Annotated in this window: 116 protein-coding genes and 1 tRNA gene (2 of these 117 only partly in view); 62 read left to right on the plus strand and 55 right to left on the minus strand. The window is 57.7% G+C overall.

Annotated features, from left to right (window positions below):
• On the plus strand, positions 1–220 hold the 3' end of the coding sequence (locus B0B09_RS09590) for an NmrA family NAD(P)-binding protein (RefSeq protein ID WP_076659365.1). It extends 638 nt beyond the left edge of the window; the window shows 220 of its 858 coding nt (coding positions 639–858); the start codon falls outside the window, past its left edge; it ends in the stop codon at positions 218–220.
• An 88-nt stretch (positions 221–308) separates the two neighbouring features.
• On the opposite strand, the gene B0B09_RS09595 is transcribed toward B0B09_RS09590, so the two are convergent.
• Positions 309–1,184, minus strand: a complete 876-nt coding sequence (locus B0B09_RS09595; protein ID WP_446001692.1) for a DMT family transporter — start codon at positions 1,182–1,184, stop codon at positions 309–311.
• 2 nt (positions 1,185–1,186) lie between these two features.
• A complete protein-coding gene (locus B0B09_RS09600) occupies positions 1,187–2,065 on the minus strand; it encodes a LysR family transcriptional regulator (protein ID WP_076659366.1) in 879 nt (292 codons plus the stop codon).
• Between the two features lie 136 nt (positions 2,066–2,201).
• Here B0B09_RS09600 and B0B09_RS09605 point away from each other — a divergent pair, with 136 nt between their 5' ends.
• From B0B09_RS09605 to rpmE, 11 genes are all read left to right on the plus strand, one after another.
• Positions 2,202–2,561, plus strand: a complete 360-nt coding sequence (locus B0B09_RS09605; protein ID WP_076659367.1) for a hypothetical protein — start codon at positions 2,202–2,204, stop codon at positions 2,559–2,561.
• 24 nt (positions 2,562–2,585) lie between these two features.
• The gene (locus tag B0B09_RS09610) at positions 2,586–3,083 is read left to right on the plus strand and encodes a hypothetical protein (RefSeq protein ID WP_055293943.1); all 498 of its coding nucleotides are present in this window, start codon (positions 2,586–2,588) and stop codon (positions 3,081–3,083) included.
• 154 nt (positions 3,084–3,237) lie between these two features.
• The gene (ffh, locus tag B0B09_RS09615) at positions 3,238–4,737 is read left to right on the plus strand and encodes a signal recognition particle protein (protein ID WP_076659368.1); all 1,500 of its coding nucleotides are present in this window, start codon (positions 3,238–3,240) and stop codon (positions 4,735–4,737) included.
• A 3-nt stretch (positions 4,738–4,740) separates the two neighbouring features.
• On the plus strand, positions 4,741–5,289 hold the full coding sequence (locus tag B0B09_RS09620; protein ID WP_055293939.1) for a GNAT family N-acetyltransferase: 549 nt from the start codon (positions 4,741–4,743) through the stop codon (positions 5,287–5,289).
• Positions 5,290–5,392: 103 nt separating this feature from the next.
• Positions 5,393–5,689 (plus strand): chorismate mutase, encoded by a 297-nt coding sequence (locus B0B09_RS09625; RefSeq protein WP_055293937.1) that lies wholly within the window; start codon positions 5,393–5,395, stop codon positions 5,687–5,689.
• A gap of 49 nt (positions 5,690–5,738) precedes the next feature.
• The gene (gene rpsP, locus B0B09_RS09630) at positions 5,739–6,152 is read left to right on the plus strand and encodes a 30S ribosomal protein S16 (protein WP_055293935.1); all 414 of its coding nucleotides are present in this window, start codon (positions 5,739–5,741) and stop codon (positions 6,150–6,152) included.
• A 62-nt stretch (positions 6,153–6,214) separates the two neighbouring features.
• Positions 6,215–6,361: a hypothetical protein gene (locus B0B09_RS17955; RefSeq protein WP_165689315.1), complete on the plus strand. Its 147-nt coding sequence runs from the start codon at positions 6,215–6,217 to the stop codon at positions 6,359–6,361.
• Complete coding sequence (gene rimM, locus B0B09_RS09635) at positions 6,361–6,879, plus strand: ribosome maturation factor RimM (protein ID WP_076659369.1); 519 nt, start codon at positions 6,361–6,363, stop codon at positions 6,877–6,879. Before B0B09_RS17955 ends, rimM begins: the two co-directional genes overlap by 1 nt.
• A gap of 57 nt (positions 6,880–6,936) precedes the next feature.
• A complete protein-coding gene (trmD, locus tag B0B09_RS09640) occupies positions 6,937–7,725 on the plus strand; it encodes a tRNA (guanosine(37)-N1)-methyltransferase TrmD (RefSeq protein ID WP_076659370.1) in 789 nt (262 codons plus the stop codon).
• Between the two features lie 350 nt (positions 7,726–8,075).
• A complete protein-coding gene (rplS, locus tag B0B09_RS09645; RefSeq protein WP_055293929.1) occupies positions 8,076–8,459 on the plus strand; it encodes a 50S ribosomal protein L19 in 384 nt (127 codons plus the stop codon).
• 11 nt (positions 8,460–8,470) lie between these two features.
• Positions 8,471–8,692 carry a 50S ribosomal protein L31 gene (gene rpmE / locus B0B09_RS09650; RefSeq protein WP_055293927.1) on the plus strand — a complete coding sequence of 74 codons (222 nt, stop codon included), beginning with the start codon at positions 8,471–8,473 and terminating at the stop codon, positions 8,690–8,692.
• Positions 8,693–8,768: 76 nt separating this feature from the next.
• On the opposite strand, the gene B0B09_RS09655 is transcribed toward rpmE, so the two are convergent.
• The gene (locus B0B09_RS09655; RefSeq protein ID WP_131825021.1) at positions 8,769–9,455 is read right to left on the minus strand and encodes a GGDEF domain-containing protein; all 687 of its coding nucleotides are present in this window, start codon (positions 9,453–9,455) and stop codon (positions 8,769–8,771) included.
• Positions 9,456–9,672: 217 nt separating this feature from the next.
• Here B0B09_RS09655 and B0B09_RS18170 point away from each other — a divergent pair, with 217 nt between their 5' ends.
• The gene (locus B0B09_RS18170) at positions 9,673–9,798 is read left to right on the plus strand and encodes a hypothetical protein (RefSeq protein WP_278247277.1); all 126 of its coding nucleotides are present in this window, start codon (positions 9,673–9,675) and stop codon (positions 9,796–9,798) included.
• Between the two features lie 164 nt (positions 9,799–9,962).
• On the opposite strand, the gene B0B09_RS09660 is transcribed toward B0B09_RS18170, so the two are convergent.
• Positions 9,963–11,276, minus strand: coding sequence for a DEAD/DEAH box helicase (locus tag B0B09_RS09660; RefSeq protein ID WP_076659372.1), 1,314 nt, complete (start codon positions 11,274–11,276; stop codon positions 9,963–9,965).
• Between the two features lie 364 nt (positions 11,277–11,640).
• Between B0B09_RS09660 and B0B09_RS09665 the strand changes: the two genes are divergently transcribed.
• Positions 11,641–12,450, plus strand: a complete 810-nt coding sequence (locus tag B0B09_RS09665) for a division plane positioning ATPase MipZ (protein WP_076659373.1) — start codon at positions 11,641–11,643, stop codon at positions 12,448–12,450.
• A 96-nt stretch (positions 12,451–12,546) separates the two neighbouring features.
• On the plus strand, positions 12,547–14,163 hold the full coding sequence (locus tag B0B09_RS09670; RefSeq protein ID WP_076659374.1) for an FMN-binding glutamate synthase family protein: 1,617 nt from the start codon (positions 12,547–12,549) through the stop codon (positions 14,161–14,163).
• On the opposite strand, the gene B0B09_RS09675 is transcribed toward B0B09_RS09670, so the two are convergent.
• The 6 genes from B0B09_RS09675 to leuC all read right to left on the minus strand — a co-directional run bounded on the left by B0B09_RS09675 (position 14,156) and on the right by leuC (position 20,559).
• A complete protein-coding gene (locus tag B0B09_RS09675) occupies positions 14,156–15,145 on the minus strand; it encodes a DMT family transporter (RefSeq protein ID WP_076659375.1) in 990 nt (329 codons plus the stop codon). The genes B0B09_RS09670 and B0B09_RS09675 overlap by 8 nt on opposite strands.
• A complete protein-coding gene (gene leuB / locus B0B09_RS09680; protein ID WP_076659376.1) occupies positions 15,145–16,248 on the minus strand; it encodes a 3-isopropylmalate dehydrogenase in 1,104 nt (367 codons plus the stop codon). Before leuB ends, B0B09_RS09675 begins: the two co-directional genes overlap by 1 nt.
• Before the next feature lie 73 nt (positions 16,249–16,321).
• Positions 16,322–17,239, minus strand: coding sequence for an endonuclease/exonuclease/phosphatase family protein (locus tag B0B09_RS09685; RefSeq protein ID WP_242654371.1), 918 nt, complete (start codon positions 17,237–17,239; stop codon positions 16,322–16,324).
• A gap of 113 nt (positions 17,240–17,352) precedes the next feature.
• The gene (locus B0B09_RS09690) at positions 17,353–17,910 is read right to left on the minus strand and encodes a hypothetical protein (protein WP_311135455.1); all 558 of its coding nucleotides are present in this window, start codon (positions 17,908–17,910) and stop codon (positions 17,353–17,355) included.
• A gap of 555 nt (positions 17,911–18,465) precedes the next feature.
• Positions 18,466–19,071 carry a 3-isopropylmalate dehydratase small subunit gene (gene leuD / locus B0B09_RS09695; protein ID WP_076659378.1) on the minus strand — a complete coding sequence of 202 codons (606 nt, stop codon included), beginning with the start codon at positions 19,069–19,071 and terminating at the stop codon, positions 18,466–18,468.
• A gap of 84 nt (positions 19,072–19,155) precedes the next feature.
• On the minus strand, positions 19,156–20,559 hold the full coding sequence (leuC, locus tag B0B09_RS09700) for a 3-isopropylmalate dehydratase large subunit (protein ID WP_076659379.1): 1,404 nt from the start codon (positions 20,557–20,559) through the stop codon (positions 19,156–19,158).
• Positions 20,560–20,851: 292 nt separating this feature from the next.
• Here leuC and B0B09_RS09705 point away from each other — a divergent pair, with 292 nt between their 5' ends.
• Positions 20,852–22,291 (plus strand): hypothetical protein, encoded by a 1,440-nt coding sequence (locus B0B09_RS09705; protein WP_076659380.1) that lies wholly within the window; start codon positions 20,852–20,854, stop codon positions 22,289–22,291.
• 145 nt (positions 22,292–22,436) lie between these two features.
• Here B0B09_RS09705 and B0B09_RS09710 read toward each other — a convergent pair whose 3' ends face one another.
• On the minus strand, positions 22,437–23,393 hold the full coding sequence (locus B0B09_RS09710) for a calcium-binding protein (protein ID WP_076659381.1): 957 nt from the start codon (positions 23,391–23,393) through the stop codon (positions 22,437–22,439).
• A gap of 177 nt (positions 23,394–23,570) precedes the next feature.
• On the opposite strand from B0B09_RS09710, the gene B0B09_RS09715 reads away from it, so the two are divergent.
• Entirely contained in the window at positions 23,571–24,935 is a 1,365-nt protein-coding gene (locus B0B09_RS09715; RefSeq protein WP_076659893.1) for a mechanosensitive ion channel family protein, read from the plus strand.
• A 67-nt stretch (positions 24,936–25,002) separates the two neighbouring features.
• Here B0B09_RS09715 and B0B09_RS09720 read toward each other — a convergent pair whose 3' ends face one another.
• From B0B09_RS09720 to B0B09_RS09750, 7 genes are all read right to left on the minus strand, one after another.
• On the minus strand, positions 25,003–26,205 hold the full coding sequence (locus tag B0B09_RS09720) for a M23 family metallopeptidase (protein WP_076659382.1): 1,203 nt from the start codon (positions 26,203–26,205) through the stop codon (positions 25,003–25,005).
• A 318-nt stretch (positions 26,206–26,523) separates the two neighbouring features.
• A complete protein-coding gene (gene acs, locus B0B09_RS09725; protein WP_076659383.1) occupies positions 26,524–28,482 on the minus strand; it encodes an acetate--CoA ligase in 1,959 nt (652 codons plus the stop codon).
• Between the two features lie 217 nt (positions 28,483–28,699).
• Positions 28,700–28,924, minus strand: a complete 225-nt coding sequence (locus tag B0B09_RS09730; RefSeq protein ID WP_076659384.1) for a DUF1127 domain-containing protein — start codon at positions 28,922–28,924, stop codon at positions 28,700–28,702.
• A 144-nt stretch (positions 28,925–29,068) separates the two neighbouring features.
• Positions 29,069–29,734: a hypothetical protein gene (locus B0B09_RS17960; RefSeq protein WP_076659385.1), complete on the minus strand. Its 666-nt coding sequence runs from the start codon at positions 29,732–29,734 to the stop codon at positions 29,069–29,071.
• Between the two features lie 128 nt (positions 29,735–29,862).
• Positions 29,863–32,151, minus strand: coding sequence for a glycosyl hydrolase family 28-related protein (locus tag B0B09_RS09740; RefSeq protein WP_076659894.1), 2,289 nt, complete (start codon positions 32,149–32,151; stop codon positions 29,863–29,865).
• A gap of 121 nt (positions 32,152–32,272) precedes the next feature.
• Complete coding sequence (locus B0B09_RS09745) at positions 32,273–32,674, minus strand: DUF4864 domain-containing protein (protein WP_076659386.1); 402 nt, start codon at positions 32,672–32,674, stop codon at positions 32,273–32,275.
• 69 nt (positions 32,675–32,743) lie between these two features.
• Entirely contained in the window at positions 32,744–34,315 is a 1,572-nt protein-coding gene (locus B0B09_RS09750) for a lysine--tRNA ligase (RefSeq protein ID WP_076659387.1), read from the minus strand.
• Between the two features lie 112 nt (positions 34,316–34,427).
• Between B0B09_RS09750 and B0B09_RS09755 the strand changes: the two genes are divergently transcribed.
• Positions 34,428–34,847, plus strand: coding sequence for a tellurite resistance TerB family protein (locus tag B0B09_RS09755; RefSeq protein ID WP_055293882.1), 420 nt, complete (start codon positions 34,428–34,430; stop codon positions 34,845–34,847).
• Here the strand turns inward: B0B09_RS09755 and dacB are convergent, their stop codons facing one another.
• A complete protein-coding gene (gene dacB, locus B0B09_RS09760; RefSeq protein WP_311135456.1) occupies positions 34,848–36,311 on the minus strand; it encodes a D-alanyl-D-alanine carboxypeptidase/D-alanyl-D-alanine endopeptidase in 1,464 nt (487 codons plus the stop codon). It abuts the gene before it with no gap.
• Complete coding sequence (locus tag B0B09_RS09765; protein WP_076659389.1) at positions 36,311–36,904, minus strand: nicotinate-nucleotide adenylyltransferase; 594 nt, start codon at positions 36,902–36,904, stop codon at positions 36,311–36,313. Before B0B09_RS09765 ends, dacB begins: the two co-directional genes overlap by 1 nt.
• A gap of 182 nt (positions 36,905–37,086) precedes the next feature.
• Between B0B09_RS09765 and B0B09_RS09770 the strand changes: the two genes are divergently transcribed.
• Together B0B09_RS09770 and B0B09_RS09775 are read left to right on the plus strand one after the other, a co-directional pair.
• The gene (locus tag B0B09_RS09770) at positions 37,087–38,019 is read left to right on the plus strand and encodes an aldo/keto reductase (protein WP_076659390.1); all 933 of its coding nucleotides are present in this window, start codon (positions 37,087–37,089) and stop codon (positions 38,017–38,019) included.
• A complete protein-coding gene (locus B0B09_RS09775) occupies positions 38,016–39,086 on the plus strand; it encodes an NAD(P)/FAD-dependent oxidoreductase (RefSeq protein ID WP_076659391.1) in 1,071 nt (356 codons plus the stop codon). The genes B0B09_RS09770 and B0B09_RS09775 overlap by 4 nt, the downstream gene beginning before the upstream one ends.
• A gap of 24 nt (positions 39,087–39,110) precedes the next feature.
• On the opposite strand, the gene B0B09_RS09780 is transcribed toward B0B09_RS09775, so the two are convergent.
• A complete protein-coding gene (locus tag B0B09_RS09780) occupies positions 39,111–41,606 on the minus strand; it encodes a GcvT family protein (RefSeq protein WP_076659392.1) in 2,496 nt (831 codons plus the stop codon).
• 113 nt (positions 41,607–41,719) lie between these two features.
• Positions 41,720–42,706: a 2-hydroxyacid dehydrogenase gene (locus tag B0B09_RS09785; protein WP_076659393.1), complete on the minus strand. Its 987-nt coding sequence runs from the start codon at positions 42,704–42,706 to the stop codon at positions 41,720–41,722.
• Positions 42,707–42,813: 107 nt separating this feature from the next.
• Between B0B09_RS09785 and B0B09_RS09790 the strand changes: the two genes are divergently transcribed.
• A complete protein-coding gene (locus B0B09_RS09790) occupies positions 42,814–43,344 on the plus strand; it encodes an SH3 domain-containing protein (protein ID WP_055293866.1) in 531 nt (176 codons plus the stop codon).
• Between the two features lie 52 nt (positions 43,345–43,396).
• Positions 43,397–44,296, plus strand: coding sequence for a cation diffusion facilitator family transporter (locus B0B09_RS09795; RefSeq protein WP_076659394.1), 900 nt, complete (start codon positions 43,397–43,399; stop codon positions 44,294–44,296).
• On the opposite strand, the gene B0B09_RS09800 is transcribed toward B0B09_RS09795, so the two are convergent.
• The 7 genes from B0B09_RS09800 to B0B09_RS09830 all read right to left on the minus strand — a co-directional run bounded on the left by B0B09_RS09800 (position 44,293) and on the right by B0B09_RS09830 (position 51,711).
• Entirely contained in the window at positions 44,293–46,320 is a 2,028-nt protein-coding gene (locus B0B09_RS09800; RefSeq protein ID WP_076659395.1) for a M3 family metallopeptidase, read from the minus strand. The genes B0B09_RS09795 and B0B09_RS09800 overlap by 4 nt on opposite strands.
• Before the next feature lie 93 nt (positions 46,321–46,413).
• The gene (locus tag B0B09_RS09805) at positions 46,414–47,202 is read right to left on the minus strand and encodes an amino acid ABC transporter permease (RefSeq protein WP_076659396.1); all 789 of its coding nucleotides are present in this window, start codon (positions 47,200–47,202) and stop codon (positions 46,414–46,416) included.
• A 44-nt stretch (positions 47,203–47,246) separates the two neighbouring features.
• The gene (locus tag B0B09_RS09810) at positions 47,247–48,029 is read right to left on the minus strand and encodes a transporter substrate-binding domain-containing protein (RefSeq protein ID WP_076659397.1); all 783 of its coding nucleotides are present in this window, start codon (positions 48,027–48,029) and stop codon (positions 47,247–47,249) included.
• A gap of 34 nt (positions 48,030–48,063) precedes the next feature.
• Entirely contained in the window at positions 48,064–49,125 is a 1,062-nt protein-coding gene (locus tag B0B09_RS09815) for a HesA/MoeB/ThiF family protein (protein ID WP_076659398.1), read from the minus strand.
• Positions 49,122–49,577, minus strand: a complete 456-nt coding sequence (gene dut, locus B0B09_RS09820) for a dUTP diphosphatase (protein ID WP_084190775.1) — start codon at positions 49,575–49,577, stop codon at positions 49,122–49,124. The genes B0B09_RS09815 and dut overlap by 4 nt, the downstream gene beginning before the upstream one ends.
• Positions 49,574–50,767 carry a bifunctional phosphopantothenoylcysteine decarboxylase/phosphopantothenate--cysteine ligase CoaBC gene (coaBC, locus tag B0B09_RS09825; protein ID WP_076659399.1) on the minus strand — a complete coding sequence of 398 codons (1,194 nt, stop codon included), beginning with the start codon at positions 50,765–50,767 and terminating at the stop codon, positions 49,574–49,576. The genes dut and coaBC overlap by 4 nt, the downstream gene beginning before the upstream one ends.
• Before the next feature lie 65 nt (positions 50,768–50,832).
• Positions 50,833–51,711, minus strand: coding sequence for an RNA polymerase factor sigma-32 (locus tag B0B09_RS09830; RefSeq protein WP_076659400.1), 879 nt, complete (start codon positions 51,709–51,711; stop codon positions 50,833–50,835).
• Positions 51,712–51,805: 94 nt separating this feature from the next.
• Between B0B09_RS09830 and cobU the strand changes: the two genes are divergently transcribed.
• Genes cobU through B0B09_RS09850 form a run of 4 tightly spaced genes read left to right on the plus strand, consistent with a single transcriptional unit; the run spans position 51,806 to position 55,212 of the window.
• The gene (gene cobU, locus B0B09_RS09835; RefSeq protein ID WP_076659401.1) at positions 51,806–52,330 is read left to right on the plus strand and encodes a bifunctional adenosylcobinamide kinase/adenosylcobinamide-phosphate guanylyltransferase; all 525 of its coding nucleotides are present in this window, start codon (positions 51,806–51,808) and stop codon (positions 52,328–52,330) included.
• Positions 52,327–52,896: a histidine phosphatase family protein gene (locus B0B09_RS09840; RefSeq protein ID WP_055293852.1), complete on the plus strand. Its 570-nt coding sequence runs from the start codon at positions 52,327–52,329 to the stop codon at positions 52,894–52,896. The genes cobU and B0B09_RS09840 overlap by 4 nt, the downstream gene beginning before the upstream one ends.
• Before the next feature lie 59 nt (positions 52,897–52,955).
• A complete protein-coding gene (locus B0B09_RS09845) occupies positions 52,956–53,645 on the plus strand; it encodes a glutathione S-transferase (RefSeq protein ID WP_076659402.1) in 690 nt (229 codons plus the stop codon).
• A 52-nt stretch (positions 53,646–53,697) separates the two neighbouring features.
• Positions 53,698–55,212, plus strand: a complete 1,515-nt coding sequence (locus tag B0B09_RS09850) for a YifB family Mg chelatase-like AAA ATPase (protein ID WP_076659403.1) — start codon at positions 53,698–53,700, stop codon at positions 55,210–55,212.
• Here B0B09_RS09850 and gshB read toward each other — a convergent pair.
• From gshB to rsmI, 3 genes are all read right to left on the minus strand, one after another.
• Positions 55,209–56,147, minus strand: a complete 939-nt coding sequence (gshB, locus tag B0B09_RS09855; protein WP_076659404.1) for a glutathione synthase — start codon at positions 56,145–56,147, stop codon at positions 55,209–55,211. The two genes, B0B09_RS09850 and gshB, sit on opposite strands and share 4 nt — an antisense overlap.
• 66 nt (positions 56,148–56,213) lie before the next feature.
• On the minus strand, positions 56,214–56,570 hold the full coding sequence (locus B0B09_RS09860) for a YraN family protein (protein ID WP_076659405.1): 357 nt from the start codon (positions 56,568–56,570) through the stop codon (positions 56,214–56,216).
• Entirely contained in the window at positions 56,567–57,427 is an 861-nt protein-coding gene (gene rsmI, locus B0B09_RS09865) for a 16S rRNA (cytidine(1402)-2'-O)-methyltransferase (protein ID WP_076659406.1), read from the minus strand. Before rsmI ends, B0B09_RS09860 begins: the two co-directional genes overlap by 4 nt.
• A gap of 104 nt (positions 57,428–57,531) precedes the next feature.
• Between rsmI and B0B09_RS09870 the strand changes: the two genes are divergently transcribed.
• The 3 genes from B0B09_RS09870 to murJ are packed head-to-tail and all read left to right on the plus strand — an operon-like array spanning position 57,532 to position 63,051.
• Positions 57,532–58,716, plus strand: coding sequence for a penicillin-binding protein activator (locus tag B0B09_RS09870; RefSeq protein WP_076659407.1), 1,185 nt, complete (start codon positions 57,532–57,534; stop codon positions 58,714–58,716).
• Positions 58,697–61,492, plus strand: coding sequence for a [protein-PII] uridylyltransferase (locus tag B0B09_RS09875; RefSeq protein ID WP_076659408.1), 2,796 nt, complete (start codon positions 58,697–58,699; stop codon positions 61,490–61,492). The genes B0B09_RS09870 and B0B09_RS09875 overlap by 20 nt, the downstream gene beginning before the upstream one ends.
• The gene (gene murJ / locus B0B09_RS09880) at positions 61,489–63,051 is read left to right on the plus strand and encodes a murein biosynthesis integral membrane protein MurJ (protein WP_076659409.1); all 1,563 of its coding nucleotides are present in this window, start codon (positions 61,489–61,491) and stop codon (positions 63,049–63,051) included. The genes B0B09_RS09875 and murJ overlap by 4 nt, the downstream gene beginning before the upstream one ends.
• Here murJ and B0B09_RS09885 read toward each other — a convergent pair.
• Positions 63,048–63,728: a rhomboid family intramembrane serine protease gene (locus B0B09_RS09885; protein ID WP_076659896.1), complete on the minus strand. Its 681-nt coding sequence runs from the start codon at positions 63,726–63,728 to the stop codon at positions 63,048–63,050. The two genes, murJ and B0B09_RS09885, sit on opposite strands and share 4 nt — an antisense overlap.
• A gap of 88 nt (positions 63,729–63,816) precedes the next feature.
• Here B0B09_RS09885 and trpS point away from each other — a divergent pair, with 88 nt between their 5' ends.
• Positions 63,817–64,833, plus strand: a complete 1,017-nt coding sequence (gene trpS, locus B0B09_RS09890; protein WP_076659410.1) for a tryptophan--tRNA ligase — start codon at positions 63,817–63,819, stop codon at positions 64,831–64,833.
• 157 nt (positions 64,834–64,990) lie between these two features.
• On the opposite strand, the gene B0B09_RS09895 is transcribed toward trpS, so the two are convergent.
• On the minus strand, positions 64,991–65,548 hold the full coding sequence (locus tag B0B09_RS09895) for a glutathione peroxidase (RefSeq protein ID WP_076659411.1): 558 nt from the start codon (positions 65,546–65,548) through the stop codon (positions 64,991–64,993).
• A gap of 349 nt (positions 65,549–65,897) precedes the next feature.
• Here B0B09_RS09895 and B0B09_RS09900 point away from each other — a divergent pair, with 349 nt between their 5' ends.
• From B0B09_RS09900 to B0B09_RS09965, 14 genes are all read left to right on the plus strand, one after another.
• Entirely contained in the window at positions 65,898–66,377 is a 480-nt protein-coding gene (locus B0B09_RS09900) for a VOC family protein (RefSeq protein WP_076659412.1), read from the plus strand.
• A gap of 194 nt (positions 66,378–66,571) precedes the next feature.
• Entirely contained in the window at positions 66,572–67,435 is an 864-nt protein-coding gene (locus B0B09_RS09905; protein ID WP_076659413.1) for a branched-chain amino acid aminotransferase, read from the plus strand.
• 69 nt (positions 67,436–67,504) lie between these two features.
• Positions 67,505–67,960 carry a universal stress protein gene (locus B0B09_RS09910; RefSeq protein WP_055293829.1) on the plus strand — a complete coding sequence of 152 codons (456 nt, stop codon included), beginning with the start codon at positions 67,505–67,507 and terminating at the stop codon, positions 67,958–67,960.
• 89 nt (positions 67,961–68,049) lie between these two features.
• Complete coding sequence (locus tag B0B09_RS09915; RefSeq protein ID WP_076659414.1) at positions 68,050–68,613, plus strand: NifU family protein; 564 nt, start codon at positions 68,050–68,052, stop codon at positions 68,611–68,613.
• Entirely contained in the window at positions 68,603–69,181 is a 579-nt protein-coding gene (gene tsaB, locus B0B09_RS09920; RefSeq protein ID WP_076659415.1) for a tRNA (adenosine(37)-N6)-threonylcarbamoyltransferase complex dimerization subunit type 1 TsaB, read from the plus strand. Before B0B09_RS09915 ends, tsaB begins: the two co-directional genes overlap by 11 nt.
• Positions 69,178–69,597 carry a GNAT family N-acetyltransferase gene (locus B0B09_RS09925; protein WP_076659416.1) on the plus strand — a complete coding sequence of 140 codons (420 nt, stop codon included), beginning with the start codon at positions 69,178–69,180 and terminating at the stop codon, positions 69,595–69,597. Before tsaB ends, B0B09_RS09925 begins: the two co-directional genes overlap by 4 nt.
• A 188-nt stretch (positions 69,598–69,785) precedes the next feature.
• Positions 69,786–70,781, plus strand: a complete 996-nt coding sequence (locus tag B0B09_RS09930; RefSeq protein WP_076659417.1) for a BMP family lipoprotein — start codon at positions 69,786–69,788, stop codon at positions 70,779–70,781.
• A 78-nt stretch (positions 70,782–70,859) separates the two neighbouring features.
• Positions 70,860–72,464, plus strand: coding sequence for an ABC transporter ATP-binding protein (locus B0B09_RS09935; protein WP_076659418.1), 1,605 nt, complete (start codon positions 70,860–70,862; stop codon positions 72,462–72,464).
• A gap of 3 nt (positions 72,465–72,467) precedes the next feature.
• On the plus strand, positions 72,468–73,559 hold the full coding sequence (locus B0B09_RS09940; RefSeq protein WP_076659419.1) for an ABC transporter permease: 1,092 nt from the start codon (positions 72,468–72,470) through the stop codon (positions 73,557–73,559).
• On the plus strand, positions 73,556–73,975 hold the full coding sequence (locus B0B09_RS09945; protein WP_055293815.1) for a hypothetical protein: 420 nt from the start codon (positions 73,556–73,558) through the stop codon (positions 73,973–73,975). The genes B0B09_RS09940 and B0B09_RS09945 overlap by 4 nt, the downstream gene beginning before the upstream one ends.
• Positions 73,976–74,944 carry an ABC transporter permease gene (locus B0B09_RS09950; RefSeq protein ID WP_076659420.1) on the plus strand — a complete coding sequence of 323 codons (969 nt, stop codon included), beginning with the start codon at positions 73,976–73,978 and terminating at the stop codon, positions 74,942–74,944.
• Positions 74,928–75,734, plus strand: a complete 807-nt coding sequence (locus tag B0B09_RS09955) for a purine-nucleoside phosphorylase (protein WP_076659421.1) — start codon at positions 74,928–74,930, stop codon at positions 75,732–75,734. The genes B0B09_RS09950 and B0B09_RS09955 overlap by 17 nt, the downstream gene beginning before the upstream one ends.
• A gap of 134 nt (positions 75,735–75,868) precedes the next feature.
• Positions 75,869–76,789, plus strand: a complete 921-nt coding sequence (locus B0B09_RS09960; RefSeq protein ID WP_055293809.1) for a sulfite exporter TauE/SafE family protein — start codon at positions 75,869–75,871, stop codon at positions 76,787–76,789.
• On the plus strand, positions 76,786–77,538 hold the full coding sequence (locus B0B09_RS09965) for a TIGR02186 family protein (RefSeq protein WP_076659422.1): 753 nt from the start codon (positions 76,786–76,788) through the stop codon (positions 77,536–77,538). The genes B0B09_RS09960 and B0B09_RS09965 overlap by 4 nt, the downstream gene beginning before the upstream one ends.
• On the opposite strand, the gene B0B09_RS09970 is transcribed toward B0B09_RS09965, so the two are convergent.
• The 5 genes from B0B09_RS09970 to B0B09_RS09990 all read right to left on the minus strand — a co-directional run bounded on the left by B0B09_RS09970 (position 77,535) and on the right by B0B09_RS09990 (position 82,966).
• Positions 77,535–78,245 (minus strand): SDR family oxidoreductase, encoded by a 711-nt coding sequence (locus B0B09_RS09970; protein WP_076659423.1) that lies wholly within the window; start codon positions 78,243–78,245, stop codon positions 77,535–77,537. The genes B0B09_RS09965 and B0B09_RS09970 overlap by 4 nt on opposite strands.
• Positions 78,242–79,768, minus strand: coding sequence for an ATP-dependent DNA helicase (locus tag B0B09_RS09975; RefSeq protein WP_076659424.1), 1,527 nt, complete (start codon positions 79,766–79,768; stop codon positions 78,242–78,244). Before B0B09_RS09975 ends, B0B09_RS09970 begins: the two co-directional genes overlap by 4 nt.
• Before the next feature lie 58 nt (positions 79,769–79,826).
• Positions 79,827–80,042, minus strand: a complete 216-nt coding sequence (locus B0B09_RS09980) for a hypothetical protein (protein WP_055293802.1) — start codon at positions 80,040–80,042, stop codon at positions 79,827–79,829.
• 126 nt (positions 80,043–80,168) lie between these two features.
• Positions 80,169–81,449, minus strand: coding sequence for a crotonyl-CoA carboxylase/reductase (ccrA, locus tag B0B09_RS09985; protein WP_055294671.1), 1,281 nt, complete (start codon positions 81,447–81,449; stop codon positions 80,169–80,171).
• A gap of 119 nt (positions 81,450–81,568) precedes the next feature.
• Positions 81,569–82,966: a 1-acyl-sn-glycerol-3-phosphate acyltransferase gene (locus B0B09_RS09990; protein ID WP_076659897.1), complete on the minus strand. Its 1,398-nt coding sequence runs from the start codon at positions 82,964–82,966 to the stop codon at positions 81,569–81,571.
• 138 nt (positions 82,967–83,104) lie between these two features.
• Here B0B09_RS09990 and B0B09_RS09995 point away from each other — a divergent pair, with 138 nt between their 5' ends.
• From B0B09_RS09995 to deoD, 3 genes are read left to right on the plus strand one after another with little or no spacing between them, the layout of a single operon-like run.
• The gene (locus B0B09_RS09995; protein WP_076659425.1) at positions 83,105–85,072 is read left to right on the plus strand and encodes an ethylmalonyl-CoA mutase; all 1,968 of its coding nucleotides are present in this window, start codon (positions 83,105–83,107) and stop codon (positions 85,070–85,072) included.
• A 50-nt stretch (positions 85,073–85,122) separates the two neighbouring features.
• Positions 85,123–85,509 carry an H-NS histone family protein gene (locus B0B09_RS10000; protein WP_375342216.1) on the plus strand — a complete coding sequence of 129 codons (387 nt, stop codon included), beginning with the start codon at positions 85,123–85,125 and terminating at the stop codon, positions 85,507–85,509.
• 55 nt (positions 85,510–85,564) lie between these two features.
• On the plus strand, positions 85,565–86,269 hold the full coding sequence (deoD, locus tag B0B09_RS10005) for a purine-nucleoside phosphorylase (protein WP_076659427.1): 705 nt from the start codon (positions 85,565–85,567) through the stop codon (positions 86,267–86,269).
• A 257-nt stretch (positions 86,270–86,526) separates the two neighbouring features.
• Here deoD and B0B09_RS10010 read toward each other — a convergent pair whose 3' ends face one another.
• The 10 genes from B0B09_RS10010 to B0B09_RS10055 form a co-directional block, all read right to left on the minus strand.
• Positions 86,527–87,306: a succinate dehydrogenase iron-sulfur subunit gene (locus tag B0B09_RS10010; protein ID WP_055293796.1), complete on the minus strand. Its 780-nt coding sequence runs from the start codon at positions 87,304–87,306 to the stop codon at positions 86,527–86,529.
• 38 nt (positions 87,307–87,344) lie between these two features.
• Positions 87,345–87,632 (minus strand): hypothetical protein, encoded by a 288-nt coding sequence (locus tag B0B09_RS10015; protein WP_084190776.1) that lies wholly within the window; start codon positions 87,630–87,632, stop codon positions 87,345–87,347.
• Positions 87,629–87,949 carry a hypothetical protein gene (locus B0B09_RS10020; RefSeq protein ID WP_055293792.1) on the minus strand — a complete coding sequence of 107 codons (321 nt, stop codon included), beginning with the start codon at positions 87,947–87,949 and terminating at the stop codon, positions 87,629–87,631. Before B0B09_RS10020 ends, B0B09_RS10015 begins: the two co-directional genes overlap by 4 nt.
• On the minus strand, positions 87,949–89,754 hold the full coding sequence (sdhA, locus tag B0B09_RS10025) for a succinate dehydrogenase flavoprotein subunit (protein WP_076659428.1): 1,806 nt from the start codon (positions 89,752–89,754) through the stop codon (positions 87,949–87,951). The genes B0B09_RS10020 and sdhA overlap by 1 nt, the downstream gene beginning before the upstream one ends.
• Positions 89,755–89,775: 21 nt before the next feature.
• Positions 89,776–90,147, minus strand: a complete 372-nt coding sequence (sdhD, locus tag B0B09_RS10030; protein ID WP_055293788.1) for a succinate dehydrogenase, hydrophobic membrane anchor protein — start codon at positions 90,145–90,147, stop codon at positions 89,776–89,778.
• 12 nt (positions 90,148–90,159) lie between these two features.
• On the minus strand, positions 90,160–90,543 hold the full coding sequence (sdhC, locus tag B0B09_RS10035) for a succinate dehydrogenase, cytochrome b556 subunit (protein WP_055293786.1): 384 nt from the start codon (positions 90,541–90,543) through the stop codon (positions 90,160–90,162).
• Between the two features lie 208 nt (positions 90,544–90,751).
• Entirely contained in the window at positions 90,752–91,777 is a 1,026-nt protein-coding gene (locus tag B0B09_RS10040; RefSeq protein ID WP_076659429.1) for a MaoC family dehydratase, read from the minus strand.
• Positions 91,774–91,977, minus strand: coding sequence for a DUF1737 domain-containing protein (locus B0B09_RS10045; RefSeq protein WP_055293782.1), 204 nt, complete (start codon positions 91,975–91,977; stop codon positions 91,774–91,776). Before B0B09_RS10045 ends, B0B09_RS10040 begins: the two co-directional genes overlap by 4 nt.
• A 4-nt stretch (positions 91,978–91,981) precedes the next feature.
• Positions 91,982–92,536 carry an NnrU family protein gene (locus B0B09_RS10050; protein ID WP_076659430.1) on the minus strand — a complete coding sequence of 185 codons (555 nt, stop codon included), beginning with the start codon at positions 92,534–92,536 and terminating at the stop codon, positions 91,982–91,984.
• Positions 92,533–93,375: an HpcH/HpaI aldolase/citrate lyase family protein gene (locus B0B09_RS10055; protein WP_076659431.1), complete on the minus strand. Its 843-nt coding sequence runs from the start codon at positions 93,373–93,375 to the stop codon at positions 92,533–92,535. The genes B0B09_RS10050 and B0B09_RS10055 overlap by 4 nt, the downstream gene beginning before the upstream one ends.
• Before the next feature lie 184 nt (positions 93,376–93,559).
• On the opposite strand from B0B09_RS10055, the gene B0B09_RS10060 reads away from it, so the two are divergent.
• Complete coding sequence (locus B0B09_RS10060; protein ID WP_076659432.1) at positions 93,560–93,871, plus strand: hypothetical protein; 312 nt, start codon at positions 93,560–93,562, stop codon at positions 93,869–93,871.
• Between the two features lie 16 nt (positions 93,872–93,887).
• Here the strand turns inward: B0B09_RS10060 and B0B09_RS10065 are convergent, their stop codons facing one another.
• On the minus strand, positions 93,888–94,643 hold the full coding sequence (locus tag B0B09_RS10065) for a sulfite exporter TauE/SafE family protein (protein ID WP_076659433.1): 756 nt from the start codon (positions 94,641–94,643) through the stop codon (positions 93,888–93,890).
• A gap of 160 nt (positions 94,644–94,803) precedes the next feature.
• Between B0B09_RS10065 and mdh the strand changes: the two genes are divergently transcribed.
• Positions 94,804–95,766: a malate dehydrogenase gene (gene mdh, locus B0B09_RS10070; protein ID WP_055293772.1), complete on the plus strand. Its 963-nt coding sequence runs from the start codon at positions 94,804–94,806 to the stop codon at positions 95,764–95,766.
• Between the two features lie 50 nt (positions 95,767–95,816).
• Here mdh and B0B09_RS10075 read toward each other — a convergent pair whose 3' ends face one another.
• A complete protein-coding gene (locus B0B09_RS10075; RefSeq protein ID WP_076659434.1) occupies positions 95,817–96,827 on the minus strand; it encodes a glycosyltransferase family protein in 1,011 nt (336 codons plus the stop codon).
• Between the two features lie 201 nt (positions 96,828–97,028).
• Here B0B09_RS10075 and sucC point away from each other — a divergent pair, with 201 nt between their 5' ends.
• The 10 genes from sucC to B0B09_RS10125 all read left to right on the plus strand — a co-directional run bounded on the left by sucC (position 97,029) and on the right by B0B09_RS10125 (position 108,025).
• Complete coding sequence (gene sucC, locus B0B09_RS10080) at positions 97,029–98,222, plus strand: ADP-forming succinate--CoA ligase subunit beta (RefSeq protein ID WP_055293768.1); 1,194 nt, start codon at positions 97,029–97,031, stop codon at positions 98,220–98,222.
• A gap of 54 nt (positions 98,223–98,276) precedes the next feature.
• Complete coding sequence (gene sucD / locus B0B09_RS10085; RefSeq protein WP_076659435.1) at positions 98,277–99,158, plus strand: succinate--CoA ligase subunit alpha; 882 nt, start codon at positions 98,277–98,279, stop codon at positions 99,156–99,158.
• 26 nt (positions 99,159–99,184) lie between these two features.
• Complete coding sequence (locus tag B0B09_RS10090) at positions 99,185–99,874, plus strand: hypothetical protein (RefSeq protein ID WP_076659436.1); 690 nt, start codon at positions 99,185–99,187, stop codon at positions 99,872–99,874.
• 65 nt (positions 99,875–99,939) lie between these two features.
• Positions 99,940–102,897 (plus strand): 2-oxoglutarate dehydrogenase E1 component, encoded by a 2,958-nt coding sequence (locus B0B09_RS10095; protein WP_076659437.1) that lies wholly within the window; start codon positions 99,940–99,942, stop codon positions 102,895–102,897.
• On the plus strand, positions 102,897–104,093 hold the full coding sequence (odhB, locus tag B0B09_RS10100) for a 2-oxoglutarate dehydrogenase complex dihydrolipoyllysine-residue succinyltransferase (protein WP_076659438.1): 1,197 nt from the start codon (positions 102,897–102,899) through the stop codon (positions 104,091–104,093). Before B0B09_RS10095 ends, odhB begins: the two co-directional genes overlap by 1 nt.
• A gap of 74 nt (positions 104,094–104,167) precedes the next feature.
• Complete coding sequence (locus tag B0B09_RS10105; protein ID WP_076659439.1) at positions 104,168–104,554, plus strand: MAPEG family protein; 387 nt, start codon at positions 104,168–104,170, stop codon at positions 104,552–104,554.
• 100 nt (positions 104,555–104,654) lie between these two features.
• Positions 104,655–105,095, plus strand: a complete 441-nt coding sequence (locus B0B09_RS10110; RefSeq protein ID WP_076659440.1) for a hypothetical protein — start codon at positions 104,655–104,657, stop codon at positions 105,093–105,095.
• Positions 105,092–105,502 (plus strand): MAPEG family protein, encoded by a 411-nt coding sequence (locus tag B0B09_RS10115; protein WP_076659441.1) that lies wholly within the window; start codon positions 105,092–105,094, stop codon positions 105,500–105,502. Before B0B09_RS10110 ends, B0B09_RS10115 begins: the two co-directional genes overlap by 4 nt.
• A 63-nt stretch (positions 105,503–105,565) precedes the next feature.
• On the plus strand, positions 105,566–106,954 hold the full coding sequence (gene lpdA, locus B0B09_RS10120) for a dihydrolipoyl dehydrogenase (RefSeq protein ID WP_076659442.1): 1,389 nt from the start codon (positions 105,566–105,568) through the stop codon (positions 106,952–106,954).
• Positions 106,955–107,188: 234 nt separating this feature from the next.
• A complete protein-coding gene (locus tag B0B09_RS10125; RefSeq protein ID WP_076659443.1) occupies positions 107,189–108,025 on the plus strand; it encodes a tellurite resistance TerB family protein in 837 nt (278 codons plus the stop codon).
• On the opposite strand, the gene B0B09_RS10130 is transcribed toward B0B09_RS10125, so the two are convergent.
• Positions 108,022–108,672 carry a GntR family transcriptional regulator gene (locus tag B0B09_RS10130; RefSeq protein ID WP_076659444.1) on the minus strand — a complete coding sequence of 217 codons (651 nt, stop codon included), beginning with the start codon at positions 108,670–108,672 and terminating at the stop codon, positions 108,022–108,024. The genes B0B09_RS10125 and B0B09_RS10130 overlap by 4 nt on opposite strands.
• A gap of 31 nt (positions 108,673–108,703) precedes the next feature.
• On the minus strand, positions 108,704–109,393 hold the full coding sequence (locus B0B09_RS10135) for a M48 family metallopeptidase (protein WP_076659899.1): 690 nt from the start codon (positions 109,391–109,393) through the stop codon (positions 108,704–108,706).
• A gap of 110 nt (positions 109,394–109,503) precedes the next feature.
• Here B0B09_RS10135 and B0B09_RS10140 point away from each other — a divergent pair, with 110 nt between their 5' ends.
• On the plus strand, positions 109,504–109,827 hold the full coding sequence (locus B0B09_RS10140; protein ID WP_055293746.1) for a TIGR02300 family protein: 324 nt from the start codon (positions 109,504–109,506) through the stop codon (positions 109,825–109,827).
• Positions 109,828–109,910: 83 nt separating this feature from the next.
• Positions 109,911–109,986: transfer RNA gene (locus B0B09_RS10145), tRNA-Ala, on the plus strand.
• A 71-nt stretch (positions 109,987–110,057) separates the two neighbouring features.
• Here B0B09_RS10145 and B0B09_RS10150 read toward each other — a convergent pair.
• Positions 110,058–110,558 carry a hypothetical protein gene (locus B0B09_RS10150; protein ID WP_131825022.1) on the minus strand — a complete coding sequence of 167 codons (501 nt, stop codon included), beginning with the start codon at positions 110,556–110,558 and terminating at the stop codon, positions 110,058–110,060.
• A 174-nt stretch (positions 110,559–110,732) separates the two neighbouring features.
• A complete protein-coding gene (locus tag B0B09_RS10155) occupies positions 110,733–111,749 on the minus strand; it encodes a LacI family DNA-binding transcriptional regulator (RefSeq protein WP_076659446.1) in 1,017 nt (338 codons plus the stop codon).
• Positions 111,750–111,994: 245 nt separating this feature from the next.
• Between B0B09_RS10155 and hisD the strand changes: the two genes are divergently transcribed.
• Positions 111,995–112,932, plus strand: partial view of a histidinol dehydrogenase gene (gene hisD, locus B0B09_RS10160; RefSeq protein ID WP_076659447.1) — the 5' portion only. 370 nt of this gene lie beyond the right edge of the window; 938 of the gene's 1,308 nt are visible here — the first part of the coding sequence; it begins with the start codon at positions 111,995–111,997; its stop codon lies off the right edge, out of view.

Below are 112,932 nucleotides of genomic sequence, written 5' to 3' on the forward strand. Positions count from 1 at the left end.
TGCAGGCACGACCGTCACCTATGTCGATATGCCCGCACAAGCCTATCAACAGGCGTTGCAGGGTGCGGGGCTTCCGCCAGAACTGGCAGGATTTCTGGCCTCAACAGATGCGCAAGCTGCAAATGGCGCACTTTATGACAACAGCCAGACGCTTTCAAAAATGCTGGGCCGTCCGACCGTGACGATGGCAAACGTTCTGCGCAACGCATTGCAAAAGTAAGCACATCCTCGATGATCACAGACTGGCCCCCATCTTGCCGGGGGCCAGTCGCATGCGTGCGGGACCCGCCCCTCGCTGACGCGGGGCGCTACTCCTCGCGCAGCAATAGACCCAAGGCCGCAATCGTCAGCGCGACACCCGCCAGCACCCAGACAGGCGGTGGTGCACCCCCTAAAACCAGCGCCCAGACAATCACCCACGATGGGACAAGATAGGTATAGGCCATCACCTTGGAGCTTGGCAGCCGCATGGCCGCGAATTGCAGCAACACAAAGGTAGAGGCGCTGGCAAAAACCGCCGTGTAAAGGATTGTCAGCCAGACAATTGCCGGCAGCGCAGCCCAATCTGTGGCCGTCAGATCCTCCCATCCCCAAACGGTCAGCAAAATCGATCCGGCCAGCATGACGCCAAAGGAAAATACTGCCGCACTTTCTCCGCGGTTCAGTTTGCGCACCAATGGCGTGTAAAACGCATGGGCCGCGCAGCCCGCAAAATAAATCGCTTCGCCCCGTCCCACCTCAAAGCGCAGCATCGCCGCGACATCAGCGCGAAAAATCACCCAGACGGCCCCAATGGCGCCGATCAACAAGGCCAAAGCGATGCGCGGGGTCAGCTTCTGGCCCAGCAAGAGCCAGCCAAAGCCCGCCGCCATAATAGGTGTAAGTGTAAAGACCGCCGCAGCGCTGACGGGAGGCGCGGTTTTCAAGCCCTCGAACATCAACACGAAATAGGTGCACAAGAAGACGGCCAGCAGAATATAGCGCCAGGGCGCTTGCGCGGCCGCACGCGGCACACCCGTGGTCAGCAACAATGCCACCCCTACAACACCAGTGGCGATCCAAAACCGCACCGCGTTCAGCGCAGTCGGCGTAATTTCATTGGCCGCCAAAGCCCCCAAGGCAAATGAGCCCGCCACGAGCATCGAGAATGCGAGCATCGCCAGATGTCCGGCGCGGGGACCCAAGACTAACACTCGAGCGTTTTGATGCGGTCTTTCAGAAAACGCAGGAAGGTTTGCACCTTGGTTGTCCGGTGCAAATCAACATGTGTCACAATCCAAAGCGGCGCAGACCAGACATCACGCCGTTCCACCACTTCGACCAATTCGGGATAGGTGTGAAGGGCTTGGGACACGACAAACCCGATCCCTGCCCCCGCGATCACCGCATCCTGCAAGTTCCGGTCGTCCGTCGCCCGATAGGTAAAGCGGTCGTCACTCACGACCTCTCGCAACCAACGGGTAAAAGGCGCACGGCTATTGTCGTCGTCTTGGGTGACGAAATAATGGTTCTTCAGATCGGCTTCGTCCTTGGGCATCCCATGCCGCGCGATATAGGCCTCGGACGCAACCAGCGCCATTTGCTGATGCATAAAGGGCTGGACTACATTGTCCGGCTCGTCCGGCATTTTACCGGCACGGATGGCCACATGCGCCTCACCATACTCAAGCCGGAAAACGCGTTCGCCGGTCCGATAGCGCACCCGGACTTCGGGGTGCTCTATCTGAAACCCCACAAGAATGGGCGTCAAAATACGCGAGGCCATCCCCAAAGACGTGACCACCAGATCACCCGAGACACCTTCACCCTGCCCTTTGATGCGCCCCGCCAGTTGCGTGAACTGATCGTCCGTGGCTTGGGCCACCTGCAAAAGATCCTGCCCCGCCTCTGTCGCGGTATAACCGCGGGCATGACGCTGAAACAGCTTCACGCCCAGCCGCTGTTCCAGCGCATCGATATGGCGGATCACTGTGGCGTGGTGGACGCCAAGCTGCTCGGCTGCGCCGCTTACAGTGCCTTGGCGCGCAACCTGAAAAGCGGTCCTGATTTCATCCCAGTTGTCCATTTTCCATCCTGTGCGCTGGCAAACATCTTGCGGTCAAATTCGATCATTTCGTTCGCCAGCGCAAGGCCCCGCACTGGCGCAGAGACGAAAACCCGCCGACACTGGACATCATGCGCTGCGCGCTATCTTTCCCCGTATGAACACCGTAAACCGCCCCCTCACCATTCTGCGCGCCGCACTGACGCTGGCCTTTCTCTACTTCGGGCTGCGCAAGCTGGGCAGCTTCAGTACGGACGTGGCAATCTATGAGGCCATCGGCTTTGGCCAGTTTCCACGCTATATCACCGGATCCATCGAATTGGTTGGTGCGGGGCTGCTTTGGTGGCGGGGTTGGGAAGGGATTGCAGGGCTCCTGCTCCTGGGCACCATGATTGTAGGGCTCAGCGCGCTGCTGATCTGGGTCGGACCACCCTATTGGCACATGTTGGTGCTGATCCTCGGCACCGGAACGGTTGCGGTCCATTATCGCAGTCAGGTCATCGCCTTGATCCGCTGATCGCGCGAACATATCGTCCGCAGCATGAAGATTGTTCACAACACGCCTGAAAAACTGGTGCTTACTTTTGTGCCATGGGTTTTTGCGACAGTCCTGAGTGCGTTGTTGCTTGGCGTGGTCGGGTTTGGATTGAATGCGCTCTTTACGGGCGACGTCAGCGCTGCATTCTGGGGTTTACTCGTGATCCCGGCGTTTGTGTTGTTGTTTCTGGTCATCTTCGTGCGCCGCGATGACCTGATCCTTGACCGTGATAGCAACCTGCTGGAACTGCGCCACTCTACCTTTCTGGGCCGCACGCGCGTGCAGCATAGACTTGAGCATCTCCGAGAGGCCAAATTGCAAAGCAGCCGGAGTGAAAGTGCGAACACTTACAGGATCGCACTCGTCCTAGACGGCGGGATGGATGCGGGCACGCACGCGGTCACCCCGATCTACATCAACGGGCCGGGCCCCGAACGTGGTGTGGCTGCAATCAACGCATGGCTTGCCCAAGATGTTGACTCAGCCCCGCCACAGGCGTAAACGCTCCCCAACATCCGGATAGCACCAGCTTTCCGGTCCCCGCAATTAGGGGATCGCCCTCCGTCAGCGCGTCGCGCCCACGGGGGCGCTACTGCTTTATGCTTTGCGTTCTTATATACGTGGGGCAATGACAACGAAACGAGGGCCTTGGCCGATGTTTGAGAACCTATCCGAACGCCTGTCTGGCGTCTTTGACAAGCTCACCAAACAGGGTGCGCTGAGCGATGATGACGTCAAAACAGCGCTTCGCGAAGTGCGCGTGGCCCTGCTTGAGGCGGACGTATCGCTGCCCGTCGCGCGTGACTTCATCAAGGCGGTGCAGGACAAGGCGACAGGACAGGCGGTTACCAAATCCATCACGCCCGGCCAACAGGTTGTCAAAATTGTCCATGACGAACTGAAACACGTTCTCACCGGCGACGCAGACCCCGGTGCACTGAAAATCGACAACCCGCCTGCGCCTATCCTGATGGTGGGTTTGCAGGGTTCCGGTAAGACCACCACAACCGCGAAACTGGCAAAGCGTTTGAAAGAACGTGAAGGCAAGCGCGTGCTGATGGCCTCGCTTGATACAAACCGCCCTGCCGCGATGGAACAGCTGGCAATCCTCGGCGCGCAGATCGGTGTCGACACGCTACCGATCGTCAAAGGCGAAGATCCCGTTCAAATCGCCAAACGCGCCAAGACCCAAGCCAGCCTTGGCGGTTATGACGTTTACATGCTCGATACCGCGGGCCGTTTGCACATCGATCAGGAACTGATCGCACAAGCCGCCGCCGTCCGCGACGTGGCGAACCCGCGCGAGACACTGCTGGTGGTGGATGGCCTGACCGGTCAGGACGCCGTGAACGTCGCGCAGGAATTCGACGACAAGATCGGCGTGACCGGCGTGGTCCTGACCCGTATGGACGGCGACGGGCGCGGTGGTGCTGCGCTTTCGATGCGCGCGATCACAGGCAAGCCGATCCGCTTTGTCGGCCTTGGCGAAAAGATGGACGCGATCGAAACGTTCGAGCCGGACCGGATCGCAGGCCGCATCCTTGGCATGGGCGATATCGTCGCCCTCGTTGAGAAAGCACAAGAAACCATCGAGGCCGAACAGGCTGAACGCATGATGAAGCGCTTCCAGAAGGGCCGCTTCAACATGAACGACCTCAAGATGCAGCTTGAGCAGATGATGAAAATGGGCGGCATGGAAGGCATGATGGGTATGATGCCCGGTGCCGCGAAGATGGGAAAACAGATGGCCGCCGCTGGCATGGATGACAGCATCCTGAAACGGCAGATCGCACTCATCAACTCCATGACCAAAAAAGAACGTGCCAACCCTGATCTGCTGGCCGCCTCGCGCAAAAAACGCATCGCGAAAGGCGCGGGCCTTGAAGTGTCCGAGCTGAACAAGCTGGTCAAGCAGCACCGCCAGATGGCCGATATGATGAAGAAGATGGGCAAGGGCGGGATGCTGAAACAGGCCATGAAAGGCATGTTTGGCAAAGGCGGCGGGATGCCCGAAGGTATGCCCGACATGAACGACCCCAAAGCCATGGCCGAAGCCGCCAAGGCGCTGCAAGGCAAAATGCCCGGCGGCCTTCCCGGCTTGGGCGGTGGCGCACAACTGCCCCCCGGTCTCTCTGGTTTCGGGAAAAAGAAGTAACTTATGACCCCCGCCCCGACACTCACCACAGCACGGCTTGTCCTGCGCGGTCCGCAAAAGCGGGACCTTGCGGCCTTCACCGCATGGGTGACGCAGTCTGCGCGCATGGAGGCCGTCGGCGGCAAAGGAACCGAGCGGGATGCGTGGCGCGGGTTTATCGCGGGCATCGGGCACTGGCATTGGCACGGCTATGGTTTCTTCACGGTGACGGAACGTGCGTCAGGGGTAGCAGCCGGGCGTGTCGGCATCATCAATCACATCGAATGGCCACAGCCGGAATTGGCGTGGCATATGTTTGACGGCTACGAAGGCCGCTCTTATGCGTTCGAAGCGGCATGTGCCGTGCGCGAATGGGCGGGGCGCACGCTGGGGCTTGAGCGTTTGATCTCGCTGATCTCTCCGCAGAACACGCGGTCAATCGCCCTGGCGACGCGCCTTGGTGCAGTCGAAGACCGGCGCGATATCGTCGACGGTGAAAACTGCATCATCTTCCGGCACCTGTCCCATGATGATCCACGCGCTGTGAAACAAGCAGCGGGGGCAATTGCATGATCCGGACCCTACACATTGAGCGGTTCATATCCTGCGTGACAAAAGCGTCCAGCGACAGCAACGTCGCGCGCCCTTTTCCAATGTCCGTGTCAGGGAGGGTCAAATGACCGACACCACTCTTCGTGCCGCTGAAGTCCTCAAAGGGCATCGCGAAAGCATCGACCGGCTTGATGCCATTCTCGTCTATACGCTGGGCGAGCGGTTCAAGCATACGCAGGCTGTTGGGCGGCTCAAAGCCGAACACGACCTGCCCCCATCCGACCCCGCGCGTGAAGAACAGCAGATCGCGCGGCTCACCGACCTTGCAAACCGGGCCGACCTTGATCCGGAATTTGCCAAGAAATTCCTGAATTTCATCATTCAGGAAGTCATCCAACACCACAAACAACACCAATCGTAGGGTGGATCTTGATCCACCTTACTAGCATCATCTTTAAGGAGACTATCTGATGGCTATGAAAATCCGTTTGGCCCGTGGCGGCTCAAAGAAACGTCCATTCTACGCAATTGTTGCTGCTGACAGCCGCATGCCGCGCGATGGCCGTTTCATCGAGAAACTGGGCACATATAACCCGATGCTGCCAAAAGACAGCGAAGAGCGTGTGAAAATGAACGTCGAGCGCATCAAGTACTGGTTGGGCGAAGGCGCACAGCCGACTGACCGTGTATCGCGCATGCTGGAAGCCGCAGGCGAATTGCCCAAGAAAGACCGCAACAACCCCAAGAAGGGTACACCTGGCAAAGCCGCTCAGGCCCGCGCCGAAGAAAAAGCAGCCAAGGCAGCCGCTGCTGAAGAAGCGGCAAACGCTCCTGCTGAAGAAGCACCTGCAGAAGTGGCAGAAGAAGCCGCAGCAGAAGAATAAACTGCACACCGTTGCCCCGGTTCATACCGGGGCAACGCCCCCTCCCCTTTGGGACGACATTCATGTTCCGCTTGTTGCGCACGATCATTCTGGTGATGTTTGCCTTTGTGGCTGGCATGCTGTTTGAACGTGAAGGACGCCAGGAAACCTGCGAAGGTGGCGGTGGGCTATGGATCGAAAATATCTGCGTTGGACCGGAGTTTAACTGATGAGCGATCGTGTGATTGTGGGTTCTATTGGTGGCGCATTTGGCGTTCAGGGCGAAGTGCGCCTGAAGTCCTATTGTGCCGATCCGCAAGCCATCGCCGACTATACCCCGCTTTACACCGAAGACGGTCGCAGTTTTGCGCAGGTTGTCCTGACAGGGCAGCTCAAAAACGGGTTTACGGCCCGCATTGATGGCGTCGTCACAAAAGAAGACGCCGATGCCCTGCGCAATGTAGACCTTTACGCGCCGCGCGATGTGATGCCCTCATTGCCGGATGACGAATATTACTACGCCGATCTGATGGGTCTGACTGTCGTTGACACGGGCGGCGTCACCTTGGGCACTGTCAAAAATGTGATGGACCATGGGGCGGGCGATTTGCTTGAGATCATCGTGCCTGGTCAGTCAGAAACCGTACTTCTGCCCTTCACCTCAGCCGCTGTGCCAACTGTCGACCTGCACGCGGGGCGGATCGTGGCAGACCCACCGGACGGGCTGTTTCCCGATGCAGCCACATAGCCCGCGCCGCAATGCGGCCCAAAAGCAATTCATCGCTGATTATGAAAGGGGGCGGCAATGACCAAAGCCCCCCGCGCTGCTGGACGCATCGCTGTCCGGCCAACCTTGCAACCCCGTGAATTGATGACGGACACACCTGATATTGCGGGGGCGTGGACTGCACAAATCATCACGTTGTTTCCGCAAGCCTTCCCCGGCGTCCTGGGCGAGAGCCTGACCGGCAAGGCCTTGCAGGACGGCCTGTGGCAATTGCAGACCTTTGATCTGCGCACCTATGGCATTGGCAAACATCGCAATGTCGATGATACGCCGGCAGGGGGCGGTGCCGGCATGGTGCTGCGCGCCGATGTGCTGGAAAAGGCAATCAAGGATGCGCGCACGGGTACCAAAGGTGTGGCGCCGCTGATCTATCTCTCGCCGCGCGGTCGGCGGTTTGATCAGGCCATGGCACGCGACTGGGCGCGGATGGACGGGGTCACGATGCTTTGCGGGCGCTTTGAAGGCGTCGACGAGCGCGTCTTGCAGCATTTCGGCATTCAGGAAGTCAGCCTGGGCGATTTTGTCATGACGGGCGGTGAAATTGCAGCACAAGCGATGATTGATGCCACTGTGCGGCTCTTGCCGGGTGTGCTGGGCAATGCGGACAGTGCTCTTGAGGAAAGCTTTTCCTCCGGTTTGCTGGAACACCCGCAGTTCACCAAGCCGGCCGAGTGGCAGGGTCATGCGATCCCGGATGTACTGCTGTCTGGTAACCACGCCAAAATCGCGGAATGGCGGCGCGCGATGGCCGAGAAAATCACCCGCGAACGGCGGCCTGATCTCTGGGCGGCCCACCAGAAGAAATAGGGGCGCTGCCCCTCGGCTGCGCCTCACCCCGAAGTTTGAGTGGACATGGAAAATCAAAGAGGTGTTTGGCATCGACAATGCGCCAAAACCCCTTGATCCATCAGCCCCCCCCGCTTATACGGCAGCATTCCCGGTCAGCGCGCTGATTCCGGGCGTTGGTTTATGGAACCATCTGGAGCATGAGAGCATCTTCGTTGGTGCAGCCCTCACCAGACAGGCCGGACAGCCACAACAAAAGAAAAGATGACGTATCTCTGGCGGGCAGTCAACTGGACCCGATAACGACACAGAGCTCTGGGCCACAAAGAAACATTGCGGAGTACCGCAAGCATTTTAAAGGAGCGTTTCAGATGGACCTGATCGCACAACTCGAAGCGGAACAAGTCGCCGCACTAGGGAAAGACATCCCTGACTTTAAAGCGGGTGACACCATCCGCGTTGGTTACAAAGTGACCGAAGGCACACGTAGCCGTGTGCAGAACTACGAAGGCGTGTGCATCGCCCGCAAGAACGGCAAAGGCATTGCCGGTTCTTTCACAGTGCGCAAGATTTCCTTTGGCGAAGGTGTGGAGCGTGTTTTCCCGCTGCATTCCACCAACATCGACAGCATCACCGTGGTTCGCCGTGGTCGCGTGCGTCGCGCCAAGCTGTACTATCTGCGTTCGCGTCGCGGTAAGTCCGCACGTATCGCAGAGGTCACCAACTACAAAGCGCCTAAGGGCGCCGAAGCGTAAGGATCACGACCATGAAAAAAGATACGCATCCCGACTACCACATCATCGACGTCAAAATGACCGATGGCACAGTGGTTCAGATGAAATCCACATGGGGCAAGGAAGGCGATACAATGTCGCTTGATATCGACCCATCCGTGCACCCTGCATGGAACGGTGGTTCCACACGCTTGATGGACGCCGGTGGCCGTGTGTCCAAGTTCAAGAACAAATACGCCGGTCTGGGTTTCTAAGAAAGGCGTGGGTTCCACCGACCCTGACGATTACAAACGCTGCTCCCGGTGGGGGCGGCGTTTTTCGTTTAAGGCGTCAGGAAAGCGATGTGATTGACAGGGCCGCAGGCACCACTTGCTGCGTCTCGTTGCGGTGACCAGCCAGACAAATCCGGTAGCAGGCCCTGCCCGCAGATTTTGCCTGATAGACTGCCTTGTCGGCCAGACGCAGCGCATCATGGCGGACAATAGGTCTGTCAGTCCGTGCAATTCCGACAGAGGCCGTCACACGCTGGATTGAACCCTGACCTGTATCAAAGGCCATCCCCTCACTCATCCGCGTGGCGATCCGCTGCAACTTGGCGTCATCCGCCTGCCCCAGGAATGCTGCAAATTCCTCGCCCCCGATACGTGCCAGCACATCCCCCTGTTCGAGGCTGGTATGCAGATGCAAAGCCATCTGGCGCAGGCAAAGATCGCCGATGTCATGCCCAAACGTATCGTTGATGTCTTTGAAGCGATCGACGTCGATGATCATGATCGCCTGCGTCGGTGAAATCCGCTCCGGTGTCTTGTCCATAAACCATCGGCGGTTGGGCAAATCCGTCAAGGCATCGCGTGTGGCTTGCAGGTAAAGGCGTTTTTGCAGCGCGTTCAAATGCCCGATCAGCAACAGTGCAAAGGTGCACATTGGCAGTGCCGTGAAGGTCGCGTCACTGAGATTTTCCCAATAGGTTTTCTGCCCGGATAATCCGTAGACGAAGATGTGGCGAACATGGTTCATCAGACCGCAAATCAGGAGGGCAATCGCGAGCTTTACAAGAAAGTCAAACCTACCTGCCGGCGCAGTCAGTCTGACAAATCTTTCCACTTCGAACCCCGCCAACAACCGATGACGGAAATAGACATGCACCGTCGCCGACCGAGATCGTATTGGCGAGGTGTTAAATTATTCTTAATCTGGCCTGTAAACGCAGGCGGCAAATGGTGGGAAAAGCGTCATGCCTGATCAGATCACCCAGAACGCAGAGCAGGACGGCGTTTTGGGCGAACTGCCGGGTGCGGGGACATCGCTGACACACCCTGACACCCCGGAGGGCGCAGTTTGTGATAGCCTCATACAATAGGCGGCGGCGCGACCGACGGTGATTGCTCTGCACCACCAGATACTGGCGGCGCAGAAAAGCCTGAAGATCCTGAAAGATTCCGCGGAAGGCAAGCCAGTGCAACTGCGCCTGTCAGCGCCTCACACAAAGCTCGCTATCGAAGAGGACGCTATGCGCACATACGGCTAAGCCGCAGACTGGCTGCGCGCCCGTCCACCACCGCCACCATTGCGACGGCGACCGGCAGGTTTGCCTTGGCCACCACCGGGCTTGCCGCTGGCACGAGGCGCACCGCCACGGCTACCGCCACCGGCACCACGACGGCCACCGCCACCACCACCGTTCGGTCGCTTTTTCTGGCCAGGCTGAATTTCCCAAGGACGCCCCGAAGCGACAGGGATCGTGTCCTTCATCGCTTTTTCAATGTCCTGCAACTCGATCATCTCATCCGGTGCAACAAGTGCAACCGCACTCCCGTCTGCCCCGGCGCGCGCAGTCCGCCCAATCCGGTGAACATAGTTTTCGGCCACGTTCGGCAGGTCATAGTTATAGACAAACCGCACATCGGGAATATCCAGACCACGTGCAGCCACATCCGTGGCGACCAGAACGCGGGTTTTGCCCGCCTTGAACGCATCCAGCGCGCGTTGGCGTTGGCCTTGGGATTTGTTGCCGTGGATCGATGCGGCGGCAAAGCCCTTATTCTCAAGCACTTTATAGAGCTTTTCACAGCCATGTTTGGTCCGTCCAAAGACGATCGCCAGCTCATCACGGTGCTTGTCCAGCAGTTCGATCAGCAGATCTGTTTTCGCCGCTTGCGCGACAAAGTGCACCGACTGGTTGATCTTCTTCACTGCCTGCCCCGGAGGGTTCACCTGTACGCGTACAGCGTCGGTCAGATATGTGCCCGCCAGTTCACCCATCAGTTTCGGCATCGTCGCCGAAAACATCATCGTCTGACGGTCTTTCGCCAGCAGCGGCGCGATGCGGCGCAGCGCATGGATAAAGCCCATGTCGAGCATCTGATCGGCCTCATCCAGCACCAGATAGATGGTTTCATCAAGACGCACGGCACGGCGGTCCAGCAGGTCGATCAAACGACCCGGTGTCGCGACAAGCAGGTCAACACCGCCAGCCAGACGTTTGGTCTGTGCCACGATACCTGCACCACCGACGACCAGCGCCACTTTCAGGTGGCTGCCCTTGGTATAGGCGGTCAGGTTGTCGGAAATCTGTTTGGCCAGCTCGCGCGTCGGCGCAAGGATGAGACCACGGGTTGTTTTCGGGTTCGGCTTGACGCCTGCCTTGAGCAGGGCGTGGATCATCGGCAAACCAAATGCTGCGGTTTTACCGCTGCCGGTCTGGGCGAGGCCCATCACATCGCGGCCGTTCATGGCGTGCGGGATGGCTTGGGTTTGAATCGGGGTGGGATCGGTGATCCCTTGTTCTTTAAGAACGTTTACAAGACGGGGCGCGAGGCCCAGCATATCAAAATCCATAAGTGGATATCCTAATTTCTAGCGAACCTGCGGTCCGCGCATATCATTCGGACCACGGCAACACGCCATGACCCTGTGCAAGGTTGCGCCAATATGCTGACAGCCAAGACCGCATTGTCCGGGCGCCGATGTGGCGCGGGACCCCTGCGTGATGTGGGAACCTGAGGTTAACCGGCGCCTTGCGAAAAGGCTTATCGTTTCGCTCTGCTCACGCGGCAGCTTGCATCGGTTGAGTGTGACATGAGGCTTTGCGGGTCATCTGTCAAGGGGACGGGAAAACACCGGCCAAGTGTTGCATGTGCTTTCCCTTGCACCACCCACATCATATAGTGGTCCAAGGCTAGAAACGACGGGGAATCGATCAGTGGCGCATATTATCGTGGTCGGCAATGAAAAGGGCGGCGCAGGCAAATCGACGGTCTCAATGCATGTGGCGACAGCCCTTGCACGCATGGGGCACCGCGTTGGCACCCTTGATCTTGACCTGCGCCAGAAAACACTCGGGCGCTATGTGCTGAACCGCCAAACCTACATGGAACAGCAGGGATTGCACCTGCCCTCGCCCACGTACCATGAACTGCCCGATATTGATCAAAACATCCTCGAGCCAGGCGAAAATGCCTTCGACCACAGGCTCTCGATGGCTGTGGCCAAGATGGAAGCCAATGCCGAATTTATCCTGATTGACTGCCCGGGTTCACACACCCGCCTCAGCCAGGTCGCCCACTCTTTGGCCGATACGCTGATCACGCCCCTGAATGACAGTTTTGTAGACTTCGATCTTCTTGCGCATGTCGACAGCGACGGCGAAGAAATCACCTCGCCTTCGGTCTATTCCGAGATGGTCTGGAACGCGCGCCAGTTGCGCAGCCAAGCCGGATTGAAGCCGATCGACTGGGTCGTTGTACGCAACCGGATGGGTGCGCAGGCCATGGTGAACAAACAGAAGATGGAGCGTGTGATCGAGAAGCTGGCCAAGCGGATCGGTTTCCGCACAGCGCCCGGGTTCAATGAGCGTGTCATCTTCCGCGAACTCTTTCCGCGCGGCATGACACTGCTTGACCTGCGCGATCTTGGCGTGAAGGGGATGAATATTTCCAACGTTGCGGCCCGTCAGGAACTGCGCGATTTGATCAAAGCGCTTGATCTGCCCGGTGTGACGCCAAATTTCTAGGTCAGGAACGGGAAAGTGAGCGCTCTCAGCTGAAGACTGCTCTTTTATTAAGCAAATCAGCCGCATAGTGTATCGCTCATATACGGAGGGTTTGCTTTGCAAAAACTGATTTCACTGCAGCGTTATTCCACGTTTCTCATTGCTGCCGTTCTGACGCTGGTCTGTTTTGTAATCGGGTTTTGGGCGACATGGGTATTCCTGCTTGCCGCAGTCTTTGGTGCCTTCACCCTTCTGGGCGTGCATGATGTGCGCCAAGATCGCCACGCTATTTTGCGGAACTATCCCATCCTTGGACATCTTCGCTTTGTCTTTGAAAAAATCCGCCCCGAAATCCGCCAGTATCTGATTGAAAGCGATCAGGAAGAGCAACCCTTCAGCCGCGAACAACGCTCGCTGGTCTATCAGCGGGCGAAAGGAGCCGAAGACAAACGCCCGTTCGGGACGCAGGAAAAGGTGTACGAGGCGGGATATTCATGGCTTACCCACTCTGTTGAGCCCACGCACTTCGAAACCACTGACTTCCGCGTCAAGATCGGCGGCCCCGACTGCAAACAACCCTATAATGCTTCGCTCTACAATATCTCGGCCATGAGCTTTGGCTCCCTCTCTGCAAATGCAATTTCAGCCCTGAACAAAGGGGCCAAGATGGGCGGTTTCGCCCATGATACCGGCGAAGGCGGCATCAGCCGCTATCACCGTGAAGGTGGCGATCTGATTTTTGAGGTTGGTTCGGGTTATTTCGGGTGCCGCAATCACGATGGCACATTCAACCCCGAAAAATTCGCCCAAATTGCTGCCGACGATCAGGTCAAGATGATCGAGATTAAGCTCAGCCAAGGTGCAAAGCCGGGACACGGGGGCATGTTGCCCGCGGCCAAGATCACCCCCGAGATTGCCGAGGCCCGCGATATCCCCATGGGTGTCGACTGCGTCTCACCAGCAAGTCACAGTGCCTTTAAAGGGCCGATGGGGCTGGTCAAATTTGTGGGCCAGTTGCGCGAATTGTCCGATGGCAAACCTATCGGCTTCAAGCTCTGCATCGGGCACCGGCGCGAATTCATGTGCATCGTCAAAGCCATGCTGGAAACAGGCATTACCCCTGATTTTATTGTGGTTGACGGAACCGAGGGCGGCACAGGTGCCGCACCTTTGGAATTTGCCAACCATGTCGGGATGCCCATGGTTGAGGGGCTGACATTCGTGCACAACACACTGCGCGGCGCGGGCATCCGTGACCGCGTCAAGATCGGCGCGGCGGGCAAGGTGGTCAGTGCTTTTGACATCGCGCGTGCGCTGTCATTGGGTGCCGATTGGTGCAACTCGGCGCGCGGCTATATGTTTGCGATCGGCTGTATTCAGGCGCAGGCCTGCCATACCAATCACTGCCCCGTGGGTGTGACCACCCAAGATCCGATCCGGCAAAAAGCACTCAACGTGAACGACAAGAGCAAGCGCGTGGCACGGTTCCACGCAAATACACTGAAAGCGCTGGGCGAGATGGCGGCGGCGGCAGGTCTGGACGATCCTTGCGGCTTCTTGCCTTACCATTTCATGACACGCAAAGGCGACGGGCAGATGACCGAGGCGGCCGATGTCTATACCTATCTGCGCGAAGGTTTCCTGCTTGATGATGGCACCGATAACCCGATCTACCGCGAACGCTGGGCGCGCGCCAATCCCAACAGCTTTGCCCCGCCAGAGGCGGCTAGGTAGCTCTGTCGTCTTTGTGGTCGTCGGGGCGTGGCGGTGTGTTGCCCGCAGCCCGCATAAAGAGCGACACACGCGGGGTTGTCCCTGTCTCGGAACGTGACCGCGTGCGCAGCACAGGCGTGTTTTCAGAGTTGCCGCTCCTGCTCTCGCGCAGCACGATGTAAAGACCGCTGGCAATGATAATGCCCGCACCTATGGCGGTAGCCTGATCAATGTTTTCGTCGAAGAAGAGATAGCCGAAAATCGTGGCCCAGATGATCTGGCTGTATTGCATCGGCGCAATAATCGCAGCCTCTCCCGCCTGATAGGCGGAAATAACAAGACGGCTTGCCACCCATGCAAAAGTGGCGATGATCGCCAAGAGGCCGAGGTGCTCAATCGGCATTGGTTTGTAAACGAAAGGCAATGCGCAGGCCATGACGATGAATGTCACCATCATAGGGTAAAGCAGCATCACCACCGGCCGTTCGTCCCCCCCGATCTTACGCACGACGATAGACGCCAAAGACCCGCCGACCGCAGCCGCCAGCGCCGCGAGATGCCCCAAAGACAAATCCGTATCGCCCGGCCGCAAAACAACCAGAACCCCCGCAAGCCCCACCAGAACGGCCAGCCAGCGGCGCAACCTGACGGTTTCACCCAGAACAGGGATCGCAAGAACGGTGATCAATAAGGGAGACGCAAAAAGAATGGCATAGGTTTGTGCCAGCGGCAGGACCGAAAAGGCATAAAAGGCAGATACCCCCGTCACCACTGTCGCCACCGTCCGCAGCGCCAACCACCACGGATGCACCGGCACCAGGGTTCCGGGTGATGCATCCCGCATCAGCATCACCATCGCGAGCGGGAAGCTCAGCAGAACACTGAAAAAGACGATCTGGATGGGCGAATAAATCCCACCCAGAACTTTTACCACCACGTCGTGCGTCGAGAATATGCCAAAGGCAAGCAGAGCAAATAATGCGCCTTTGACATTCGGTGACATCAGAGGCTCGCGTCCAGTGCCGCAAGGATCACGTCACCCATCTGTGTCGTGCTCAGCGGGGTGCCGCCTTCGGGGCCCATCAGGTCCGCGGTGCGTGCGCCATCGGCCAGCACCTTTTCGATAGCTGCCTCCAGACGGTCGGCTTCGGCGCCTTCATCAAAGGAATAACGCAGCGCCATGGCAAAGCTGAGGATACAGGCAATCGGGTTCGCCTTGCCTTGGCCCGTAATATCAGGGGCCGAACCATGCACCGGTTCATACATTGCCTTCGGACGTCCATTGGCCATCGGCAGGCCCAGCGACGCAGACGGTAACATGCCCAACGAACCGGTCAGCATCGCGGCGCAATCCGACAGGATATCGCCGAAGAGGTTGTCCGTCAGGATCACATCGAACTGCTTGGGCGCGCGCACCAGCTGCATCGCGCCATTGTCGGCGTACATGTGGCTCAGTTCGACTTCTGGATAATCAGCGTGGATCTCGGTGACGACATCGCGCCACAGAATACCGCTTTCCATCACATTGGCCTTCTCCATCGAGCAGACCTTTTTGTTACGCTTCATGGCCAGATCAAATGCCGCACGCGTGGCGCGTTCGATCTCGGCCTCGGTATAGCGCTGGGTATTGATGCCCACGCGCATATTGTCTTCGATATGAATACCGCGCGGTTCACCGAAATAAACGCCCGAGGTCAGCTCGCGCACGATCATGATATCCAGACCGGAAACGATGTCTTTCTTCAGAGACGAGAAATCAGCTAGCGCGTCAAAGCACTGGGCGGGACGCAGGTTCGCGAAAAGATCCATTTCCTTGCGTAGGCGTAGCAACCCGCGCTCGGGCTTTACGCTGAAATCGAGGTTGTCGTACTTTGGCCCGCCGACGGCCCCCAGCAGAACCGCGTCGACTTCCTGTGCCTTAGCCATCGTGTCGTCGTGCAGCGGCACGCCGTGCGCGTCATAGGCAGCGCCACCGACAAGATCTTCAGAGACATCAAACGTCAGGTCGCGCTTGTCGCCGAACCAACCGATGATCCGCTTCACTTGGTCCATAACTTCAGGGCCAATGCCGTCACCGGCGAGGATCAAAAGAGAAGGGTTTGCCATTGTGTTGGTCCTTGCTTGAATTTGTTGCAAACGCCCTAACGCGATGAGACGTCAGGTTCAAGATACCAAGGCGTTAGCGGCCGATATCGACCCAAACAAGCCGGTGCGGACCAGCAGCCAGACCATCCTCACCCAGAAGGGCACGATCAGGGTCATCGGGGCCAGGCCAGAACACGCCTGCGCCGACGATCTGCCAGTCCCGCGATGGCAAAACATAACTGACGCGCAAATCCCCTGGCCCGTCATCTGGCCAATCTGCTGTTGGCAGGTCCGGCAGCGGGTCTTGCAGTGACGCCAGCGCCAAGAAGTCTGTCATGGCCTGACGATACCCGTCACCGCCCCTGGGATCGAGATTGGCATTCCCCGCAATCACAAAGCTGTCCGGTGCGGGGCCAAAGCCACCTTCTAACACGATTTCCCACAGACGCAGTTCATCACGGTTGCGCAGCCCGTTCATGTCTTCGGGTCCATCAAAAACCGGCGGTGTCGCATCAAATGCCATCACAGAAATGGGGGGGCCATCCGGTAATGCAACCGGGACAATCCAATGTCCCGTGGAAGAAAGGCGCAGTTGATCCATCGCGGCGGCACTGAGAAACGGCGCGCCTGCCAGTTGTGGCAAAGTGGCGTCAGGCAGGTCCTTCCAGAGAACCTCGGAGTAGTCCGTGACCTGCCCCGCCAGTATCGGAAAGCGTGACAGGATCGCCATGCCGCCGTCACCGGCAAACCTGCCATAACCGTGGGCGTCCCGCGCCTCACCCAGCCGACCGTTTGCGTTCAGATCAAGACCGGTTGCCAAGCCCGCGTTTGACGGCAAGGCAAAGATATGCGGATAGGGATCGGCAAATGAGGCTGCAAAGGCCGCGAGCGCGATGCCATCCAGATCATAGTCAAAATCCGTTAAAACCAGAATGTCAGGAGCATTGCGGGCGATGATCTTTTGAATAGCGATAATCTGTGAAGCTTCACCGTTTTGAATGTCACGCAGCAAGAGCCCCGGTCCATCGCCGCTTAACGGAGCGGCAAACGTTGCGAGGCGAAAGGTCTCGGCTTGGGCCGTGCCGGCCGTGCAAAAGCCAAATGAGAAAGCAATCCAGAGGCCTACTAGGTGTAAGACTTGCGGCGCTGCACTTCGATCATCTGTGCAACACGACTGAGGGCAACTCCGCGCATCAGAATACTGGCTGGCAGGAATGCCCATGCAGAAACCGTCCAAATCAATGTCTGCGGGTTATCCAGATTGATCGCTGTGCCCATTGACGAGATCAACTTCAGAACCGCTGGAACCAAGAAGGGCAGCAAAAAGCCTAAGATAATGTTAATACGGCCGTCCCGCTGGAGCCTTTTAACGACATCACCGCCCGCTGTAGGGTCAAATGTCGGCAGGTTTATCCAGACATTAAAGGCGCCAGTCCGGCGCGGCCAGCGATAAAGCCGCAGCAGGATAACGAACCAGATGACAGAAAAGACCGAGATCAGATAGCTCAGCCCTGCTGCGTCCCGCAGGTGTTGGATCACCGTGGGATCCGTGCCATCGGGCATCATCAAAACCATCAGGCGCACCGGTGAGTAAGGAAAATCGATCGTGGCGCCAATCACGCTTCCGCTATTTTGAAAGTATGCCGAGATTGCACTTGGGGAGTCGACGCCTTTGAAAATCATCGCAAGGCAAAAGACAGTCGCAAAAAGCGCTGAAAAGCGGACCCTATTAAAGGGCGGCGCGTCGCGGAATTCCACAAGACTGGGGCTGCTTGAGCTATACTCAACGATCGTGAAAAGGGCCCCAAAGATCGCAACCAGCACAATGATCTGCGTGCTATCCGACCCACTGCTTGGCACAAGCGCATAAGGCATAATGACCAACATCACGACCAGAACGGCTCTTACCAATGCTGCAGGTAAACGAGATAACACGGCACTTTATCCTTCTTTGGACCGACGGAAGAGCGAAGATTTTTCGCCGGCAGGCCCACAATCTTTTGCACTCATCTATATGCAATGTCTGAATGTGAACAAATCCTCTTTGACGCTTCAACTGACGGGCGCCTGAAACGCGGGGGAAACTCTCATTTTGGCCAGAAAGTGATGCGAGAATGCCACCACAGCGTGGCAGTTCTATCTCAGACACATCCTTCGCAGCGGAGATGCTCAAAGACAGGGCGCGAAAAATAAGCCGCCCCCGTAGGAGCGGCCTATCCTGTCAGATGGATTTGAAACCTAGACCCAAGGGCGGACTGTGGCAGCCTGGGCTTCGAAGGCGTCGATTGACGCTGCCTTTTCCATCGTCAAACCGATGTCATCGAGACCATTCATCAAGCAGTGCTTTTTGAAACTGTCGACTTCAAAGCTGAAGGTCTCACCATCTGATGTGGTGACAGTCTGCGCTTCCAGATCAACCTCGATCCGCGCATTCGATCCTTTTTCAGCATCCTTCATCAGCACATCTACCTGCTCTTGCGGCAAAACGATCGGCAGAATGCCGTTCTTGAAGCAGTTGTTGTAGAAGATGTCGGCATAGGACGGCGCGATCACGCAGGTGATACCAAAGTCGGCAATTGCCCACGGCGCATGTTCACGTGAGGACCCGCAACCAAAGTTATCGCCGGCAACAAGGATTTGCGCATCGCGATACTGCGGTTTGTTCAGCACAAAATCAGGGATTTCGTTGCGATCGTCGTCATAGCGCATTTCGTCAAACAGGTTCACACCAAGGCCAGAGCGCTTGATGGTCTTCAGGAACTGTTTGGGGATGATCATATCGGTGTCGATATTGACCAACGGCATCGGGGCTGCAATGCCGCTCAGTTTTGTAAATTTCTGCATCTTTTTTCCTTTCGGGCTGCTCATCAGCCCCTTCGGGCCTTCTTCGCGAAGAAAGCCCCCGCAAGGGGCTGATGAGCGCGCCGCTTACATCAGTTCGCGAACATCGGTCAGTTTACCCGTGATCGCCGCTGCCGCCGCCATCGCCGGTGACATCAGGTGCGTGCGTCCGCCGCGCCCTTGCCGTCCCTCAAAGTTGCGGTTCGACGTGGCCGCACAGCGCTCACCCGGTGCCAACTGGTCAGGGTTCATCGCCAGACACATGGAACAACCCGCAAGCCGCCATTCAAAACCGGCCTCTTTAAAGATATCTGCCAGCCCTTCCTCTTCGGCTTGCGCGCGCACAAGACCCGAACCGGGCACGACCATCGCACGTTTTACTGCGATCTTCTTGCCTTTCAGGATCTCCGCCGCAGCGCGCAGATCCTCGATGCGGCCGTTTGTGCAGGAGCCGATAAAGACCGTGTCGATTGCGATGTCTTTGAGCGGCGTGCCTGGCTCCAGGTCCATGTAGTCGAGCGAGCGCTGGGCCGCACCGACCTTGCCACCGGTGAAATCATCGGCGGCAGGCACATTTGCGGTGATCGGCAGCACATCCTCGGGAGAGGTGCCCCATGTCACCACAGGGGCAATATCCTCGCCCTTCAGCGTAACAACCTTGTCGAAATGCGCGCCCTCGTCGGTATAAAGCGTACGCCAATAGGCCTCTGCCGCTTCCCATGCGGCACCTTTGGGTGCATGCGGACGACCTTTGCAGTATGCGAAAGTTTTTTCGTCGGGCGCAATCAGACCAGCGCGCGCACCACCCTCGATCGCCATGTTACAGACCGTCATGCGGCCTTCCATGGACAGATCACGGATCGCTTCGCCACAGTATTCGATTACATAGCCGGTGCCGCCGGCGGTGCCGGTGGCCCCGATCACAGAAAGGGTAATGTCTTTGGCGGTCACACCGGGGCGCAGTTTGCCGGTGATCTCGACCTTCATGTTCTTGGATTTCTTCTGGATCAGCGTTTGGGTAGCCAGAACGTGCTCCACTTCGGACGTGCCGATCCCGTGCGCAAGCGCACCGAATGCGCCATGGGTCGCCGTGTGGCTGTCACCGCAGACCACCGTCATGCCGGGAAGGGTCCAGCCCTGTTCAGGGCCAACGATATGCACGATACCTTGGCGGACGTCAGAGACGGGATAGTAGTGGATGCCGAAATCCTTGGCGTTCGTATCGAGGGCGGCCACCTGAATGGCGCTATCCTCTGTCATGTTCTTGGGATCATCACGGCCGGGTGTGGTTGGCACGTTGTGGTCCGGTACCGCGATGGTCTTTTCGGGTGCGCGTACCTTGCGGCCCGCCATACGCAGCCCTTCAAAGGCCTGCGGGCTGGTCACTTCGTGAACCAGATGGCGGTCAATATAGAGCAGGCAGGTGCCGTCTTCGGCTTCATGGGCTACATGCGCATCCCAGATTTTATCATAGAGCGTTTTGGGGGACATTGTCCTCTCCCGTTTGTTGAATGCATGGAAGTAAAAGAATGTGGAGCAGCGTGCCGACAGACACGCCGCGCATCATAGATGGGCAAGGATGGTGCGCGTGGCACCATAAAAGCGCCAAGGCAGGCGCGCGCGATCATCCATGTCGAAAACTTGTGTCATGACGCCCAGATATACGCGCACGCACCATCTCGCAAGTCAGATGTCTGTGTCACAGCACACGGACGCAATGTGGCCAAAGGCGCAAGCTGAAGTCGATTTAATGCCCAATGAGCGGTCTAAAAGGAGATTTGAGATGTCGATTCGTCACCCTTGGCGCGTATCTGCGTTGATTATGGCAGTAGGCGCGGCACCCGCCGTTGCCCAGAATTTCGAGTATGAAAGCAACGTCGGCTTTCCCGACTTCGGCTTCATGGTATCCCCCAGCGATTATAAAGGTCCGGTTTTCGCCCTCGCCGATAGTTTTCCAGAAACGATTCCGCCACTCGATCCACAGGTCGAACAGATCTTGAGCATTGATTTTGAAACGGATCCGATGGCCTATGTAATGGCTGTGCGGGACTACGTGTTCACTGGCAATATCCACGGTGGCGATGTTGCAGATGATTTCATCCTGCAGAATAACGCCGAAGGAATCGGTTGGTATCACATGCCATGGCAGCACTGGGGGACGACGGGGCGCGAAGGCTATCACGGCTTAACGCGCGAAGGGCCCTTGGCAGCTCAGGTTCTTGCCCCCGAACAAAGGAATTCGTCCTACGCCTATGCGGTCGGCTTCTATAATGGCCCAGGCGGTTTCACGATCGGTCAGGTCTGGAATGACCCCTATGGCGGCCCCGACCTAACCCACATGATCGACGCGATGGAGACGGGGTTTGCCTTTCCCGAAGGGACTGTCGTGGGTAAGTTCCTGTTCACGTCCCTTGGCGCGGATCAGGTGCCGTGGCTTGATAATCCGTTGCAGTGGAACGCCTATGTCTACGCCTGCGACGTCTATCCAGCACTCGCCTGCCCCGACGGCGATGCGATGCAGTCTGCGCCACGGGTGACGCAGGCCATGAACCTGCTGCAAATGGATATCATGGTCAAAGACAGCCGCGCCGAGGAAGCCGCAGGCTGGGTATTTGGCACTTTTGCCTACAACGGTGGTGCGGCCGGTGCGACGGAGTATGCCGACTACGGAGCTTTCTGCGCGGACATCCCCGGAGAGGGGAAGAATTGGTGCAACCTCATGCCTGTGGGCGTGATGTGGGGCAATGACCCAGATAACGCTGACACCTTCATCAATTCGACGCCGACAGAGACTGTCATCAACACCGACCTCCAACAGACATGGATCAACCCCGATGAAGCCCTGCCCGCAATGCATCTTGGTTTCAATTCGCGGCTCAACGGCCCTGCAGACAACCCCACCTCGAGCTGCATGTCGTGCCACGCAACCGGTCAAGTGCCCAGCGTCAGCGCGATCATGCCTTGGCTTGATGGCGTAGCAATTCCGGCCAATGGCACGCAGGCTTCTGAAGCATGGATGCGCTGGTTCCGGAACTTTGAAGACGGCGAAGCCTTTGATGAAGGGCTTGCGATCAGTATGGATTTCTCGATGCAGATGACCAAGGGCATCGAGAACTACATCGAATACCGCGGGCAGGACGAAGCAGGCCGCTTTGCCCTGGAATACTGGGGGAGCGACGGCGGCGCACCAATCAGCCGCGGAGCCACGATTCCAACTCAGTAAATCAGCCCCCTGTTAGGGCCATCAGCCCCGCCTGCGTCACCCGCACGGGCGGGGTTTAGTTTGCATCAGGCCGAGGCCAAAGGACCAGCGCACTGCAGCCAAGACCGGTAAGCACGAAAACTGGTCCCGCTGGCGTTGTAATGCATCACGGCGCCGCTGGATTGGTGACTGCGGGGGCCCCTGCCCCTGCCTGAACCGCTGCGAATGTCGCCTGCGCGCCCTCAACTGTCAGTTCAGCGTTCAAAGTCACATCGACACTGATTGCGTTAATGACCGTCTCTATTGGAACGCTGGTACCGTAAATGAAGACCCGCGCCTCTTCAAAAGTCTCGCCATCAGCGACTGCATTTTCATCAACGAAAGACACCGCGACGTTATAACCGTTCACGCCGTTCAGATTGCCTTCGGTAACCGTGACCTCCAGCGCCGCGCCAAGGGCGTTCGAGTCGCTTGTATCGATGGTCATGACGATTTCATCGCCGATACCGAAATCATCAATGACCGCGACAGTTTGCTCGCCATCGTCGTCATTGGCGAAAGCATAGAACGTGTTGTCGCCCGCAACACCTTCCAGAATACCGCGTCCGGTGACCATGATGAGATCATCGTCGCCATCTCCACCAAATGCGTGACCCTCTTCGCCCCACAGGAAAATATCATCGTCGTCGTCTTCGCCGCGCAGTATATCTGTACCGATGTTGCCGAACACTGTATCGTTGCCTGCACCTGCGCGAACGATATCGTTGCCCTCACCGGCATCGATATAGTCATCGCCACCGCCGCCTTCGATCGTATCGTTCCCGCCAAGGCCGAACAATTCATCGTTGTCGGCACCACCGAAAATTTCGTCCCGATCCTCACCACCTGTGATCGTATCCTCGCCACCACTTCCTCTGAGCGTGTCAAGTCCGCCGTTTCCGTTTATGGTGTCATTCCCTAGAAAGCCCTGAATAAGATCAGGCCCCGCTGTGCCCTCGAGTTCATCATCTTCTGGCGTTCCATTGATCGGGCCTGTTCCGGCCTCATCATCGTCGTCGCCACCAAAAAGCGGAACAAGCAGGGCACCGCCCGCAAGCAACAGAAGCAGAAAACCAATTTCCATCGAAGAATTCTTTCACCAAATCAAAAAACTATCAAAACACTAACGTCACAGAAGCGGTGTCGCAAGAATGTAAACACTTCAAAAACGGCAACAAAGGCGTCCTCCAGGGATCGGGCACTTGCCCGTCTCGCCACCACATGCGACGCTCTCCATCAAGACCAATAGACCAGGATGAAAATGGCCCAGCACACCAACGCATTGACCGGCCCAAACGAAACCTTCGAGGCACCGCTTCAAGAGGTCATCACGATCAGCACTGATCTGTTTACGCAGGCGCAGGTCTTTGTGGAAAGCATGTTCCGCACGTGGAACCTTTACCAGATCCTGATTGCTTTGGCCGTCTTCGCCATGGCGCATCTGTTGCGCGCCATTTTGGGACCGCGCATACGGGCGTGGATGGGCTCACGCGAAAACTGGCCGAAGTGGCGCATGCGAATTCTGGTCGTCGTGCACCAACGGCTGCGCGCGATTTTCTTTGTATCGCTGATCTGGTTCGTCGTTTTTGCCATGCGCGAGGTCACTTGGCCCAGCCGGAGCTATCTCTTGAGTGTGATCGGCACCCTGGCGCTGGCGTGGCTGCTGATTGTCTTTGCCACGCGCCTGATCAAGAGCCCTGCCCTGCGCAGATTCGTCCGCTATGGCGCATGGACATGGGCAACCCTGCAAATTCTGGGCCTTCTGGATGTGGCCGAACGTTTGCTCGACAGTATCGGTTTCACAATCGGGGAAATCCGTTTCTCGCTGCTCTTGCTGGTGCAGGGTCTTGTCATCCTTGGCGGCCTGATTGCACTGGCGCGGTTCTTTACAACGACCACCGCCAGCCGGATCAAGGCCAACGAGGACATCAGCCCCTCAATGCAGGTGCTGATCGTCAAAGGCGTACAGATTGCGTTTTATGGCGCCGCATTCTTTGTCGGCGTCCGCGCTCTCGGGATCGATCTGACAGGTCTTGCGGTCCTGTCCGGTGCGATCGGTGTGGGGCTCGGTTTTGGTTTGCAAAAGGTTGTCTCGAACCTTGTGTCGGGCGTCATCATCCTGCTGGATAAGTCGATCAAACCGGGGGACGTGATCAGCCTTGGCGACACCTTTGGGTGGATCAATTCACTGGGGGCGCGTTACGTTTCGGTCGTCACGCGCGACGGGCGCGAATACCTGATCCCGAACGAGGACCTGATCACCGGACAGGTGGTGAACTGGTCACATTCAAACGAGTTTGTCAGGCTCGATATCTTCTTTGGCACAGCCTATCACGACGATCCGCATGCAGTCCGCAAGATCGCGATCGAGGCCGCACAAGGGGTGGACCGCGTGCTCAAAACGCGGCCCACCGTCTGCCATATCGTAGGCTTTGGGGATAGCTCGGTGGATTATATCCTGCGCTTTTGGATCAGGGACCCGACAGGGGGGCTGACGAATATCCGCGGCAACGTCTATCTGGCACTTTGGGACGCCTTCAAAGAACACGGCATCAGCATCCCGTTCCCGCAGCGCGAGGTGAAACTGTTGGAGAGTGAACGGGTCAACGTGAAGATGGGAGACTGAATGTCAGTTGAGCGGACGAAGCAGCCATTCCTTGCGGCTGCGTCAATGTCTGCTTTAGGCTTGCGACTCAGAAAAGCCCACAATTGGGGATTGGATCAACTGCGTTGCCGTCGCTGGGCTGCCCTGACGCTCCAGTATTGTATTGTGCGAAATGCAGATGATGCGCCGTTGGACTATTCCATTGAACTATTGATCCAACAAGTTCACCGGCACCAATAGGCATTCCTTCGACTAATGTTGGTGCCGGGATTAGGTGCCAGTATTTTCTGAGCATTCCACCTGATCGTACCCAGACACCTTGTTTCTCTGGACTGCTGGGTGCTGAGACAGTGAAGATGCGATCAACAACCCCTCCAGCCACGCTATAGACGGGCGTCCCCACAGGTGCGGCAATGTCAATGCCTGGATGGAAATCGTTTCGTGACCCCAGCCGTCTCCAACCGAAACGACTTGTTAGGGCAGAAACTAAGCTCGTGTCCGAAAAGAAGTCTACACAATGATTCCAGGCAATTGGCTCAAAGTTCGGAATCGTTGACCCGCTAGGCGGTTCGGTACTCGCATCGGTGTTTTTCCAGATCACGACGACAGTACAATGTGCTGGCCCGGCGGTCTTTATTAGGAGTTGTCCTCCTTCGCCCTCTGGCCCGATTTTGCACAGGTAATCCCCACCGCATCCACCACTACAAATCGTTTGAGTGCAACGTTTTTCGAGAAGATACCGTCCATCAGCTCGTTCTTCCCAGTACGGCTTTGTAGTCCAGTTATGCGTTGAACACCTGCTCATTGTGTAAAAGGTTTCTCGGTGGTGATCGGTGTCTCCATCAAACTCCGAGAATTCGGGTTCGTCGCCCTTCAAAGATGTAAGCATTCTCTCAAGAGCGCCGATGACTTCCTCTTTCGAGTCAGCAATTTGGAAGTCTACGCTTATCAGCGGTCTGTTGGCCCTTCGATAGGCACTAACAATCTCCTGCGCTTTAGCAAGATCGTCCTCTTTGACCGAAAACAGCTCGAGGCTCTCAGTTCTTCCATCGTAGAGTTCAAGTAGTCCCTTTGCTATGTTTAGGACGGGATCAACCACTACTCGCTTTTTAGAACTATCTGATACCTGGGCATCAAGGTTCTGCATGGTTTCTTCGGAAATTTCGGAGGCAATTTCAGCTCCAGTAACTTTCTCGAGAATCTTGGTCGCCCTGTCTAGCGTGGCTCCGTCAGAAAAGAACTTAATATCTTCAAATTCTTTGATAATCTCTTCTATCTGTTCTTGCGTCATGTGCGCTCCAAAAATTGTGCGGTCAATAATCGACTTTCGTTAAAATTGTGTCCGTTACACTCTATCAATTTCCGTCATTCGAGCAATGGTATTACAAAGACGGACACTTCGTCGTCGAAGCCTCTCCTATCTTCCTTGGCCTAGGCTATCAGGTACGCGCAGGCGGCATGGCCACTCTAAGCTTTTTCAAAGAAGCACAGGAGCTGACTTTCGAGTGCAGTGCAGCATCAGCCAATTTGGGCTCACTCCTGCCATTCCTCACAAACGACAAAGCCGCGCATCTTTGCGCGGCTTTCTCATCTCAAAGACTGCGGTGACTTAGCCGCGGTTCATCCGGTTCTCGATCAGATCATCCACAACAGATGGATCAGCCAGCGTCGAAGTATCCCCCAGCGCGCCGAAATCGTCCTCGGCGATCTTGCGCAGGATCCGCCGCATGATTTTGCCAGAGCGTGTCTTCGGTAGGCCGGGTGCCCATTGCAGCAGATCAGGTTTGGCAATCGGTCCGATCTCGGACCGGACCCAGACCTCGAGCTCTTTGCGGAGTTCATCCGATGGTTCTTCGCCGTTCATCAGCGTGACATAGGCATAAATTCCTTGCCCTTTGATGTCATGCGGGTAACCCACGACAGCCGCTTCGGCGACTTTTGCATGTGCGACCAGTGCGCTTTCCACCTCGGCCGTGCCCATACGGTGACCCGAAACATTGATCACGTCATCGACGCGACCAGTGATCCAATAGTACCCGTCCTCATCGCGCTTACAGCCGTCACCGGTGAAGTAATAGTTCTTGTAGTCGCTGAAGTACGTCTTCTCGAAACGCGCGTGATCGCCCCAGACCGTGCGCATCTGGGCAGGCCAGCTATCCTTGATGCACAGCACACCTTCGGCGGCAGTGTCGTGAATTTCCTCGCCCGAGGTTGGTTCCAGAATAACGGGCTGGATGCCAAAGAAAGGCAATGTCGCCGAGCCCGGCTTGGTCGCGGTCGCGCCCGGAAGCGGGGTTAGCAAGTGACCGCCGGTTTCGGTTTGCCACCAAGTGTCGACGATGGGCGCCTTGCCCTTGCCAACAACATCGTTGTACCAGTTCCATGCTTCGGGGTTGATCGGTTCGCCCACGGTGCCCAGCACCTTGATGTCAGACAGGTCATACTTTTCGACAAAGCTGTTGCCCTGCGCCATCAAGGCGCGGATCGCGGTGGGGGCGGTATAGAACTGGTTGACCTTGTGCTTTTCGCACACAGCCCAGAAACGGCCCGCATCAGGATAGGTCGGCACGCCTTCGAACATGATCGTCGTGGCCCCATTGGCAAGCGGACCATAGACGATATAGCTGTGGCCGGTGACCCAACCCACATCGGCGGTACACCAGAAGATATCACCATCATGGTAGTCGAACGTGTATTGATGCGTCATCGACGCATAGACCAGATAGCCACCGCTGGAGTGCACCACGCCTTTGGGCTGGCCAGTAGAGCCGGATGTGTAAAGAATAAACAGCGGGTCTTCGGCGTTCATTTCCGCAGGCGGGCAATCGGCGCTGACCTTTTCTTCCATTTCATGCAGCCAGTAATCGAGATCACTGCGCCACGCGATCTGCTGGCCGGTGCGCTTGACCACCAGACATTTCACATCGTTGTAATCGTTCAGCAGGGCCTGATTCACGCTGTCCTTGAGGTTGGTGACACGGCCACCGCGTGGTGCGCCGTCAGCGGTAATTACTACCTTGGCATCGCAGGCGTTGACGCGTGCGCCCAGCGCCTCGGCCGAGAAACCCGCGAACACGATGGAATGGATCGCACCAATCCGCGCACAGGCCAGCATGGCATAGGCGGCCTCGGGGATCATCGGCAGGTACAGAACAACGCGGTCGCCTTTTCCGACGCCCATTTCCTTGAGCACATTCGCCATGCGCGAGGTCTTCTCATGGAGCATGTTGTAGGTGATGTGCAGCGCTTCATCATCGGGGCTGTCAGGCTCCCAGATTATGGCGGTCTGTTCGCCGCGCGCGGCAAGATGGCGGTCGATGCAGTTGGCACTGACGTTCAGCGTACCGTCTTCATACCATTTGATATCAACCGCACCGGGGGCAAAGCTCGTGTTTTTGACACGCGTGTAGGGTTTGATCCAGTCGATCCGCTTACCATGCTCGCCCCAGAACGCCTCAGGATCATTGATCGACGCGGCGTACATCGCATCATAAGTCGCCTTATCGGCATGGGCCGCTGCGGCCATTTCGGATGATGGTGGATAGGTTCCGGCTGATTGATCGGTCATGGCATGTCCCCCCTGATCACTTCTTCACGGCCGCGGGCATGCGCCCAACGGCTTCCTCGCCGTGCATCATGGCGAAAATGTGATCGAATCCAAGTCTCGTTGGGGACAACTTAGACGGTTTGTAAAAAGAGCACCGCCTGCAACGTTTCGTTAGTCAATATTTTTACATATGCCTTGCGCAACTCGGGCCGCCACGCGTTGCGGCAGCCCAAAGTGCTTATGCGTCGTGGCGGAATGTCATGCTGACCACATCAGCACGTGTCAGGCCTTTGGCGCGAAGCTCTTCTTCTGGAATGTCCGAGATTGCCTGCAGCGCCAGCGTCCGTGAATTGCTGACAGCCATATGCTCAAGCATAGAGCCAATTGCGCGAAGTGGTTTCATCACCAGTTCGATCAGAATTTCGCGGTTAGAAATCAGTGTGTTGTCGGGTTGGAGAGCCATGTTGCACCTCGTGAATACGTGTTTGTCCTCCCAAGCCAAGAGTTAGGGTGGCAACGACGGATCGGCAACGGCCAAAAACGCAAACCCACCATGCAGTTCTTGCATGATGGGCTATGTTTTCACGGCTTGAGGCTCAGAAATGCATCACTTCTTGACGGCAGCTTTCCCATCCCACGGGGCATCTGGAACAGTGACCGTCTTGGCACGTTTGGCTGCGGCAGGCTTTGCCGCTTCCGGTGCAGGCGTTGCGGCCCTGGGCTTTGGTGCAACCGGCGACGGTGCGGCCGCAACCGCCGGCTCGGCCTTTTGGGCCGCACGGGTAGTCTTGGCCTTCGGGGCCGCCTTTTTTGCGGCAGGCTTTGGCTTATCTGCCTTTGCCGGTGCAGGTGTTGGTGACGCTTTTGCCTGAACAGCAGGCGCAGGTGCGGGATTTACAGCTGCTTGCACCTCTGGCTTTGGCGCTGCTTTGGCAGGTTCCGGTGTCGCTACTTTCGCGACAGGTGCCGGTTTTGCGGCGGCCTTGGCGGCCGCTACTTTCTTGGGCGCAGACTTTTTGGACACCGCTTTTTTCGGTGCTGCCTTTTTGACGGCGGCCTTCGCTTTCTGGGTGGCCTTAGGCTTGGGTGTCGGGGCCTTTGCCTTGACGACAGGTTTTGCAGGCGCGGAGAGCATGCTGCCACTTATCAGTGCGCGCTGCGCCGCCACCATCTGGTCAATCATGGTATCCGTCAGGCGCATTTGCTGGCCGATCACAGCACTGGCGATCTGCATCCCCTGTGCCGTCATTGAAAGTGTAACTGCCGGTGTCATAATGGCTCCCTTTTTTGGCAAAACCCTACTTCAAGCCCAGTATACACGATATTTTTCGCAAACGCAGCATTATTCTGCACCGCAGCAAAGGGATGCCGATAAACTCCCCTTTGCTGCGCGCTTGTGGCCTAGTCCGTCTGGTCCATTCGCACAGAATAGCGCACCTGCCCTTTCACGGCTTGGCCCCAATTCAGATGAACATCGCGCAGGCTACTGCCCTGTTCACCCTCGGCCCAGGGCAGATCATGCACGCGCGTGTTGCCAGCATTCGTAATCGCCCCATCCGGCATCACGCTTTCGACCGTCAGCGCGCGCCCCGCAAAGGGCAAGGCGGTGTCCGTTTCCATCACCCAAGTCGTGGCCTCGGTTGCCTGCGTATGGGTCAGGACCGCCGGATTGGACACAGGCTCGTTCACATTGTGAAATGTGTTGCCGGTAAAGACAAAGCTGCGGGTCCGGCCGTAGTCCAGATCGGCAAAGGTCGTATCCACATGCTCGACCCGGTCAATGCGCCCATTGAGTGACCGGAACACATTGCCGATGACAGCAAAGCCATTGATGAAATGGCCGGGCCCATAGGGTTTAATCACGATAAAATTGAACCAGTCCGCCACATCATTTGTCGTGAACATATTGCCTGTGATCGTCAGGCCGCCAAAGGAAAACTGCGTGCCAAAGGCCGGTGTGGCGTCATGCTCGTTTGTCCATTCAATAAAGTTGTTATCGCAATAGTTGCCGGTGAAAATGCTCTTGGGGTTCGGCAAGGTCAGGACGATCCCGCCCATCCGCACGCCATTGACCTCATCATCACCGTGGAACCAGTGGTTACCCGTCATCAGGTTACCAGACCCTGCGAGCACGCAGAAATGTTTGAATTTGCTGGTGCGGTTGTCGCGGATTTTGACGTCGTTGGCATTGGCGTTGAACCCGATGCTCACGCGGTTCGCCACCGGCACGGCTTGTTCATCCGAAATCAACTGGCAGCGGTCAATCATCATACCCTGACAGCCACGCCCCGGCGACGTGATCCCGCGGTCTTTGGGCCGGTTGATGAAACAATCACGGACATGAAAGGTGAACCCGTCAGGCGCCAACATTATCCCGCTTGCAACGCCACGGCCCTGAAACTCGATATCGTCAAGGATGAATTGGCTGAACTTCTCGTACCCTGAAAAATCAAGCATGTACTGAAAACGCGAAAAGGTGAAAACCTGCGTGCCCTCCGCATCAAAAAGTGGAAGGCTAAGCTCGAGTGACTGTGCCGCTTCATTGACCGAAGTCACATAAATCTCGCGGCCCACACCGTTGCCTTGCACCAAAGACCCCACGGGGATACTGGCGATATTGACAACATTGGTCAGACGCTTGTCATCGCTGGCCGAATAAGTCGCTTGCGACGAGACCTCGACCGTATCCCAAGCCGCACCATCGGCAGGCTGGAACTGGCCGTTGCGGATCACACGGCGGGTTTCAAAGCGGGTGCGTGACGGGTCTGCGGCCTGCATATCAACCGGTTCGGTCAACAAAACGCGGCGCCCGCACAGATCAAGCGAATCGTGATCGGCAAAATTGATCAGGGCTTGATAGGCCTTTTTGAACGCGACTTCTTCGTCCTGAAACGCCTTGAAATATGTGTCGTAATTATAATCCTGCTGCAAAATAAAACGGTGTTCGGGCGCTTGGACAATCCGCCCCTCAAACTGGATACGGTTATCTATCGTGACACTGTTCGCCAAAAGATAATTGCCCGCAGGCACCATCACCGTTCGGCCATTTGCTGCGGCATCGGCGGCGTTGAACGCGGCACTATCGTCGGTAACGCCGTCCCCTTTGGCTCCGTAATCGCGCACATCGACCATACTCACCAGATCACGGGTAAACGCTCCCGTCACATCCGTGATCGTAATATCATCAAGCCGCACAACGCCGCCTGTCGGCCCTGTAAGGTCAATACCGAAATGGCCATATTCGGCACCGGTCCATACCAGATCAACACCGCCACGATCCGCCGTAGCGACAATGGCCGACACCTCAACCACCTGACCATAGCTTGTCAGCTGCCGCGCGACACCGAACGTCGTGACACCTGCAAGCTCCACACCGCCACCCTCACCGGGCCAACCGGCAATCCGGACCGCTGGCATAGCGCCCGCAACCGCTTTGACCCGCGCGGTGATCTGCAAATAGCACCCGGGAATGATGGGTGTTTCACCCTTATAGCGTACCCGTTGTGTCGGGTCGATTTTCAGCAACTCAAGACATCCTGCGAAATCCTGATCTGCCGCAACGAACACACCGGACCCGCTCGCGGCGTAAGAGTCTGACCCGGGCGTGCCGTCCGTGCTCGACCAGAGCGCCAGACCGGCAGAAAACGGCAATGGATCGAAAACGATTCCGTCAGTGATAGCTTTGTTCATGAAATGGCCCCTGAAGCTGAAAAACAAAAGGCCCGGCGCAAACCGGGCCACCTGTGCAAGGGGATAACGTCAAGATATAAACAGCGCCTTGGAGCACCGTTACGGTGTGTGGCGCAACAGGTTAGGCCCCGACATCGGGTGCGGGCAATAAGCGTACACCGTTGATCTGCCAACCCTGTGCTGTCTCGATCATCTGATAGTCCAGAATATGCAGAGCACCCTGCGCATCGCGCACCATCACCTTCTGCCAGACCATGCCGCCCAAATCGCGCAATTCCAGGAACCGCACATCAGCATTGTCCCAGACCATCGGATAGCCCTGCTGGACCATCATGCCGAAATTTCCGGGATCGCCGAACAGGCGCTTGATATTGGGGCTGGCGTATTCCCATGCCTCGGAGATGTCGCGTTCGTTAAAGGCGTCCAGCTGGTTGCCAATCACGCTCTCGATCGCGTCACCATCCTGCGCAAAAGCAGCAGTGGCTGCCACCCAGAACCCGAAAACGAATGCCAAAATGCGCATGATCCGCGCCCTCCTAAGCTGTCTCTTCATAGAAGATACGCAGGAAAGCGCGGATTAGTTTCAATTATCTTATGCGGCGGCCAATTGCTGTTCGATGAGGGCGATGGTTTCATCCACACCGTAAAGCGCAATGAAGCCGCCAAAACGTGGCCCTTGTGAAGCGCCCAAAAGCACCTCGTAGAGTGCGGTGAACCAATTACGCAGCGGCTCGAACCCATGCTCTTTGCCAACGGCAAAGACCATCGTTTGCAGCTCTTCTGCATCCAGACCGCCATCCCACACTTTCAGGCGTTCCGCCAGATCGGTCAGCGCCGCGCGCTCCTGATCGGTTGGTGCGCGGTACACTTTGGTGGGCTTCACAAAGTCGTTGTAATAGCGCACGGCAAAGCCCGCCGCCTGATCCATCTGCGGGTTTTTCTCGGCAGAGGCGTCAGGCGCATAACGCTGGATAAAGCCCCAAAGCGTGTCTTTGTCCTCGGCACCAGACACGGACGCGAGGTTCAAAAGCATCGCAAAAGGCACCACCATGTCTGAGGCAGGCACATTATGTCCGTGAATGTGGAACACCGGATTATTGGCGCGGCCTGCATCATCCTGAGTGGCATAGGCGCGCAACTGCTGGTGATACTCGTCCACTGCCTTAGGGATCACATCAAAATGCATCCGCTTGGCCGTCTTTGGCTTAAGATACATGAAGTAGCTCAGGCTCTCGGTTGAGGCATAGGTCAGCCACTCATCAATCGAAATGCCGTTGCCGGAAGATTTGGAAATCTTCTGACCCTTCTCATCCAGAAACAGCTCATACGAAAAATGGTTCGGCTTGCGCCCACCCAAAATCTCGCAAATCCGGTCATAGATCGCGGTATTTGTGGCGTGTTCCTTGCCGTACATCTCGAAATCAACATCCAAAGCAGCCCAGCGCGCACCGAAATCCGGCTTCCACTGCAATTTCACATTGCCGCCCGTCACAGGCAGGGTCCATTCGCGCCCATCAGGGTCGTCGAAAGTCACCTCACCCTTTTCACCATCCACGTGCTTCATTGGCACATAAAGTACACGCCCGGTCTCAGGATGGATCGGCAGGAAGATGGAATAGGTCTCTTGACGCTCTTCGCGCAGGGATTTCAGCATGACCTTCATAATGTCATCATAACGGGCCGCAGCGCGCAGCAGAATCTCATCAAACTGGCCTGTTTGATAAAATTCACGGGCTGAATAGAATTCGTAATCAAACCCGAAAGTATCCAAGAAGCGCCGCAACATGGCATTGTTGTGATGGCCAAAGCTCTCATGCGTTCCAAAGGGATCAGGCACCGATGTCAGCGGCTTATGCATATGCTCGGCCAGCATCTCTTGCTGGGGCACATTGCCGGGAACCTTGCGCATCCCGTCCAGATCGTCGGAAAAACAGATCAGTTTGGTGGGAATATCCGAAATCACCTCGAACGCGCGGCGGATCATCGTTGTGCGCAGTACTTCGCCAAACGTTCCGATATGCGGCAAACCCGATGGGCCATAGCCTGTCTCAAACAGGACATACCCCTTTTCGGGTGCCCTGTTTTCATACCGTTTGAGCAATGCGCGCGCCTCTTCAAAGGGCCAGGCCTTCGACGTCATCGCTGCTTCACGCATAGTGCTCATGGTTCATCTCACATTCTAAGGGCAAGTCATTGTGACCGCCGCAACGCGCACTCCCTATTGCGAGACAGCCGAGGCGTCAATAAATGTGGCATCAGATGTAAAGGAATTCCCGATGCTTGAAGACGCCCCAATGACCGCGCAAGACGCCCTTGCCGCCCTGATGATCGCGGTATCCGCGTCGGATGAAAACATCCGCACTGCCGAGCTTGTGAAAATAAACAGCGCGATCAATAACTTGCCTGTTTTCTCGGACTATGACCTCGAACGTCTGCCGCGCATGTCGAGAATGGTCTTCTCATTGCTTGAGCAGGAAGACGGTCTTGAGGCGCTTTTCGGCCTGATCCGTGACGCCCTGCCCGAGCGCCTTTATGAGACCGCCTATGCGCTTTCTTGTGATGTCGCTGCCGCGGACGGACTCATTGTTGGCACCGAAGTCCGCATGCTGGAAGAGATTCGCGAAGAACTGAACCTTGATCGCCTGCACGCCGCTGCGATCGAACGCGGATCACGCGCACGCCACATGACGCTTTGATCAGACCCTTAACGCCAGATGCTTGAGAATATCCTGTTGCAGGCGCCGCGACCGTGTATTCCAGCTGCGCGCACCGGTCGGGGACTCGACGCCTTGACGTTTGCCGGCCTCGCGCGCTTCCAGATCGGACGCAAAAATCGCAAAGGCCAGATCACGTCCGCTTTTGGTGCGCACATATCCAGCAAGCGTTGACACAAAGTTGAGCGTGCCGGTCTTCGCTTTGACGGCGATTTGCGGATCGTCGATCGCCTGACCATCCTCGCCCACCAATGCGATATCACGCAGAATAGGCTGCAAGGTCGGCATCACATTCTGCGCCATCAACAGGCGCACCATGTCACGGGGCGACACCCGCGCCGCATCGCCCAAACCCGAATGATCCACAAATTGCGGCGCAATGCCCTCTGCCCGACGCGCCGCCCATAGCGCCATACTCAACGCAGAAGTGCGCAGCCCACGCTGCGCGCCAACGCGGGTCGCGGTCGCTGCCAGACCCGCTGCCTCTGCGGTGATATTCGTCGAGAAACGCAACATGCTCTGCATCATCTCGTTCAATGGCGCGCTGGCATACCGCACAAGCGGGATACCCGTCGGGCGCGCCATCGTCTCTTGCGGCGGCTTCAAAACGATCCCGTGACTGCGCGCAAAGACGGCAAAAACCTCGCCTGCATAAAGTGCCGGATTGCGGACAGGCAGCCACCTTGATCCTTCTTTATTGAGCGCACCCCGCGCCACAGTCCATTGATCAACACCACCGCCGTTGCGGTAGGTGAACACCGGCACTGCACGATCCACAATCGCAATCTGCGCCGTGGTCACTTCGGGGCGGTAATTTGCGCTGCGGGCATCCAGCGTGGTGACATAATCTGCGCCGTCTTGTTTCCACTCAAAATGCACGCGATTGAAATTCAGGTTCAGACCGGTGACTGTTGGATTGTAGCCCAGATGATCCATCTGACTGTCATCAATCTCGTCGAGATTAGTCAGTGCATTGTCCCAGACCAGAAGATCCCCCCGCACTTCGCGCAGGCCGGTGTCCTTCAGTCTTTTGGCAAGTTCAGCAATTTGATCCGTCACAAGGTTGGGGTCACCCCCACCGGCCAAAATCAAATTACCATCTAAAACACCGTCATTTATTGGACCATCAGCAAATATGCGCGTTTCAAAGGTATGTTGCGCACCCAGCGCCTCAAGCGCATAGAGTGCCGTGAACGCCTTGGTTACGCTTGCGGGTGGCTGCGCTATCGTCCCGTCAATGTCCTCAAGGATCTGGCCGCTTTGCATATCCGCCACCACAACGCCCACCGCGCCAGAGGTCGCGCGCGATGACACCATCTTGGCAATCGCATCGCGGGCAGGCACACGTGCAATCGGGCGCAAGGACGTTAATGGCGCCTCGGCATAGGCTGTAGTGGCAAGCGCTGAGACCGCTCCGGACAGCAGTGCACGACGGGTCAGGCGCATCACCATTCCCCCCGCTTGCGGATCGCGGTTGAAGACTGGTCGGACATCGGCAAATTGACAAAGGCCCATGCCGGCGCCTGTGCCCTGCGAAGCGTATGCGCCGCCCGTCCCGGGATACGCGCCCGCGCATAGACCTTTGCCGCTTTCGACATGCGTGCCGCAATCCTGTCCCCCGGACGCGCCAAGACGCCAATGGGAACGGTCTCCATGATCCAACGCCAGTCTTGCCAGCGATGGAACTGCGCCAGATTGTCAGCGCCCATAATCCACACGAACCGCACGCCGGGGTAGCGGCGGCGCAAGGCCATCAGCGTCTGCGCGGTGTACCGCGTTCCCAATTGCGCTTCGATATCGGTGACTGTGACGCGCGGATGATCCATCATCGCGCGCGCGACCTGCATCCTGTCAGCCAAAGGTGCCGGTCCGTTCTCTTTCAGAGGATTGCCGGGTGACACCAGCCACCACAGCCGGTCCAGTCCGAACCGTTTCAACGCGGCCTTAGAGATATGGACATGGCCCGCATGCGGCGGATCAAAGGACCCCCCCAGCAGACCGATCACCTGACCGCGCTTTGCGACAGGCCGCGCAGTCATCGCACAGGCCCTATCGGTTGCATATCGGCGGCTGCAAACTGCGTTAGCATCGGTTTCTCAAGGATCATTTCCATCTTCGCCGTAGTAGCCATTTCATAACCCCGCCTGTCAATGCACGCAAACGTCAGCACCCGAACGCGCGCTGTCTTTTCATCGTGACAAATGCATGCCAGTCTTTGCCCATGAATACCCTGACCACGCGCGCTGGCGCCCCGCTCTCCCGACTGACCTTTGGCACGATGCAATTCGGCGGCACCGCCGACGCAGCGGCCAGTCAAGCCATGTTTGACGCTGCCCGCGCGGGTGGCGTCAATCACTTTGATACGGCTGTGATGTATACGGATGGCGCGTCCGAGACATTGCTTGGCGCGATGATCAAGGCGGACCGCGACTCTCTCTATCTCGCCACCAAAGTCGGCTATGTGGGCGGCGCCTCGCAGGCCAACATCACGAAACACTTCGACAGGTGCCGTCAACAGTTGCGGGAAGATGCTGTCGATCTGCTCTACATGCACCGTTTCGACGATGACACACCGCTTGAGGAAACATTCAGCACTTTGGCGGAACTGCAAACACATGGCCTGATCCGCCACATCGGCGTGTCGAACTATGCCGCATGGCAGGTGATGAAGGCCCAAAGCGTTGCAAAAACACTGGGGACGCAAATCGATGTGATCCAGCCGATGTATAGCCTTGTCAAACGCCAGAGCGAGGTCGAGATTTTCCCCATGGCCGCCGATCAGGGCATCACTGTCGTCCCTTATTCACCCTTGGGGGGCGGGTTGCTGACGGGCAAATACGCCAAGGGTGGAACGGGGCGCCTGACGACCGATACACGGTATCAGGCGCGCTATGCGCAGGACTGGATGCACGAAACGGCAAAACAACTGACGGCCCTTGGCGCAGAGCTGGGCGTCAATCCAGCGACGCTGGCCGTTGCCTGGGCAGCCAACCACGCGATCAAACCGCTTCCCATCATCTCGGCCCGCTCCGAAGAACAGCTCCACCCCTCTTTGCTAGCCGAAAAATTCACCATGACACCTGAGGTCTATGACAAGATTACTGCACTCAGCATCACGCCCCCACCCGCCACAGACCGGCTCGAAGAAGCGTGATTGATTTTCTCATCATTGGCGGCGGCATCGCGGGTGTTTCGGCGGCCGCCCGCCTTTCGGAACTGGGCAGCGTGACGCTCTTTGAAGGTGAAGACGCCCTTGCCTATCACGCCTCTGGCCGGTCTGCGGCCCTGTTTGAACAAAACTACGGCAAGCCCTCAACGATCGCACTCAACAAGGCCAGCTATGCCTTTCACAAATCCGCCGATGTACTCAGCCCGCGCGGCTTGATGCTGGTCGGCGATGCGGAAACTGCCGCAGCCTTCGCTGCCGATCGAAAGGCCATGCATCTTGACAGCATTACGGTCGCAGAGGCTAAGGCCATGGTCCCGATCCTCGATGACAGCGTCGTTGATCGCGCGGCTTTCGATACGGCGGCGTCTGACATCGACACGGATAAACTCGTACAGACCTTTGCACGGATGGCGCGACAGAACGGCGCGACCATCAGTACGAAAGCGCGCGTGGAAAGCATCGACCGCAACGCCACAGGTTGGACCGTACATACGGGTACCGAAACCTTTGAAGCGCGCCATCTGGTGAATGCAGCGGGCGCATGGGTTGATGAAATCGCTGCGATGGCGGGGATCACGCCTTTGGGTTTTACCCCGCTGCGCCGCTCGATGGCGCGGATCCCCGCGCCTGGCGGCCATGACGTGAGCGGCTGGCCCATGATCTTCGGACCGGGCGAAAACTGGTACGCGAAACCGGATGCAGGTGCGCTGATCGTGTCACCCGCCGAGGAAGACCCTGTCACCCCGCATGACGCCTATGCCGATGACATGGTGCTGGCCGAAGGCCTTGCCCGCTATGAGGCCAATGTGACCGAACCGGTCACACGTTTGCTCAGCTCATGGGCTGGCCTGCGGACGTTTTCAAAAGATCGGACGCTGGTGCTCGGCCCCGACAGCGGCGACCCCAGCTTTATCTGGTGTGCAGGCCAAGGCGGATACGGGATGCAATCCGCCCCCGCCGCCTCACAGTTGCTGTATGATCTGATCGCCGGTGCGCCTTCGGAACTCCCCAAAGACACCGTTGCAGCACTCTCGCCACAGCGCTTTGCGTAAGGTGGGTTTCAACCCACCTTACCGTTACCCATCCACACGGATCGTCGCATTCTTGGGATCATACGGGCTGTCCTCTACGATCTCGGCCGCCCAAAGCTGATCCAGCATCTTGACCTGAAGTTTCGTCCCAACCACAGCAAGTTCAGGCGTCACATATCCCAGACCAATCGACTTCTCGAACGCGACCGAATATCCGCCAGATGTCAAACGGCCCACACGTGTTCCGTCCATTGCATAGAGCGCCTCACGGCCCCAAGGGTCTGCATCGTCCGGCCCGTCAATCAGCAGGGTGACGCATTTGGAACGAATACCTTTCGCTTCCATCGCGGCCTTCCCGTTGAAGTCCTTGGACAGGTCCACAAAACGCGGCAAATCGGCCTCTAGCGGTGTCGCATCGCGGCCCAGTTCGTTGCCGAAAGCACGATAGGATTTCTCCTGCCGCAACCAGTTCTGCGCGCGGGCACCGACCAGTTTCATGCCATGCGGCTCGCCTGCTTTTTCCAGGAGGTCAAAGAGGTAATTCTGCATCTCAATCGGGTGATGCAGCTCCCACCCCAGCTCACCGGTATAGGCAACACGGATCGCATTGACCGGACACATACCCAGTTCGATCTGCTTGGCAGACAGCCACGGAAAGCGCTTGTTGGACAGCGCCGTTGCGGGGTCTGCATCCTTGATCACGGCATTCAGCACATCGCGCGACTTTGGTCCGGCAATAGCGAAAACACCCCATTGCGTTGTCACATCCTGTTCGTTGATGCGCCCAAACTCGTCTTCCTTCTCCATGATCAGCTTGTAAAGGTAATCCTGATCGTAGGCGTGCCATGCCCCTGCCGAGACAAGATAAAAGTCATCTTCGGCCAACCGGACAATGGTAAATTCCGTGCGTGTCGTCCCATGGCTCGTCAGCGCATAGGTCAGATTGATGCGTCCCACGCGTGGCAGCTTATTGGTCGTAAACCAATCCAGAAACGCCGCTGCCCCCGGACCACTGATCCGGTGTTTCGCAAAGGCGGTGGCGTCAATCAGACCAACACCTTCGCGGATCGCCTTGGCTTCTTCGACGGCATATTGCCACCAGCCGCCACGGCGGAAAGAGCGACTGTCGTGGTCATTGAACCCCAAGGGCGCATAGTAATTGGGACGTTCCCAGCCGTTCACAAACCCGAACTGCGCGCCACGTTCCTTTTGCCGGTCATATGCCGGTGATGTGCGCAGCGGACGGCAAGCGGGGCGCTCTTCATCGGGATGGTGCAGGATATAGACGTGATCGTAGCATTCTTCGTTCTTGCGCGCGGCAAACTCGGTGGTCATCCAGTTGCCATAGCGTTTGGGATCAAGCGATGCCATGTCGATCTCGGCCTCGCCATCCACCATCATCTGGGCAAGGTAATACCCTGTGCCACCTGCCGCCGTGATGCCAAAGGAAAACCCTTCTGCCAGCCACATATTCGTCAGGCCCGGCGCAGGCCCCACAAGCGGGTTTCCATCGGGGGTATAACAAATCGGACCGTTGAAATCGTCTTTCAGGCCGCTTTCCTCGCAGGACGGGATGCGGTGGATCATCGCCATATATTGCTCTTCGATCCGCTCCAGATCGAGCGGGAAGAGGTCAGCGCGGAAGCTCTCGGGCACGCCATATTCAAAGACCGCAGGGGCATTCTTCTCATAAACACCCAAAATCCAGCCGCCGCGTTCCTCGCGCACGTAAGACTGCGCATCAGCGTCACGGATCACAGGGTGTTCGACATTGCCTTGCGCACGGAAATCAACCAGTGCGGGGTCTTGGTCCATGACAATAAACTGGTGTTCCACAGGGATCGCAGGGATCTTGATGCCCAGCTTCTTGGCGGTAGTCTGCGCATGGTTGCCGGATGCTGTTACAACATGCTCTGCCGTAATCACGATCTGCTCGTCCGAAGGGACAAGGTTGCCGCCTTTTTCGACCATCTTGGTGCAGGTCACTTCCCACGCTTCACCGGTCCAATGGAACGCATCCGCCTGCCATTTCCTTTCGATCGCAACACCGCGCTGGCGGGCACCCTTGGCCATCGCTTGGGTCACATCGGCGGGGTTAATATAGCCGTCCGTGTGATGATAAAGCGCGCCTTTCAGGTCTTCGGTGCGGATCAATGGCCATTTCGCCTTGATCTCCTCAGGCGTCATCCAGACATAGGGCACGTCGCAGGTTTCAGCGGTCGATGCGTAAAGCATATACTCATCCATACGCTCTTGCGTCTGGGCCATCCGCAAGTTGCCCACGACAGCAAAACCGGCGTTCAGTCCCGTTTCCGCCTCAAGCGATTTATAAAAATCGACCGAGTATTTGTGGATATGCGTCGTCGCAAACGACATGTTGAAAAGCGGTAACAAACCCGCCGCATGCCATGTGGAGCCCGAGGTCAACTCATCCCGCTCAAGCAGCATCACGTCATCCCAGCCAGCTTTCGCAAGGTGATATGCAATGGACGTGCCAACCGCGCCGCCGCCGACGACCAGTGCTTTAACTTGGGTTTTCATGATGACGACTCCCTTGGCATCTTTGACGCCAATTTGCGCGAAACCGTCACAAAGCGATAGAACCAGCCGACGCGTTTCGGTACGAAAGCGACACAGCCCAAATCAAAGTCAGATCAAAGCATTGAGGGCACGACAAGATCAGGCGGCCTGTGGCCATCGGCAAAGGTCTTGATGTTCACAATCACCTTCTCGCCCATCTCGATCCGGCCTTCGAGTGTGGCAGATCCCATATGCGGCAAAAGGATCGCGTTAGAGAGTTCACGCAAGCGCGGATTGATTTCGTGTCCCCGCTCGAACACATCCAGACCCGCGCCCGCAATTTCCCCAGCCCGCAGCATCCGCGTCAGGGCGTTTTCATCAATCACTTCACCACGTGATGTGTTCACAATCACCGCAGTGGGTTTCATCAGCTTCAGCCGCCGCGCATTCATCAGGTGGAATGTCGAGGGCGTATGCGGGCAGTTGATCGACAGGATGTCCACGCGGGCCACCATCTGATCAAGGCTTTCCCAGTAGGTCGCGTCCAACTCTTCCTCGATCTCGGGGCGCAAACGCCTGCGATTATGATAATGGACCTGCATCCCGAATGCTTTCGCACGGCGCGCCACGGCCTGCCCGATCCGGCCCATCCCCAGAATACCCAAACGGCGCCCCTTGATCCGCCCACCAAGCATCGCCGTGGGTGCCCATCCACCCCAGCTATCAGACTGTGCCACACGTATCCCCTCGGCCATGCGACGGGTCACAGCCAAAATCAACGCGATCACAATATCGGCGGTATCTTCAGTAACCACACCTGGCGTATTCGAGACATGAATGCCCCGCTGGCGGGCGGTTGCCACATCAATGTGGTCCACACCGGCACCGAAGTTCGCAATCAGCTTCAATTGCTCACCAGCGCGGCCCAAAAGTCTCGCATCAATCTTGTCGGTGATCGTACACACCAGAACATCCGCACGGCCCATCGCGGCGGCCAGTTGCTCGGTCGTCATCGGCGTGTCGTCATCACGCAATTCAACGTCGAAAAGCTCTTTCAGTCGTGTCTCGACAACCTCAGGCAACCGTCGCGTCACGACAACACTCATTTGCTTACCTGGCATCTGTTGCACTCCATAGCTTTTCAAATTCAACTTGTCATGGCAGGTTGCGCCAAAGGGACGCGCAGCACAAGAACTGCGCGCCGCAAAATGAGTAGTAAGGGCAAACAATGGGTGCAATAGCGCATTGGTTTCGCGTGTTCTGGATCGCGGCGTTCGCGATCGTTATCTGTATGAGCGCAGGCGTCGCCCAGCAAAATGACGCAGGCCCCGCAATCGGCCCAGAAACGAACCTGCCGTTGCCCCGCTACGTGTCGCTCCGCGCAGGTGAGGCCAACGTCCGCCGCGGCCCGTCATTGTCACACCGCATTGATTGGGTCTTTCAGCGCCGTGATATGCCGCTACAGATCATCGCGGAATACGGCCATTGGCGGCGGGTCATTGACCGCGACGGCCAAGGCGGCTGGGTGCATTACCGCATGCTTTCAGGCGCGCGCACAGTCATTGTCGAAGCAGATGACCTGATCCTGCGCAGCCGCCCCGAACCGAACGCCACCGAGAACGCAATCTTGGAGGCAGGTGTCGTGGCACGGCTTGGCGACTGCAACCCCGACTGGTGCGAATTGACCGCAGGTGGCTACAAAGGCTGGGCCCCGAAGACCGCAATCTGGGGCGTCGCAGATGCGGAAATCCGTGACTGATCCGACCTATTGAGGCTAGCATTGCACGCGCAGCCCCGCTAGCTGGGATAATATGAACGAGACACGCCTCAACCTTTCCGCCGGAGTGCTCTCCGTCTCGGTCGCACTGATCCTCGTGCTGGCCAAGCTCTGGGCGTTGTCGCAAACCGGATCGCTGGCGGTGGCCGCCACTCTCGCCGACAGTGCGCTTGACCTGATGATGTCGCTGGGTGGTCTGATCGCCATCGCCTATGCCGCCAAACCCGCCGATGATGACCACAACTTTGGCCATACTTCCGCCGAAGATCTGGCGGCGCTTGCGCAGTCCACGTTCATCATGATTTCCGCAGGTGTCATCGCATTTGCTGCAGTTTTCCGCCTGCTGGACGACACCGTTGTCCTGCCTGAACGTGAAGGCCAAGGCATTGCGATCATTATCTTCTCTATCTGTCTGACACTGGCCTTGGTGCTTTGGCAGCGCCATGTCGCGGCCAAGACCGACAACAAGGTCGTTAAGGCAGACAGCCTGCATTACATCGGCGACCTGATCCCGAATATCGGCGCCATAATCGCACTCTGGGCCTCAGCCGCCTTTGGCTTGCACCAGATTGACAGCGTCGTGGCACTCGCTGCAGCCGTCTTCCTTGGTTTTGGCGCCGTCCGTATCGGCAAAGCGGCATGGGACGCGCTGATGGACCGCCAGGCCGACCCCGAGATGATCGCCGGCATCGCTGCAATCGCCGCGAACTTCGACGGCGTCCACGGCTACCACGACCTGAAAACACGCGTCGCAGGCAGCCGTGTTTTCGTGAACCTGCATATCGAACTTGATGGCGACCAGACCCTGCATGAGGCCCATCGGATCGGCGCGAGCCTGCGCCGCGCGATTATCGCGGCCTACCCCCGCGCCGATGTTCTGATCCACAAAGATCCCGTCGGGGTGACCAAACACCCCGACGACGACCGCCCCTAGGCGGCTTTATCCAGACCGCGACCTTTCAACAGCGCCTCAACCCCCGGCAAGCGGCCACGGAACGCGGTGTAAAGATCCGCCGCATCCACCGACCCGCCCGAAGACAGCACGGTTTCTTCCAACCGCTTGGCTGTGGCGCTGTCAAACGGATCGCCCGCCTCTTCAAATGCAGCAAAAGCATCCGCATCCATCACCTCGGACCACATGTAGCTGTAGTAACCGCTGGAATAGCCGTCACCGGCAAAGACATGGGCGAAATGCGGTGTCGCATGGCGCATCCGGATCGCGCGCGGCATACCGATTTCTTCCAGAATCTCCGCCTGCCGCTGCATCGGGTCGGCAGGGGCCGGTCCGTCATGAAAGCCCAGATCAACAAGCGCAGAGGCCACGTATTCTACCGTCTGGAAACCCATATCGTACGTTGCAGCACCTAACATGCGGTTCAACAAATCCTCGGGCATTGGTTTGCCCGTATCGGCATGGGTCGCAAATTCGGCCAGCACCTCTGGCACCTCCAGCCAATGTTCATAGAGCTGGCTTGGCAGTTCCACAAAGTCCCGTGCCACGGATGTGCCCGAGATGCTTTCATAGGTCACATCCGACAGCATCTGGTGCAGCGCATGGCCGAATTCATGGAACAGAGTGCGCGCATCATCGTAAGAAAGCAGCGCAGGCTTGCCCGCCTCCGGCTTGGCGAAATTGCAGACATTCACCACATGCGGGCGAATATCGCCGCTTAACCGCTGCTGCGAGCGCATGGCAGAACACCATGCCCCCGAGCGTTTAGAACCACGCGCAAAATAGTCACCGATGAACACCGCCACATGCGCGCCATCGCGGGTGACTTCCCACAACCGCACATCAGGGTGGTAAACCGGCCCCTCAATCGGCGCGAATTCCAGCCCAAAAAGACGGTTCGCACAGGCAAAAGCCGCTTCAATCATCCGGTCCAATTGCAGGTACGGCTTCAGTTCGGCCTCATCGAGATCATGCAATTCCTTACGCCGCTTTTCAGCATAGAACCGCCAGTCCCAAGGCTCGAGCGGACCATCAAACCCGTCCGCATGCAACATCCGCTCCAAGATCACGGCATCGGCCTCGGCGGCCGCCTTGGCGGGCTCCCAGACCTGCATCAACAGATCGCGGACCGCCACGGGCGTGCCCGCCATCTCGGTTTCCAACTTGAAATCAGCAAAGCTGTCATAGCCCAACAACTTGGCCCGCGCTTCGCGCAGTTTCAGCGTCTCGGCTGCAAGGGCACGGTTATCCGTCTCGCCACCATTCGCACCCCGCGCGCCCCATGCCTCGTAGGCCTTCTGGCGCAAATCCCGCCGCTCGGAAAACTGCAAGAACGGCACAATCAGCGACCGTGAAAGTGTAACAACAGGCCCGCCTGCGTCCTTTTCTTCGCCCGCAGCTTTCGCTGTCGCGATCACAAAATCCGGCAGACCATCCAGATCATCTGCGCCCAGTTTCATGAACCATGCGCGCTCATCCGCCAGCAGGTTCTGGGTGAAAGACGTGCCCAACACCGACAGGCGCGATTTCGCATCACGCAGGGCTTCGGCGGACTTTCCTTCAAGCTGCGCGCCCGAACGCACAAACCCGCGCCGCGTCAGCATCAACACGCGTTCTTGCTCAGGCGTCGGATCAAGCGCTTCCCGGTTTTCCCAAACTGCCTCGACCCGCGCGAACAGCGCTTTATTTTCCGACACCTCAGAGCCATAAGCACTCAAAAGCGGGGCGAAATCACGCTGCAAGGCTTCACGCTTGGGATTACTATCAGCCCCTGCAAGGCTGTAGAATGCCCCCAACACACGCCCCAGCGTCTCATCGGCCCGCTCCAGCGCCTCAATCGTATTGGCGAAATCAGGGGCATCGGGGTTTTCCGCAATGGCGGCAATATTCGCGCGCGATATCGCAAGTGCGGCATCGACAGCCGGCGCAAAATCATCATCAGAAATCACATCGAAAGGCGGCAACCCAAAAGGTGTCTCCCATTCGGCAAGCAACGGGTTTGTCATTAGTAGTCTCCTTTGCAACAAGAGGTAGTGCGCGATGGCGCTTGGCACCACCCCCCCCTGCTTCATCTTGGCCACGAAACGCAAATTTCGCGCTTACCGCGTGCGCATACGTTTCTCGAACCGCCGCAAGGCAATCGACAGGGTGATTGTGATCGTCAGATAAACAAGCGCCACGACATTATACGTCTCAAAATAGCGGAAATTGCCTGCTGCTGTGACTTTGCCCAATTGCGTCACATCCGTCACGCCCAGCACAGATACCAACGAGGAATCCTTCACCATCGCGACAAAATCATTCCCCAAGGGCGGCAGGATCGTGCGCAGCGCCTGCGGAAACACAATGAACCGAAACCGCTGCCAACGGTTCAGGCCCAGCGCCTCTGCCGCCTCTATCTGGCCCTCATCAACCGATTGCAGGCCTGCACGAAACACCTCGGCCAGAAAGGACGAATAGGCGATGGTCAGTGCAATCACCGCACGCCACAAAAGCGAAAAATCCCGCGTGCGGACAGGCTCAAGCCCGATCATCTCGGCGACCCAGTTCCACCCCGCCACCATCGCCGGTGCCGCCACGAACGCCACATAGAGCAGTAGCACGATAATCGGGATGCCGCGCACAATCTCGATATAGAACCGCGCGAGTTGCCGCAAAACCAGTGATCGTGACAAGGCCGCGAGTGCCAGCAAAAGCCCCAGCACACAGGCCATCGTGTAGGACACCAAGGTCACATAGATCGTGACCCAAATCCCCCGCTGCAGCGTCGACAGCACGCGGGCATATGTTTCAACCGTCAGCACCTGCCAGAACAGGTAAAGGCCAATCGCCACAACAGCGACCAGCCACCAAGGAAAATCCTTGTCGTTGGGGGAAGTAGGGATCATCAGCGCGCAGTCCCGGACCTGACCCGGGACCTTCCGTTTAGGGCTTACTCACCAAGTTTGTAATCGAGGAACCAACGCGTGTTCAGCGCATCAATCGTGCCATCGGCCAGCATATCCGCAATCGCCGCATTGATCGGTTCAACCAGATCAGAGCCCTTGGGGAAAATGAAACCAAAGTCCTCGGTTCCCAGCTTCTCGCCGATAATTTTCAGCCCGCCATCAGAGGCCTCAACATAGCCATTGCCTGCGGTGCCATCGGTCAGCACCAGATCAACATCGCCAGTCCGCAACGCCTGAACCGTCGCACCAAAGGTTTCCATCAATTTGATCCGGGGGTTTGCCTCATCACCGTCAAGTACATCATAAACGCCAACGTAGAACGGAGTGGTGCCGGGTTGCGCGGCCATCAGCAGATCGGGGTCAGCCGCAAAGCTTGCGGCATCCGTGAAACGGTCTTCATCGCCGCGCACCATCATCACCATCTCAGAGGTCATGTAGCTTTCGGAAAAGTCCACGACTTCGGCACGATCTTCACGGATCGTGATGCCGGTCATGCCAAGGTCAAACTGCCCTTCGGACACGGCAGGGATCATCGCATCCCAGCTGATGTTTTCATAGACCACTGTCGCATTCAGGCGCTGCGCGATCTCGGCCATCGCGTCATATTCCCAGCCAACCGCATTGCCGCTTGTGTCAATGAATTGCAGTGGCGGATAGGCATTTTCGGTCACAACGACGATCTCGCGACCTTCAAGGTTTGGCAGATGACCGTCCGCGACAGCGGTTGTCGCCAAAAGGCACGCGGCCAGTGTTGCAAGGAATTTCATAGCAGGCTCCCAGTTGATAGTTTCAGCGCCACTATCAATGTGGCGCAGCCCCGTGCAAGCCTTTGCCATGGCAAACAGGACAGTCTGCACGCGGTTTCACACCGATAGTACGGGTTTCGGCGTAAAGCGCATCATAAATAAGCAAACGCCCTTTCAGGCCCTGCCCCGCCCCCGTGATTGCTTTTACCGCCTCAACCGCCATCATCGCCCCGATCACACCGGGCAGCGGGCCGATCACGCCCGCCTCGGCACAGCTGGGCACAAGCGATGGATCAGGGGCTTCGGGAAACACACATTCATAGCAGGGTGTGCCATGGGCCGGATCATAGACGCTGATCTGGCCTTCCCATTGGGTCAGCGCGGCCGCGATCAGCGGCTTGCCCGTCGCCACCGCAGTCCGGTTCACCAGGTACCGTGTCGCAAAATTATCGGTACCGTCCAGCACGAGATCATATTCCGAAAACAGGTCGTCGGCGATATCCGCCTCAAGCCTGCGGTGATAGGAGCGCACGGTAACAAAAGGGTTCTGGGCGCGCATAACCTCGGCGGCGGAATGGACCTTGGGCACCCCGATATTCCGGTCAAGATGGATGACCTGCCGCTGCAGATTGGCGTTCTCGACAACATCATCGTCAATGACACCAATCGTGCCAACACCCGCAGCCGCCAGATATTGCAGCGCAGGCGCGCCAAGACCACCGGCGCCCACGACCAGAACCTTTGCATCCCGCAATGCCTTTTGCCCGGGTCCACCCACTTCGCGCAGAATGATATGGCGCGCATAGCGGTCCAGTTCCGTGGGTGAAAAACTCTCGGATTTTACAGGTGCCGCCTCTTGTGACGTCACCCGCGACCGCAGGCGGCGCAGCAGCTTGCCATATCCCCAGATAATGACGCCAAAGCCAAAGATGATCGCCCAAAGCCGCGCATCACCGCCCGTCGCCATGCGCAAGGGGTGGCCGTCCGGCAGGATCACATGCACCAGCATGACACCCACCAGCAAAAGCGCCATCATATTCCAGCGCACGGCATAAGGCACTTTCATGGCCCACCCGATAACCCAAAGGGTTATCGCCATTGTACCGACCATAATCATTGGCCTGTGGACCCAAATCCGCCCGCGCCACGCGCGGTTTCGTCAAGACGCGCAACTGTTTCAAAGTCTGCCCGTACGACAGGCGCGACCACCATCTGCGCAATCCGCATGCCGTGGGTTACCTCGAAAGGCGCATCGCCCAAGTTCACCATGATCACGCCCAACGGCCCCCGATAATCGCTATCAATCGTGCCGGGGGTATTCAGCAATGTCACCCCGTGCTTGAGCGCCAAACCAGACCGTGGCCTGACCTGCACCTCGTATCCCGCAGGGATCGCCATGCGCAGACCGGTGGGCACCAAGGCCCGCGCACCTGCGCCCAGCGTAACCGCCTGACGGTCGGCGAAGTTGGCCCGCAGATCACAACCTGCCGCCCCCGCCGTTTCATACGCCGGCAAGCCAAGGCTCTGATCCGCGTCCTCAACCCATTGAAATTGTACCGTCACACTCACGCAAGTGCCTCTGCTATCCGGCCGGCTAGCATCGCGGCGACATCTGCTTTTGTCATGCGTGGAAAGTTTTCCGCCCCTGCGTCGTTGATCAGCGTCACCGCATTTTCCGACCCACCCATGATGCCGGTGTCGGGCGATACATCGTTGGCAACGATCCAGTCGCACTGCTTGCGCAAACGCTTTGCGGTGGCATTGGCGATCACATCATCGGTTTCCGCGGCAAAGCCCACCACCAGGCGGGGCCGTCCCTCGGTCATTTGCGAGACCGTCGCCAGAATGTCAGGATTTTCCGCAAAATCGAGACGTGGCAGACCGGCGCCGTCCTTCTTGATCTTACTGTTCCCCGCATTTGCCACATGCCAATCCGCGACAGCCGCCGCAAAAACAGCCGCATCAGCTGCACCCGCCGATGTGACGGCGGCCAGCATCTCTTTCGCCGTCTGGACCTTCACCGTGTTCACACCCATCGGCGGCGGCACATCCGCTGGCCCCGTTACAAAGGTCACATTCGCGCCCAGCGCTGCAAGTGCAGCGGCAATTGCCGTGCCTTGCGCACCGGACGACCGGTTCGCGATATAGCGCACCGGGTCAATCGGTTCGTGGGTGGGACCAGAGGTGACAATGATATGCTTGCCCTTCAACGGACCATCGGCAAGTGCCGCGCCAATGGCCGCAATAATCTCGGGCACTTCGGCCATGCGCCCCGGTCCATATTCACCGCAGGCCATGTTGCCCTCATTTGGGCCAACGACCAGAATACCGTCATCTTGCAAGGTCGCCAGATTGCGCTGGGTCGCCGGATGCGTCCACATGCGGACATTCATTGATGGCGCGATCAAGACGCGTTTATCGGTCGCCAAAAGCAGGGTTGAGGCCAGATCAGTCGCCAAACCGCCCGCCATTTTGGCCATCAAGTCAGCCGTCGCTGGGGCCACCACAATCAGGTCGGCGGCCCGCGACAATTCAATGTGGCCCATCTCGGCCTCATCGGTCAGATTGAAAAGGTCCTGATAGACTTTTGAAGCGGATAGCGCCGACAGGCTCAGCGGTGTCACAAACTCTGCCCCTGATTTGGTCAGAACAGGCGTCACCTGCGCGCCACGTTCACGCAACCGGCGCACAAGGTCCAACGATTTGAAGGCGGCGATGCCGCCGCCAACAATTAACAGGATATGCTTGTTTGCCAGCATCAACGCGCTCCGATCAGGGTCGTCCGACACTAGGTCAAATCAGACCGGAAACACAATGTCCGCGATCAGGCAAAAAATGCGTGAACCTCTGAACTTTGCGACTCAAGGCTTTTGCGCATCTTGCCAAAGGCAGCGGCCTCAAGTTGACGCACGCGCTCTTTCGACAGCCCAAGCTCGGTTCCGAGACTTTCAAGCGTGCGCGGCTCATCACGCAACTTCCGCTCACGCACGATGAACTGTTCACGGTCATTCAAGCCGGACAGAGCGGTCAGCAACCACTGGCGCAGGGTCTCGTTGTCATGCGTGTTCTCAACCTTCTCGGCAGCCTGTATGCCGTCGTCCTCAAGCGCATCAATCCATTCGCGCCCTTCATCATCAACAGATTGGGTGGCGTTCAGCGAAAAATCGGAGCCGGACAAGCGGCCTTCCATCATCTCAACGTCGTGCAACGGCACGCCGACCTCAATCGCAATCAATTCGCGCATTTCATGGCGGTCGAGTTCGCGGCCCTCGGCTGCCGCTTCACGTTCAAGCCGCGCCTGTACGCGGCGCATGTTGAAAAACAGCGACTTTTGCGACGAGGTTGAACCGGTCCGTACCATCGACCAATTGCGCATGACGTAATCTTGGATAGACGCTTTGATCCACCAGACGGCATATGTCGAGAAGCGCACGCCGCGATCAGGGTCGAACTTGTCAGCGGCCTTCATCAGGCCAACCGAGGCCTCTTGGATCAGGTCATTCATCGGTGCGCCATAGCGCTTGAATTTGGACGCCATCGAAATGGCTAACCGCATATAAGCTGTAATCAGCCGGTGCAGCGCCTGTTCATCGCGCTGGTCCCGCCATGCATAGGCCAAAGCCAATTCGGTCTCAGCGTCAAGCAACTCTGCTTTCATCGCTGTCCGAGACAAAGTTTGATCAGAAAAACCGGTCACACCCATTGTAATTCTCCCAAGTCGCAGTCTGTTGCATTAACTTCTTTGTTTGAACTAGTTACGAAGGCGTTTCCAAAATGGATCAAAAAAAGTGAACAAAATGCCTCTGCCGAAACTTTCACTTGTTCTGGGGGGCGCCGCGTCTGGCAAATCCGCATTCGCGGAAAACGTTGTGCTGCAAAGCGGGAAGGCACCCGTTTATATCGCGACCGCACAGGTGTTCGACGATGAAATGGCCGAGAAGGTCGCGCGGCACCGTGACATGCGCGGAACGGGCTGGACGACGATCGAAGAACCGTTGGATCTCGGTCCCGCTTTGGCTGGAATCACGCCCCATCAGACCGTCTTGATCGACTGCGCCACTCTCTGGCTGACCAACGTGATTTTAGGTGACCACGATGTGGACGAACACACCGACGCGTTGCTTTCGGCGATCGCCACCTGTGAGGGCCCTATCGTCGTCGTCTCGAACGAAGTCGGCCAAGGCATAGTGCCCGACAATGCCCTGTCGCGCAAATTCCGCAATGCACAGGGTGCGCTCAATCAACGGATTGCATCCGAGGCCGGACTTGTGGTCGCCGTCATGGCAGGACTGCCACTGGTTCTCAAGGGAACCCTCCCATGACCAAGCTCTGGCTGGTCCGACACGGGCCGACACATGCCAAAGCGATGGTCGGCTGGACAGACCTGCCCGCCGACCTGTCAGACACCGCAGCCATCGGTCGCCTGCGCGCCTTCCTGCCTGATGCCCCTGTTGTGTCCTCCGATCTCAGCCGCGCGATCACCACGGCAGATGCACTGATCCCCAAAGTGCGCCTGCCCCACGCGCCTGATCTGCGCGAAATCAACTTTGGCGACTGGGAGATGCGCAATTTTGCCCAAGTAGAGGCCGAAGATCCGCAGAGAATTCGCGCCTACTGGGAAACCCCCGGCACCATCGCCCCACCCAACGGCGAAAGCTGGAACGCGGTCCGTGCGCGCGTCGATCGCGCAGTTGACGGATACCTGCACGCGGGTCACCCCGATCTGATCGTTGTGGCCCATTTTGGTGTTATCCTCACCCAGCTTCAGCGCGCATTGGGTATCGGCGCCTATGAGGCCTTCGGGCACAAGATCGACAACCTGTCGGTCACAACCCTGTCCTGCAAGTCAACCGGCTGGTCCGTCGATCATATCAATCACAAACCGTGATGCAGGACGTCACAGAATACTGATCGCCAGAACGCTTCTCTTAGGGCTAGACTTACTGCATGACATATCAACTCTACATCGGTGATCGCACCTTCAGTAGCTGGTCCTTGCGGGGCTGGCTGATGCTGGAAAAATTCGGGCTGCCCTATCAGGCGCATATGGTCGGGCTCTACGCTGGAACCATGCAAGCGGACCTCGCACATCTTGCCCCAGCCCGCACCGTGCCCGTACTGCAAACCGCCGAAGGATATGTGGTGACCGACAGTATGGCGATGGCTGAAACGCTTGCCGAAAACCATCCCGAACGCGCCCTTTATCCTCGCGATCCGGCGGCCCGCGCACTGGCCCGTTCCATCACCGCAGAAATGCACAGTGGTTTTGGCGGATTGCGCAACGCCTGCCCCATGATGCTTGGTTTTGTCTGGGAGGGTTTCGTACCCGCCGACGCCGTCAAAGCAGACCTGCGCCGCATCGAAGACCTGTGGTCCCTTGCCCGCGAAAGGCACGGACAAAACGGACCATGGCTCTTTGGCGACTATTCCTTGGCCGATGTGTTTTATGCCCCCGTTGCAATGCGGATCACCGCATATGATCTGCCGGTCAGCGAAGAATCCCGCGCCTATGTCGCGGCCCATCTCTCCGACCCCGCTTTTCTGGCATGGCGCAAAGAGGCGCTCAAGGAAACGCACAGCCCCTTCCCCTACGCCTTGCCGTTTGCACAAAAGCCTTGGCCCGAAGAGAAAAGTTAACCTTTCTTAAAGACCCAGGCCGTACCCGTTAACCATAAACGGGGAAAACGCCATGGTCGCTTTGGCCTACACAGTTGCATTCGAAGGGATCGAGGCGCGCCTGGTCGAGGTGCAATGCGCCGTGACACCTGGTATTCCAGCCTTCGCCATCGTGGGTTTGCCCGACAAGGCCGTCTCGGAGGCGCGCGAAAGGGTCCGCGCCGCACTCAGCGCGATGGCTATCGCCCTGCCGTCGAAGAGGATCACAGTAAACCTCTCTCCCGCCGATTTGCCCAAAGAAGGGTCGCACTTCGATCTGCCCATCGCACTGGCTCTGCTGGCCGCGCTCGAAATCATTCCGCAGGATGTCGCGTCCCAGACGGTCGCTTTGGGCGAATTGTCCCTCGACGGGACCTTGGTGCCTGTGGCCGGCGCACTTCCCGCTGCCATGGCCGCTGCCGAAGGCGACCGCACCCTGCTATGCCCGCAGGCCTGCGGCGCAGAGGCGGCGTGGGTCGGCTCGGTGAATGTCATCGCCCCCCGCAGTCTGGCCGAGATGGTGCGGCATTTCACAGGGCAGGCGGTGCTACAATCATCCCAACCGGGCGAGGTTCTGGCACGAAACGGTGCACGCGACCTGTCGGAAGTCAAAGGACAGGAACGGGCCAAACGCGCGCTGGAGATCGCAGCCGCCGGGCGGCATCACCTGCTTCTGGTGGGCTCACCCGGTTCCGGCAAATCTATGCTCGCCGCCCGGATACCCGGAATCTTGCCACAATTATCGCCATCCGAAGCGCTCGAGACCTCGATGATCCACTCTCTGTCGGGGCTTTTGGACGAAGGCGGGATCAACCGCGAACGGCCCTTTCGGGAACCGCACCACACGGCATCAATGGCGGCCATCGTCGGCGGTGGCCGCAGCGCAAAGCCCGGCGAGATCAGCCTCGCGCATAACGGGGTGTTGTTCATGGATGAATTCCCGGAATTCCCGCGCACCGTGCTTGAGACCCTGCGCCAGCCTATCGAAACCGGCGAAGTGGTCGTGGCCCGCGCAAATGCCCATGTGCGCTATCCCTGCCGGTTTATGCTGGTCGCGGCGGCCAACCCCTGCAAATGCGGCTACCTCGCGGATCCGGCCCGCGCCTGCACACGTGCACCGATCTGTGGCGAGGATTATCTGGGGCGTATTTCAGGCCCGCTGATGGACCGGTTCGATCTGCGTGTCGAAGTACCTGCCGTCGCCTTTACCGATCTCGACCTCCCCGAAACCGGCGAAAGCTCGGCCGATGTTGCCAGCCGCGTCCATAAAGCGCGCGACATTCAAACCGCACGGTTTGCGGGGCATGGCGCTGCAAGGGTCAATGCCGACGCCGAAGGCCATCTGCTCGATGAAATCGCAACGCCTGACGCAGAGGGACGTGCACTCTTGCTCAAAATCGCGGAACGCTTTGGCCTCTCGGCACGTGGTTATCACCGCGTCCTGCGGGTAGCGCGGACAATCGCGGATTTAGAGGGTGAAGCAGATGTCCAAAGACCCCACGTGGCCGAGGCGGTCAGCTACCGGTTGGCGATGACCAAAGAGGTCTAGCGCCGTGCCTCGATCGCCTGCCAGATCTTCTCGGCGATGTTGACACCGTCAAAGCGCTCCAACTCCTGAATGCCGGTGGGTGATGTGACATTGATCTCGGTCAGCCATTTCCCAATCACGTCGATGCCGACAAAAATCTGGCCCTTTTCACGCAAGAGCGGCCCGATCCTCGCACAAATCTCGCGGTCGCGGTCGGTCAGTTCCACTTTCTCGGGGCGTCCACCCACATGCATGTTCGAGCGCGTTTCACCGGCGGCAGGCACACGGTTGATCGCACCGACCGGTTCGCCATCCACCAAAATCACGCGTTTATCGCCCTTGGACACATCCGGCAGAAACTGCTGCATGATCAGCGGTTCGCGGTTGATGCCGGAAAAAAGCTCATGCAGCGATGCAAGATTACTGTCGCCACCCTTCATCTTGAAGACACCCGCCCCGCCGTTGCCGTAAAGCGGCTTGAGAATCACATCGCCATACTGCGCGCGGAATGTCTTGAGCGTCTCAAGGTCGCGCGCAATCATCGTGGGCGGCGTCAGATCGGGGAAATTGAGCACCAGAAGCTTTTCGGGATAATTGCGCACCCAGAACGGATCATTCACCACCAATGTCTTGGGGTGGATCATATCCAGAATATGGGTTGTGGTGATATAGCTCATGTCAAACGGCGGGTCCTGCCGGAGCCAGACAACATCGAACTCCGACAGATCGACATATTGCTCGTCGCCCAGCGTAAAGTGATCGCCTTTGACGCGCTGCACCGTGAGCGGCCAGCCCTTCGCCATCACGCGGCCCTGATCATAGGCGAGCTTGTCAGGCGTATAATAGAACAGGCTATGCCCCCGCGCCTGCGCTTCCTCGGCGATGCGGAAGGTGCTGTCGGCATCAATATTGATCGGCCCAATCGGGTCCATCTGGAAAGCGATCTTAAGCGTCATGGCAGGCCTCTTGCATTATCAAGCTGGCGTGTTGATGGCCCAGCCTGCGCGCAGGTGCAATGGGCCTCAGAATTCCATAAAGGCGTTTTCAATCACTTTCAGGGCACCAAAACCGTTCACAATCGCCAGATCAAACCGCACATCGGTCAATTGACCGCGCGGCTCATTGGCCAAAAACTCACCCGCACTGGCCACGATCCGCGCCATTTGGCGATGCCCCAGCCGCGTCGCGGCCGTCGCAAAATTCTTGCTTTTCTTGACCTCGATGAAGACCACCGTGTCTCCATCGCGGGCGATCAGGTCAATTTCGCCGGCCTTTCCGCGCCAGCGCCGCGCGGCAATCGCGTGATGGCGTTTGGCATAGTCACCGGCGACAATATCCTCCGCCGCTAATCCAGCATGATATCCGACAGTTCCGCTCATTCCTCATCCCCCAACTGCAAGGCAATCTGGTAAACCTGCCTACGGGGCAGACCCAAAGCACCGGCCACAACTGTCGCCGCATCTTTCACACGCATTGTTTTCATCGCTTCACGTAGCGCCCCATCAATATCGCCATCTGCAACCTCGACAGCACCGGCACGACCCACCAACACAACGATTTCGCCTTTGACGGTCCGCTCAGCAAAATCACCCGCCAGCGTCGCAAGCGACCCGCGCGTGATTTCTTCAAACTTTTTCGTCAACTCGCGGCAGACCACCGCTTCTCGTTCATCCCCCAAGATATCGCGCAAATTAGCTAACATTTCCCCAACGCGTTTCGGGCTTTCGTAAAATACCAAGGTAAACGGGATATCGCGCAATGCCGCGATTTCATTTTCACGCTGTTTCTTGCCCGCTGGCAGAAAGCCGACGAATGCAAAACGATCGGTGGCGAGGCCCGACACGGTCAAGCCTGCCAGCACCGCAGAGGCCCCAGGCGCGGTCGTCACCTCCACCCCCTCTTTGATGGCAGCACGGCCCAATTCATAGCCCGGATCAGCCACCAAAGGTGTGCCCGCCTCAGAGACGTAAGCCACTGATTTGCCTGACTTCATATCTGCAACCAGCCGCGCAACAGCCCCGTCACCGCTGTGATCGTGAAACGCCACGACCTTGCGCCCGTTGAGTGGCACCCCGTGTATTTCCATCAACTTGCGCGCTGTCCGCGTATCCTCGGCGGCAATCAAATCGGCGGACGCCAGAATATCCAGCGCGCGCAACGTAATGTCGCGCGCAGACCCGATAGGCGTGGCCACGAAATACAGACCGGCAGAGAGTGGCTTGCTTATAAAATTCATCTCTGGACCCGCTGGCCCCCTGCTTTATGATGGACCTCAACATCGCGGCGGGACATGAGGCCTCGGCCAACTGCCGTTCGCGCGAAACAGGAGGAATACCACGCATGTTTGCTCGTTTCAGCAACGCCCGCAAGTCGCTCGCGCGCTTTTTTGCATTTACCGCCCTGCTTTGGCTGGCTGCCTGTGATGTCACTTTGGCACCTGATGCCAATGTTGGCCGCACAATCAACCCCAATGCGCCGATCGAAGTGGCCCTGCTGGTGCCCGGTGGTTCAGCACAGGAAACCGACAACCAACTGGCGCGGAATTTTGAAAATGCGGCCCGCCTTGCGATTGCAGACCTGCAAGGTGCAACTATTGACCTGCGTGTCTACAACACCGCCGGTGGCAACCCGCAGCAGGCCGCTCTGGCCGCTACGCAAGCTGTCAACGAAGGGGCAAAGATCATTATCGGGCCGCTTTATGGCGAGGCTGCAAACGCCGCGGGTGTTGCCATCGCAGGCCGGAACGTGAACGTGCTTGCTTTCTCGAACAACAGCGCCTTTGCGGGTGGCAACGTGTTCATTCTGGGGCCGACATTCGACAATACGGCGGATCGTCTTGTCCAGTTTGGCACGCGTCAGGGCATCAGCCGCTACTTTGTCGTCCATGGCGATGATCTGCCAGGTCGCGTTGGCCGCGATGCAATCACCTCGGCCATCCAAAGAAACGGCGGCGAGGTGTCCGGCGTCGACAGTTACCAACTGTCACAGCAAGGCATCTTTACGGCCACGCGCCGGATTGTGTCCAATGTGCGCAGTTCGGGCGCGCAGGGCGTCTTTACCACGGCCAGCGCAAATGCCGATTTGCCAATCCTTGCAACGGCTCTGCCCGATGCGGGTATGGACACAGACCGCAGCCGCTTTATCGGCCTGACCCGCTGGGACACGCTGCCCCAGATGGCCGCACTGCCCGGGCTTGAAGGCGGGCTTTTCACGGTTCCCGATCCCGGAACGTCGACACTCTTTGCCAATCGCTATGCCGCGACCTATGGCGAAACACCGCATCCTTTGGCAGGGCTTGCCTATGACGGTATCGCCGCGATCGGTGCGCTTGCCGCGGCAGGCAACACACAGGCCGTCACCAAAGAGGCCCTCACCCAACCCCAAGGGTTCCGCGGGACATCAGGTGTCTTCCGTCTGCTGCCGAATGGCCTTAACCAGCGCGGCCTTGCCGTTGCTACATTTCAAAACAATCAGGTTGTAATCCTTGACCAAGCCCCAAGAAGTTTTGGCACCCCAGGCCTCTGAACGCATACCAGCATCAGCACAAAGCACGCCGGACAGTTTGATCTGTCCGGCGTCCGTCATTTTTGACAACAACGCGGTGCAAGCCCAGATCGACGCGGCAATCGCGACCGCGTCATCCGAACGCGACATCCGCGCCGCGACCGTTGCCACATTGTCCCAAGCACGCCGTAACGGCATGGCCCAGATCGCGGCCGCCTTCGCGGCACAGCCTTTCGCATCACGCCCGACAACCCGCGCCTACAGCTGGCTGACCGACCAGATCGTGCAGACCGTGCTGGACGTGGCGCAAAAGCACCTGCACCCGCTGCCCAACCCCACCGAAGGCGAGCGTTTGTCGCTGATCGCCGTCGGCGGGTATGGCCGGGGCGAGATGGCGCCCTATTCGGATGTCGATCTGCTGTTTCTAACGCCCTACAAAATCACGCCTTGGGCGGAGAGCGTCATCGAATCCATGCTGTATATGCTATGGGATCTGAAACTGAAGGTCGGACACGCCAGCCGCACGGTCAAAGACTGCCTGCGTCTGGCGAAAGAGGATTACACGATCCGCACCTCGCTTGTGGAATACAGGTATCTGGCCGGCGATGCCGATCTCGCGGCGAAACTCGGCCAACGCCTCTGGACCGACCTGTTCAAAACAACCGCCAGCGAATTCATCGAAGCCAAGCTGGAGGAACGCGCCACCCGCCACCGCAAGCAGGGCGGGCAGCGCTACGTCGTCGAACCCAATGTGAAAGAAGGCAAGGGTGGGCTGCGTGATCTGCAATCCCTGTTCTGGATCAGCAAATACATCAACGGCGTGAAAGACGCGGCCGATCTGGTCAATCTGGGGGTCTTTACAGCCGAAGAATTTGAAACCTTTGTCACCGCCGAAGACTTTCTTTGGGCGGTCCGTTGTCATCTGCATCTCATCGCGGGGCGCCCTGTCGACCAGTTGACCTTTGACATGCAGGTTCAGGTGGCAGACGCGATGGGATACACGGATCACGGCGGCCGCCGCGGCGTTGAACACTTCATGCAGGCCTATTTCCGGCAGGCCACCCATGTGGGCGAATTGACGCGGATCTTCCTGACAGCACTCGAAGCCAACCACACCAAGCAAGAACCCGTGCTCGTGCGGCTTCTCGCGCGGCGCAAGAAAGCAAAGCCACCCTATGCGATCAAGCAGAACCGGCTGACGATTGCCAACGAGCGGGATTTCTTTGCCGACAAGGTGAACATGCTGCGGATCTTTGAAGAGGCGCTGCGCACGGGCACATTACTGCATCCTGATGCGATGCGGCTGATCTCGGCCAATCTGCACCGGATCGACGAAGACCTGCGCAACGACAAAGAGGCGCGGCGCATCTTCCTTGACCTGCTGCTAAAGCACGGCAATCCCGAACGGGCGTTGCGCCGGATGAACGAATTGGGGGTGCTGGCCGCCTTTATCCCTGAATTCGCGCCCATTGTCGCGATGATGCAGTTCAACATGTACCACCACTATACGGTGGACGAACACACGATCCAATGCATCAGCAACTTGGCCCAGATTGAACGCAAGGAACTGATCGAGGAATTGCCGGTCTGTTCGGGTATTCTGGAACGCGGCGTGAACCGCAAGGTACTGTATGTGGCGCTCCTGCTGCACGATATCGGCAAAGGGCGCGACGAAGACCATTCCATCCTTGGCGCCCAGATTTCGCGCAAGGTCGCACCTCGGCTGGGGCTGAACAAGAAGGAATGCGAAACGGTCGAATGGCTGATCCGCTATCACCTCTTGCTGTCGGATGTGGCGCAAAAACGCGACATCTCTGAACCACGTACCGTGCGCGGCTTTGCCAAGGCGGTGAAATCGGTCGAGCGGCTGGAACTGCTGACCACACTCACGGTCTGCGATATTCGCGGCGTCGGCCCCGGGACATGGAACAACTGGAAAGCGGTTCTGATCCGCAACCTTTACAAAGCAACCAAATCAGCGCTGGAAACCGGCCTTGAAGACCTCAACCGCGAAAGCCAGGAGGCCGAGGCGAAACGCGCCCTGCGCGCTGAGCTTGCAGATTGGGACAAGAAAGCGCTCAAAACCGAGATCGGTCGCCACTACGGCACCTATTGGCAGGGGCTTCCGCTCGCGGCGCAGACGATTTTTGCAAGACTGCTGTCCGAGATCAATGACAATGAAATCAAGATCGACCTGATGCTCGACGAAGACCGCGACGCGACCCGCGCCTGCTTTGCCATGGTCGATCATCCCGGTCTTTTCAGCCGCATGACCGGTGCTTTGGCGCTGGTCGGTGCGAACGTCGTGGATGCACGGACCTACACATCCAAAGACGGCTATGCGACGGCTGTTTTCTGGATACAGGACGATGACGGCAACCCCTATGAGGCGGCACGGATGCCGCGCCTACGCACGATGATCGAGCGCATCCTGCGTGGCGAAATCGTCGCCAAAGAGGCGCTGAAAGACAAAGACAAAATCAAAAAGCGCGAACGCGCCTTCCGTGTGCCAACGACCATAAGCTTCGATAATGAAGGGTCCGAAATCTATACGATCATCGAGGTCGACACCCGCGACCGGCCGGGATTGCTTTATGACCTGACGCGCACGCTGGCGAATAATCACGTCTATATCGCGTCAGCCGTGATTGCGACCTACGGCGAGCAGGTCGTGGATACCTTCTATGTCAAAGACATGGTCGGTCTGAAGTACCACAATGAGGCCAAGCGCGCATCGCTGGAACGCAAACTGCGCGAAGCCATCGCCCAAGGCGCCGAGCAGGCGGTGGCAGGATGAAACCCATCCGCTTGATGGCTGGGTTTTTCACCGTCGGCATCTGGACACTGCTTAGTCGTGTCATGGGTTTTGTGCGCGACATCATGATCGCGGCCTACCTTGGCACCGGCCCCGTGGCCGAGGCATTCTTGGTGGCCTTCTCGCTGCCCAATCTCTTCCGCCGCTTTTTTGCCGAAGGCGCGTTCAACATGGCCTTTGTGCCAATGTTTTCCAAGAAAGTCGAAGCCGGAGAAGACGCCCATCGCTTTGCCCAGGATGCTTTTGTCGGTCTTGCGGGCGTGTTGACGGTTTTCACTGTGATCGGCGTGATCTTTATGCCTGCCCTCGTGACGCTGATGGCCAGCGGTTTTTTAGGCACCGAACGTTTCGATCTGGCGGTCTACTACGGCCGGATCGCCTTTCCCTATATCCTCTTTATTTCGCTCACGGCGCTGCTGTCGGGGGTGTTGAACGCAACCGGGCGCTTTACGGCCGCAGCGGGCGCGCCAGTTCTGCTGAACGTGATCTTTGTCTTAGCCCTTATTATTATGGGGATGACCTGTGAATGCACGGGGCCTGACGCGCAGTCCATGATCGGACAGGCTCTGGCATACGCTGTGCCACTTGCGGGCATTGCCCAGCTTGCGCTTGTCTGGGTCGCAGCCACGCGTGCGGGCTATTCCCTGCGCTTGGGCATGCCCAAGATCACCCCCGAACTCAAACGTCTTGCGATCATCGCAGCACCCGCAGCGCTCGCGGGCGGTGTTGTGCAGATCAATCTTCTTGTCGGTCGTCAGGTTGCCAGTTTCTTTGAAGGCGCTGTTGCATGGCTGAACTATGCAGACCGGCTCTATCAATTGCCCCTTGGCGTGGTGGGCATCGCAATCGGGGTTGTGCTGCTGCCCGATCTGTCGCGCCGCCTGCGCGCGGGCGATGATGCGGGCGGACAAGACGCCTTTAACCGTGCCTCTGAAATCAGCCTTGCCCTGACCATTCCGGCCTCTGTTGCCCTTATGGCAATCCCGATCCCGCTCGTCAGTGTCCTTTTCGAACGCGGCGCCTTTACCAGCGACGACACCGCCGCGACTGCACTTGCCGTCGCGGTCTACGGTCTGGGCCTGCCTGCCTTTGTGCTACAGAAGACCCTGCAACCGCTGTTCTTTGCCCGTGAAGACACCAAACGGCCCTTCTACTATGCCCTTGCTGCGATGGTCCTGAATGCAGCACTGGCCATCGGACTATCACCACAGATCGGTTTTATTGCGGCGGCCATTGGCACGTCCCTCACAGGCTGGGCGATGGTTATCATGCTGATGCGCGGTGCGCGGACCATGGGCGACGCTGGCAAATTCGACGCGCGTTTCAAGAAACGGTTGGGGCGGATCATTTTGTCCGCGCTCGCAATGGGGGCGATCCTCTTCGTAAGTGCTGCGGTGATGACACCTTTCTTTGGCATCGCAACACTGCGCTATCTGGCCCTGTTCGTCTTGGTGCTGATCGGCGTTGTCAGCTACTTTGGCATCGGTCACCTGCTGGGTGCGTTCAAACTGTCCGAGTTCAAACGCAACCTGCGCCGCTAGGACCGTTCCCGCATCCGGCGCACAAGGCTGGCCCACCCGCCGGGTGCCAGAAGTGTCGAGAGTACGAAACCCGTCACAAAACCCGCAAGCTCCGAAATCCACTGGCTGTTGCCACCGAAGATCAGACCGAAGATCAGCTGGATCGCCAAAAGAAACCCAATCAGCCGAAACGCCATGATCTGGTTCTCTCCGGCACTTCCAAGCCGCAGCCACAACACATAGGTATAAGCACCGATGAGACCATAAACCGGTGTAAAGGCCCCAATGAGCAATGTGTTGTCACCCGCCAGCAGGCCGAAAACAACCGCACCGGCAATGCTGGTGACGATATAGACAACCAGCACTCTGAACGATCCGTAGTATTCAGCTGTGAACTTGCCCAAAGCGAGGATCAAAGCCGCACAGAACGCCATCTGGATCAGATCACCATTGATAAAGGTGTAGGTGACGAACCGCTTGAGCATATCAAGGCTGTTGTCCCCACTCACCAACACACGGTCCAGCACCGCAGGGGCAAAGCCGAATTCCTCGATCGCGGCAAGCCGCCAGCCCAGACCGCGCGGGCCACCGATGATCCCCGCATTCGCAAGCTGAAAGACAACTTCGATCCCGACAATCGCAAGCGCCAGCGCAACAATCACGACAGGCAAAGTATTGAACGGGCTTTCGGGCTTCATAGCGGTCTCGCTGCAGAGTTGAAGTTGACGGGTCTGTCTGGCATGGGTATGCGACCCTTGCCCCGAAATCCAGACCGGACATTGCACCATGAGCGAAACATCATTTACACCGCGCGTCTTCTCGGGGATCAAACCCTCAGGCGGGCTGACGCTTGGCAACTATCTGGGCGCGATCAAACGCTTTGTGGGCATGCAGGGGCAAATGGAGACGATCTATTGCGTCGTCGACATGCACGCGATCACCGTCTGGCAAGACCCAAAAGAGCTCGCCAATATGACCCGCGAAGTGGCCGCAGGTTACCTTGCCGCAGGGCTCGATCCTAGCCAGTCCATTCTGTTCAACCAAAGCCAGGTCGCAGCCCACGCCGAACTGGGCTGGATTTTCAACTGCGTCGCCCGAGTCGGCTGGATGAACCGCATGACCCAGTTCAAGGACAAAGCCGGTAGCAACGCCGAAAAAGTGTCGCTGGGCCTCTATGCTTATCCCGCACTGATGGCCGCCGATATTCTGCTTTATCACGCCACTCATGTGCCCGTGGGCGAGGACCAGAAACAACATGTTGAGCTGACCCGCGACATCGCCGCGAAATTCAACCATGACTTCAAAAACGATTTCTTTCCGCTGACCGAACCGGTCATCGAAGGCCCTGCCATGCGCATCATGAACCTGCGTGACGGGACCAAGAAAATGTCCAAGTCGGGCGAAAGCGACATGGAACGCATCAACATGACTGATGATGCCGACAAGATCGCCAAGAAGTTCAAGAAAGCAAAGACTGATCCTGAACCGCTCCCCGAAACGGTCGAGGGGCTCAAGGACCGGCCCGAAGCGCGCAATCTGGTCGAGATTTACGCCGCCCTGAACGACATGACCCCAGAGGCCGTTATCGCCGAATACCCCGGCGCGGGCTGGGGCACGTTCAAACCGGCGCTGGCCGATCTGGCGGTGGCGAAACTTGCCCCGATTTCGGACGAAATGGCACGGTTCATGGCTGATCCGGCAGAGATTGACCGCATCCTTGGCGAGGGCGCGGAAAAAGCACGGGCCATCGCCAACCCCATCCTGCGGGATTGCTATGACATCGTGGGGCTGCTGCGTAGCTGAAGCCGAACGCAGCGCGGCAGCTGTGCGGTCTTGTTTCAACGGATCGCCGCAAAACACGCCTTAGCTTTCTCTGGCAGGGCCTGATATTGCAGGGCCTTTGAAAGGCCGACCTGACGCTGACAGATTGACCCTATCCGCGCCACGTATTCAAAGCAGACTATTGCGTGACAGTTGCATCAGACAATAAGCTGTCGATTTGCCGTGTGATCTGATCCGATAGCGGACTGATACGAGAGGCAAAGGTGTCGACAACCTGGCCTTGCCGATCCAGCAATACCTTGTTGAAATTCCATCTTGGCGTAAATCCAACCTCTTGGCGGAGTGACTGATAAAACGGATGGGCATTGCGCCCCTTCACTCCGGTGATCACGGTCATGGGCATATCAATGCCATAGATGAGCTCACAAAACTCTTTGACCTCAGCGTTGCTTGCAAGCTCCTGGTTGAAATCGTCAGAGGGGACTGCAAGCACCACCAATCCTTGATCGCGGTAGCGGTCATAAAGCGCCTGCAATTCGCGATACTGCTCTGTGAACGCGCACATCGAGGCTGTATTGACCACAAGAACAGGCTGCCCTTCCCATTGCGCGAGGGTCAGCGTTCCACCATCGATCGAGTCGAACGGTGTCTCTCGATCAAGTGCAGTGGTCTGGCTGCTCCATAAGACAAAAAAGGCTGTCAGGAAGCACAGTGAACTCGACTTGAGCCAGTGCATATTTCGTCGGGCTGTGATCATGAATGCGCTCTCATGTTTATGGCCTGATACCTAGTCCATTCCTCCGGATTTCAAGCTCTTGGCGATGACCGCGCGGCCCGATCTTCGTTTGGCGACCGCTGCATCTAACACCCTGAGTACAATCCAGCCATTCGTAGGATGTCCCCCAAGCGGCGTGTGGAACGCGCGCGTTTCTCCAGATCTCAGTGGATCGCATCTCTGTGACCGGCATCGCACTGTACAGCGGAGCCATTACGTGCACTTTTGAACATTCCATATTGAGAAATGCGCCTTTTGTGCAAATATGAAATGCCGTATCTTGGCCTCACGCATAACCAAGAGGCACACCATGTCTGCACCTTCAACAGCCCGCGTTGGGCACGTTCACCTGCGGGTCTCGGATCTTGAACGCGCGATCGCCTTTTACTCAGGCGTTTTGGGTTTCGCCCTAACCCAACGCCATGGTGACCAGGCGGCCTTTCTGGCCGCTGGCGATTATCACCATCACATCGGCCTGAACACATGGGAAAGCCTTGGTGCGTCTCCTCCCCCCAAAGGACACACAGGCCTATACCACACAGCCTTTCTGTATCCCGACAGAAAGTCGCTGGCCCAAGTTGTCCGGCGCGTGCTTGATGCAGGCATCCCGCTGGATGGCGCAGGCGATCACGGGGTGAGCGAGGCCATTTATCTGCGTGACCCTGACCAGAACGGCGTCGAGCTCTACTATGACCGCCCGATGGCGGTCTGGCCCCGTGATGCAGACGGCACACTCGCCATGACCAACGGCCGAGTTGATCTGCCAGCCCTCTTGGCGCTGGCCGAGTAAACGTCATAAAACTGAATCCCTCAGAGCCTAACACGAGGGAGCGTTGAAGAATCGCGCAACTGTCCGCACAGGTGTCTCTTGTCCCGTGATCACCTTGGTCGGCTCATGCGTCCGGTGTACCCCGGCATCGGACGCATCCCCACTTTACCCTCTCATTTTGCAGGCCTAGGGTGGCCCAAAAGGGAGATCGCACCATGGCTACCGGCAAAAACATCCGCACCTATTTCGAAGGCAAATGGCATGACGGCGACGTCCCTGTCATGCGGGCGGCTGATCATGGCACGTGGCTGGGAACGACTGTTTTTGATGGTGCCCGCTTTGTGAACGGGCTGATGCCTGATCTTGATTTGCACTGCGCCCGCGTGAACCGCTCGGCCGAAGCGCTGATGATCACGCCGACCGTCAGCACCGAAGAGATGATCGCAGTCACCAAAGAGGGTCTGGCGAAATACGACACAGGCGCCGCCGTCTATATCCGCCCAATGTATTGGGCAATCCACGGTGACGCGACAGCGATTGTCCCCAGCGCCGAGGAAACCGGTTTTGCCATTTGTCTTGAAGAAATCCCCTTTGCTGCGGCCACCGCCACGACAACACTGGGCCTGACCAAATTCCGCCGCCCTGTGATCGACGACGCGGTGGTCAACGCCAAGGCAGGCTGCCTTTACCCCAACAACGCCCGGATGCTGGCCGAGGTCCGCGCGCGCGGATTTTCAAACGCACTCGTCGCCGATGCCATGGGCAACGTGGCCGAAACGGCCACCGCAAACGTCTTTATGGTCAAGGATGGCGAGGTTTTTACCCCTATCCCCAATGGCACCTTCCTGTCCGGCATCACGCGCGCACGGCATATCGCGAACCTGCGTGCAGACGGCGTCAAAGTGCATGAAACCGTGCTGACCTTTGATGATTTCCACGGCGCTGACGAGGTTTTCCTTTCGGGCAACATGGCCAAGGTTACGCCCGTCACCGCCTTCGAGAATACGCAGTATCAAGTTGGTCCTGTGACCCGCCAAGTACGTGAAATGTATTGGGACTGGGCGGCCAGCACTGCATAGCGGGCAAAGCAATCTGTCGTTGCCAGCACGTGAAGGATGCGCCACAGTTACCCCAAGAGGGAGAGCAATATGCGTAAGTTTCTGGTCGTTTTGGATGATAGCCGCGAGTGCCTGAACGCCATGCGCTTTGCCGCGATGCGCGCATCCCATACCGGCGGTGGCGTGGCCGTTCTGTCCATCATCCCGCCTGACGAATTCAACCACTGGATCGGCGTGGGTGAGATCATGCGTGCCGAAGCCCGCGAGCGGATCGAAGTCCACTTTGAAGTTTTTGCGAAATGGATGCGCGACAAACAGAACGTTGATCCTGAACTCGTGATCCGCGAAGGCGAACCGCTCAGTGAAATCATTGCCTATGTGAACGAAGACCCTGAAATCGGCGTTTTGGTTCTGGGCGCCGGCATCGACAGCAAAGGCCCCGGGCCCTTGGTGTCACAACTCAGCAAGCAATCCGGTAGCCTGCCTGTCCCGATCACGATTGTGCCGGGTGATCTGTCCAAAGAGCGACTCGAGGCGATCACATAGCCCTGCACGGCCGATTTAGAATCATTCCAAACCTTGACATCAGCGTCGGGCGGTCGCATATCTAAAGCCTGACAAAAAAGGTTGGCCACATGTTCATCCAGACTGAATCGACACCAAACCCCGCAACGCTCAAGTTTCTGCCCGGCCAGAACGTGCTTGAGGTCGGCACCGCCGACTTCCCAAGTGTCGAGGCGGCTGAAAACTCACCGCTCGCCAAGCGCATCTTTGCCACTGGTGGTGTGACGGGCGTCTTCTTTGGCCTTGATTTCGTGACCGTCACGAAGGCCGACGATGTCGCGTGGGACCATATCAAACCGGGCATTCTTGGCGCGATCATGGAGCACTATCAATCCGGTCAATCCGTGATGGCCGATGACCATAAACCGGTCAGCGGGCATGCCGAACACAGCGGCGAAGACGCCGAGATTGTCGGGCAGATCAAAGAACTTCTTGATACCCGCGTGCGCCCAGCCGTAGCACAAGATGGTGGCGACATCACCTTCCACGGATTTGAGCGCGGCATCGTGTACCTGCACATGCAAGGCGCATGCGCCGGTTGCCCGTCATCAACGCTGACCCTGAAAATGGGCATCGAGAACCTGCTGCGCCACTACATCCCCGAGGTGGTCGAGGTCCGGCCAGTTGCAGCCTAAGCCAATTGTCTTAGCATTCGATACATCGGCGGCGCATTGCGCCGCCGCTTTACTGTTGGGCGACCGGATCGTCACACACGTGGACGAAATGGCCAAAGGACAGGCCGAACATCTGATGCCGATGCTCGAAGAGATGCTGGCGACCGAGGGGCTGACATGGCGCGACCTTGACGGTATCGGGGTGGGTGTTGGTCCCGGAAATTTTACAGGTATTCGCATCGCGCTATCTGCCGCACGCGGGCTGGCGCTTGGGCTTGGAAAGCCGGCGATTGGCGTGAACGGGTTTGACGCCCGCGCCCTTGGCGAAACGCTCCCTTTCACGGCAACCATTCCCGCCCCGCGCGACCAGTCCTACACCCAAGCGTTCCACGCCGATGGCACGACAAGCGATCCCGCCCAGAACACAGAGCCCGCAGGCGCACAAAAAGGCGCAGAGGTGCTGATCGGCGCCGTCGCTGAAATCGCCGCATCGCGCCTCGCGACAGACCACCCGCGCCCTGCCCCCCTCTATATCCGCAGCGCCGACGCCGCCCCGCCGCGCGATCCCGCTCCCGTCTTGCTCCCATGACGCCACAAGAGCTGGCCCGCCTGCATGCCGCCGCTTTCAGCGCGACCCGTGCATGGTCGGCCGAGGAATTTGCGGGCCTTCTCAAACACCCCGGCACCTTTGCGGTAGGCGATACACGCAGTTTCGCGCTGATCCGCACTGTGCTGGACGAAGCAGAGCTTTTGACGATCGCCACCGCCCCGGACATGAGGCGTCAGGGCCTTGCACGGACCACACTGACGGCAGGTGAGAGACGGGCGCAAACCGAAGGCGCGGCCAGAATCTTTCTTGAAGTCGCCGAGGACAACGACGCCGCAATCGCACTTTACACTGCGTCCGGCTATCGCCAAATCGGGCGGCGTCCCGGCTATTATCTGCCTAAAGATGGGGCACCATTAGCCGCGCTCGTGATGCGCAAGTCACTGACCACAACCTGACTTTGCGTCAGCCTGTCGATAACGCCGATTTTGACCTTTCAACGCACGATATCTCTTAAAAAGCGGTTGATCTTCCCTGCAAGGCAAGGCCTTATCTTACGATGACCGACATCAGATCGGCTCAGAACATCACTGAGGGGGCGCATGACGCCCGAAAATACCTCGCGTAACGACCTGGGAGACTACAAATGACACTTATGCAAAAATTTCTTGGCGCATCTGCCGCACTGGCTTTGACAGCCGGTACTGCCGCTGCAGACCCCGCCATCCTGTTCGATCTTGGTGGCAAGTTCGACAAATCCTTTAACGAAAGCGCCTATAACGGGGCAGAGCGTTGGGCGACCGAAACAGGCGGTTCCTACGCCGAGGTCGAAATCCAGTCCGACGCGCAGCGTGAACAGGCCATCCGCCGTTTCGCTGAATCCGGTGCAAACCCGATCGTTATGGCAGGCTTCTCATGGGCCACGCCGCTGGCCGAAGTTGCCGCCGACTATCCTGACACCAAGTTCGCCATCATCGACATGGTCGTTGACGCGCCAAACGTCCGTTCCGTTGTGTTCAACGAGCACGAAGGTTCCTACCTTGTCGGCATGATGGCTGCGATGGCATCCGAAAGCGGCACGGTATCCTTCGTTGGTGGCATGGACATCCCGCTGATCCGCAAGTTCGCCTGTGGCTATGCTCAGGGTGCCATGGCGGTGAACCCCGACGTCACAGTCATTGCCAACATGACAGGCACAACGCCTGCGGCTTGGAACGATCCGGTAAAAGGCTCCGAACTGACACTGGCACAGATCAGCCAAGGGTCTGACGTGGTCTTTGCTGCTGCTGGCGGCACGGGCGTTGGCGTTCTGCAAACAGCTGCTGACGAAGACATCCTGTCTATCGGCGTTGACGCAAACCAGAACTACCTGCACCCCGGCGAGGTTCTGACATCCATGCTCAAGCGCGTCGATAACGCGGTCTACGAGGCCTTTACACAAGGCACAGACCTCGAAACCGGCTTTAACGTCATGGGCATCGCGAACGAAGGCGTGGGCTATGCGCTGGACGAATTCAACGCAGAACTGGTGACCGCCGACATGCAAGCCGCCGTTGACGCAGCTGCCGCATCCATCGCCTCGGGCGAACTGGTTGTCCACGACTACACAGCTGACGAAACCTGCCCTGCGCTGAGCTTCTAAGCCAGTCCTGACGGCCAAAACAACAAAGGCCGCGCTGAGCAATCGGTGCGGCCTTTTGCATAAGGAACAGGTGCCAATATGTCCGATACAGCCCCCGCGATTGAGCTGAAAGGTATTTCCAAAGCTTTTGGCCCTGTTCAGGCCAACAAAGACATCTCGATCCGCGTCATGCCTGGCACGATCCACGGGATCATCGGCGAAAATGGCGCGGGCAAATCCACGCTGATGTCGATCCTCTACGGCTTTTACAAAGCCGACAAAGGCGAGATTTTCATCGCGGGCAAGAAAACATCCATTCCTGACAGTCAGGCGGCAATCGCCGCAGGCATCGGGATGGTGTTCCAGCATTTCAAACTGGTCGAAAACTTCACCGTTCTGGAAAATGTGGTTCTGGGGGCCGAGGACAGCGGCCTGTTGCGCCCGTCATTGGCGCGCGCGCGGCGCGAACTCAAAAGCCTTGCGGAAGAATACGAACTGAACGTCGATCCGGACGCCCTGATCGAAGAGGTTGGCGTTGGCATGCAACAGCGCGTTGAAATCCTCAAAGCGCTGTACCGCAAGGCCGATATTCTGATTTTGGATGAACCCACAGGTGTGCTGACACCCGCCGAGGCGGACCATTTGTTCCGTATCCTTGAGAACCTCAAGCGCGAGGGCAAAACCATCATCCTGATCACGCATAAACTGCGCGAAATCATGGAAATCACCGATACGGTCAGCGTGATGCGGCGGGGCGAAATGACCGCTACTGTCAAGACCTCTGAAACCAGCCCGCCTGCGCTGGCCGAGCTGATGGTCGGCCGCAAGGTATTGCTACGCGTGGACAAGGCGCCGGCGCAGATCGGGCGTAAAATCCTTGAGGTCAAAGACCTTAATGTGACTGACAGCAAGGGCGTTCACCGTCTCAAAGGCGTCAGCTTTGATGTACACGCTGGCGAAATCCTCGGGATTGCGGGTGTTGCCGGCAACGGGCAGTCCGAATTGCTGGAAGTACTGGGCGGCTATGAAAAGGCCACCGGCAGCATTAAGGTGAACGGCGATGAAATCGACCTGACAGGTGCGAAATCCAACGGCCAGAGCAGACGCGCGCGGGGCATCAGCCACGTCCCCGAGGACCGCCAGCGCGAAGGGCTGATCATGGATTTTCAGGCCTGGGAAAACACCGCCTTTGGCTATCATCACGATGCGCGCTATCAGAAGAACAGATTTCTGATGGACAATGCAGCCATCCGTAAAGACACCGAAGAAAAAATGGCGCGTTTCGATGTCCGTCCGCCCGATCCAAGCCTTGCCGCCAAGAGCTTTTCCGGTGGCAACCAGCAGAAAATCGTCCTCGCGCGCGAGATTGAACGCAACCCCGACCTGTTGCTGATCGGGCAACCGACACGCGGTGTGGACATTGGTGCGATCGAATTTATCCACCAGCAGATTGTTGCACTTAGGGATCAGGGCAAAGCAATTTTGTTGGTTTCCGTGGAGTTAGAAGAAATTTTGTCCCTCTCAGACCGGATTGCGGTTATGTTTGACGGAAAAATAATGGGCGAGCGGATGCCTCAGGACACAGACGAAAAAGAACTCGGGCTTTTGATGGCCGGAATGACCACGCAGCCGCGTGGGCCACTCCACGAGGCTGTCGAAGCACAATTGGCGACCGCTGGCAGCGGCACGGCCAAGGAGGTCTGAGGAATGGATGTGATGCCAAAGTGGGCCGACGTCGTTCTGATCCCGCTGATTTCGATCTTGCTTGCGGCGATCCTGTCTGCCTTGGTCATTTTGGCCATTGGTGAAAATCCGTGGGCTGCGCTCAAGCTGATGGTTTCTGGCGCGCTTGGGTCCACTTACGGCTGGGGCTATACGCTCTACTACGCTACCAACTTTATTTTCACGGGTCTGGCAGTGGCCATCGCGTTTCATGCGCGGTTGTTCAACATCGGCGGTGAAGGTCAGGCCCTTATCGGCGGCCTGGGTGTCGCTGTCATCTGCCTGTTCATTCCGTGGCCGCATTGGTCGCTGGCGCTTTTGGGCTCTGCGATCGGCGCTGCGCTCTTCGGTGCGGCATGGGCCGCGATCCCCGCATTCCTGCAGGCCAAGCGTGGCAGCCACATCGTGATCACCACGATCATGTTCAACTTTATCGCCGCCGCCGTGCTGAACTACTTTCTGATCGGTGCATTGAAAGCACCTGGCATGGAACCGGCAACCGCCAAATTCCCAGAAGCAACGCACCTTCCCTCGTTTCAGGACATGTTCAACTTCGGCGAAACGACATTTTTCCGTGGCGCTCCGGCCAACGTGACTTTCTTTGTCGCCATCGCGGCCTGTCTGTTCCTTTGGATCCTGATTTGGAAAACGCGGCTTGGTTATGAACTGCGGTCCTTCGGGCACTCGGAATCCGCGGCAAAATATGCGGGCATCAGCCCGACCAAAATTATCATGGTCACCATGCTTATCTCCGGCGGTCTCGCCGGTATGATGGCCATCAACAACGTGCAGGGCGAGGCCGAACGGCTGGTCCTGAACGCAGTGGAGGGGGCGGGCTTTATCGGCATCGCCGTCGCACTGATGGGGCGCAGCCATCCTTTCGGGGTATTGCTGGCGGCCCTTCTTTTCGGCTTTCTATATCAAGGCGGCGCAGAACTCGCCCTATGGACGTCGATCCCCCGTGAGCTGATTATCGTAATACAGGCCTTGGTAATCCTCTTCACGGGTGCACTGGATAATATGGTGCGCATGCCGCTCGAGCGGCTATTCCTGGCAATGAGGAGAGCAAAAACATGACAGGACAATTCAAAGTCGGTGTCGATGATGACACCGGTGCAGACCTTGGCTTTGTGCTCAGTTGTTTGGCACTTGGCATGATTTCGATGGAAGAGCTCCACCAGTGGGTTCACCACGTGATTGATCAAACCCCTGCAGCAGACGTGCCACCGCATCTGGTGGCCCTGTTGTCGTTACAACGCCCGACCAGCGTGTTGATGCCTGCAGAAACCGTGATGCCCCGCGTCCCGCATGATCCGTTCATCACAGATGACAGGTTTGACGCGATGCTGGGCTTGCAGTTTTTTCTGCGCAAAGACAAAACACAGGCCGTCGATATCACCCAAGCCGAGGCCGAAGCCGCCCTGCGCCGCAATCCAGAGGTCGCAGACCGCTTCTTTGACCTCTTCCCCTTCCTGATGGAGAAAGCTGCCTAAATGGATTTTGCGACCCTTTTGCAAATGCTGGACGCCACGTTGCGTCTGGCAACCCCGCTTCTTCTGGCCTGTCTTGCGGGTCTGTTTTCCGAGCGGGCCGGTATTTTCGATATCGGGCTTGAGGGTAAAATGCTGGCAGCAGCTTTCCTATCGGCCGCCATCGCCGCTGTTACCGGCAATGTGTGGCTGGGGCTTTTGGCGGGCATCGGCGCGTCGATGATCCTGTCGGCAGTGCACGGTCTTGCCTCGATCACCTTTCGCGGGAACCAACTGATATCAGGTGTCGCGATCAACTTTCTGGCGGCGGGTCTCACTGTCGTCATTGCGCAAAGCTGGTTCGCCCAAGGCGGGCGGACCCCGCAACTGTCAGGCGATGCGCGGTTCAACCCGATTGAACTGCCCTTTGCGGAGGCACTTCAGAACGTGCCTGTGCTCGGGCCGATCTACTACGAATTGATTTCCGGACACACGATCCTTGTCTATGTCGCCCTGCTGATAGTGCCGCTGACATGGTGGATCCTGTTCCAGACCCGCTTTGGTCTGCGCCTGCGTGCCGTGGGCGAAAACCCGGCGGCGGTGGATACCGCAGGCGTGTCGGTGATCTGGCTGCGTTTCGCCGCTGTGGGTATCTGCGGCGTTCTCTGCGGCATCGCCGGGGCCTACCTTGCAACGGCCCTGCAAGCGGGCTTTGTCAAAGACATGAGCGCGGGGCGCGGCTATATCGCACTGGCCGCACTGATTTTTGCCAAATGGCGGCCGTGGTATGCGCTTTATGCCTGCCTGCTCTTTGGTTTCCTGCAGGCGATGTCCCTCCGCTCGGACGTCGTGGCGAATGTTGTCGGCTTCCAAGTGAACGGCCAGTTCCTTGACGTGCTGCCCTATATCCTGACGGTCGTCATTCTGGCCGGTTTTGTTGGCAAGGCGATCCCGCCACGCGCAGGGGGCGAACCATATGTCAAAGAACGCTAAGGACCTCGCGAGCCAGATCAAGAAGGCGGCAGGTGACACGCCCGTGCGTATTGGCCTGATCCTTGGTTCCGGGCTTGGACATATCGCGAACGAAGTGGACGGCACCGCAATCCCCTACACCGACTTGCCCGGCTTTCCGCATGCCGGCGTGTCAGGCCATAACCCCAACCTTGTGATCGGCACCCTTGAAGGGGTGCGCGTTGCCGTGTTCGGCGGGCGTGCGCATTATTACGAAAGCGGACGCGGCGACGCGATGCGCCTGCCTTTAGAGGTTCTGCGGGAACTGGGGGCCGATACGATGATCGCCACCAACGCGGCGGGGTCGATGCAGGTCGATATGCCCACAGGTTCGATCATGTGCCTGTCCGACCATATCAATTTCTCGGGCCTGAACCCGTTGATCGGCGAGCAGACCGACGCGCGCTTTGTGCCGATGAAAGACGCCTACGACCCTGAAATCCGCACAGCGTTGCACGCCGCCGCCAAAGCCGCCGACGTTGCAATGGCTGATGGTGTTTATGCCTGGTATTCAGGCCCCTCGTTCGAGACACCCGCCGAAATCCGCGCGATCAAGATGCTGGGGGCAGACGCCGTTGGCATGTCCACCGTCCCCGAAGTCATCCTTGCAAGGTTCCTTGGCCTGAAAGCCGCGGCAATCTCGACCATCACCAATATGGCCGCAGGGATGAGCGATGAGGCGATCAGCCACGAACACACCAAAGCCATGGCACCAATCGGCGCGGCCAAGTTGGAAAAGGTCCTGCGCGGCTACCTGCGGTCGCTGCCCTAAGTCCAAAACCGGCGCAATCATAAGTCCACGTGGCAGAATTGCTGCGTTTGCATATCAAAACCGCTGACATCGTTTGACATAAACGCCTGATAGGTTTTTGGTGCTGACAACGGCTCAAGCGTCCGGAACAGCTCATGCAAATTTACCTCCCCATCGCCGAGGTTTCGGTGAATATCTTCCTTTTATTGGGGCTAGGCGGAATCGTGGGCGTTTTGTCGGGTATGTTCGGTGTCGGTGGTGGCTTCCTGATGACGCCTCTGCTGTTCTTTATCGGCATTCCGCCGGCCGTTGCCGTCGCAACAGAAGCCAACCAGATCGTCGCCTCTTCTTTCTCAGGCGTCCTTGCGCACCTGAAGCGCAAGACGGTGGACCTCAGGATGGGCACGGTGTTGCTGATCGGCGGTCTGATCGGTTCGGGCCTTGGTATTACGCTTTTCAATTACCTGAAGGCGCTCGGTCAGGTCGAACTGCTGGTGCAGCTTTGCTACGTGGTCTTCCTTGGCATGATCGGCTCTATGATGTTTATCGAGAGCCTGAACGCGATCCGCAGATCATCCAAACCCGGTGGGAGTGTGCCGAAGCGGCGCAAGCACAACTGGGTTCACAACCTGCCCTTCAAAATGAAGTTCCGCGTATCGGGTCTTTATATCTCGGTCATTCCACCACTGATGGTCGGAGTGCTTGTCGGTGTTCTGGCCGCCATCATGGGTGTCGGCGGTGGCTTTATCATGGTGCCTGCCATGATCTATCTGCTGGGAATGCCCACCAAAGTCGTTGTGGGGACGTCCCTCTTCCAGATCATCTTTGTGACCGCTTTCACGACTATGTTGCATGCGACTACAAACTTCACGGTTGATGTGGTCCTTGCGGTACTTCTGCTCGTGGGTGGCGTGATCGGTGCGCAGATCGGCACCCGTATTGGCGTGAAAATGAAGGCCGAGCAACTGCGGATCTGGCTGGCCATCATGGTACTTGCCGTGTGCGGCAAACTGGCGTTCGATCTGCTTGTCATGCCAGCCGAGCTCTATTCTTTGGGCACGGGGGGGCACTCATGATCCGCCTTGTTGCACTTATGTTGCTTTTGTTGGCTGCCCCTGCAAAAGCCGAAGAAATCGTGCTGGGACTGAGCCAGGACGAAGTGGCCATTACAGCGACATTCGAAGGTTCGGACATCCTGATTTTTGGCGCCATCAAACGTGACGGCCCGGTCGAGGTTCCAGGCGATCTAGGCGTGATCGTCACAATTGCGGGCCCTGATGAACCTGTCACTGTGCGCAAGAAAGATCGCCGCTTTGGCATCTGGGTGAACACGGAGTCCGTAGATGTGGATGTCGCACCCACATTCTATGCTGTTGCAACAAACCGGCCCTTGGACGAAATCCTCTCACCCGCCGAAGACCTGAACACGCGGATCAGCATGCAACGCGCGATCCGCTCTATCGGGGCGACCGCTGATGAGGCGCAAAGCTTTACAGAGGCCCTGATCCGCATCCGTGGATCGAAGGGGCTGTACCAGACCATCCCCGAAGGCGTTTCCGTTGCAGAAGAAGCCCTGTTTCGCGTGCTGATCCCGCTCCCTGCAAACCTGACCGAAGGTGACTATGTCGCCGAGATTTACCTGACACGCGACAAGCAGATCATTGATCTCTATACCACAACCATTCCCGTCAAGAAGGTGGGGCTGGAACGCTGGCTCTATAACCTCGCGCATGAAAACCCGTTCCTTTACGGGTTGATGTCGCTGTCGATCGCTATCGCAGCGGGCTGGGGCGCATCCGCCGCATTCAGCGCGTTCCGCCGTTAACCACGCCCGATATGCGGCATCTTAGTCGCCATCACCATCATGGACTGCACATTCGCTTCGGGCGGCAATGTCGCCATGTGAAAGACTGAGCGCGCCACATCTTCGACGGCCATACTTGGCAGCGGGTCCAACCCTTGCGCGGCGCGCGTTTTTTCAAGGTTCAGCACCAGATCGGTGCGCGCATTGCCGATATCAATCTGCCCGCAGGCAATATCAAAGGGCCGCCCATCCAGCGACAGCGTCTTGGTCAGCCCGCTGACACCGTGCTTGGTCGTTGTATAACACACAGACCCCTCACGCGGTGTGTAAGCCGAGATGGACCCGTTATTGATGATCCGGCCACCCTGCGGTGTCTGCCCGCGCATCTGACGAAAAGCTGCGCGCGCGCAAAGAAACATCCCCGTCAGGTTCACATCCACCACCTGCTTCCAATCGGCCAAGGCAATCTCGTCGATCGTCGTCTGGGGCCCGAACATACCGGCATTGTTGAAGAGCACATCCAGATGACCGAAACCGGCAAAGGCCGCATCGACCGCCGCCTCATCCGTCACATCGCAGGGCATCTGTACCGCGTTGTCATGCGTCATTTCAGAGAGCGCATCGGCACGCCGCGCGATCAACCCGACACGCCACCCGTGGGTCAGAAAATACTCTGCCGTAACGCGGCCAATACCGCTGCTGGCGCCCGTGATGATGATCGATTTCATATCTCTTCGCTCCGCAACTCAAGCGGTGCCGCCGGCACCTCCAGATCATCGACCCGCAAGACACCTTGCGGCCGTGCCAGACGGTTGCGCACGACCCAACGCAGCTGGGTTTCCGCCCGTGTGATCGCCACATACGCAAGGCGCTTCCAAAGCGGCTGTCCTGCCTCAACCCGCCCCATCCGTGAGGCCGCATAAATGTCTGGCGCAAAGACCTGCACCGTGTCCCATTGCGATCCCTGTGCCTTGTGGATCGTGACAGCCGCCCCATGCAGAAACGTGGCACCCATGCGGGCGGCGAAGGGGATGAATGGCTCTTCATCGCCCTCTTGTTCAATCTTGACGATACTGGCCGCCGACACTTGTGGATCTTCGGCACCCATCACATGCAGGCGCGAAAACCCCGGCTTGCGGCCCGGTCCAAGGTAAATGACCTGCGCGCCCTTGATCAGGCCGCGCGCCTCCAGATCAAGGCGCTTCTTGCGGTGTTTCAGCGGCAATTCGATACCATCACAAATCAACGGCTCCCCCGCCAACAACTCATCCACCGGCGCGGCAAAGGCTGCGCGGAACGCATGGATCAAACGGATACGGGTCGCGTTGCGCCACACCAGACAGGGCGAGCGCGCCATCAAATCGGCCTCGACACGTTGGGCCATGACGACACGTTCGTCCACCTTTGACGCGTCCTCAACCATCCGCTCAAACCCTTGAAAATCCAGCTGTGGATCGGCCAAGGCATGGGCCAGATCAAGGATCGGGTTGCCCGCATCCTGCCGGTGTATCCGGTTCAGGGTCAGCACGCGGGGTGCGGGCAACGTTTCAAACACCATCCCGCCAGAGGATTGCACCGGCGGCAATTGCGCCGGATCGCCGAACAACAGAAGCGTCGGGAAAATCTCTTTCAAATCCTCGAACTGCTTTTCATCCAGCATTGAACTTTCATCCACAAAACCGATGTCCAACGCCTCTTCGCGCCGCTTCCAGCCTGTGATGAAATCGCTCCCGCGCAGCCCCGCGGCAGCAAGTGCGGCAGGCACGGATTTATTGATCTGATAAGACGCAAACGCACGATCAAGCGCGATATCACTTAGCCCCTCGATCTCGGGCCTGTCACCTTGGCCCGCGAGCCATTCGGCCACCTTTTCGTATTCCGGGTCATAGACCGGCGTATAGAGAATGCGGTGAATCGTGGTCGCAGGGACGCCACGGTTGCGCAACACGCTGGCCGCTTTGTTGGTGGGCGCTAGAATAGCAAGCGTGCGCCGGTCCTTGCGCTTGCGCCCCTCCCAATCGCCCGAAATCACATCGACACCGGCCTCTTCCAACGCGCGATAGAGTTTGGCCAAAAGCATCGTCTTGCCCGACCCCGCCTTGCCAATCACCGCCAGCACGGACGTGCTGTCGGACTGTGGCGGTTGCAGTAGGTGGTCGTCCAGATCAACGCCCGATTGGCGCAAGGCAACGGCGATATTATCCCAGGCCTCGGCCTGGTCGTCAGAGAATGTGATGGTGGGAGCGTTCATGGGGGCCACTGTATCTGGACAGTGAATGCGCCGCTAGCGCATTCGCCACGACCAACGGCTAAGTCCTGCGCACTGGTCCGGATTTCACGGTCAACCCCAGCATCCGATCGCGGTCCCCACTCTGGTGGCGCGCATCCGGCAGCGCGCGCGATGCAATCTCAACCTGTGCGACAAGCTCGGCCTCTTCCAGTTGCGCCCGTAGCATTGGCAAATCATTGTCGCGCGCAAAACTGCGCAGATCGGCCAGCACATCAATGATCCAATCGCGTCCCATGATGCACCGTCCCTACAAAGTATTAAGGAATAATTAACATTTATGGTCGCGCGACCTTTCCCTGTGGAAACGCAAAAGGCGTCCCCGTTTCCGGGGACGCCCTGCTTGGGATTATAGGGGGGCAACCTAGCGCATCCGCGAGGCTTCCAATGTATCCTCAAAGGTGCGCAAACCCATCTTTGGCGCTTGGACAAGCACCGCCATATTGCCCGGCTTATGCTCATTGCGGCGCATCTTGGTATGGGCCTGCGGGATCGCATCCCAATCAAAGCATTCCGACATGCACGGATCAAGCCGCTGCTCCAGCATCAGCTTGTTGGCCGCGCTCGCCTGCTTGAGATGGGCGAAGTGGCTGCCCTGCAAACGCTTCTGGTGCATCCACATATAACGGACGTCAAAGGTACAGTTGAAACCGGTGGTGCCAGCGCAAATCACGACCATACCACCCTTTTTGCAGACCAAGGACGACACTGGGAACGTCGCCTCGCCGGGATGTTCGAACACCATATCAACGTTCACGCCTTTGCCGGTGATCTCCCAGATTGCCTTGCCAAACTTGCGGGCCTCTTTCAGCCAAGTACTGTACTCGGGCGTATTCACCGTGGGCAGTTGGCCCCAGCAGTTGAAATCGTTGCGGTTGATGACACCCTTCGCACCCAGCGACATCACAAACTCACGCTTGGTTTCATCACTGATCACGCCAATCGCATTCGCGCCGGCCGTATTGATCAACTGGATCGCATAGGACCCCAAACCACCAGACGCGCCCCAGACCAGCACGTTCTGGCCGGGCTTGAGATCATGCGGCTCGTGCCCAAACAACATGCGGTACGCGGTGGCAAGCGTCAGCGTATAGCAGGCGCTTTCCTCCCACGTCAGGTGCTGCGGACGCTTCATCAACTGCTGGGATTGGACACAGGTAAATTGTGCAAAGGACCCGTCAGGTGTCTCGTATCCCCAAATGCGCTGGCTTTCGGAATACATCGGATCACCCCCGTTGCATTCTTCATCGTCGCCATCATCCTGATTGCAATGGATCACAACCTCATCGCCAACTTTCCAGCGCTTGACCTTATCACCAACGGCCCAAACAATCCCCGCAGCATCAGACCCCGCGATGTGGAAATCCGCTTTATGCACATCAAACGGGCTGATCGGAATTCCAAGTCCAGCCCATACGCCATTATAGTTCACGCCAGCAGCCATCACGAGGACGAGAACCTCGTTGCTGTCAGGCTGCGTCACGTCGACAACCTCCAATTGAAACGCTTTCTCAGGCTCGCCGTGGCGTTCGCGACGGATGGTCCAAGCATGCATCTTTGCAGGCACATAGCCCAAAGGTGGCATCTCGCCGACTTCGTACAGGTCTTTTTCGGGTGCCGTATAAGCAGTTTGGTCGAGGGCCATCGCAGTCTCCATCAGTCAGCTTCCAATGTTGCCGCGCCGCAGAATCAAGCGCGTTTTTCATTGAATACGAGATGACAGAGTAACTTTGCAACCCTATTTAGAGCATTTTTGTAATTTAATTACTTTGCGACTGCAGAAATTTCATCCATATTTGCTGCAACTGCATCAAAATGATGCGCAATCGAATTCGCATAGAAGGTCAGGACGTCACGTCCGTCCTTGGTGATCGAAATTGCGCCATTGCTCTCGGCAAGCAGACCACGGTCCTGCAACCGGCTGAGCGCGTCGCGTACAACTTCATGCGGCTCACGCTTGGGGCATGGCAGCTTGCGCTGTTTCAGATGCGTGATCGCAGTTGCCACCGCGGCCTCAAGATCCGGAACGCTTACCGGCTCTGCCAGCAGGACATGCCGTGCCACCAAGGGAACCCCGACCACCGGTGTCACATCGGCAATCCGCTTCATCAACTCCTGGGCAAGCTGCTCTGTCAGATCACTACCCGCATCGCTATGATACTTTGATAGTTCGAGCGGCGCGCCAAAGCTGACGGATGCGACACCGAAGCCCCTGAAACGCCCAGTCAGCCGCAAGCCGATATGGCGCGCGACCCGCCCGAAGATCGAAAGCAGCGACGGCTTGAACCGGCGTGTGCCGGATTTGTCGGCCGCAATCAGAATCGTGTCTTCCAACACGCGGTCATAATTCACGGCAACCGGCACAAAGATAACTTCGCGCGCGTCGGGATCAAAATCCTCAACGATGTAATTCAGCAATCCCATCCGCGGCGGGGCCAGCAACCCGTTCAGGCTAAGCCCCCCTTCCGGAAAGACCGCTTGGCTTACCCCGCCACGCGTGGCCATTTGCACGTAACGCGCCAACACTTTGCGATAGAGCGCGCCACGCGATTTGCGCCGGATAAAATACGCCCCCATCATGCGAATAACAGCAGAGAGCGGCCACACCCGCGCCCATTCCCCCACCGCATAAGACAGCGCACCGGCATTTGCCGCCAGATAGGTGACCAGCACATAATCCATATTGCTGCGATGATTGATGACGAAGATCACAGTCGCATCCGGATCAATCTTTTCCAGCCGCTTGCGGTCAAACGTGCCCAGTTTGATCCGGTAAAGCGATTTGGACAGCCATCGTGCCAGTCTGATGCCGACACTAAAATAGGCGGTCGCAGAAAAGCCTGGCACGATCTCGCGCGCGTAACGACGGGCCTTTTCAAAGGCGACGTTCTCGGGGATCTTTTCCTTGTTGGCATGATCGACAATGGCCTGTGTTACCTCAGGATCATAAATCAGCCGCTGGATCATGTCGTGCCGCCGCGCCAGCTTGAACGGCTCGATCGGGCGCTGAAGGCGTTGGTTCAGCTTGCCAATCACCCGTTCGGCACGTTTGCGAAAGAACCAGCGTACCGAGGGAAACAGAAAATGCGACGCAAAAGTCACCGTCGCGAACAAGACAATAAGAACAAAGGCCCAAATGGGCAGTGAGATCGTTTGCGTCATGCGCAGACCGTGACAGGGAACGGCGTCCACGTAAATCCCGTCATGCCGCAACGCAGCGAATTGACAGCGCCATAAAATGTCCGATACACACCCCTATAGCGTAATTTAATTGCGCGAATTGATTCAGGAGAGCCGCAAATGTCGCAACCGCAAAAAGACCGCCCTTGGCTGTTTCGCACATATGCAGGTCATTCCACAGCCTCTGCCTCGAACGCGCTTTATCGCGGCAATCTTGCCAAAGGCCAGACCGGTCTCTCTGTCGCTTTCGATCTGCCCACCCAAACCGGCTATGACAGCGATCATATCCTCGCCAAAGGCGAAGTGGGCAAAGTCGGCGTGCCTGTCAGCCACCTTGGCGACATGCGCGCGCTGTTCAATAATATCCCGCTGGACCAGATGAACACCTCGATGACGATTAACGCGACAGCGCCCTGGCTCTTGTCGCTCTACATCGCCGTGGCTGAAGAACAGGGTGCCGACGTCAGCGCACTGCAAGGCACAGTCCAGAATGACATCATCAAAGAATACCTGTCACGCGGCACCTATATCTGCCCGCCCGAACCGTCCCTGCGTATGATCACAGATGTGGCCGCTTATACCCGCGAACATCTGCCGAAATGGAACCCGATGAATGTGTGTTCCTATCATCTGCAAGAGGCCGGCGCGACACCGGAAGAGGAATTGGCTTTCGCTTTGGCGACGGCGACCGCCGTATTGGACGATCTCAAAGGCAAAGTGCCGGCCGCGCATTTCCCTGCAATGGTGGGCCGCATTTCATTTTTCGTGAATGCCGGCATCCGTTTCGTGACCGAGCTTTGCAAAATGCGCGCGTTCGTCGAATTATGGGACGAGATTTGCGCCACCCGCTATGGCGTTGAAGATGCCAAATATCGTCGTTTCCGCTATGGCGTGCAGGTCAATTCACTGGGGCTGACCGAACAGCAGCCCGAAAATAACGTGTACCGTATTCTGCTGGAAACACTAGCTGTGACGCTTTCGAAAAACGCCCGCGCCCGCGCCGTGCAATTGCCCGCATGGAACGAAGCATTGGGCTTGCCGCGCCCTTGGGACCAACAATGGTCACTGCGCATGCAACAGATTCTGGCTTATGAAACGGATCTTCTGGAATTCGATGATCTTTTTGATGGTAATCCCGCCATTGATCGCAAGGTGAATGAACTCAAAGATGGCGCGCGTGCCGAATTGGCCCAAATTGACCGAATGGGCGGTGCGGTTGGCGCAATCGGCTACATGAAATCGCGACTTGTCGAAAGTAATGCAGCGCGTATTGCCGGAATTGAAAAAGGCGACACAACAGTTGTCGGTGTCAATAAATGGCAGGCTGGTGAACCTTCGCCGCTCACTGCTGGCGAAGATGCGATTATGGTGTCGGACCCAGAAGCCGAGGCCGATCAGTTACGGCGCCTCGCGCAATGGAAAGCCGACCGTGACGCAGGTGCCGTGAAAGAAGCGCTCGCCGCGCTCCGCGCTGCTGCCAAAGACGGCAGTAACATCATGCCCCCCTCCATCGCCTGTGCGCGGTCGGGTGTCACGACGGGCGAATGGGCCGACGTGATCCGCAGCGTGTTTGGCCAATACCGCGCGCCCACCGGCGTCAGCAGCAACCCCTCCAACCGGACCGAAGGCCTCGAGGATTTGCGCGAACAGGTCGATCTGGTCAGCGCGGCGCTCGGCCGTCGTCTGAAATTTCTTGTCGGCAAACCGGGGTTGGACGGTCACTCCAACGGCGCCGAACAAATTGCAGTGCGCGCGCGCGATTGCGGCATGGAAATTGATTACGAAGGCATTCGTTTAACGCCCGAAGAAATTGTGACAGCGGCACAAAATGGCGACGTCCATGTAATCGGACTATCCATTCTATCGGGGTCCCATATTCCTTTGGTCCGCGATGTCATGACACGTCTGCAAATGGCAGGCATATCCCATATCCCGGTCATTGCCGGCGGCATTATTCCAGAAGATGACGCAACTGAATTGCGGGCAATGGGTGTTGCGCGGGTGTATACGCCAAAAGATTTTGAATTGAACAAAATCATGAATGACATCGTAACTTTGGTCGACCCGCGATCGGTGGCGGCGGAATAAAGCCGAAACGATATGCTTTTGGATAGGCTCGTGCGATTTCAAGATACTGTGTGAATAATCCTGTGGTATTTGCACGGCAGCGAATTGGAGTAATGCACATGAATCCTGATCTGAAATCAATGACTCGAAAAGAGCTTGAAAAACTACAAGCCAGAGTTGAAAAAGCCCTGGCGCGGGTGACAGAAAACGAAAAGAAAGCCGCGCGCGCAGCGGCAGAGAAAGCAGCGGCAGCCCATGGGTTTTCGCTTGCAGAGATCACTGGCACCGCGCCTGCGATAAGAGGGCCCAAACCCAAGTCCGGCCCCAAAGCTACATCCCCGGCGAAATACAAGAACCCCTCTGATCCAACGCAAACCTGGACGGGCAAAGGACGCCAGCCGCAGTGGTTCAAAGCGGCAATCAAGGCGGGTACCTCGCCTGACAACATGGAAGCCTAGCTTCCCTCGGTGCCATGCCCTGCATAGACTGAGCGGACAGACACAGGAGGCTGACATGACCATCCACATCGGCGCCGAAAAGGGCGACATTGCACCGACCGTTCTGATGCCGGGCGATCCGTATCGCGCCAAATGGGCGGCAGAGACTTTCCTGAAAGATATGCGCTGCATCAATCAGGTGCGTGGTATGCTCGGATTTACGGGGACATGGAACGGCCATAGGGTGACGATCCAGGGGTCCGGCATGGGGATGCCGTCGCTTTCAATTTATGCGAACGAATTGATCAAAGACTATGACGTGCAAACCTTGATCCGTATCGGATCGTGCGGCGGTATGCAGAAGCACGTCGGCATTCGCGATGTGATCTTGGCCATGACAACCTCGACACTCTCGACGCCATCTCGCGGGATCTTCAAGGAACTCAATTTTGCGCCCTGCGCCGACTACCAGCTGCTTTCGGCTGCTCATGACGCGGCAAAAGCCAAGGGCGTGCCAACCCATGTCGGCGGGATCTATTCATCAGATGTATTCTATGACGAACGCCCGGACCTGAACGAGCAAATGATCCGGCATGGTATTCTGGGCGTGGAGATGGAGGCCGCTGAACTCTACAACCTTGCAGCCCGCTATGGACGGCGCGCTTTGGCGGTCCTGACGGTCAGTGATCACCTGATTACCCATGAAGCGCTTCCCGCAGAGGATCGTGAAAGATCTTTTGGAGATATGGTCGAAATCGCCTTGGCCGCAGCTTTCGCATAGAATGTCTGGATAAGGGGGCTTTGCCCCCGGCCCTGCGGGCCTCCCCCAGGATATTTTCGGGCCAATAATAACGGATGATTAACCAAGACGTGTGATGATGAAATCGCGGCACAGGCGGGGACGCCGATGACCGTGGCCGGTAATAACCGGAAGGGCTCGCCTCATACATGGCGGGCCCTTTTTATGTATTACTGGCGTGAAAATATCCTCGGGGGGAGCGTCAGCGGGGGGCAGACAGCCCCCCTACAAGCTTTCGTTCAGACAGTACGTTCGACCATCATGCCCTTGATGTGCGCGATCGCAGCGGCTGGGTTCAGACCCTTGGGGCATGTTTTCGCACAGTTCATGATCGTGTGGCAGCGATAGAGTTTGAAGGGGTCTTCAAGCTGGTCCAACCGCTCACCTGTCGCCTCGTCACGGCTGTCAATGATCCAGCGGTAGGCGTGCAAGAGCGCGGCTGGCCCCAGATAGCGGTCACCGTTCCACCAGTAGGAGGGACATGAGGTCGAGCAGGATGCGCACATCACGCATTCATAGAGACCGTCCAGCTTTTTGCGGTCCTCGATGGACTGGCGCCATTCCTTTGCAGGGCGGTTCGTTTTCGTTTCAAGCCACGGCATGATGCTCGCGTGCTGCGCGTAGAAATGCGTCAGATCAGGGATCAGGTCCTTGATGACCGGCATATGCGGCAGCGGGTAAATCTTTACGTCGCCCTTGATCTCATCCATGCCGTAAATACAGGCCAGCGTGTTGATCCCATCGATGTTCATCGCGCAGGATCCACAGATCCCCTCACGGCAAGACCGGCGGAATGTCAGCGTCGGATCTATCTCGTTCTTGATCTTGATCAGCGCATCCAGAACCATCGGGCCGCAGTTATCCATATCAATGAAATATGTATCCAGCTGCGGATTCTTGCCGTCATCAGGGTTCCAGCGATAGACCTGCACTTTGCGCAGATTCGTTGCGCCCTCTGGCTTGGGCCAGGTCTTGCCCACTTTCATGCGGGAGTTCTTGGGAAGTGTCAGTTGTACCATTTTTCGTTCCTTCCGTCAGGGCTTGCGCCCGAATACCTTTAGATCGCGCGTAGACGCGGCGGCCGAGTTGGCGCCTCGCCGGTCAGATTCAAGACGCAGCTTTCATAAACCGCGATCGGGTCAAGCCCGCGCATCGCATCGACGCTGATGCTGAGTGTACCGCTGGTCCGTAGTCCGCTCTCGCTATTCGCGCCAATGCCCAGATCAATCTCTGGTCCCTGTGCGGCGCGCGCACGTTCTTCACAGCGCTCCGCTGCCCGTTCAGGTGTCATCGGCGTACAGGCCGCAGCCAGCAATACAGACCACAAGAGTGCAGCCCGGATCATAGATTTACCCCGAGCGAATTGTTGACTGTGCAGCGCACCGTGTCTGGACGCTGCGCAATCTCGACAATCAAATCTGTCGTCGCGTCATTGGCCCCAACCACAGCCCCCTGCGCGATCTGTATGATCTCACCAGATGAGGCATTGTCGATGATACAGTCCGTCAGCGGACGTGCATCAACGCCCGGGAAGCGTGCCTGCACCGCGTTATTCACGACACCTTTTGCCGCGTCACGGGCCAGCATGTCGCCTGTTGGACCGAGGTCCTGCATACAACCCGCGAGCACCGCCACCGCGCCAAATGTTGCCAACCACCGCATCAGAATGTCCGTTCTTTCGGCGCAATCTTGGCCTCCGAGATACCGCCTTCGGCCTCGGTTGTCAGACCCGCCGTGATTACGGGACGGTAGCTCAGCTTTACCTTCGCACCATCCACATGGCTGATCGTATGCACCCGCCAGTTCTTGTCATCACGTGTTGCATAATCCTCATGCGCATGCGCGCCGCGACTTTCCTTGCGCGCCTCGGCGCCCACAATGGTGGCCAATGCATTTGGCATCAGGTTGGTCAGCTCCAGCGTTTCCATCAGGTCGCTGTTCCAGACAAGGCTGCGGTCGGTGACAGACAGATCATCCATCTTGCCTGCAATCGCTGTCATCTTCTCGACACCTTCGGCCAGCGTCTTGTCGGTGCGGAACACGGCTGCATCAGCCTGCATCGCCTTTTGCATCTCAAGGCGCAACTCGGCTGTACCGACCGTGCCTTTGGCATGGCGCAGCCCATCAAACCGGTCAAAACAAGCATCAACCGATGCTTGATTCAAAGTCGGGTTCGGCGCGTGGCGATCCACAACCTCACCTGCGCGGATCGCAGCGGCACGGCCAAAGACCACAAGGTCAATCAGGCTGTTTGATCCCAGACGGTTGGCACCATGCACCGATGCACAGCCTGCCTCGCCCACAGCCATCAGGCCGGGCACAACAGCGTTCGGGTCTTTCTTGGTGGGGTTCAGCACCTCACCGTAGTAGTTCGTGGGGATACCGCCCATGTTGTAGTGCACGGTTGGCAGCACAGGGATCGCTTCCTTGGTGACGTCAACGCCTGCAAAGATGCGTGCGCTTTCCGAAATACCCGGCAGACGTTCGGCCAAGGCCTCTTTCGGCAGGTGGTTGAGGTTCAGGTGAATGTGGTCACCATTGGCTCCGACACCGCGGCCTTCGCGGATTTCCATTGTCATACAACGGCTGACGTAGTCACGCGGTGCGAGGTCTTTATAATTGGGTGCGTAACGCTCCATGAAACGTTCGCCTTCGGAGTTGGTCAGATAACCACCCTCGCCGCGCGCACCTTCTGTGATCAGACAACCGGCACCGTAAATGCCGGTCGGGTGGAACTGCACGAATTCCATATCCTGCAAGGGCAGACCCTGACGGGCCACCATGCCGCCACCGTCACCGGTGCAGGTGTGCGCGGATGTGGCCGAGAAATAGGCGCGGCCATAGCCACCGGTCGCCAGTACTACCGTCTTGGCGTTAAAGACATGCATGGTGCCGTCATCCAGCTTCCATGCGATCACACCCTGACAGATGCCGTCGTCGGACATGATCAGATCAAGCGCGAAATATTCGATATAGAATTCAGCCTGCTGTTTCAGCGACTGACCGTAAAGCGTGTGCAGGATCGCGTGGCCAGTGCGGTCGGCGGCAGCACAGGTGCGCTGTACGGGCGGACCTTCGCCGAATTCGGTGGTGTGGCCACCAAAGGGACGCTGATAGATCTTGCCCTCTTCGGTGCGCGAAAACGGCACGCCGTAATGTTCGAGTTCGTACACCGCCTTGGGGGCCTCGCGTGCGAGATACTCCATCGCGTCGGTGTCGCCCAGCCAGTCGGAACCCTTCACAGTGTCATACATATGCCACTGCCAGCTATCAGGGCCCATGTTGCCTAGCGAAGCGGCAATACCGCCCTGTGCGGCCACTGTGTGCGAACGGGTCGGGAAAACCTTGGTGATACAGGCAGTGCGCAAACCTTGTTCCGCAAGACCCAATGTCGCCCGCAGTCCGGCCCCGCCAGCCCCGACGACGATCGCATCATAGGTGTGGGTTTCGTATTCATAAGCAGCCATAGGTAATAAGCTCCGCGCGGATTAAAGGGCGATACGGACGATTGCGAAAATCGCAAAAGCCGCCGCAGCATAGGACAGGCAGATCATGCCGATGATCGCCGCCTTGCGTGCGAAACCATGGACGTAATCCTCGATCAGGGTTTGCACACCCAACCGGTAATGAAAAAAGCCGACCAGCATGGTCAGGATCGCAACAACAGCCGGGAAAGGCCGCTGGTAATAGGCGATCACCTCTTCGTAGGACGACCCCAGAATAGACCCGAAGGTAAAAATAAAGAGTGGCGTCAGGATCAGAAGGGCAACAGATGTCACCATCATCTGCCAGTGATGCTCGGTCCCGGTTTTGGCCGAACCCATGCCGGATGCGCGTTTGCGATCAGTCAAAAAAGCCATATCAGCGCCCCCTTATACAACGATCACGGTGAAGATGGTCAGCAAGACCGACAGCACCATCATCATCTGCGCAGCAAGCTCGGACTTATCAACGTCAAGCATGCGGCCACTGTCCCACACCAGATGGCGCAGGCCACCCAGCAGGTGATACCAAAGCCCCAAGGTCGAGAGCGTCATGACCAGATCACCAAACCAGCTTGTAACAAATCCGTTTGCGGTCGCGAACGCCTCTGGCCCAGATGCTGCGGCAACGAACCACCAGACAATCATCAACGCCGCCACGATGAGTGCGTTGCCGGTAATGCGGACTAGAATTGAGGACATCGACGTCCATTGCGGACGATAGATCGTCAGATGCGGTGAAAGCGGGCGATTGCCCCGGTTCACGTCAGCCATATCAGTTCCCTTCGTTGGCTTTTGTCGTCTGGCAGACGACGCCTTTGGAGTACTTTCTGCACCATTCAAACAGCAGAGTCACGCGCGGCGCACCCACCAAACCGTGAAAAATGGTCGCGCATTGACACCTTTTTTGCATTTGTGATCACACGTTTCTAAACTGTGATCACAAATGTCGTTCTGGGCTCAAACAAGAGTTTAGCCCGCGTCACACCGGCATCAACGCCCAGTAATCCAAATCAAGAAGCACATCCGCGTGATACTTGCCGTCTTCCCCGCGCAGCACCCCCGCCGCGCCTTTGGTTACGACCAATCGCAACCGGATCGCTCCGACGCCCGGCGCATCCGTTTCAGCCACGTCCAGCACCTCTGACCACGCGCGCACTGTGTCGCCTGCAAAACACGGGTTCGCATGCGCCCCACCATTGAGCGCCACAATCATCTGCGCGTTGGCCAGACCATTAAACGACAGCGCCCGCGCGAGCGAGATCACATGCCCCCCGTAGATGAGCCGCTTGCCATCGGCGCGGTTGGTTGCATCAAAATGCACCTTGGCAGTGTTCTGCCACAGACGCGTGGCCAGCATATGCTCGGCCTCTTCAATTGTGACACCATCGACATGGTCAATCACTTCGCCCACAGCATAATCGCGCAAGCGATGCGGCTCACCGGCCAAGGTGAGATCATAATCCTTAAAGGTCAGCCCCTCCGGGATTACCAGATCACCCAGTGCAACAGCCTCCGCCAGCTCAGGGATCACCGTCTGCGGCGCGTCCCCTTCTCCCCGCTTGCGCACCATCACCCAGCGCACATAGCTCAGCACGTCCTCGCCGCGCTGATTACGCCCTGTCGTGCGCACCCAGACCACACCGGATTTCCCGTTCGAGTTCTGTTTGAGGCCAATCACCTCGCTCTGTGACACCAGCGTATCACCCGTATAAACAGGCCGCAGCCAGCGCCCCTCGGCATAGCCCAGATTGGCGACCGCATTCAGTGACACATCCGGTACCGTCTTGCCAAAAACCGTGTGAAACGTGATCAGATCATCAACAGGCGAGCCGGACAAACCGCAGGCACGCGCGAATTCATCCGAGGAATAGAGCGCGCCACGGGCGGGATAAAGCGCATGGTAAAGCGCCCGCTCTCCGCCAGAGACTGTGCGGGGCACAGCGTGGGTAATCACATCACCTACGGTGTAATCCTCGAAAAAGCGGCCTGCGTTCGTCTTGGTCATTGCTTGCCTAACTTCATGTCCGGTGAATAGGGCGTGTCGATCTCTTTCGTCACGGCCTGCCCGCAACGCATGACGCCATTCGCGTGGTCATAGGCATAGGTCGGATCACCATAAAGCTCCCACCCCTTGGACAAAGCCTCGGACACTTTGTGACAAAATGCCGAGGTGTCATCCTCGGTCAACAAACGATAGATTTTCACCTGCTTACCCCCAAGGTGTGACGCCAAGCGCGTAGTGGATACCCATGACCACGACCGTGACGACAACGGTCACGACGACAGCGACGATCTCTTTCTTGAACGGTGCACGTGCGGGGCGCACCCAAGGCCCTTCCTGCGCATTGATCAGCAGGATTTCGACAATCGCCCAAGCGAGCAATCCGCCAAACAGGATAAATGACGGCGTATCGCCATTCACCAGCAAATGCGCTACCGCCCAGATCGAGAAACCCGTCAGCTGCGGATGCCGCACCTTTGTCCCCAGCCAGATTTTCGCGCCCTTTGCGGCACTGGCGGCATAGAAATAGAAGGCCACGACCATCAGCAGATTGTTGATGCCAACCCACATCGGATCACGACCCCAATAAACAGCACCATCAGCTGCGCGATAGCCCAGCACCATCAAAACGACGCTCAGGATGATCGCGACCGCCATCACCGGATAGCCCGCGCCGCCCAGCGCCGTCCGCGCCCCCGGTGCAAGCCGTTTGAACAAATGTGCTGCCCACCAAAGGGCAACGCCAGCGATTAGTAGTGTCATGCCGTCTCCAATGCAGCGATAGCCTCAGCTTTCGCCAACGTCGCCCGCGCCGTGACGATATGCAAGTTCTCAACGATGCGTCCGTCAACGACAGCCACACCCTGCCCTTCGGCTTCGGCCACTTCAAAGGCTTCAATCTGGCGGCGCGCCAGATCAATCTCTTCCTCTGTTGGGCCAAAGGCGGCATTCGCAATCGCCACTTGGGCAGGATGGATCAGGGTCTTCCCATCAAATCCCATATCGCGGCCCTCGGCGCATTCGGCGCGCAAACCGTCCTCGTCCTTGAAGGCATTATAGACACCGTCCAACGCCACAATCCCCGCAGCCTTGGCCGCCAGCAGGCAATGCTGCAAGGCCATCGTCAGCGCCGCACGGGTCCGCGAATTCAGATCCTTCGCCAGATCATTCGTGCCCAGCACAAAGCCCGCAATCCGTGGATGCTTGGCAATGCTTGCGGCATTCAAGACGCCCTCAGGCGTTTCCATCATCGCCCAGATCGGCAGATCGGGGACCAATGCTGCCAGCGCATCCACATCGGTCGGGCCATTCACTTTGGGCAACAGGATCGCGTCACAATCCATCGCCGCAACCGCAGCTGCATCCGCCGCTCCCCATTCCGTATCGAGCCCGTTGATCCGCACGATTTTCAGGCGCGGACCGTAACCACCATCCGCAAGAGCAGCATAAAGCGTGTCCCGCGCCGCGACCTTGGCGTCAGGGGAAACAGCGTCTTCCAGATCAAACAGGATCACATCAACCGGCAGCCCCCGCGCTTTCTCCAAGGCCCGATCTTTGGACCCGGGGATATAGAGGGCGGAGCGGTAAGGGCGGCTGTGCATCGAATCTTCCTCGCAATAATGTTGCGCGGAACAGGCCAGAAATTATCTAATCATTCAAGGATAAATTGCCGCAACGCAGCGACCGGCCCCATCGTTACGGTGTATTAACCAATTCTGCGCATGCTCCCCCGACACTCGATCCCATGACGGATCACCGTGATCCGCTTTGCACAAGGGGAACCAAATGAAACCGATCTTATTCCTGATGTCCTTCGGGATCGCGGCCATGATGCTGTCGGCACAACAGGCACACGCCCAAGGCAACTGCGCAGACCACGCCACGGTCGTTGAACGCCTGGGCGAACGCTATGGCGAAAGCCGCCAATCCATCGGGCTCACCTCCGATAATTCCGTGGTGGAAGTATTTGCATCCATGGACACAGGCTCTTGGACTATCACTATCACCCGCCCCGGCGGCCTGACATGTCTCGCCGCTGCGGGGCAGGCCTACCAATACGTGAATGAACCTTTGGCGAATTTCGACAGCGAGAGCTGAGAACCAGTGGTCCGGCTTAGCTCAAAGCGATCCAGATAAGTCGGACACCTGTCAAAAGCAGCAAGACATAGGTCAGCCCGAAGAACAAACGCTCCGGTATCCAATAGTGGGCCTTCACGCCCAGCCACGCACCAATCAGGGCGAATGGTGCCAGCAAAAGGCTTCCCATCATGGTGTCCCAGCTAAAGATACCCAAAAACGCATAGGGCACCGCCTTCATCCAGTTCACCGCCCAAAAGACAACGACCGTGGTTGCTTGAAACGTTGTCTTGCTCAGGCCCTGTGACAGCAAAAACACCGCAGACGGCGGGCCACCCGCATGGCTGATAAAGCTGGTAAAACCGCTCACCATGCCCGCGATCCATGCAAAAGGCGCGGAAAACGGCATGATCGGGATCTTGAGCCACCCCAAGGCCCGCGCCCATTGAAAAGCAACGAACGCCAGACAAATCGCCCCGATCAACAACCGGAACACATCGGCATCGACCGCGGCATAGAGCCATGCCGCGATGATGCACCCCGGCACTGCCCCGATCATCAATCCCTTGGCGGACGGCCAATGCCACTTGCCCCAATAGGGTTTCAGCGTGGCGGCATCGACGAGCATAAAGAGCGGCAATACAATGCCCAAAGCGGCCCCGGGTGGAACCACCAGCGCCAGAATCGCACCACCGACAAAGGCCGCACCCGACCCGAAACCGGCCTTGGACATGCCACCAAAGATGATTGCGGGGATGCCCACCGCGAAAAATTGCCATCCGAATTCAATCACGTAAGCAGTCCAAAATATCCATCATTCCAGCATCGTTAGCGCCAACCACGCCGGTTGGCTACTGTGCTGACCGTGATGCCGCGATGCAGCACTCTTGCGCGCGCGGCTGCAAAGCCTTACCCAAAGCGCCGAAAGCCAAATCACCAAAGGACCTGTTTCAATGGCCAGACCCAAGATTGCCCTTATCGGCGCCGGACAGATCGGCGGCACGCTCGCGCACCTCGCAGCTGTCAAAGAACTCGGCGATGTTGTTCTCTTCGATATCGCAGAGGGCATCCCCCAAGGTAAGGCGCTTGATATCGCCGAGAGCGGCCCTGCCGCGAAATTCGACGGCAGCTTCAAAGGCGCCAACAGCTATGAAGATATCGCAGGCGCTGATGTTTGCATCGTCACCGCCGGTGTGGCCCGCAAACCCGGCATGAGCCGTGATGACCTGCTGGGCATCAACCTCAAAGTCATGAAATCCGTTGGCGAAGGCATCGCAGCCCATGCGCCGAACGCGTTCGTGATCTGCATCACCAATCCGCTGGACGCGATGGTCTGGGCGCTGCGCGAATTCTCCGGCCTGCCCCACCACATGGTTTGCGGCATGGCAGGTGTGCTTGATAGCGCCCGCTTCCGTCACTTCCTTGCCGAAGAATTCAACGTCTCCATGCGCGACGTCACAGCCTTCGTTCTGGGCGGCCACGGCGACACAATGGTGCCGCTGACACGCTATTCCACAGTTGCCGGCATCCCTCTGCCCGATCTGGTCGATATGGGCTGGACCACACAAGACAAACTCGATGCGATCGTGCAGCGCACACGCGACGGCGGTGCCGAAATCGTTGGCCTGCTGAAAACCGGCTCTGCCTTCTACGCGCCCGCCACCTCCGCAATCGAAATGGCCGAGGCCTTCCTGAAGGACCAAAAGCGTCTGCTGCCATGTGCCGCCCATGTTGATGGCGCATACGGCCTGAACGGTTTCTATGTTGGTGTCCCCACCATCATCGGCGCAGGCGGCGTTGAACGCGTCGTCGAAATCAAGATGAACAAAGAAGAGCAGGCGATGTTCGACAAATCTGTCGACGCCGTCAAAGGCCTTGTCGAAGCCTGTATCGGGATCGACGCCAGCCTCGCGTAAGCGGTCTGCACATTCATGATGCGAAGGGCTGCCCTACCGGGCGGCCCTTTTTATTTCTGCAGATAGTCCGTTACATGGGTCTTGTTGGTTGCCAGCCAGTTATCAATGGCCTGCGGACTTGCGTCTGCAACCTGTCCTGCAAAATACCGTGCCACAACAGGCCCCGGATCAAAGGCCCGGTCATCCCAAAGCCCGCGTTCCACCAAGGCCTTGATGGTTGGTGCATCAACAGATTTCAGACGGTGATAGAGACCTTCCGCCAACTGCGGTGCCGCCATTAACGCCTCTGCCTGCCGCCGCCGGTGATCTGACGGTGGCATCCCGTCATCTTCGTTCAGTGCCTGAATCATCCGTGACAGTTTGTAGAACCAGTAGTGTGGCGTCAGACCTTCGAAATGCAAAAGCTCCAGCACCTCGTTTCTCGCACGTGTGCTGACAACCTCTTGTGCTGGCTTGGGCCATCTTGGACGGTGGATCGACATATGCAGCCCGCGCCCCGTCCGCACAAAGGCTTTGCCCTGTGCATGCCCCGTCAGCCCCCGGTTGGTCATCTTGAAATCCGCACCAAAGACCGCCGCCCCCCGCTTGGCGGGTCCCTGAAACGGACGCCGGAACGCACCATCAAAAAGGCCCGCACCGACCTTGCCCATCGGGTGGACACGTTCTGCAACGCCCAGAATGAAACATTCGGTCTCGGCCTCAATCCCGGCCAGGATATCCACCACAGGCATGGCCGCGCGCAGATATTCATCCGCGTCACAATGCAAAATCCAATCCGCTGCTGTGCGCTGATAGGCATCCTGCGCATTGCGCACCTGCCGGATCTCATGGCGATGCGGGCGCGGTTTTCCAAAGCGTTGCCAATGCGCTGCGTCATAGGCCACCACCGTCACCTGCGGCAAATGGGTAAAATCAACCGATCCCGCCGCAGACGGGCGATCAAAATACAAAAATACTTCAGACGCGCCCAACGACAGGTGCCAAGCCACAAAGGCCTGCAATAACGCAGGTGGTTCATCGACGGTGGCGACGACCGCCCAAGATGGCGTTTGGGTTAACATCGGCACGTTGCTACCATAGTCACGAATCTTTCAAAATGGATTAAACAGACACAATCTGAGCGTGACCTGCCTTTTGTGATCACAGATTTTTTTACTGTGATCACAAATGTTCGATTTTCCTCTGATTTCCGATTTTTCGCTTATATAGCGCAGATTTTCCATGTTTAGGTGCCGCAACCGAAGCCAAATTGGAATTGTCTTATGAACATTCACGAATATCAGGCCAAAGCCTTGCTGCGCAGCTATGGCGCGCCCGTCTCTGATGGCCGCCCCGTCACCCGCGCCGAGGATGCCAAAACCGCTGCAGGCGAACTTGATGGCCCGCTGTGGGTTGTCAAAGCCCAGATCCACGCCGGTGGCCGCGGTAAAGGCAAATTCAAAGAAGCCGACGCCGGCGAAGCTGGCGGTGTGCGTCTGGCCAAATCGGTCGAAGAGGCTGCACAAGAGGCCAAGAAGATGCTGGGCCGCACATTGGTCACGCACCAGACCGGCCCTGCAGGCAAGCAGGTCAACCGCATCTACATCGAAGACGGCTCAGGCATCGAGACAGAAATGTACCTCGCCCTGCTGGTCGATCGTCAAACCAGCCGCATCGGTTTTGTCGTCTCGACCGAAGGCGGCATGGATATCGAAGAAGTGGCCGAGAACACGCCTGAGAAAATCCTCAACTTCACCGTTGATCCCGCAACGGGCTATCAGCCGTTCCATGGTCGCCGCGTTGCTTTCGCACTGGGCCTGAAAGGCAACCAGATCAAGCAGTGCGTGGCACTGATGGGCAACCTCTACCGCGCGTTCACCGAAAAAGACATGGAGATGCTGGAAATCAACCCGCTGATCGTCACAGACGGCGGTGATCTCAAGGTACTCGACGCCAAGGTCGCCTTTGACGGCAACGCCATCTACCGCCACGCCGATATCGCCGCCCTGCGCGACGAAACCGAAGAAGACCCCAAGGAACTGGCGGCCTCGAAATTCGACCTGAACTATATCGCGCTCGACGGTGAAATCGGTTGCATGGTCAACGGTGCAGGCCTTGCCATGGCGACGATGGACATCATCAAGCTTTACGGGGCCGAACCTGCCAACTTCCTTGACGTGGGCGGCGGCGCGACGAAAGAAAAAGTCACCGAGGCGTTCAAGATCATCACCTCCGACCCCAACGTCAAAGGCATCCTCGTGAACATCTTCGGCGGCATCATGCGCTGTGACGTCATCGCCGAAGGCGTGATCGCGGCCGTGAAAGAGGTTGGCCTGCAGGTGCCACTGGTTGTGCGCCTTGAAGGGACGAATGTGGAAAAAGGCAAAGAGATCATCCAGAACTCCGGCCTTGATGTGATCGCAGCGGACGACCTGAAAGATGGCGCGCAGAAGATCGTGAAAGCCGTCAAAGGGTAATCCCGCAGGGTGGGTGCAACCCACGCGATGCAAAGATTTTAAGGAGCCACCAACATGGCCATTCTCGTAAACGAAAACACCAAAGTGATCTGTCAGGGCCTTACCGGTTCACAGGGCACATTCCACTCCGAGCAAGCGATTGCCTACGGCACCAAAATGGTCGGCGGCGTGACCCCCGGCAAAGGCGGTCAGACCCACCTCGACCTGCCGATCTTCAACTCGGTGCATGAAGCCAAACATGTGACCGAGGCCAACGCCTCTGTCATCTACGTGCCGCCGCCCTTTGCGGCTGACTCGATCCTCGAAGCGATTGACGCCGAAATGGAACTGATCATCTGTATCACCGAAGGCATCCCCGTGCTTGACATGATGCGCGTGAAGAAAGCGCTGGAAGGATCGACATCGCGCCTCATCGGGCCAAACTGCCCGGGCGTCATCACGCCTGATGCGTGCAAAATCGGCATCATGCCCGGCCATATCCACAAGCGCGGCTCGGTCGGCGTTGTGTCGCGTTCCGGCACCCTGACTTATGAGGCCGTAAAACAGACATCCGACAGCGGCTTGGGCCAGTCCACCGCCGTCGGTATCGGCGGCGACCCCATCAAAGGGACTGAGCATATCGACGTGCTGGATATGTTCCTTGATGACGACGAAACGCATTCGATCATCATGATCGGCGAAATCGGCGGATCAGCCGAGGAGGAAGCCGCCGAATTCCTGACCCAGCAGAAGAAAAAAGGCCGCTGGAAGCCAACAGCCGGTTTCATCGCAGGCCGCACAGCGCCTCCGGGCCGCCGCATGGGCCACGCCGGTGCGATCGTCGCGGGCGGCAAGGGCGACGCAGAAAGCAAGATCGAAGCGATGAAATCCGCGGGGATCGTGGTCGCGGATAGCCCAGCGACGCTGGGCGAGGCTGTCCTCAAGGCGATTGGGTAAGCCGCCAGCGGCGAAGGAGTGAAAATTTGGTTCTCGTCTGCCACAGTAAAGAATTGGTTTACTTAAAGACCAACAAGACTGCAGGAACATCCGTTGAGATGTTCCTGCAATCGGCACTGTCTGGTCAAAAAGTAAGCGAGAAACAACACTCCTCCATCGACGGTGATCTCATTGTCGGGCATCGGCTCTTGTCCAAGAAAGAGCAGACCAAAGACGACATGACTTGGTACCCTCATATGACTGCGGAAAAGGTCTGCGCGGCTTTGGGAAGCGACAAGTTCGAGAGTTATCTCAAGGTCGCGTGCGTGCGTAATCCGTATGACCTGGTGATATCACGGTTTCATTGGAACAACACGCGGTTAGGTATCTCACACAAGGGCGATGATCACGCCAAAGTACGCGCTGCATTCGAAAAATTTCTCCTTGGTGCAGAGTTTACAAACAGCGCCGACGTGGTTTTCATAGGGGACCGCTTTGTACCAGATGTTCTAATCAGGTTCGAAGAATTAGTCGCTGACCTTCAAACACTATGTAGCCGGCTAGGCATCTCATTCGCCCCCCAGCACCTACCGTTGACAAAAAATACCAAGCCGCAACGTGGCGAGATGAGGGTTGCTGACTACTACACAGATAAAACATGCGATCTAGTACAGGATAAGTTTGAATGGTTGTTTCAATATGCCAACTACGAAACTGCTATTCCTCTTAGCTCCTGAACGAAGCCTATCATCAGGTAAACACAAATTCTTAGCCGTACTCTTCAGATGAAGCGAGAAACAATATGAACGATCACTCCCCCAACGACGTGTTCCACGCCTCCTCGTTCCTGCAAGGGCACAACGCGGAATATGTGGAACAACTCTACGCCCGCTATGCCGACAATCCCGGTGCTGTTGATGAAAGCTGGCAGGCGTTCTTCAGATCCTTGGGTGATACCCCTGCCGATGCCAAGGCCGAGGCCGCGGGTCCATCTTGGGCGCGTAGCGATTGGCCACCTGTTCCGAACGATGACCTGACCGCAGCCCTCGATGGACAGTGGCCAGCTGAACCCGAAGCGGCTGGCAAGAAAATCAAAGAAAAAGCCGCTGAAAAAGGCGTGACACTGGACGAAAATCAGGTCCGCAACGCCGTGCTGGACAGTATCCGTGCGCTGATGATTATCCGCGCCTACCGTATTCGTGGCCACCTGATTGCAGACCTCGATCCTCTGGGTATGCGGGAGAACGTTCCGCACCCCGAGCTGGACCCGAAATCCTATGGCTTTACCGCCGCCGACATGGACCGTCTGATCTTTATCGACAACGTGCTTGGTCTCGAAGTCGCCACCATGAACGAAATCATGGCGATCGTGCAGCGCACCTATTGCGGCACGTTTGCCCTGCAGTACATGCATATTTCGAACCCCGAAGAGGCCGGTTGGCTGAAAGAGCGCATTGAAGGCTATGGCAAGGAAATCGCCTTCACCAAGGAAGGGCGCAAGGCGATCCTGAACTCATTGGTGCAGGCCGAGGGGTTCGAGAAATTCCTGCACGTCAAATACATGGGTACCAAGCGTTTCGGCCTTGATGGCGGCGAAAGCCTGATCCCTGCGATGGAACAGATCATCAAACGCGGTGGTCAGTTGGGCCTTGAGGATATCGTCATCGGGATGCCACACCGTGGCCGTTTGTCCGTGCTCGCCAATGTGATGCAAAAACCCTACCGCGCGATCTTCAACGAATTTCAGGGCGGATCATTCAAACCTGAGGATGTGGACGGCTCGGGCGACGTAAAATACCACCTTGGCGCCTCATCCGACCGCGCCTTTGATGATAACTCTGTTCATTTGTCGCTGACGGCAAACCCCTCGCACCTTGAGGCAGTGAACCCGGTCGTTCTGGGCAAGGTCCGCGCCAAGCAGGACCAGAAAAACGACAAGGATCGCACCAAGGTCATGGCCGTGCTGTTGCATGGTGATGCGGCCTTTGCTGGTCAAGGTGTTGTGGCCGAGGGCTTTGGCCTGTCGGGCCTCAAAGGACACAAGACCGGCGGCACGATGCATATCGTGGTGAACAACCAGATCGGCTTTACCACCGCGCCGCATTTCAGCCGTTCCTCCCCTTACCCTACCGATATTGCGCTGATGGTTGAGGCACCGATCTTCCACGTGAACGGCGACGACCCAGAGGCCGTGGTCCACGCCGCCCGCGTCGCGACCGAATTCCGCCAGAAATTCCACAAGGACGTGGTGCTGGATATCATCTGCTACCGCCGCTTTGGTCACAACGAAGGCGACGAGCCGATGTTCACCAATCCGGTGATGTACAAAAAGATCAAAAAGCAAAAGACCACGCTGACGCTCTACACCGAACGTCTGGTGCGCGACGGGCTGATCCCCGAAGGCGAAATCGAGGACATGAAAGCCGCGTTCCAAGCCTATCTGAACGAGGAATTCGAGGCCGGCAAAACCTACAAACCCAATAAGGCAGACTGGCTGGACGGCAAGTGGTCACATCTGGACCGCAACAAGGACGACTATCAGCGCGGTGCCACTGCAATTGAAGAAAAGACCTTTGCAGACATCGGCAAGGCGCTGACCAAAGCGCCCGAGAATTTCCCGTTGCACAAGACTGTTGCACGCCTGCTTGATGCCAAGGCCACCATGTTTGAAACCGGCGAAGGGATCGACTGGGCCACCGGCGAGGCGCTGGCCTTTGGCTCGCTTCTGACCGAAGGCTATCCGGTGCGCCTTTCAGGGCAGGACAGTACACGCGGCACTTTCAGCCAGCGGCATTCCGGCCTGATCAATCAGGACAACGAAGAGCGCTACTACCCGCTCAACCATATCCGCGAAGGCCAGGCGAATTACGAAGTCATCGATTCGATGCTGTCGGAATATGCGGTGCTGGGCTTTGAATATGGGTATTCGCTGGCGGAACCCAATGCGCTGACCCTGTGGGAAGCACAGTTCGGCGATTTCGCCAATGGCGCGCAAATCATGTTCGACCAGTTCATCAGTTCTGGCGAAAGCAAATGGCTGCGCATGTCGGGCCTCGTGTGTCTGTTGCCACATGGCTACGAAGGACAAGGGCCCGAACACTCCAGCGCGCGTCTGGAACGGTTCCTGACCATGTGCGGCGGCGACAACTGGATCGTGGCCAACTGCACAACACCTGCGAACTATTTCCACCTGCTGCGCCGGCAGTTGCACCGCACCTACCGCAAACCGCTGATCCTGATGACACCCAAGTCGCTGTTGCGGCACAAACTGGCCGTGTCCAAGAAAGAGGAATTCACCACCGGTTCCAGCTTCCACCGCGTGCTCTGGGATGATGCCCAGCAGGGGAATTCGGACACCAAACTGGTGGCGGATGACAAAATCAAACGGGTCGTGATGTGTTCGGGCAAGGTCTATTACGACCTGCTGGAAGAGCGTGACGCGCGCGGGATCGACGATGTCTACATCCTGCGGTTCGAGCAGTTCTACCCATTCCCTGCGCAATCGGCGATGAAAGAACTCGAACGGTTCAAGAATGCCGAAATGGTCTGGTGTCAGGAAGAGCCGCGCAATCAGGGGGCGTGGACGTTCATGGAACCCAATATCGAATGGGTGCTGACGCGGTCCAAAGCCAAACACACTCGGCCCACCTACGTGGGGCGCACCGCCGCCGCCTCGCCTGCGACAGGTCTGGCCAGCAAACACAAAGCAGAACAAACAGCGCTCGTGAATGACGCGTTGACCATCGAAGGAACAAAGTAATGAGCACCGAAGTCCGCGTCCCCACCCTTGGCGAATCCGTGCAAGAGGCCACCATCGCCACATGGTTCAAACAACCCGGCGATGCCGTGGCCGTTGACGAATTGCTTTGCGAACTGGAAACCGACAAGGTGACGGTTGAAGTGCCAAGCCCCGTTGCAGGCACATTGTCCGAAATCGTCGCCGCCGAAGGCGACACCGTTGGTGTTGACGCGCTGCTGGCGCAGATTGCCGAAGGCGATGCAGCCCCCGCGCCAAAAGCCGAAAAGCGCGAAGAGGCCCCCAAGGCCGAAGAGCAGCCCGCCCCTGCCGCTGCAAAAGACGTTGAGGACGCGCCATCCGCCAAGAAGCTGATGGCCGAAAACAACCTCTCTGACGTGCAAGGCACCGGCAAGGACGGTCGCGTGATGAAAGAGGACGTGCTCAACGCGCTCTCATCCGCCGCGCCCGCGCCGTCTTCGAGCCCGGCGCCGCGTGCGCCAGTGGCCGCCGCCCAAGCCGACCGTGAAGAGCGGGTGAAAATGACCCGCCTACGTCAGACCATCGCCAAGCGTCTGAAAGACAGCCAGAACACCGCTGCGATGCTGACCACCTACAACGAGGTCGACATGACCGAGGTGATGGCGCTCCGCAACGAATACAAAGATCTGTTCCTGAAAAAGCACGGCGTCAAACTGGGCTTCATGTCCTTCTTCACCAAGGCTTGTGTGCACGCATTGCGCGAAGTGCCCGAAGTGAACGCCGAAATCGACGGCACCGACATCGTTTACAAGAACTACGTCAACATGGGCATCGCTGCAGGCACGCCCACGGGCCTTGTGGTGCCGGTGATCAACGACGCCGACCAGATGTCTTTTGCCGCGATCGAGAAAGCGATTGCCGAAATGGGCGCCAAAGCCCGCGACGGCAAGCTGAGCATGGCCGAAATGCAGGGTGGCACCTTCACCATCTCCAACGGCGGCGTCTACGGCTCGCTGATGTCCTCGCCCATCCTGAACCCCCCGCAGTCGGGCATCCTTGGCATGCATAAAATCCAGGACCGCCCGATGGCGATCGGCGGGCAGGTGGTGATCCGTCCGATGATGTATCTGGCCCTGTCCTATGACCACCGGATCGTGGACGGCAAGGGTGCCGTGACATTCCTCGTACGGGTGAAAGAGGCGCTTGAAGATCCACGGCGGTTGTTGATGGATTTGTGATGGTTCGCGTGGGTTTCACCCACCCTACGTAGGGTGGGTGAAACCCACGGGCCAAAAATGCGAAAGGAAATCCCATGACACCTGAACTGCAATACCTCGTCTATGCCGTCATCCTCCTCGTTGTGCATGTCCTCGTGCAGGCCACGTTCAGCGACCTCAGCAAAGGCATCGGTTGGGCGCTGGGGCCACAGGATGAAAACCGCGACCAGAGTGTCGTCGCTGGTCGCATCCAACGCGCCTTGCGCAATTATCTGGAAACCTTGCCGGCTTTCATTGCATTGGCACTGGTGCTTGCCGTGACCGAATTGGGCAACGCCACCTCCGCTCTTGGTGCAGCCGTCTGGTTCTGGGCCCGTGTTGCCTATGTTCCCGCCTATGCCTCTGGCATTCCGCTGGTCCGCTCGGTTGCGTTTTTTGCATCACTGGCAGGACTGGTGATGATGATCCTGCCGCTGCTTTGATCTGATTACTGTGTTCGGTCAATCTGCTTCACAAAACCCAAGGCAGCGCCCGGACCTCGGGGCGGGCGCTGCCCGGCAAGCCGGGCGGGAGACTTAATGGATGAGTGTTTACGACGAAACAATTTTCCATATTTGGAAAATATTCGAAAAACGCTGCTACTACCTCATGAGTGCAGCAGGAGCAGGCATCGGCTATTCAATTGCAACCATTCAACCAGAAATCACTCTGGTTGAAACTCGCTTGCTGTTGGCCTCGTTAGTGTTCTGGGCGCTCAGCTTTTTCTCAGGCCTCGCAGTGATTTCCAATCTTAGGGCAATAATTGGGTTCCATTCTGTGACCCCGAAACACCTTCAAGAAAGTATCCAGGCAGGCGTAGACGAGCACTTACAGCTGTTAAAAAATATCGACCTCTTGGCAGGTGAACTGCAAAAGCGTAACAAATTCTATCATTCGTTGCAGATTACTTTGATAGCGCTAGCAGCCGTTTTGCTCGTAATGAGCAAAGTAGACATTTCTGTAGCAATGGGCTTTCAAACATGACACCCGAACTCACCGTTCTCGCCCTTGCCGCCCTCCTGCAAGGTATCCAATTCGCGCTGATGGCGATCCCTGCCAATCTCGAGCTTGGCCCCGGCAAAACCATGTCACCCCGTGATGCGAGCCGCATGGGTAAACCCCTCGTCGAACAAGTCAGTGACAAGACGGCACGCCTTTTCCGCGCCCTCAACAACCACTTCGAAGGCCTGATCCTGTTCACCATTGCCGTCGTCGTCATCACCCTTGGCGACAAAGCCACAGGATTTTCCGCCATCTGCGCGTGGACCTATCTGGTCGCCCGCGTCCTCTATGTCCCGGCCTATTACTTCGGCCTGACACCGTGGCGGTCAATCATTTGGTTTGTGGGGTTCACCTCAACCATGCTGATGATACTGTCAGCCCTGATATGACAAATTGTATGTACAGGTTGTGTACGCGCTGTGTACGCCCTGTGACACCCTAAAGGAGACCCCATGTCCAGCTATGACGTCATCGTAATCGGCGCCGGCCCCGGCGGCTATGTTTGTGCTATTCGCTGTGCCCAATTGGGCATGAAGGTGGCTTGCGTCGAAGGCCGTGAAACGCTGGGCGGCACCTGCTTGAACGTGGGCTGCATCCCGTCCAAGGCGATGCTGCACGCAACCCATATGCTGCACGAGGCCGAGCACAATTTCGCAACCATGGGCCTGAAGGGCAAAGCACCCTCGGTCGATTGGAAACAGATGCTGTCCTATAAGGCCGAGACGATTGCACAAAACACCGGCGGCATCGAATTTCTGTTCAAAAAGAACAAGGTCGACTGGCTGAAAGGCTGGGGGTCAATCCCCGAAGCGGGCAAGGTGAAAGTCGGCGACGAGGTTCACGAGGCCAAGCATATCGTCATCGCCTCCGGCTCCGAGGCCGCCTCGCTACCGGGTGTTGAAGTCGACGAAAAAACTGTCGTGACTTCCACAGGTGCGCTGGAACTGGGCAAGATCCCCAAGAAACTTGTTGTGATCGGCGCAGGTGTGATCGGGCTTGAGCTTGGCTCGGTCTATGCCCGTCTGGGCGCAGAGGTTGAAGTGGTCGAATTCCTTGATGGCATCACCCCCGGCATGGACAAGGAAATCGCCCGTCAGTTCCAGAAAATGCTGACGAAACAGGGGCTGAAATTCACACTTGGTGCGGCTGTGCAGGGCGTCGAAGTCAAGAACAACAAGGCCACCGTCACCTATAAACTGCGCAAGGACGACAGCGAACATACACTGCAAGCTGATACCGTTCTCGTCGCGACAGGGCGCAAACCCTATACCAAGGGGCTGGGTCTGGAAGAACTGGGCGTTGAGATGTCCGAGCGCGGCCAGATCAAGACCGACGGCAAATATGCAACCAATGTCGCAGGCATCTATGCCATCGGCGACACGATTGCAGGCCCGATGCTGGCCCATAAAGCCGAAGACGAAGGCATGGCCGTCGCCGAGGGTATCGCCGGGCAGCACCCGCATGTGAACTACGGCGTCATCCCTGGTGTCATCTACACCCACCCCGAGGTGGCGAATGTGGGCGAGACCGAAGAGACCCTGAAAGAACAAGGGCGTAAATATAAGGTTGGGAAATTCCCCTTCATGGGTAATGCCCGTGCAAAGGCCAATTTTGCAGGCGACGGTTTCGTGAAAATCCTTGTGGATGCAACGACCGACCGTGTGCTTGGCGCGCATATCATCGGCCCGATGGCAGGTGACCTGATCCATGAAATCTGCGTTGCCATGGAATTCGGTGCCGCTGCCGAAGATCTCGCACGCACCTGCCATGCGCACCCCACCTACTCCGAGGCCGTGCGCGAAGCCGCCCTTGCATGCGGTGACGGCGCGATACACGCCTAGATTTTGCGGACTGGACCGGCCTTTTGTGCCGGTCCATGCCAACCCCGGTCCAGATGGGGGACGGTTCTCAGGCAGGCAATTTTAGCTGCACCCAGAGAACACTTGCTGCAAAAACAGCACATTGGACGTGCAATTTCTTGCTTTTCGGGGGTTTTCAGAGAGATAACAGGGACAACTGCGGTCGTTTTCTGCCTTGATAGCGGCGACCGTTAATAGTGAGTCCGAGAATACCGCATGAAGCGTTTCATTGTTGCCCTCTTCCTGAGTTTCCTCATCACTGGTCCAGCGCAGGCATGGACAGCGAACTCTGGGATTTTCTCGGATCTGGAGTACGTCGCAGGCACCGATATCAACGCCCGTAATGGCGAATCCCTTTCGCTTTGCCATAAAACAAAAGATATCCGGATTTTGGGATATACGGTTTCCAGCAACATCCTTGGCTATGTTCTATCCACCGACCGTTGCACAGGACAAATCGAACGGCCCTTCAGCCCGCAGCAAATGGAAACGGCGCAGTCATTGAACTTGATTGACGCGAGCCTGCCTTCTGTGGCGCGCAACAGCCTACAACGGACCATTCAGAATTATAGTATTTGGGTCGCAATCAGCCTTGCCCTCATTGCTGTCATCTGGCGGCGCATGAAATCGTTGCTCGGTCTCGACCCCACCGCACCGATGCGCAAAAAAGCGACACAGCGGATTCTGACGGCAATGTGCTATGTCGGCAAATGCGACGGGATTGTTGCATCGAATGAAATTGCGCTGATCACCAAAGCAGCAAGCCGTCTGACGCGGACCAACATTCCGTCCACAGAGGTTATTCGCATCACCGACCATATTGACCTGAACCTGACACCACAGGACTTCATCAATTTTGGAAAAGGTCTGCGCGATTCAGAGAAAGATGTCATGATGCGCGGTGCGTTCTTTGTGGCGCTTTCAAGCGGGCGGATCATTCCGAGCGAATACGCCTTTATCACCAACCTGTCCTATGGGATCGGCATGCCCGGCGAGGATTTCCGGCGGGTGATGAACCTCGCCCTTGAAGATCTCGATATCTACGGAACCTAACCCTTCAGCATCCGCAAACCTTGGGTCGAATCGGCGCGCACAGCCAAGCGCAGACCCGGCTCGTCACCCGCCTTCAGGGCTGCGAGGATCAGCTTGTGATGTGCCGGAGGATCGGTGCGGTTCAGCCGCCCATAAAGTGACCGCATGGTTGGTCCCAATTGCAGCCAAACAGTCTCTGTCATCGCCAACATCGCTGGCGCTTGAGCACGTAGGTAAAGCGTCCGGTGAAACTCAAGGTTCAGGCGGATATAGCCCGTCGCATCATGACGCGCGATTATCTGGTGAAAGCCCTGATTGATGGTCTCAAGCCGTTCGATCAGCGCAAAATGCGCCCGCGGCAAAGCCCGCGACGCAAGCTCTGCTTCGAGCAAGGCGCGCAAGGTGGCCAGCTCTTCAATCCGCTCGTTTGAGAGTTCCGGTGTCGAAACACGTCCCGACGACGACAGGAGCAATGCACCTTCGGCAACCAACCGGCGCACGGCCTCGCGCGCAGGCGTCATTGAGACATCATAGCTCTTGCCGATACCCCGTAACGTCAGGGCCTCACCCGGTGCGATTTCCCCGTGCATGATCCGCGCCCGCAAAGCCCGGTACACCCGTTCATGTGCGGCGATTGTATTATCTTGGGGGCGTGGCTGGATCATCATAGGCCTTTTGTGATCACAAAAGACAGATTGGTCAATCGTCGAAAACAATGCGTTGCAGCTTGTCGCCCTCATCACGCAGCCATTGGCGCTGGCGGTCATAGTCAGGGCAGAGTTGTTCAACAACAGACCAGAACGCCGGTTGATGATTCATTTCAACCAGATGGGCGACCTCATGCGCCGCCACATAGTCAAGCACAGCAGGTGGGGCCATGATCAACCGCCATGAATACATCAACGCGCCTGTGCTTGAACAAGACCCCCAACGGGACCGGGTGTCGCGGATCGATAGGCGCGAATAGGATTTACCCACTTGCTGTGCATAGTGGTCCGAGGCTTGGGCAAGTGCATCGCGCGCAGCATAGCGCAACAGCGCCTTGGTCTGCGCCGCGGCACGTGCACCCGCAGTGACCTCAACACGATCCTCAAGGAGACGCGCACGTTTGCCGGCACTTTCGACAATCGGCACCGCGACCCCGCGCACCGGTACACTTTCACCAATCCGGGCCACCATCGCAGGGCGCATATCCGCAAGGTGGCCGCGCAGCCAAGGTTCTTTGGCGCGCAGAAAGGCGATTCCCTCACGCTCGGGCGCAAAACGTGGCAACGTCAGCGTCACACGGCCATCCAGACGCGACACACGCAACGACAGGCGCTTGGCGCGTATTGAACGGCGCAAAACCACCTCGATCGGGGGGTTGCCTTTCAGGGTGTGACGGCCCATATCCACCTTCTTGGTTTTCAAGTGCCAAAGGCTTTGACACAGCCCCTCGCTTATGGCAGTTGGCACCGATCACCCGCAAGGGAAGACAGAGATTTTTGAAGGGATAGCCTATGCCTAAGGAAGAGTGGGGCACAAAGCGCCTTTGCCCCGAAACCGGCAAACGCTTTTACGACCTGAACGCGACGCCAATCATTAGCCCGTATACCGGCAATGAAGTTACCGTTGACACATCCAAGACCCGGACAATGGTCGCGGATGCCGAGGATGCGCAAACCGCCAAGATGAAGGACGTCGAAGAAGACGATGATCTGGTTCTTGACGACGACGATGAAGACGATGTCGATCTCGGTGACGATGTTCTGGAAGATGATGATGACGATGATACCGTCTCGCTTGACGAACTCGCCGACGTCACCACGAACGACGACGATTAAAATGACGACTCCGGGCGCGATTTTCTCTTGATCTCGCCCGGATCGCTGCATAGACAGCGGCAATCAGCGCAAGCTGTAAAGTTGGGGCCTTAGCTCAGTTGGGAGAGCGCTTGCATGGCATGCAAGAGGTCAGGGGTTCGACTCCCCTAGGCTCCACCAAATCACTTGAAAATTTATGTCTCTGACGTGCAGTGCGATGCCCACGAGGCACGCCAGAGTGTTCAGAACGCCTAGCGTGGACGTTCGCGGTGTCTGCAACTTGCTTTGCGAAGCTGGCTTGGGCTTCGGGGGGTGATTTTGCATTGGGGTGTCGCGCCCTCTGGCTGCGCCTGGGGCTCATTCTTGCTCACCACCGCGGCGATGAAAGCCGCCACATCGAACTCGGTTTCCTGTGCTGCACGGGCGAGTGCCTTTTTCAGAGCACGGTTCGACAGTGCAGCTGTCAACTGCGCTGCAAGCGCGCGGCGCAGGACTTTATCACACGGCGTCTCGCCGCCCTCGACTTTCGTTATTTCGGTGTCCGAGAGTTCGAAACCAGCCTCTTCGAGAAAGAGGCGCACAATTGGTGGTGCGGATGTCACAGCATCTGTTGTCGTGGGATCCCGGAAAAAAGCGACGACCTTGTTTGCGCGTGCGTGACCGTGGCTTGTAATGCCTTTTCCGTCATTTGCGTCTGCGGCAACAGTATCCGCAGAGTACATCTGAAAATCATAACGCAGCACAGGTTTCACCAAATACACCTAATAGTTGTATTAAGCATATCAAATGCGGTGGAAATGGGCAAAGAAATTGTCGGCAACAGGACATATTTTTGTCTAAAATTAGACATAACGCGCCACTGTTGCCGGCTTATGGGCCAATCCCGCCGTTCTTTTCACCTTGTTGGGCAAATATGCGAGGGGCGTCTAGGGCGGCCCCAGCGTATTTCTCAAGACAAGCTTTGTGTGCACCTCTATCGGCTCCAACGCGGTCCCGTCTCGCAAGTGCTTGACCAAGGCCTGCCCCGCCTTGCGGCCCATTTCGCGGTGCGGCACATGCACCGTTGTCAGCGCCGGATAAACCACCTGAGCCAGTTCGATATCATCAAACCCGATGATCGAGACATCACCCGGAACCGCAATCCCGCGCTCCCTTGCACGTCTAAGCGCACCGACAGCCAACACATCGTTGCCGCAAAAAACCGCGGTTGGACTTGGGTCATGGGTCATAACCTCGTCAAAGGCTGCTGCCCCTTCCTCGATGCCATATTTCGTTTCCACGAAGCAAAGTGTGTCTGCATCCAGCCCGGCAGCGGTCATCGCTTGTCTGATCCCGTCGCATCGTGCTGACGCGCGGTCATTCTGCGCCGTCTCCGCAGAGATCAACGCCAGCCGCCGATGTCCCATGCCGATCACTTTTTCTGCCATCTCCTGCATGGCCGCACTGTTGTTAAAGCCCACCGAGGGCCGCGTTGCCGCAGGATCAAAGGCCCATGTCAAAAGAACCGGCACATCTTGTGCATCCAGAAAGTCGTAGATCGCGGGATCGCGGTGATACCCGATCAGCAAGAGCGCATCCGCCCCGCGCGCGACAAGCGACCTGATCTGTTCTTCCTCGGTGTCCGGCTGATAGGCCGTGCTGGCAACGAGCATCGTATACCCGTTGCTGCGCAATTCTTCCTGAAATGCCTGAAGCCCGCGCGCGAAGATCGCGTTTTCCATCGTTGGAATAATTGCACCGATTGTATTCGTGCGCCGAGCGGCCATCGCACGTGCACCAAAATTGGGTGAGTAGCCCAGCTCTGCAATTGCAGCGTTCACTTTGTCACGCGTTACCTGCGCCACCTGATCGGGAAAATTGATTGCCCGCGAGACGGTTGCAGTCGACACGCCCGCACGGGTGGCCACATCCTGCAAAGTCGGTATCGGTCGTTGAGATGTCATGCGCGCTCCGGTTGGGTCCGGCATCCTACATAGCGTCAAACCCCGCGCTGACATAGCGAACTTTTGCGAAAAATGTAAGGGCTTGCATTTGACTCATGTAAGCGCTTACACTGACCTAAGAATCGGATGGGCGCCTTGGGAGGGGGCGGCCTTGAAGACCGAAGCGGGTAATCGATAACCGCGACACATCCCTCTCCCATCAAGACCACGATGCTTCCTGACAGCACGAAATAGGGTAACGACACATGGCACGCGAATATCTCAAGAAAGCGACGCTGACCGCGCAGTCCGGCGCGTCTGATGTCCACGACATTGTTCAGGGCATCTTGTCCGACATCGAGACAGGTGGCGACGCCAAGGCGATGGAATACGCGGCAAAATTCGACAAATATGACGGCAACGTCATGATCACCGCAGAAGAGATCGCTGCGGCGACCGCACTGGTCCCCGAGAAGCTGAAAGAAGACATTCAGTTCGCCCATGACAACGTCAAACGCTTTGCCGAGGCGCAAAAAGCGACCGTCAGCAACATTGAGTATGAGATCGTCCCCGGCCTGATCGCCGGTCAAAAGGCGATCCCCGTTGATGCGGCTGGCTGCTATGTGCCCGGCGGACGCTATAGCCACATCGCCTCTGCGATCATGACTGTGACAACAGCCAAAGTTGCCGGTTGCAACCATATCGCCGTCGCCTCCCCCCCGCGCCCCGGCGTGGGCGTCGCCCCCGCGATCATCTATGCGGCCCATATCTGTGGCGCTGACAAGATCATGGCGATGGGCGGCGTGCAGGGTGTTGCCGCCATGACATTCGGTCTCTTTGGTCTGCCCAAGGCGAACATCCTCGTTGGCCCCGGCAACCAGTTTGTGGCCGAAGCCAAGCGTATCCTGTTTGGCCGCGTCGGCATCGACATGATCGCAGGCCCGACCGATAGCCTGATCCTCGCCGACAAGACCGCCGATCCGCATATCGTTGCAACTGATCTCGTGAGCCAGGCCGAGCATGGCTACAACTCGCCTGTTTGGCTGGTCACAGATGACCGCGCGCTGGCCGAAGACGTCATGAACCGTGTGCCTGATCTGATCGCCGAACTGCCGGAAGTGAACCGTGACAACGCCGCAGCAGCATGGCGCGATTATGCCGAAGTGATCCTTTGTGCAGACCGCGAAGAAATGGCCGCCTGTTC

Source organism: Yoonia rosea (assembly GCF_900156505.1).
Classification (GTDB): Bacteria; Pseudomonadota; Alphaproteobacteria; order Rhodobacterales; family Rhodobacteraceae; genus Yoonia; species Yoonia rosea.

Coding starts and splice junctions, on each gene's coding strand:
- cobU (WP_076659401.1), top strand. CDS start 51,806: ATGCCTCTGCCGAAACTTTCACTTGTTCTGGGGGGCGCCGCGTCTGGC.
- B0B09_RS10010 (WP_055293796.1), bottom strand. CDS start 87,306: ATGGTACAACTGACACTTCCCAAGAACTCCCGCATGAAAGTGGGCAAG.
- sdhC (WP_055293786.1), bottom strand. CDS start 90,543: ATGGCTGACGTGAACCGGGGCAATCGCCCGCTTTCACCGCATCTGACG.
- sucD (WP_076659435.1), top strand. CDS start 98,277: ATGGCCATTCTCGTAAACGAAAACACCAAAGTGATCTGTCAGGGCCTT.
- B0B09_RS18170 (WP_278247277.1), top strand. CDS start 9,673: ATGCCTGATCAGATCACCCAGAACGCAGAGCAGGACGGCGTTTTGGGC.
- B0B09_RS10075 (WP_076659434.1), bottom strand. CDS start 96,827: ATGTTAACCCAAACGCCATCTTGGGCGGTCGTCGCCACCGTCGATGAA.
- sdhD (WP_055293788.1), bottom strand. CDS start 90,147: ATGGCTTTTTTGACTGATCGCAAACGCGCATCCGGCATGGGTTCGGCC.
- B0B09_RS09745 (WP_076659386.1), bottom strand. CDS start 32,674: ATGCGCATTTTGGCATTCGTTTTCGGGTTCTGGGTGGCAGCCACTGCT.
- B0B09_RS09780 (WP_076659392.1), bottom strand. CDS start 41,606: ATGAAAACCCAAGTTAAAGCACTGGTCGTCGGCGGCGGCGCGGTTGGC.
- B0B09_RS10140 (WP_055293746.1), top strand. CDS start 109,504: ATGCCTAAGGAAGAGTGGGGCACAAAGCGCCTTTGCCCCGAAACCGGC.
- B0B09_RS10040 (WP_076659429.1), bottom strand. CDS start 91,777: ATGACCAAGACGAACGCAGGCCGCTTTTTCGAGGATTACACCGTAGGT.
- B0B09_RS09730 (WP_076659384.1), bottom strand. CDS start 28,924: ATGGCTCTCCAACCCGACAACACACTGATTTCTAACCGCGAAATTCTG.
- B0B09_RS09610 (WP_055293943.1), top strand. CDS start 2,586: ATGAAGATTGTTCACAACACGCCTGAAAAACTGGTGCTTACTTTTGTG.
- trmD (WP_076659370.1), top strand. CDS start 6,937: ATGACCAAAGCCCCCCGCGCTGCTGGACGCATCGCTGTCCGGCCAACC.
- B0B09_RS10135 (WP_076659899.1), bottom strand. CDS start 109,393: ATGGGCCGTCACACCCTGAAAGGCAACCCCCCGATCGAGGTGGTTTTG.
- B0B09_RS09715 (WP_076659893.1), top strand. CDS start 23,571: ATGGCCCAGCACACCAACGCATTGACCGGCCCAAACGAAACCTTCGAG.
- B0B09_RS10020 (WP_055293792.1), bottom strand. CDS start 87,949: ATGCGGTGGTTGGCAACATTTGGCGCGGTGGCGGTGCTCGCGGGTTGT.
- B0B09_RS09925 (WP_076659416.1), top strand. CDS start 69,178: ATGACGCCACAAGAGCTGGCCCGCCTGCATGCCGCCGCTTTCAGCGCG.
- B0B09_RS09675 (WP_076659375.1), bottom strand. CDS start 15,145: ATGTCACCGAATGTCAAAGGCGCATTATTTGCTCTGCTTGCCTTTGGC.
- deoD (WP_076659427.1), top strand. CDS start 85,565: ATGACCATCCACATCGGCGCCGAAAAGGGCGACATTGCACCGACCGTT.
- B0B09_RS09710 (WP_076659381.1), bottom strand. CDS start 23,393: ATGGAAATTGGTTTTCTGCTTCTGTTGCTTGCGGGCGGTGCCCTGCTT.
- B0B09_RS10125 (WP_076659443.1), top strand. CDS start 107,189: ATGAAGCGTTTCATTGTTGCCCTCTTCCTGAGTTTCCTCATCACTGGT.
- B0B09_RS09940 (WP_076659419.1), top strand. CDS start 72,468: ATGGATGTGATGCCAAAGTGGGCCGACGTCGTTCTGATCCCGCTGATT.
- rimM (WP_076659369.1), top strand. CDS start 6,361: ATGAGCGATCGTGTGATTGTGGGTTCTATTGGTGGCGCATTTGGCGTT.
- B0B09_RS09830 (WP_076659400.1), bottom strand. CDS start 51,711: ATGGGTGTGACCGGTTTTTCTGATCAAACTTTGTCTCGGACAGCGATG.
- B0B09_RS09860 (WP_076659405.1), bottom strand. CDS start 56,570: ATGAGCGGAACTGTCGGATATCATGCTGGATTAGCGGCGGAGGATATT.
- B0B09_RS09970 (WP_076659423.1), bottom strand. CDS start 78,245: ATGAAATCGATCATCATCACGGGCGCCAGCAGCGGTATTGGCCGCGTT.
- B0B09_RS09910 (WP_055293829.1), top strand. CDS start 67,505: ATGCGTAAGTTTCTGGTCGTTTTGGATGATAGCCGCGAGTGCCTGAAC.
- B0B09_RS09795 (WP_076659394.1), top strand. CDS start 43,397: ATGAACGAGACACGCCTCAACCTTTCCGCCGGAGTGCTCTCCGTCTCG.
- B0B09_RS10115 (WP_076659441.1), top strand. CDS start 105,092: ATGACACCCGAACTCACCGTTCTCGCCCTTGCCGCCCTCCTGCAAGGT.
- B0B09_RS09740 (WP_076659894.1), bottom strand. CDS start 32,151: ATGAACAAAGCTATCACTGACGGAATCGTTTTCGATCCATTGCCGTTT.
- lpdA (WP_076659442.1), top strand. CDS start 105,566: ATGTCCAGCTATGACGTCATCGTAATCGGCGCCGGCCCCGGCGGCTAT.
- B0B09_RS09905 (WP_076659413.1), top strand. CDS start 66,572: ATGGCTACCGGCAAAAACATCCGCACCTATTTCGAAGGCAAATGGCAT.
- B0B09_RS10050 (WP_076659430.1), bottom strand. CDS start 92,536: ATGACACTACTAATCGCTGGCGTTGCCCTTTGGTGGGCAGCACATTTG.
- coaBC (WP_076659399.1), bottom strand. CDS start 50,767: ATGCTGGCAAACAAGCATATCCTGTTAATTGTTGGCGGCGGCATCGCC.
- B0B09_RS09790 (WP_055293866.1), top strand. CDS start 42,814: ATGGGTGCAATAGCGCATTGGTTTCGCGTGTTCTGGATCGCGGCGTTC.
- B0B09_RS09815 (WP_076659398.1), bottom strand. CDS start 49,125: ATGATTATGGTCGGTACAATGGCGATAACCCTTTGGGTTATCGGGTGG.
- B0B09_RS09980 (WP_055293802.1), bottom strand. CDS start 80,042: ATGGGACGCGATTGGATCATTGATGTGCTGGCCGATCTGCGCAGTTTT.
- B0B09_RS10130 (WP_076659444.1), bottom strand. CDS start 108,672: ATGATGATCCAGCCACGCCCCCAAGATAATACAATCGCCGCACATGAA.
- B0B09_RS10155 (WP_076659446.1), bottom strand. CDS start 111,749: ATGACATCTCAACGACCGATACCGACTTTGCAGGATGTGGCCACCCGT.
- B0B09_RS09770 (WP_076659390.1), top strand. CDS start 37,087: ATGAATACCCTGACCACGCGCGCTGGCGCCCCGCTCTCCCGACTGACC.
- B0B09_RS09705 (WP_076659380.1), top strand. CDS start 20,852: ATGTCGATTCGTCACCCTTGGCGCGTATCTGCGTTGATTATGGCAGTA.
- gshB (WP_076659404.1), bottom strand. CDS start 56,147: ATGACGCTTAAGATCGCTTTCCAGATGGACCCGATTGGGCCGATCAAT.
- B0B09_RS09800 (WP_076659395.1), bottom strand. CDS start 46,320: ATGACAAACCCGTTGCTTGCCGAATGGGAGACACCTTTTGGGTTGCCG.
- B0B09_RS09600 (WP_076659366.1), bottom strand. CDS start 2,065: ATGGACAACTGGGATGAAATCAGGACCGCTTTTCAGGTTGCGCGCCAA.
- B0B09_RS09845 (WP_076659402.1), top strand. CDS start 52,956: ATGACATATCAACTCTACATCGGTGATCGCACCTTCAGTAGCTGGTCC.
- B0B09_RS10095 (WP_076659437.1), top strand. CDS start 99,940: ATGAACGATCACTCCCCCAACGACGTGTTCCACGCCTCCTCGTTCCTG.
- B0B09_RS09750 (WP_076659387.1), bottom strand. CDS start 34,315: ATGAGCACTATGCGTGAAGCAGCGATGACGTCGAAGGCCTGGCCCTTT.
- trpS (WP_076659410.1), top strand. CDS start 63,817: ATGAGCGAAACATCATTTACACCGCGCGTCTTCTCGGGGATCAAACCC.
- B0B09_RS09690 (WP_311135455.1), bottom strand. CDS start 17,910: ATGATTTTCAAAGGCGTCGACTCCCCAAGTGCAATCTCGGCATACTTT.
- leuD (WP_076659378.1), bottom strand. CDS start 19,071: ATGCAGAAATTTACAAAACTGAGCGGCATTGCAGCCCCGATGCCGTTG.
- B0B09_RS09990 (WP_076659897.1), bottom strand. CDS start 82,966: ATGACGCAAACGATCTCACTGCCCATTTGGGCCTTTGTTCTTATTGTC.
- ccrA (WP_055294671.1), bottom strand. CDS start 81,449: ATGGCCCTCGACCAAACTGCTTATACGGCACCCGAAAAAGACCTGTAC.
- B0B09_RS09620 (WP_055293939.1), top strand. CDS start 4,741: ATGACCCCCGCCCCGACACTCACCACAGCACGGCTTGTCCTGCGCGGT.
- acs (WP_076659383.1), bottom strand. CDS start 28,482: ATGACCGATCAATCAGCCGGAACCTATCCACCATCATCCGAAATGGCC.
- B0B09_RS09915 (WP_076659414.1), top strand. CDS start 68,050: ATGTTCATCCAGACTGAATCGACACCAAACCCCGCAACGCTCAAGTTT.
- rsmI (WP_076659406.1), bottom strand. CDS start 57,427: ATGAATTTTATAAGCAAGCCACTCTCTGCCGGTCTGTATTTCGTGGCC.
- B0B09_RS09805 (WP_076659396.1), bottom strand. CDS start 47,202: ATGATCCCTACTTCCCCCAACGACAAGGATTTTCCTTGGTGGCTGGTC.
- rplS (WP_055293929.1), top strand. CDS start 8,076: ATGGACCTGATCGCACAACTCGAAGCGGAACAAGTCGCCGCACTAGGG.
- B0B09_RS09945 (WP_055293815.1), top strand. CDS start 73,556: ATGACAGGACAATTCAAAGTCGGTGTCGATGATGACACCGGTGCAGAC.
- ffh (WP_076659368.1), top strand. CDS start 3,238: ATGTTTGAGAACCTATCCGAACGCCTGTCTGGCGTCTTTGACAAGCTC.
- B0B09_RS10060 (WP_076659432.1), top strand. CDS start 93,560: ATGAAACCGATCTTATTCCTGATGTCCTTCGGGATCGCGGCCATGATG.
- B0B09_RS09810 (WP_076659397.1), bottom strand. CDS start 48,029: ATGAAATTCCTTGCAACACTGGCCGCGTGCCTTTTGGCGACAACCGCT.
- B0B09_RS09625 (WP_055293937.1), top strand. CDS start 5,393: ATGACCGACACCACTCTTCGTGCCGCTGAAGTCCTCAAAGGGCATCGC.
- sdhA (WP_076659428.1), bottom strand. CDS start 89,754: ATGGCTGCTTATGAATACGAAACCCACACCTATGATGCGATCGTCGTC.
- leuB (WP_076659376.1), bottom strand. CDS start 16,248: ATGGCAAACCCTTCTCTTTTGATCCTCGCCGGTGACGGCATTGGCCCT.
- sucC (WP_055293768.1), top strand. CDS start 97,029: ATGAACATTCACGAATATCAGGCCAAAGCCTTGCTGCGCAGCTATGGC.
- B0B09_RS09655 (WP_131825021.1), bottom strand. CDS start 9,455: ATGAACCATGTTCGCCACATCTTCGTCTACGGATTATCCGGGCAGAAA.
- B0B09_RS09870 (WP_076659407.1), top strand. CDS start 57,532: ATGTTTGCTCGTTTCAGCAACGCCCGCAAGTCGCTCGCGCGCTTTTTT.
- B0B09_RS09755 (WP_055293882.1), top strand. CDS start 34,428: ATGCTTGAAGACGCCCCAATGACCGCGCAAGACGCCCTTGCCGCCCTG.
- mdh (WP_055293772.1), top strand. CDS start 94,804: ATGGCCAGACCCAAGATTGCCCTTATCGGCGCCGGACAGATCGGCGGC.
- rpsP (WP_055293935.1), top strand. CDS start 5,739: ATGGCTATGAAAATCCGTTTGGCCCGTGGCGGCTCAAAGAAACGTCCA.
- B0B09_RS09850 (WP_076659403.1), top strand. CDS start 53,698: ATGGTCGCTTTGGCCTACACAGTTGCATTCGAAGGGATCGAGGCGCGC.
- B0B09_RS09960 (WP_055293809.1), top strand. CDS start 75,869: ATGCAAATTTACCTCCCCATCGCCGAGGTTTCGGTGAATATCTTCCTT.
- leuC (WP_076659379.1), bottom strand. CDS start 20,559: ATGTCCCCCAAAACGCTCTATGATAAAATCTGGGATGCGCATGTAGCC.
- B0B09_RS10110 (WP_076659440.1), top strand. CDS start 104,655: ATGAGTGTTTACGACGAAACAATTTTCCATATTTGGAAAATATTCGAA.
- B0B09_RS09935 (WP_076659418.1), top strand. CDS start 70,860: ATGTCCGATACAGCCCCCGCGATTGAGCTGAAAGGTATTTCCAAAGCT.
- B0B09_RS09660 (WP_076659372.1), bottom strand. CDS start 11,276: ATGGATTTTGATATGCTGGGCCTCGCGCCCCGTCTTGTAAACGTTCTT.
- murJ (WP_076659409.1), top strand. CDS start 61,489: ATGAAACCCATCCGCTTGATGGCTGGGTTTTTCACCGTCGGCATCTGG.
- B0B09_RS09840 (WP_055293852.1), top strand. CDS start 52,327: ATGACCAAGCTCTGGCTGGTCCGACACGGGCCGACACATGCCAAAGCG.
- odhB (WP_076659438.1), top strand. CDS start 102,897: ATGAGCACCGAAGTCCGCGTCCCCACCCTTGGCGAATCCGTGCAAGAG.
- B0B09_RS09995 (WP_076659425.1), top strand. CDS start 83,105: ATGTCGCAACCGCAAAAAGACCGCCCTTGGCTGTTTCGCACATATGCA.
- B0B09_RS09765 (WP_076659389.1), bottom strand. CDS start 36,904: ATGACTGCGCGGCCTGTCGCAAAGCGCGGTCAGGTGATCGGTCTGCTG.
- B0B09_RS17955 (WP_165689315.1), top strand. CDS start 6,215: ATGTTCCGCTTGTTGCGCACGATCATTCTGGTGATGTTTGCCTTTGTG.
- B0B09_RS09930 (WP_076659417.1), top strand. CDS start 69,786: ATGACACTTATGCAAAAATTTCTTGGCGCATCTGCCGCACTGGCTTTG.
- B0B09_RS09885 (WP_076659896.1), bottom strand. CDS start 63,728: ATGAAGCCCGAAAGCCCGTTCAATACTTTGCCTGTCGTGATTGTTGCG.
- B0B09_RS09955 (WP_076659421.1), top strand. CDS start 74,928: ATGTCAAAGAACGCTAAGGACCTCGCGAGCCAGATCAAGAAGGCGGCA.
- B0B09_RS09605 (WP_076659367.1), top strand. CDS start 2,202: ATGAACACCGTAAACCGCCCCCTCACCATTCTGCGCGCCGCACTGACG.
- B0B09_RS10015 (WP_084190776.1), bottom strand. CDS start 87,632: ATGATCCGGGCTGCACTCTTGTGGTCTGTATTGCTGGCTGCGGCCTGT.
- B0B09_RS09785 (WP_076659393.1), bottom strand. CDS start 42,706: ATGCCAGGTAAGCAAATGAGTGTTGTCGTGACGCGACGGTTGCCTGAG.
- B0B09_RS09950 (WP_076659420.1), top strand. CDS start 73,976: ATGGATTTTGCGACCCTTTTGCAAATGCTGGACGCCACGTTGCGTCTG.
- B0B09_RS17960 (WP_076659385.1), bottom strand. CDS start 29,734: ATGACACCGGCAGTTACACTTTCAATGACGGCACAGGGGATGCAGATC.
- B0B09_RS09900 (WP_076659412.1), top strand. CDS start 65,898: ATGTCTGCACCTTCAACAGCCCGCGTTGGGCACGTTCACCTGCGGGTC.
- B0B09_RS09975 (WP_076659424.1), bottom strand. CDS start 79,768: ATGAACGCTCCCACCATCACATTCTCTGACGACCAGGCCGAGGCCTGG.
- B0B09_RS10055 (WP_076659431.1), bottom strand. CDS start 93,375: ATGCACAGCCGCCCTTACCGCTCCGCCCTCTATATCCCCGGGTCCAAA.
- dacB (WP_311135456.1), bottom strand. CDS start 36,311: ATGCGCCTGACCCGTCGTGCACTGCTGTCCGGAGCGGTCTCAGCGCTT.
- rpmE (WP_055293927.1), top strand. CDS start 8,471: ATGAAAAAAGATACGCATCCCGACTACCACATCATCGACGTCAAAATG.
- B0B09_RS09965 (WP_076659422.1), top strand. CDS start 76,786: ATGATCCGCCTTGTTGCACTTATGTTGCTTTTGTTGGCTGCCCCTGCA.
- B0B09_RS09720 (WP_076659382.1), bottom strand. CDS start 26,205: ATGACGCAAGAACAGATAGAAGAGATTATCAAAGAATTTGAAGATATT.
- B0B09_RS10105 (WP_076659439.1), top strand. CDS start 104,168: ATGACACCTGAACTGCAATACCTCGTCTATGCCGTCATCCTCCTCGTT.
- B0B09_RS09895 (WP_076659411.1), bottom strand. CDS start 65,548: ATGCACTGGCTCAAGTCGAGTTCACTGTGCTTCCTGACAGCCTTTTTT.